Origin of the sequence: Nannocystis bainbridge, from assembly GCF_028368995.1 — a bacterium.
In the GTDB taxonomy this organism is placed as follows: Bacteria; Myxococcota_A; Polyangia; order Nannocystales; family Nannocystaceae; genus Nannocystis; species Nannocystis bainbridge.
Window position 1 is genome coordinate 921,884 of record NZ_JAQNDL010000003.1, and the last position, 115,343, is coordinate 1,037,226.

The 115,343-nt window shown below is 71.1% G+C and carries 92 protein-coding genes (2 of these 92 running past the window's edge); 46 read left to right on the forward strand and 46 right to left on the reverse strand.

Going from position 1 to position 115,343, the window contains the following annotated elements; translation table 11 throughout:
- The 3 genes from POL25_RS28985 to POL25_RS28995 form a co-directional block, all read left to right on the forward strand.
- Positions 1 to 786, forward strand: the 3' portion of a protein-coding gene (locus POL25_RS28985) for a peptidoglycan DD-metalloendopeptidase family protein (protein WP_272089479.1). Its footprint begins 273 nt before the window's first position; the window shows 786 of its 1,059 coding nt (coding positions 274-1,059); its start codon lies off the left edge, out of view; the stop codon is at positions 784 to 786.
- Positions 787 to 1,247: 461 nt separating this feature from the next.
- Positions 1,248 to 2,054 (forward strand): hypothetical protein, encoded by an 807-nt coding sequence (locus tag POL25_RS28990; protein ID WP_272089480.1) that lies wholly within the window; start codon positions 1,248 to 1,250, stop codon positions 2,052 to 2,054.
- Complete coding sequence (locus POL25_RS28995; protein WP_272089481.1) at positions 2,051 to 2,629, forward strand: hypothetical protein; 579 nt, start codon at positions 2,051 to 2,053, stop codon at positions 2,627 to 2,629. Before POL25_RS28990 ends, POL25_RS28995 begins: the two co-directional genes overlap by 4 nt.
- A 55-nt stretch (positions 2,630 to 2,684) precedes the next feature.
- Here POL25_RS28995 and POL25_RS29000 read toward each other — a convergent pair whose 3' ends face one another.
- Genes POL25_RS29000 through POL25_RS29010 form a run of 3 tightly spaced genes read right to left on the reverse strand, consistent with a single transcriptional unit; the run spans position 2,685 to position 5,493 of the window.
- Positions 2,685 to 4,049, reverse strand: a complete 1,365-nt coding sequence (locus POL25_RS29000) for a tetratricopeptide repeat protein (protein WP_272089482.1) — start codon at positions 4,047 to 4,049, stop codon at positions 2,685 to 2,687.
- Between the two features lie 28 nt (positions 4,050 to 4,077).
- A complete protein-coding gene (locus POL25_RS29005; protein WP_272089483.1) occupies positions 4,078 to 4,884 on the reverse strand; it encodes a DUF4331 family protein in 807 nt (268 codons plus the stop codon).
- A 9-nt stretch (positions 4,885 to 4,893) separates the two neighbouring features.
- Positions 4,894 to 5,493, reverse strand: coding sequence for a DUF4331 family protein (locus tag POL25_RS29010; RefSeq protein ID WP_272089484.1), 600 nt, complete (start codon positions 5,491 to 5,493; stop codon positions 4,894 to 4,896).
- A gap of 466 nt (positions 5,494 to 5,959) precedes the next feature.
- Here POL25_RS29010 and POL25_RS29015 point away from each other — a divergent pair, with 466 nt between their 5' ends.
- Positions 5,960 to 6,727, forward strand: a complete 768-nt coding sequence (locus tag POL25_RS29015; protein WP_272089485.1) for a hypothetical protein — start codon at positions 5,960 to 5,962, stop codon at positions 6,725 to 6,727.
- Positions 6,728 to 6,872: 145 nt separating this feature from the next.
- Here POL25_RS29015 and POL25_RS29020 read toward each other — a convergent pair whose 3' ends face one another.
- The 4 genes from POL25_RS29020 to POL25_RS29035 all read right to left on the reverse strand — a co-directional run bounded on the left by POL25_RS29020 (position 6,873) and on the right by POL25_RS29035 (position 11,678).
- On the reverse strand, positions 6,873 to 7,154 hold the full coding sequence (locus tag POL25_RS29020) for an oxidative damage protection protein (protein ID WP_272089486.1): 282 nt from the start codon (positions 7,152 to 7,154) through the stop codon (positions 6,873 to 6,875).
- On the reverse strand, positions 7,151 to 8,734 hold the full coding sequence (locus tag POL25_RS29025; RefSeq protein ID WP_272089487.1) for a glycine--tRNA ligase: 1,584 nt from the start codon (positions 8,732 to 8,734) through the stop codon (positions 7,151 to 7,153). The genes POL25_RS29020 and POL25_RS29025 overlap by 4 nt, the downstream gene beginning before the upstream one ends.
- Positions 8,735 to 8,772: 38 nt before the next feature.
- Positions 8,773 to 10,638 carry an ABC transporter ATP-binding protein gene (locus POL25_RS29030; RefSeq protein ID WP_272089488.1) on the reverse strand — a complete coding sequence of 622 codons (1,866 nt, stop codon included), beginning with the start codon at positions 10,636 to 10,638 and terminating at the stop codon, positions 8,773 to 8,775.
- A gap of 68 nt (positions 10,639 to 10,706) precedes the next feature.
- Positions 10,707 to 11,678, reverse strand: a complete 972-nt coding sequence (locus tag POL25_RS29035; protein ID WP_272089489.1) for a hypothetical protein — start codon at positions 11,676 to 11,678, stop codon at positions 10,707 to 10,709.
- Between the two features lie 676 nt (positions 11,679 to 12,354).
- Here POL25_RS29035 and POL25_RS29040 point away from each other — a divergent pair.
- Positions 12,355 to 12,498: a hypothetical protein gene (locus tag POL25_RS29040; protein ID WP_272089490.1), complete on the forward strand. Its 144-nt coding sequence runs from the start codon at positions 12,355 to 12,357 to the stop codon at positions 12,496 to 12,498.
- 252 nt (positions 12,499 to 12,750) lie between these two features.
- Here POL25_RS29040 and POL25_RS29045 read toward each other — a convergent pair whose 3' ends face one another.
- Positions 12,751 to 13,719, reverse strand: a complete 969-nt coding sequence (locus POL25_RS29045) for a serine/threonine-protein kinase (protein WP_272089491.1) — start codon at positions 13,717 to 13,719, stop codon at positions 12,751 to 12,753.
- 75 nt (positions 13,720 to 13,794) lie between these two features.
- On the opposite strand from POL25_RS29045, the gene POL25_RS29050 reads away from it, so the two are divergent.
- Entirely contained in the window at positions 13,795 to 15,153 is a 1,359-nt protein-coding gene (locus POL25_RS29050; protein WP_272089492.1) for an FHA and sigma-54 interaction domain-containing protein, read from the forward strand.
- Between the two features lie 105 nt (positions 15,154 to 15,258).
- Here POL25_RS29050 and POL25_RS29055 read toward each other — a convergent pair whose 3' ends face one another.
- Positions 15,259 to 16,026 carry a PP2C family protein-serine/threonine phosphatase gene (locus tag POL25_RS29055; RefSeq protein WP_272089493.1) on the reverse strand — a complete coding sequence of 256 codons (768 nt, stop codon included), beginning with the start codon at positions 16,024 to 16,026 and terminating at the stop codon, positions 15,259 to 15,261.
- A gap of 265 nt (positions 16,027 to 16,291) precedes the next feature.
- Between POL25_RS29055 and POL25_RS29060 the strand changes: the two genes are divergently transcribed.
- Positions 16,292 to 17,371: an SdiA-regulated/phytase-like domain-containing protein gene (locus POL25_RS29060; protein ID WP_272089494.1), complete on the forward strand. Its 1,080-nt coding sequence runs from the start codon at positions 16,292 to 16,294 to the stop codon at positions 17,369 to 17,371.
- A 37-nt stretch (positions 17,372 to 17,408) separates the two neighbouring features.
- On the opposite strand, the gene POL25_RS29065 is transcribed toward POL25_RS29060, so the two are convergent.
- Genes POL25_RS29065 through POL25_RS29075 form a run of 3 tightly spaced genes read right to left on the reverse strand, consistent with a single transcriptional unit; the run spans position 17,409 to position 22,296 of the window.
- Positions 17,409 to 17,945, reverse strand: a complete 537-nt coding sequence (locus POL25_RS29065) for a GNAT family N-acetyltransferase (RefSeq protein WP_272091141.1) — start codon at positions 17,943 to 17,945, stop codon at positions 17,409 to 17,411.
- Positions 17,938 to 20,457 (reverse strand): hypothetical protein, encoded by a 2,520-nt coding sequence (locus tag POL25_RS29070; protein WP_272089495.1) that lies wholly within the window; start codon positions 20,455 to 20,457, stop codon positions 17,938 to 17,940. Before POL25_RS29070 ends, POL25_RS29065 begins: the two co-directional genes overlap by 8 nt.
- Positions 20,458 to 20,484: 27 nt before the next feature.
- A complete protein-coding gene (locus POL25_RS29075; RefSeq protein WP_272089496.1) occupies positions 20,485 to 22,296 on the reverse strand; it encodes a peptidylprolyl isomerase in 1,812 nt (603 codons plus the stop codon).
- Between the two features lie 233 nt (positions 22,297 to 22,529).
- Between POL25_RS29075 and POL25_RS29080 the strand changes: the two genes are divergently transcribed.
- The 5 genes from POL25_RS29080 (at position 22,530) to rodA (ending at position 28,638) form a co-directional block, all read left to right on the forward strand.
- The gene (locus POL25_RS29080; protein ID WP_272089497.1) at positions 22,530 to 23,561 is read left to right on the forward strand and encodes a rod shape-determining protein; all 1,032 of its coding nucleotides are present in this window, start codon (positions 22,530 to 22,532) and stop codon (positions 23,559 to 23,561) included.
- A 13-nt stretch (positions 23,562 to 23,574) separates the two neighbouring features.
- Entirely contained in the window at positions 23,575 to 24,453 is an 879-nt protein-coding gene (gene mreC / locus POL25_RS29085) for a rod shape-determining protein MreC (protein ID WP_272089498.1), read from the forward strand.
- Between the two features lie 160 nt (positions 24,454 to 24,613).
- Positions 24,614 to 25,213 (forward strand): hypothetical protein, encoded by a 600-nt coding sequence (locus tag POL25_RS29090; protein ID WP_272089499.1) that lies wholly within the window; start codon positions 24,614 to 24,616, stop codon positions 25,211 to 25,213.
- A gap of 4 nt (positions 25,214 to 25,217) precedes the next feature.
- A complete protein-coding gene (gene mrdA, locus POL25_RS29095; protein ID WP_272089500.1) occupies positions 25,218 to 27,464 on the forward strand; it encodes a penicillin-binding protein 2 in 2,247 nt (748 codons plus the stop codon).
- A gap of 55 nt (positions 27,465 to 27,519) precedes the next feature.
- Positions 27,520 to 28,638: a rod shape-determining protein RodA gene (rodA, locus tag POL25_RS29100; protein ID WP_272089501.1), complete on the forward strand. Its 1,119-nt coding sequence runs from the start codon at positions 27,520 to 27,522 to the stop codon at positions 28,636 to 28,638.
- A gap of 66 nt (positions 28,639 to 28,704) precedes the next feature.
- On the opposite strand, the gene POL25_RS29105 is transcribed toward rodA, so the two are convergent.
- A complete protein-coding gene (locus tag POL25_RS29105) occupies positions 28,705 to 28,866 on the reverse strand; it encodes a hypothetical protein (RefSeq protein ID WP_272089502.1) in 162 nt (53 codons plus the stop codon).
- Positions 28,867 to 29,437: 571 nt separating this feature from the next.
- Between POL25_RS29105 and POL25_RS29110 the strand changes: the two genes are divergently transcribed.
- Both POL25_RS29110 and POL25_RS29115 read left to right on the forward strand, forming a co-directional pair.
- Entirely contained in the window at positions 29,438 to 30,250 is an 813-nt protein-coding gene (locus POL25_RS29110; RefSeq protein ID WP_272089503.1) for a DUF2259 domain-containing protein, read from the forward strand.
- Between the two features lie 161 nt (positions 30,251 to 30,411).
- A complete protein-coding gene (locus POL25_RS29115) occupies positions 30,412 to 32,307 on the forward strand; it encodes an amidohydrolase (RefSeq protein ID WP_272089504.1) in 1,896 nt (631 codons plus the stop codon).
- A gap of 146 nt (positions 32,308 to 32,453) precedes the next feature.
- Here the strand turns inward: POL25_RS29115 and POL25_RS29120 are convergent, their stop codons facing one another.
- The 3 genes from POL25_RS29120 to POL25_RS29130 all read right to left on the reverse strand — a co-directional run bounded on the left by POL25_RS29120 (position 32,454) and on the right by POL25_RS29130 (position 34,509).
- Positions 32,454 to 32,831 (reverse strand): fluoride efflux transporter FluC, encoded by a 378-nt coding sequence (locus POL25_RS29120; protein WP_272089505.1) that lies wholly within the window; start codon positions 32,829 to 32,831, stop codon positions 32,454 to 32,456.
- A 2-nt stretch (positions 32,832 to 32,833) separates the two neighbouring features.
- On the reverse strand, positions 32,834 to 33,952 hold the full coding sequence (locus tag POL25_RS29125; RefSeq protein ID WP_272089506.1) for a hypothetical protein: 1,119 nt from the start codon (positions 33,950 to 33,952) through the stop codon (positions 32,834 to 32,836).
- 68 nt (positions 33,953 to 34,020) lie between these two features.
- Positions 34,021 to 34,509: a hypothetical protein gene (locus tag POL25_RS29130; protein ID WP_272089507.1), complete on the reverse strand. Its 489-nt coding sequence runs from the start codon at positions 34,507 to 34,509 to the stop codon at positions 34,021 to 34,023.
- A 363-nt stretch (positions 34,510 to 34,872) separates the two neighbouring features.
- On the opposite strand from POL25_RS29130, the gene POL25_RS29135 reads away from it, so the two are divergent.
- Positions 34,873 to 36,084 carry an FG-GAP repeat domain-containing protein gene (locus tag POL25_RS29135; protein ID WP_272089508.1) on the forward strand — a complete coding sequence of 404 codons (1,212 nt, stop codon included), beginning with the start codon at positions 34,873 to 34,875 and terminating at the stop codon, positions 36,082 to 36,084.
- 7 nt (positions 36,085 to 36,091) lie between these two features.
- On the opposite strand, the gene POL25_RS29140 is transcribed toward POL25_RS29135, so the two are convergent.
- On the reverse strand, positions 36,092 to 37,972 hold the full coding sequence (locus tag POL25_RS29140) for a hypothetical protein (RefSeq protein ID WP_272089509.1): 1,881 nt from the start codon (positions 37,970 to 37,972) through the stop codon (positions 36,092 to 36,094).
- Between the two features lie 67 nt (positions 37,973 to 38,039).
- Here POL25_RS29140 and POL25_RS29145 point away from each other — a divergent pair, with 67 nt between their 5' ends.
- Positions 38,040 to 38,804, forward strand: a complete 765-nt coding sequence (locus tag POL25_RS29145) for a PP2C family protein-serine/threonine phosphatase (RefSeq protein ID WP_272089510.1) — start codon at positions 38,040 to 38,042, stop codon at positions 38,802 to 38,804.
- Positions 38,805 to 38,971: 167 nt separating this feature from the next.
- Here the strand turns inward: POL25_RS29145 and POL25_RS29150 are convergent, their stop codons facing one another.
- The 3 genes from POL25_RS29150 to POL25_RS29160 are packed head-to-tail and all read right to left on the reverse strand — an operon-like array spanning position 38,972 to position 42,115.
- Positions 38,972 to 40,414 carry a formylglycine-generating enzyme family protein gene (locus POL25_RS29150; RefSeq protein WP_272089511.1) on the reverse strand — a complete coding sequence of 481 codons (1,443 nt, stop codon included), beginning with the start codon at positions 40,412 to 40,414 and terminating at the stop codon, positions 38,972 to 38,974.
- Complete coding sequence (locus POL25_RS29155) at positions 40,411 to 41,889, reverse strand: sodium:solute symporter family protein (RefSeq protein ID WP_272089512.1); 1,479 nt, start codon at positions 41,887 to 41,889, stop codon at positions 40,411 to 40,413. Before POL25_RS29155 ends, POL25_RS29150 begins: the two co-directional genes overlap by 4 nt.
- A 1-nt stretch (position 41,890) precedes the next feature.
- The gene (locus POL25_RS29160; protein WP_272089513.1) at positions 41,891 to 42,115 is read right to left on the reverse strand and encodes a hypothetical protein; all 225 of its coding nucleotides are present in this window, start codon (positions 42,113 to 42,115) and stop codon (positions 41,891 to 41,893) included.
- Positions 42,116 to 42,196: 81 nt separating this feature from the next.
- Here POL25_RS29160 and POL25_RS29165 point away from each other — a divergent pair, with 81 nt between their 5' ends.
- The 4 genes from POL25_RS29165 to POL25_RS29180 all read left to right on the forward strand — a co-directional run bounded on the left by POL25_RS29165 (position 42,197) and on the right by POL25_RS29180 (position 45,138).
- Positions 42,197 to 42,670: a peroxiredoxin gene (locus tag POL25_RS29165; protein WP_272089514.1), complete on the forward strand. Its 474-nt coding sequence runs from the start codon at positions 42,197 to 42,199 to the stop codon at positions 42,668 to 42,670.
- A gap of 254 nt (positions 42,671 to 42,924) precedes the next feature.
- Positions 42,925 to 43,323: a hypothetical protein gene (locus tag POL25_RS29170; RefSeq protein WP_272089515.1), complete on the forward strand. Its 399-nt coding sequence runs from the start codon at positions 42,925 to 42,927 to the stop codon at positions 43,321 to 43,323.
- A 270-nt stretch (positions 43,324 to 43,593) separates the two neighbouring features.
- On the forward strand, positions 43,594 to 44,793 hold the full coding sequence (locus tag POL25_RS29175) for a ComEC/Rec2 family competence protein (protein ID WP_272089516.1): 1,200 nt from the start codon (positions 43,594 to 43,596) through the stop codon (positions 44,791 to 44,793).
- A gap of 138 nt (positions 44,794 to 44,931) precedes the next feature.
- The gene (locus tag POL25_RS29180; RefSeq protein WP_272089517.1) at positions 44,932 to 45,138 is read left to right on the forward strand and encodes an SEC-C metal-binding domain-containing protein; all 207 of its coding nucleotides are present in this window, start codon (positions 44,932 to 44,934) and stop codon (positions 45,136 to 45,138) included.
- A 256-nt stretch (positions 45,139 to 45,394) separates the two neighbouring features.
- Here POL25_RS29180 and POL25_RS29185 read toward each other — a convergent pair whose 3' ends face one another.
- The 7 genes from POL25_RS29185 to POL25_RS29215 form a co-directional block, all read right to left on the reverse strand.
- Entirely contained in the window at positions 45,395 to 46,891 is a 1,497-nt protein-coding gene (locus POL25_RS29185; RefSeq protein WP_272089518.1) for a GGDEF domain-containing protein, read from the reverse strand.
- 120 nt (positions 46,892 to 47,011) lie between these two features.
- The gene (solA, locus tag POL25_RS29190) at positions 47,012 to 48,166 is read right to left on the reverse strand and encodes an N-methyl-L-tryptophan oxidase (protein ID WP_272089519.1); all 1,155 of its coding nucleotides are present in this window, start codon (positions 48,164 to 48,166) and stop codon (positions 47,012 to 47,014) included.
- A 4-nt stretch (positions 48,167 to 48,170) separates the two neighbouring features.
- Positions 48,171 to 49,292, reverse strand: a complete 1,122-nt coding sequence (locus tag POL25_RS29195) for a tryptophan 2,3-dioxygenase family protein (protein ID WP_272089520.1) — start codon at positions 49,290 to 49,292, stop codon at positions 48,171 to 48,173.
- A 12-nt stretch (positions 49,293 to 49,304) separates the two neighbouring features.
- Entirely contained in the window at positions 49,305 to 51,341 is a 2,037-nt protein-coding gene (locus POL25_RS29200) for an FHIPEP family type III secretion protein (protein ID WP_272089521.1), read from the reverse strand.
- A 174-nt stretch (positions 51,342 to 51,515) separates the two neighbouring features.
- On the reverse strand, positions 51,516 to 52,466 hold the full coding sequence (locus POL25_RS29205; RefSeq protein ID WP_272089522.1) for a DUF4215 domain-containing protein: 951 nt from the start codon (positions 52,464 to 52,466) through the stop codon (positions 51,516 to 51,518).
- A gap of 40 nt (positions 52,467 to 52,506) precedes the next feature.
- Entirely contained in the window at positions 52,507 to 53,247 is a 741-nt protein-coding gene (locus POL25_RS29210) for a hypothetical protein (RefSeq protein WP_272089523.1), read from the reverse strand.
- A complete protein-coding gene (locus POL25_RS29215) occupies positions 53,244 to 54,251 on the reverse strand; it encodes a fatty acid desaturase family protein (RefSeq protein WP_272089524.1) in 1,008 nt (335 codons plus the stop codon). Before POL25_RS29215 ends, POL25_RS29210 begins: the two co-directional genes overlap by 4 nt.
- A 121-nt stretch (positions 54,252 to 54,372) precedes the next feature.
- Here POL25_RS29215 and POL25_RS29220 point away from each other — a divergent pair, with 121 nt between their 5' ends.
- On the forward strand, positions 54,373 to 55,218 hold the full coding sequence (locus tag POL25_RS29220) for a fatty acid desaturase family protein (protein ID WP_272089525.1): 846 nt from the start codon (positions 54,373 to 54,375) through the stop codon (positions 55,216 to 55,218).
- Between the two features lie 81 nt (positions 55,219 to 55,299).
- On the opposite strand, the gene POL25_RS29225 is transcribed toward POL25_RS29220, so the two are convergent.
- Positions 55,300 to 56,307: a hypothetical protein gene (locus POL25_RS29225; RefSeq protein WP_272089526.1), complete on the reverse strand. Its 1,008-nt coding sequence runs from the start codon at positions 56,305 to 56,307 to the stop codon at positions 55,300 to 55,302.
- 271 nt (positions 56,308 to 56,578) lie between these two features.
- Between POL25_RS29225 and POL25_RS29230 the strand changes: the two genes are divergently transcribed.
- From POL25_RS29230 to POL25_RS29240, 3 genes are all read left to right on the forward strand, one after another.
- Positions 56,579 to 57,415, forward strand: coding sequence for a hypothetical protein (locus tag POL25_RS29230; RefSeq protein WP_272089527.1), 837 nt, complete (start codon positions 56,579 to 56,581; stop codon positions 57,413 to 57,415).
- A 71-nt stretch (positions 57,416 to 57,486) separates the two neighbouring features.
- Positions 57,487 to 58,059: an RNA polymerase sigma factor gene (locus POL25_RS29235; RefSeq protein WP_272089528.1), complete on the forward strand. Its 573-nt coding sequence runs from the start codon at positions 57,487 to 57,489 to the stop codon at positions 58,057 to 58,059.
- Entirely contained in the window at positions 58,056 to 58,976 is a 921-nt protein-coding gene (locus POL25_RS29240) for a tetratricopeptide repeat protein (RefSeq protein WP_272089529.1), read from the forward strand. Before POL25_RS29235 ends, POL25_RS29240 begins: the two co-directional genes overlap by 4 nt.
- A gap of 135 nt (positions 58,977 to 59,111) precedes the next feature.
- Here POL25_RS29240 and POL25_RS29245 read toward each other — a convergent pair whose 3' ends face one another.
- Genes POL25_RS29245 through POL25_RS29260 form a run of 4 tightly spaced genes read right to left on the reverse strand, consistent with a single transcriptional unit; the run spans position 59,112 to position 62,429 of the window.
- Complete coding sequence (locus POL25_RS29245; protein WP_272089530.1) at positions 59,112 to 60,146, reverse strand: MlaD family protein; 1,035 nt, start codon at positions 60,144 to 60,146, stop codon at positions 59,112 to 59,114.
- 8 nt (positions 60,147 to 60,154) lie between these two features.
- A complete protein-coding gene (locus POL25_RS29250; protein ID WP_272089531.1) occupies positions 60,155 to 60,937 on the reverse strand; it encodes an ABC transporter ATP-binding protein in 783 nt (260 codons plus the stop codon).
- A gap of 2 nt (positions 60,938 to 60,939) precedes the next feature.
- Entirely contained in the window at positions 60,940 to 61,665 is a 726-nt protein-coding gene (locus POL25_RS29255; RefSeq protein ID WP_272089532.1) for an MlaE family ABC transporter permease, read from the reverse strand.
- A gap of 2 nt (positions 61,666 to 61,667) precedes the next feature.
- Positions 61,668 to 62,429: an MlaE family ABC transporter permease gene (locus POL25_RS29260; RefSeq protein WP_272089533.1), complete on the reverse strand. Its 762-nt coding sequence runs from the start codon at positions 62,427 to 62,429 to the stop codon at positions 61,668 to 61,670.
- Positions 62,430 to 62,907: 478 nt separating this feature from the next.
- Here POL25_RS29260 and POL25_RS44565 point away from each other — a divergent pair, with 478 nt between their 5' ends.
- A complete protein-coding gene (locus tag POL25_RS44565; RefSeq protein WP_272089534.1) occupies positions 62,908 to 64,494 on the forward strand; it encodes a GDSL-type esterase/lipase family protein in 1,587 nt (528 codons plus the stop codon).
- 84 nt (positions 64,495 to 64,578) lie between these two features.
- Here POL25_RS44565 and POL25_RS29270 read toward each other — a convergent pair whose 3' ends face one another.
- Positions 64,579 to 65,067: a hypothetical protein gene (locus POL25_RS29270; protein WP_272089535.1), complete on the reverse strand. Its 489-nt coding sequence runs from the start codon at positions 65,065 to 65,067 to the stop codon at positions 64,579 to 64,581.
- Positions 65,068 to 65,147: 80 nt separating this feature from the next.
- Here POL25_RS29270 and POL25_RS29275 point away from each other — a divergent pair, with 80 nt between their 5' ends.
- The 6 genes from POL25_RS29275 (at position 65,148) to POL25_RS29300 (ending at position 73,741) form a co-directional block, all read left to right on the forward strand.
- The gene (locus POL25_RS29275; RefSeq protein ID WP_272089536.1) at positions 65,148 to 66,665 is read left to right on the forward strand and encodes a carboxypeptidase regulatory-like domain-containing protein; all 1,518 of its coding nucleotides are present in this window, start codon (positions 65,148 to 65,150) and stop codon (positions 66,663 to 66,665) included.
- A 969-nt stretch (positions 66,666 to 67,634) separates the two neighbouring features.
- Positions 67,635 to 69,800 (forward strand): serine/threonine-protein kinase, encoded by a 2,166-nt coding sequence (locus POL25_RS29280; RefSeq protein ID WP_272089537.1) that lies wholly within the window; start codon positions 67,635 to 67,637, stop codon positions 69,798 to 69,800.
- 13 nt (positions 69,801 to 69,813) lie between these two features.
- Positions 69,814 to 71,112: a vitamin K epoxide reductase family protein gene (locus POL25_RS29285; protein ID WP_272089538.1), complete on the forward strand. Its 1,299-nt coding sequence runs from the start codon at positions 69,814 to 69,816 to the stop codon at positions 71,110 to 71,112.
- 15 nt (positions 71,113 to 71,127) lie between these two features.
- Complete coding sequence (locus POL25_RS29290) at positions 71,128 to 72,243, forward strand: hypothetical protein (RefSeq protein WP_272089539.1); 1,116 nt, start codon at positions 71,128 to 71,130, stop codon at positions 72,241 to 72,243.
- A gap of 6 nt (positions 72,244 to 72,249) precedes the next feature.
- Positions 72,250 to 72,513 (forward strand): hypothetical protein, encoded by a 264-nt coding sequence (locus POL25_RS29295; protein WP_272089540.1) that lies wholly within the window; start codon positions 72,250 to 72,252, stop codon positions 72,511 to 72,513.
- Between the two features lie 10 nt (positions 72,514 to 72,523).
- Positions 72,524 to 73,741: a TlpA family protein disulfide reductase gene (locus tag POL25_RS29300; protein ID WP_272089541.1), complete on the forward strand. Its 1,218-nt coding sequence runs from the start codon at positions 72,524 to 72,526 to the stop codon at positions 73,739 to 73,741.
- 426 nt (positions 73,742 to 74,167) lie between these two features.
- On the opposite strand, the gene POL25_RS29305 is transcribed toward POL25_RS29300, so the two are convergent.
- The gene (locus tag POL25_RS29305) at positions 74,168 to 75,418 is read right to left on the reverse strand and encodes a hypothetical protein (RefSeq protein WP_272089542.1); all 1,251 of its coding nucleotides are present in this window, start codon (positions 75,416 to 75,418) and stop codon (positions 74,168 to 74,170) included.
- Between the two features lie 725 nt (positions 75,419 to 76,143).
- On the opposite strand from POL25_RS29305, the gene POL25_RS29310 reads away from it, so the two are divergent.
- The 3 genes from POL25_RS29310 (at position 76,144) to POL25_RS29320 (ending at position 79,065) form a co-directional block, all read left to right on the forward strand.
- Complete coding sequence (locus tag POL25_RS29310; protein WP_272089543.1) at positions 76,144 to 77,409, forward strand: DUF4215 domain-containing protein; 1,266 nt, start codon at positions 76,144 to 76,146, stop codon at positions 77,407 to 77,409.
- 115 nt (positions 77,410 to 77,524) lie between these two features.
- Positions 77,525 to 78,778 carry a DUF4215 domain-containing protein gene (locus POL25_RS29315; protein WP_272089544.1) on the forward strand — a complete coding sequence of 418 codons (1,254 nt, stop codon included), beginning with the start codon at positions 77,525 to 77,527 and terminating at the stop codon, positions 78,776 to 78,778.
- A gap of 158 nt (positions 78,779 to 78,936) precedes the next feature.
- Positions 78,937 to 79,065, forward strand: a complete 129-nt coding sequence (locus POL25_RS29320; protein WP_272089545.1) for a hypothetical protein — start codon at positions 78,937 to 78,939, stop codon at positions 79,063 to 79,065.
- Between the two features lie 9 nt (positions 79,066 to 79,074).
- Here the strand turns inward: POL25_RS29320 and POL25_RS44570 are convergent, their stop codons facing one another.
- Positions 79,075 to 80,481: a GGDEF domain-containing protein gene (locus tag POL25_RS44570; protein ID WP_272089546.1), complete on the reverse strand. Its 1,407-nt coding sequence runs from the start codon at positions 80,479 to 80,481 to the stop codon at positions 79,075 to 79,077.
- Positions 80,482 to 80,950: 469 nt separating this feature from the next.
- Between POL25_RS44570 and POL25_RS29330 the strand changes: the two genes are divergently transcribed.
- Positions 80,951 to 81,331 (forward strand): hypothetical protein, encoded by a 381-nt coding sequence (locus POL25_RS29330; RefSeq protein ID WP_272089547.1) that lies wholly within the window; start codon positions 80,951 to 80,953, stop codon positions 81,329 to 81,331.
- Between the two features lies 1 nt (position 81,332).
- Here POL25_RS29330 and POL25_RS29335 read toward each other — a convergent pair whose 3' ends face one another.
- Positions 81,333 to 83,933, reverse strand: coding sequence for a type ISP restriction/modification enzyme (locus POL25_RS29335; RefSeq protein ID WP_272089548.1), 2,601 nt, complete (start codon positions 83,931 to 83,933; stop codon positions 81,333 to 81,335).
- A 123-nt stretch (positions 83,934 to 84,056) separates the two neighbouring features.
- On the opposite strand from POL25_RS29335, the gene POL25_RS29340 reads away from it, so the two are divergent.
- Positions 84,057 to 87,395, forward strand: coding sequence for an FHA domain-containing protein (locus tag POL25_RS29340; RefSeq protein ID WP_272089549.1), 3,339 nt, complete (start codon positions 84,057 to 84,059; stop codon positions 87,393 to 87,395).
- Between the two features lie 169 nt (positions 87,396 to 87,564).
- Here POL25_RS29340 and POL25_RS44575 read toward each other — a convergent pair whose 3' ends face one another.
- The 4 genes from POL25_RS44575 to tssB are packed head-to-tail and all read right to left on the reverse strand — an operon-like array spanning position 87,565 to position 93,019.
- Positions 87,565 to 89,286 (reverse strand): penicillin-insensitive murein endopeptidase, encoded by a 1,722-nt coding sequence (locus POL25_RS44575; protein ID WP_272089550.1) that lies wholly within the window; start codon positions 89,284 to 89,286, stop codon positions 87,565 to 87,567.
- 10 nt (positions 89,287 to 89,296) lie between these two features.
- Positions 89,297 to 90,973 (reverse strand): serine/threonine protein kinase, encoded by a 1,677-nt coding sequence (locus POL25_RS29350; protein ID WP_272089551.1) that lies wholly within the window; start codon positions 90,971 to 90,973, stop codon positions 89,297 to 89,299.
- 4 nt (positions 90,974 to 90,977) lie between these two features.
- The gene (tssC, locus tag POL25_RS29355) at positions 90,978 to 92,471 is read right to left on the reverse strand and encodes a type VI secretion system contractile sheath large subunit (protein ID WP_272089552.1); all 1,494 of its coding nucleotides are present in this window, start codon (positions 92,469 to 92,471) and stop codon (positions 90,978 to 90,980) included.
- 38 nt (positions 92,472 to 92,509) lie between these two features.
- Entirely contained in the window at positions 92,510 to 93,019 is a 510-nt protein-coding gene (gene tssB / locus POL25_RS29360; RefSeq protein WP_272089553.1) for a type VI secretion system contractile sheath small subunit, read from the reverse strand.
- 349 nt (positions 93,020 to 93,368) lie between these two features.
- Between tssB and tssD the strand changes: the two genes are divergently transcribed.
- From tssD to POL25_RS29405, 9 genes are all read left to right on the forward strand, one after another.
- Positions 93,369 to 93,863: a type VI secretion system tube protein TssD gene (tssD, locus tag POL25_RS29365; RefSeq protein ID WP_272089554.1), complete on the forward strand. Its 495-nt coding sequence runs from the start codon at positions 93,369 to 93,371 to the stop codon at positions 93,861 to 93,863.
- Positions 93,864 to 93,982: 119 nt separating this feature from the next.
- A complete protein-coding gene (gene tssH / locus POL25_RS29370) occupies positions 93,983 to 96,616 on the forward strand; it encodes a type VI secretion system ATPase TssH (RefSeq protein ID WP_272089555.1) in 2,634 nt (877 codons plus the stop codon).
- Between the two features lie 307 nt (positions 96,617 to 96,923).
- Positions 96,924 to 97,697, forward strand: coding sequence for an SIMPL domain-containing protein (locus POL25_RS29375; RefSeq protein WP_272089556.1), 774 nt, complete (start codon positions 96,924 to 96,926; stop codon positions 97,695 to 97,697).
- 470 nt (positions 97,698 to 98,167) lie between these two features.
- Complete coding sequence (locus POL25_RS29380; protein ID WP_272089557.1) at positions 98,168 to 98,896, forward strand: DDE-type integrase/transposase/recombinase; 729 nt, start codon at positions 98,168 to 98,170, stop codon at positions 98,894 to 98,896.
- Positions 98,897 to 99,628: 732 nt separating this feature from the next.
- Positions 99,629 to 100,987 carry a hypothetical protein gene (locus tag POL25_RS29385; protein ID WP_272089558.1) on the forward strand — a complete coding sequence of 453 codons (1,359 nt, stop codon included), beginning with the start codon at positions 99,629 to 99,631 and terminating at the stop codon, positions 100,985 to 100,987.
- Positions 100,984 to 103,173 carry a phospholipase D family protein gene (locus POL25_RS29390; RefSeq protein WP_272089559.1) on the forward strand — a complete coding sequence of 730 codons (2,190 nt, stop codon included), beginning with the start codon at positions 100,984 to 100,986 and terminating at the stop codon, positions 103,171 to 103,173. Before POL25_RS29385 ends, POL25_RS29390 begins: the two co-directional genes overlap by 4 nt.
- The gene (locus POL25_RS29395; RefSeq protein ID WP_272089560.1) at positions 103,160 to 106,093 is read left to right on the forward strand and encodes an SNF2-related protein; all 2,934 of its coding nucleotides are present in this window, start codon (positions 103,160 to 103,162) and stop codon (positions 106,091 to 106,093) included. The genes POL25_RS29390 and POL25_RS29395 overlap by 14 nt, the downstream gene beginning before the upstream one ends.
- Positions 106,094 to 106,493: 400 nt before the next feature.
- Complete coding sequence (locus POL25_RS29400; RefSeq protein WP_272089561.1) at positions 106,494 to 107,423, forward strand: PP2C family protein-serine/threonine phosphatase; 930 nt, start codon at positions 106,494 to 106,496, stop codon at positions 107,421 to 107,423.
- A gap of 245 nt (positions 107,424 to 107,668) precedes the next feature.
- Positions 107,669 to 108,814 (forward strand): hypothetical protein, encoded by a 1,146-nt coding sequence (locus POL25_RS29405; RefSeq protein ID WP_272089562.1) that lies wholly within the window; start codon positions 107,669 to 107,671, stop codon positions 108,812 to 108,814.
- A gap of 129 nt (positions 108,815 to 108,943) precedes the next feature.
- On the opposite strand, the gene POL25_RS29410 is transcribed toward POL25_RS29405, so the two are convergent.
- From POL25_RS29410 to POL25_RS29420, 3 genes are all read right to left on the reverse strand, one after another.
- Complete coding sequence (locus POL25_RS29410) at positions 108,944 to 109,519, reverse strand: ExbD/TolR family protein (RefSeq protein ID WP_272089563.1); 576 nt, start codon at positions 109,517 to 109,519, stop codon at positions 108,944 to 108,946.
- A 408-nt stretch (positions 109,520 to 109,927) separates the two neighbouring features.
- Positions 109,928 to 110,872: a hypothetical protein gene (locus tag POL25_RS29415; RefSeq protein ID WP_272089564.1), complete on the reverse strand. Its 945-nt coding sequence runs from the start codon at positions 110,870 to 110,872 to the stop codon at positions 109,928 to 109,930.
- A gap of 253 nt (positions 110,873 to 111,125) precedes the next feature.
- Positions 111,126 to 111,536 carry a hypothetical protein gene (locus tag POL25_RS29420; protein WP_272089565.1) on the reverse strand — a complete coding sequence of 137 codons (411 nt, stop codon included), beginning with the start codon at positions 111,534 to 111,536 and terminating at the stop codon, positions 111,126 to 111,128.
- Between the two features lie 109 nt (positions 111,537 to 111,645).
- Between POL25_RS29420 and POL25_RS29425 the strand changes: the two genes are divergently transcribed.
- The gene (locus POL25_RS29425) at positions 111,646 to 112,443 is read left to right on the forward strand and encodes an N-acyl homoserine lactonase family protein (RefSeq protein ID WP_272089566.1); all 798 of its coding nucleotides are present in this window, start codon (positions 111,646 to 111,648) and stop codon (positions 112,441 to 112,443) included.
- Positions 112,444 to 112,489: 46 nt separating this feature from the next.
- Here POL25_RS29425 and POL25_RS29430 read toward each other — a convergent pair whose 3' ends face one another.
- From POL25_RS29430 to POL25_RS29440, 3 genes are all read right to left on the reverse strand, one after another.
- Positions 112,490 to 113,845 carry a tetratricopeptide repeat protein gene (locus POL25_RS29430; protein WP_272089567.1) on the reverse strand — a complete coding sequence of 452 codons (1,356 nt, stop codon included), beginning with the start codon at positions 113,843 to 113,845 and terminating at the stop codon, positions 112,490 to 112,492.
- Positions 113,846 to 113,856: 11 nt separating this feature from the next.
- Positions 113,857 to 114,483: an RNA polymerase sigma factor gene (locus POL25_RS29435; protein WP_272089568.1), complete on the reverse strand. Its 627-nt coding sequence runs from the start codon at positions 114,481 to 114,483 to the stop codon at positions 113,857 to 113,859.
- Positions 114,484 to 114,658: 175 nt separating this feature from the next.
- Positions 114,659 to 115,343, reverse strand: partial view of a hypothetical protein gene (locus POL25_RS29440; protein WP_272089569.1) — the 3' portion only. It continues 410 nt past the right edge of the window; 685 of the gene's 1,095 nt are visible here — the last part of the coding sequence; its start codon lies off the right edge, out of view; the stop codon is at positions 114,659 to 114,661.

Genomic DNA, 115,343 nt, shown 5'->3' on the forward strand with positions numbered 1-115,343 from the left:
GGCCCCGACACCACCGACGGCACCACCGGCGAGCCGCTCGACCCGTGCCCGCAGATCCGCATCGAAACGCCGGGCGACGTGCTCAACGTCCGCCCGACCCCTTCGACAGCGATGGCCGCGATCGCCACCGTGGCCGACGGCTCGGTCCACGACGTGGTGGCGATCGTGGCCGGCGAGAGCATCGACGGCGTCGACACCTGGTACCAGATCGCCGGCGATTGGCCGGCCGGCTACGTGTTCGCCAACTTCGTCCAGTGCATCCCCGAGCAGGAGCCGCCCGACGAAAACGGGTTCTTCCTGCCGCTGCAGTGCGGCACCACCACCACCGTCACGCAGGGAAACAACGGCGACTTCAGCCACAGCGGCAATTCGGCCTACGCGTTCGACTTCTCGCTGTCGACCGGAACCCCGCTGGTGGCGATCGCCAAGGGCACGGTGTCCAAGCTGTTCGGCGACACCAAGCCCGGCGACCCCTGTTACAACGGCGGCGGCGAGGAGTGCAAGTCGGCCGCCAATTACGTGATCCTCCAGCACGAAGACGGCACCGGCTCGGTGTACGCACATTTGAGCGCCGTGCAGGTCAGCGTCGGTCAGGTCGTCGAGCGCGGCGGCGTGGTCGGACTGACCGGCTCGACCGGCTGGTCGACCGGCCCGCACGCGCACGTCGCCCGCCAGGAGGCCTGCGACTTCGGCTTCTGCCAGTCGATCCCGGTCTCGTTCGAGGACGTGCCCGACGACGGCGTGCCGGTGACCGGCGAGATGGTCACCTCGCAGAACTGCCCGTGACCGCCTCCTGGACCCGCTCGCGCCGTTTCAATCGCCGGACCGCGCCAAGCTGCGCGCGGTGACGCGGGCCTGGCCGCTGGCCACGCCGCGCGGCACGGTTCGGTGTCGCATGAATGTGATGCCTACACAGGGCGGGTCGCCACGGCTCGCGCTGTGGGACGCGGCACAGGCCGGCGGTGCACCGATATCAATACCTACACCGGGTATGTCGTTCGGGCCGGGCCGCGCATATCGTGGGACGCGGCACAGGTCGGTGGCGCAGGGACGCCAGCGCCGGCGGCTCGATCGCCTGGCGCAGGTCGGCGCTGGGCCCACGCATTCGCGCCGATCCATCGGCCTCGGCGCTCGCCCGTGACGCCTCCCGGCGTTCTACCGGGGCTCTCGCCGGCTCTCGGCGCGGATCGCCTGGCCCGCCGCTCGTGCGGTGTGGCGAGCCGCGGTGACCGGATTAACTTCGGGACATGACCGATCGCGGCTCGAGACCTCGGCGTCGGCTCGTCGCCGGGCGCGTCCTGCGATTCGTCGTGTTCGCCCTCGTCGGCGCGGGCGCCCGGTCGGCCGCCGCTTCCGATGGGTTCTGTGACGCCTGGCTCGCGCACGTGAGCGACCACGCCGCCGCGCGCGGCTACCTGCTCACCCCCACCGAGGGCGGCCTCACCGGCCTCGACGGCCAGCAGAACGCGCTCCAGGCCGGTTGTGCGGCCGAGCGTGCGGTCATGACATTCACCGGGCCCGACGCCACGGTCGACGTCACGTGGACCGCCACCGGCCTCGTCGTGCGCGGCGAATTCCTCGGCCTCGGTCGCGTCGAGCAGCGCTGGAGCGGCGTCGAGTCCGAGCAGCGCCTGCGTCACACCGCCGAGCACGACGCTGCCGCTGCCTGCGTCGAGTTCGATCCGTCCACCGGCGGCTGGAGCGTCGAAGGCGACCCCGACCTCCTCAACGCCGACTTCGCGCCGGTCCTGGCGGGCTCGGCTCCGTGGCGCGACGCCTACTTCGTGATCCACGCCGTCACTGGCGTGTGGGACAGCGGCCTGCAGCGCGACGAGGAGGCTCTGGAGGTCGCGTCGAGCCTGGCCCTGCCGCCGAACGTCTGCCACGACGTCGACAAGGGCGGCGTGAAGAAGGACTGCGGCGCGACTCTCGGCATCTGCGCGGTCGCCTATTTCTGGAAACCGCTCACCGGCGCCTGCGTCGCCGCCGGGGCCAAGTGCCTGGCGGCCTTCAAGTGCTGGAAGAGCGACTGCTCGGGAGACGGGAAGTCATGACCGACCTGCCTGCTCCGCGATCCTTGCTCGACCGCCCGCAGCGGCTCGGCGTCGTGCCCACCTGGTGGTTCTGGAACGACGCCGGCCGGCAATGGCTGCTGCTCCCGCTCGTGCTCACCACGGCCGTGCCGCTGGCGCTCACCGTGCAACTGGTGGGACTGCGGCACCCGGCGCTGGCGTGGCCGCTGCTGCTGCTGGTCGCGCTCTATCCGCTGCTGTTGATGGGCCTCGTCGAGCGCCACGTCCGCCGGCGAATGCTCGCACCCGGGCCCTCGCCCGCGGTGACCCGGGCCCCACCGCCGGCGCTGGCGCGCACCGTCCCGCTGGGGGTCGCTGCGCTGTGCGCCCTGCTGCTCGCGCTGGCCAGCTCGGAGAGCCACACCGCGCTGCTGGTCGCCGCCGTGGTCGCCGGCTCGCTCGCGGTCGCCCTGGTCCCGCACACCTGGCGGGCGCTCGCCAGCACCGGCCACGGACGCCCGTCGCTGCCGGCGAATCGCCAGCCCTGTTCGCCGACGATCGCAGCGCATCAATGCCGCGATCCGCTCGCAAGCAAACCATCACGACCTCACGCATGACGCCACGAACGAACACGAGCCCACGGACTCACCCACCGGCGCGTGAATCATCGCCTCAATGGGCGTGATCGGTGCTCGAGTAGCGCGGATTGATCGCCAGCATCAATTCCGTCTGCTGCTCGGCCGCCGCGGCCTGGCCGAGCGCGGTGTGGGCCTTCGCCGCGACGTCGTGCAGCCGCGCCGTGCGGTACGGCGATCCGAGGGCCTGCTCGACGAGCGCCAGCGCCTCCGCGGCCTGCCCCGCGCCCAGATAGGCCTGTGCCAGCGCCACCTTCGCGTCGCCGCCCGGGCGGACCGCGTGGTTGGCGATGGCCAGCTCCAGCGCCCGCTCCTGCGGCCCGAACTGTTGATAGTGCTGCAGCGCGTGGCCCATCGCCGCCTCGGGGAAGCGCGCCAGCTGCTGCTCCCATCGCGCGGCCGAGCGCGCGATCCACTCGTCGGCCCGCTCGGCCGCGCCCGTGTGCCGGTAGAGGCCCGCGAGCGCGTCCATGTGTTGCGGCAGATCGGCCGTGCGGACCAGGTCCTCGAAGATCGCGATCGCCTCGGCGTGCTGATCGCGGCGGTGGTGGATCTCCGCGATGTGTTCGCGCACCAGCCACCAGCCCGCGAGCTCCGCGTCGGCCGCGTGCAGGTGCTTCAGCGCCGACTGCAGCTCGCCGCGCTCCATCGCCACGATCCCGTGCTGCAGCTCGATCCACGCCCGCCGCCGCGCGTCTTTGGGGCCGGTCGCCTGCAGCGCCTGCTCGAGCAAGATCTCCGCCTCGCCCGGCTTGCCCGTCTTCGCGTGCAGGAGCGCGAGCTCGGCGGTCGCGACCATCGGCTCGGCCGCGGCGATCGCCGTCAGCTCGGCCATCGCGGTCTCGTACTGACCGCGCTGCGCGGCGATCTCCGCCCGCAACACGCGCGCGAGCGTCTGATCGTCGCGGCGCGGCACGGCGCGGCGATCGACGATGTCGAGGTACTTCTCGGCCTCGCCCAGGCGGTGGATCGCAAAGTTGAAGCGGGCTGCCACCAGGACTGGGCCGCTGCCTGGCGGCGCGATCGCAAACGCCTCGTCGAGCACCGCCTGCACGCGCGCGAAGTCGTCGAGCTGATTCGTCAGACCCGCGCGCTCGAGCAGCGCCGAGCCGAGGTGCATGCGCGTCAGCCAGTCGCCCGGGCGCTTGTCGGCGCGCGCACGCAGCCCCTGGATGGTCTGGTCGAGCTCGGCGAGCAGCGACGCATAGTCGGCGCCTGCTGCCGCCGGCGCGACCGGTTTTGCCGCGACGACCGGAGGCGGCGTCGGCTGGCCGCGGAACACGACCTGCGAGACGAACGCCGACAGGCCGAACGCGACGACGGCCGCGACGAGAGTGGTCTTTCGGTCCATGACGGTCGGCGCGAGGGCCTTGAAAAGATACAGCTCCCCGGAGCTCGTCACTCCGGGGAGCTGCGCGCGAATTCGTCGATCAGGGCGCGTGCGGCGGCGCCAGGAACGGGAACTCGGTCAGGAACGGCACGTCGTTCGCGGGCGGGTTCAGCGGAAGGTCCGCGAAGAACGTCAGCGGCTGACCCGGGCCGAGCTTGAGCAGCACGGCGGCGAGGGTGATGTCGACCACCGGGTCGGTCAGCTTGCGGCCGTTCGGGTACGAGGTCGGCATGCTCGGATCGTACTTGATCGTGTCGGGCACGATGACGGGCCCGGCCTGATCCACGGTCTCGTCGAGGGTCGCGGGGACGAGCCCCAGGCCGATGATGTCGTCGTCGAACGCGTCGTGGAAGAACGTGATGCTCTCGACGATCTCCGGCAGCCACATGCCCGCGGCGTCGTCGGCCGGGTTGCTGGCGTTGTAGTCGTCGCGGATCGAGATGTCCGAGCCCATGTTGAAGCCCAGGCCCTGCGCCGCGGCGATGCCCGCCGTCCCGGCCTCGACTGCGCCGTGGCGATCGATCTGCACGTACGCGTCGAACGGGTCGGTCGGGAACACGAAGCCGTCGTCACCGCCGGTGTCGGTGGTGCTGCTGGTCGTGGGCGTGACCGTCGTCGCGTCCGTCGTGGTCGGCGTGACCGTCGTCGCCGTCGTCCCGTCGGTCGTCGTCGTCCCGTCGGTCGTCGCCGTCCCGTCGGTCGTCGCCGTCCCGTCGGTCGTCCCGGGCTCCGTGGTCGCCGCGGTCGAGTCCGTGTCGGTGGTGCGGCCGCCGTTGTCGCCGCACGCGACGAACGAGGCGAGCAGCGCCGCGCCGAGGATGCTGTGAATGGATGCGTACTTCGTCATGGCGACCTCCTACCCCTTCCTCGCGGAGGTGGCCCACACCTGGATGGGGTTGCCGCCGGTCAGCACGTCCGTGTCGATCTCGATCGCCGCGGCGGTGACGTTGAGGCCGGCCAGGAAATCGCGGTTGCTCATGAACGACACCGTCTGGGTGTCGAGCCCTTCCAGGTAACCCTGGGCGTCGAAGAAGAACGGATCGTCGGCGTGGCCCGCCCACACGCGGGCGAACGTGCCGGCGTCGAAGACCGTCTCCACCGGGCCCGCCACCGCCGGATCGGCGCCGGGGATGCCCGACCACTGGATGCCGATCTCGTCCTTGGCGTTGGTCCCGAAGCGCCAGTAGAGCTTCAGGTCGGACTCGTTGTCGCCATCGTTGTCGACGTGGATGGTGTAGAGGGCGTTGCCGTCATACACCCCCGACTTCGTCGGCTTGTCCAGGCTGTCGTTGAAGCCCGCCCAACAGACGATGATCGTGGTCTTGTTCGGTCCGCTCTCGAACACGTAGACATCGGTGATGTCCTGCGCGCCGTCGGCCTTGACGAGCGGTGCCTCGTCATGGTCCGACGCGCGGACGTCCGAGGTCCACCAGCTCCCCCCGCAGATCGCAGCCACGGCGACCACCGCCAACCCAGTTTTCGCTCTCAAGTTCTTGTACATCGCGCCTCCTCGTCCGGCCGGGCAACGAGCGCCGCGACCAGTCGTCGTGTCAATCCCATCCTACTCCACCGTGAGGCCGATGGATCTACGGCCGAGCGAGCACAGGCGGAATTCTTGGGGCGGCGATGAAGTCGCGCCTATTGTCGCCAATCGTCCCCACAATCGTCTGCGTTCGCGTGCCCGCGACTTCCGCACGGCCGATAAGGGGCGATTGGTCGGTACGAACCAGGCGAGCCGACGGATCGGGCAGACGCAGCGATTTTTTCTCGCGCCGCGCACCGGCCGAATACGAGCACTCACTCGCACACCTGTGAATCCTCGGTCGCGCCACCGCGCGGCCCGGCGGCCGGCGTGAAGCCTGTAACATCGGCCGCGCAGTTACGATATCCTCCCCGACCGAACCCTGCGAAGGATGCTTCTGATGCGTAAAGCAGCTTGGATTTTCACCGCTCCGCTGTTGATTCTCGGCCTCGCCGCCTGCGGCGACAGCGGGAACTCGACCACCGAGTCGACCACCGACAACGCGACGCAAGCCACCACCACCGGCACCGACACCGACGAGACGACGACGACGGGCACGGCGACCGAGACGACGGCCGCCACTGACACGACGACGACCTCGCCGACGACCACGACCTCGCCGACGACCACGTCGACGACCGACGACTCGACCACCACGTCCGACACGACGACCACCGGCGACGAGGTCACCTGCGAGGCCTATTGCGGGATCTACCTCGATGCCTGCACCGACTTCGCCGAGTACGACAACATGCAGGCGTGCCTCGACCAGTGCGGCCAGTGGCCGGTCGGCAGCTCCGCCGACACCGCCGGTGACACGCTCGGCTGCCGCCTCTACCACGTGACCGTCGCCAGCACGGTCGACGCCAACGAGCACTGCCCGCACGCCAGCCCCAACGGCTCCGGCGTGTGTGTCGACGCCGCGGCCCCGGCCTGCGCCGATTACTGCACCACGTACTTCGCCAACTGCGAGAACGACCTCAACCTCTACAACGACGAGGCCGACTGCCTCGACCAGTGCGGCCACTGGTACCCCGGCACCGAGGCCGACGTCGACGGCGACTCCGTCGGCTGCCGCCTCTACCACGCCGGCGTCGCGCAGACCGACGACGTGACCCACTGCCCGCACGCGGGCCCGGGCGGCGCCGGTGTGTGCGTGATCCAGTGATCGGCGGCCGCGCGGGCCACCCGCGCGGCGCTGACGAATGACCACAGAGCGCGACGGCCTGGCCGTCGCGCTCTTTCGTCATTGTGAAGACTTCAGACCCCGATGCTTCGCCGGCCAATCACGGCACGGCGCGCCGCGCCCTGGCTCAGCCCTCGCGCGGGATGAAGGCCGTGTCGGCCATGTCGCCCTCTTCGAAGCCGAAGAAGATCCGCATCTGCTTCTCGAGGAAGTCGCGGCCCTCCTTCGACTGCAGGTCGAGGCGGTACGTGTTGATGAACTTGGGCGACTCGCGGATCCACATCTGCCACGCCTGGAGGCTGATGCTGTCGTAGAGCAGCTGGCCGAACTCGTTGGGGAACGGCTTGAAAGGCAGGGCCGGCAGGTCCTGCTTGAGCTTCTTGCAGTGGACGGTGCGGGGCGTGTTCATGGCGTCTCCGTCAGTGCCTTGCGGACGGTGTCGACCGCATCGGCGATCTTGATGCGCTCCTGGCGGCGGTCGTCGCGGTAGCGGATCGTGACCGTGTCGTCTTGCAGCGTCTGGGTGTCGACGGTCAGGCAGTAGGGCGTGCCGACCTCGTCGTGGCGGGCGTAGCGGCGGCCGATCGCGTGCTGCTCGTCGTACTTGGCGTTGACGCCGGCGGTGAAGAACGCGTCGACGACCTTGCGCGCGACCTCGGGCATGCCGTCCTTCTTGACCAGCGGCAGCACCCCGACCTTGATCGGCGACAGGCGCGGGTGCAGGCGCAGCACCGTGCGCGCGCCCTTGCCCTCGGCGTCGGCGGGCTCCTCGTCGTAGGCGTCGCACAGCGCGGCCAGGACCCCGCGCGTGGCCCCTGCGGCCGGCTCGACCACGTGCGGCACGTAGTGGCGGCCGGGCTTGCCGGTCGCGGGGTCGACGGCCTCGGGGTCGAAGTAGGTCAGCTTCTTGCCCGAGCCGGCGGAGTGGGCCTTGAGGTCGAAGTCGGTGCGGCTGGCGATGCCCTCGAGCTCGTCCCAGCCCCACGGGAACTTGTACTCGACGTCGTAGCAACCATCCGAGTAGTGGGCGAGCTCGTCGTCGTCGTGCTTGCGGAAGCGGAGGCTGTCCTCCTTGATGCCGATCGACTTCCACCACTTCATGCGCTCGCCCATCCAGTACTCGAGGTACTTCGGGCCCTCGCCCGGCGGCACGAAGAACTCGCACTCCATCTGCTCGAACTCGCAGGAGCGGAAGATGAAGTGCTCGGCGGTGACCTCGTTGCGGAAGCTCTTGCCCATCTGGGCGATGCCGAACGGGACCTTGAGCGACAGGCTCTGCTGCACGTTCATGAACTGCACGAACATCGCCTGGGCCGTCTCGGGCCGCAGGTACACCGACGACGCCGCCAGCGCGCCCTCGACTCTGGCCCGCAGCGCCTTGTCGTCGGCGCCCTCGGCCATGGCCTTGCGGACGATGTCGACCACGTCGCCGATCGGGTCGACCGGGCCGAGGCTGGTGCGGAACATCAGGTTGAAGCGGCGCTCGTCGCTCATGAACGGCGAGCCGCAGTTGGGGCACACGTAGCCGGCCGCGCCCGCCTTGGCGCCCGTCAGCGTGGCGCCCTCGCGGTGCAGCTTGACGCCGGCCTCGGTCAGCTTGTCCTGGGCCGCCTTGGCCCGGCTCTTGTCGAGGGTGATCGGCGCGTCCTCGCCCTCGGCCTTGCGCGGGGCCTTGTCGGCCCGGAAGCGCTCGCCGCAGACCTTGCAGTCGACCAGCGGGTCCGAGAAGTTGGCGAGGTGGCCGCTCGACTGCCACACCTCCGGCCGCATGATGATCGACGCGTCGATGCCGACCACGTCCTCGCGGCTGTGGACCATGAAGCGCCACCACTCGCTCATCAGGTTGCGCTTCAGCTCCGCGCCCATCGGACCGTAGTCGTAGGCGGAGCGCAGGCCGCCGTAGATCTCGGAGCTCTGGAACACGAAGCCCCGTCGCTTGCAGAGCGACACGATCTTGTCCATCAGGTCCGGCTTTTGGCTGTCTTCCATGGCGGCCGCGAGGTGTAGCACAGGGCTCCGGCCAGGCGCTACGGCCCGCCCGGGACCTCGCCGGGGCTGTCCGCGGCGGCGGCGGCCTGGCGGGCGACCAGCCTTGCGTAGACGCCGCCCCGCGCCAGCAGCTCGGCGTGGCGCCCGGTCTCGGCGATCCGGCCGTGGTCGAGGACGACGATCCGGTCGGCGTCGCGGATCGTGCTGAGGCGGTGGGCGATGACGAGGGTGGTGCGCCCGCGCTGCAGCACCTCGAGCGCGCCCTGGACCAGGTGCTCGCTCTCGGCGTCGAGCGCCGAGGTGGCCTCGTCGAGGATCAGCACCTTGGGGTCGCGCAGCAGCGCGCGCGCGATCGAGACCCGCTGCCGCTGCCCGCCCGACAACTTGACCCCGCGCTCGCCGACCAGCGTGTCGTAGCCGAGAGGGAACTCGCGGATGAACCGGTCGGCGTTGGCCGCCCGCGCCGCGGCCTCGATCTCCGCGTCGCTGGCCTCGAGCCGGCCGTAGCGGATGTTGTCGCGGATCGTGCCGCTGAACAGCACCGGGTCCTGCGAGACCATCGCCATCGCCCCGCGCAGGTCGGCCAGCCGCAGCGCCCGCAGGTCGTGGCCGTCGAGCAGGATCGCCCCGGTCGACGGGTCCCAGAAGCGCAGCACCAGCCGCCCCAGCGTCGTCTTGCCCGAGCCCGACGAGCCGACCAGGGCGCAGACTTCACCTGGCCGAATGTGCAGGTCGATGTCGCGGACGACGGCGACGTCGCGGTCGCCGTAGGTGAAGGAGACGCCGACGAAGCGGATCTCGCCGGCCAGCGCGGGCTCGGCGACCGGGGCCGGCGGATCGGCGATCTCGGGCGTGGTGTCGAGGATCTCGAAGATCCGGGCGGTCGCGCCGAAGGTCGACTGCAACCCGCCGAGCAGCTCGGCGAGCGCCCCGACCGAGCCGGCCACCATCAGCGTGTAGAAGATGAAGCTGGTCAGCTCGGCGGCCGTGATCTCGCCCTCGATGACCATCGAGCCGCCGAGCCAGAACAGCCCGGCGATCGCGGCGAAGGCGAAGAAGCTGATCACCGCCGAGAACCAGCTGCGAGCGATCGCCCGCTTGATGAAAAGGCCGAAGGTCGTCTCGATCGCGCCGCCGTAGCGCCGGACCTCGAAGTCCTCGCGCGTGAACGCCTGGACCGTCTCGATCGCCGCGAGCCCCTCCTGCAGCGCCCCGCTGGCGGTCGCCAGCTCGTCCTGGGCCTTGCGGCTGAGCTCGCGGATGATGCGGCTCCAATAGTTGGCCGCGATCATCAACGCCGGCACCACCGCCAGCATCGCCGCGGTCAGCTTCCAGTTCATCCAGAACAGCACCGCGATCCCGCCGACCAGGGTCAGCACGTTGCGCAGGAAGATGCTGAGGTCCTGGCCGACGGTGCTCTGCAGGCGCGTGACGTCGTCGGAGAGGCGCGACAACAGCTCGCCGCTGCGCGTGCGGTGGAAGTAGCTCTGCGGCATGATCGCCAGGTGGCGATACAGCCCGACCCGCAGGTCCGCGACGACCCGCTCGCCGAGCCAGGTCATCCAGTAATGGCGGAAGAACACGAACACCGCCTGCGCCAGGAACACCGCCAGCAGCAGCACGGTGTTGTCGCCGAGCTCGGCGTACGCGGCCTCGCTGTCGGCCGCGGCCGCGTTGGTGAACGCCGCCTCGGCCAGCGCCCCGAAGTAGTACGGGTACACGAGCCCGAGGCCCGACGCGATCACGAGGCACACCAGCGCGGCGATCAGCCGGCCGGTGTACGGGCGCGTGTACGAGAACACCCGTCGCAGGCGCTCGACGGGCTTGATCTGTCGTTCGGGTGCGAGCTCGCCCGCGGCCGCGGACGGCTGGAGCTCGGGCGCGGGGCGCGTCGGCTGGGCCATGGGCGGCCGGAGCCTAACACGTCACGGCCACGCGCCTGACGGGACTCGTGCCCGCGCGGGGCCGCCCGTCACTGGCGCAGGCGCAGCTTGCCGGTGAGGCCGCTCAGCGTGATCTGCAGGCCGCCCATGGTCTCCTGCTGGAAGACGGTGTGGCCGTCGTCGTCGAAGTCGACGGTGACCTGCCCCGTCGCGTTGTCGACGGTCACCGTGCCCGCCGGGAACGAGCCCGGCACGTCCATGAGCGGCGACTCGCCCGGCATCGCGATCCCCTCGTTCGACGACTCCTGCACGTCCAGGATCGCGTTGACGACGATGTTGTGGATCGCGGACATCAGGCCCGTGATCGTGCCGCTGTCGTGGTCGGGGACGGTGAACGGGAAGGTGACCGCGAACGGCTCCGGACCGGTGATCACCAGGCTCTTGATGACCAGCTTGACGTTGACGATGAGCGGGATGTCGCACTCGAGCTGCGGCGTGTCGGCCATGTTGACCGACGCGGCGAAGACCCGGCCGGTGCCCACGTCGTCGAGCGTGACCTCGATCTGCCCACCGGTGGCCACCAGCGTGACCGGGAACTGGCACATGGCGATGAACTGCGACGCGGTCGCCTGGCTCTGCAGCGCGTTGAACTCGGGCGGCGCGCCGTCGGCGATGGTGAACTTCAGCGGCTCGTCACACACGTTGCCGACGCTGTTGCCGTCGAAATCGAGCTGGTTCGGGTTGGCGTCGCAGCGGCAGTTGTCGTCCTTGTTGGCGATCGCATCGCCGTCCTCGTCGGCGTCGTCGGCCGGGGCCGCGCAGTCGCCCGGCATCACCCCCGTGGTCGTGCTCGTCGTCGGGTCGGTCGTCGTCGGATCGGTCGACGTCGTCGTCGTCGTCTCGTCGATGGTGGTCGTCGTGGTCGGGTCGTCCGTCGTCGTCGTCGTCGTCGTCGGATCGGTCGACGTCGGCGTCTCCGTCGTGCTCGTCGAAGTTTCGGTCGCCGAGGTGTTGCCGTCGTCGCCGCAGGCGGCCCCGACGAGGATCAACGAGGAAAGCAAGGAGGTATGCAGACGGGAGAGCATTCCTGCCTTTTATCACAAGCCCGCCGCGCGCGAAATTTCTCCAGGCCCGCCCCGGCCCCGCCAAAAGCTGCACCAGCCGGCCCTGGCGAGGTCTCCCGCGGGCTCTCGGCGGGGGGCCGGCGGGCTCCACGAGCAAACTGCCGCGCCGCGTCGGGCATCGGCGCACGATCGGCGGGGGTTCCTCGGGTGCGTCCGCCGGTCGACCTTCGCGGGCTCGGGCCGACCACTTGCCCCTCCACCGTCGCCGCGGCCGTCAAGGGTTGCGCCGATCTCCCTGAGCGCGGCCCGCCGACATCGGCGTGGCGACCACGCCGCCGCGCCGATCGATGGCCCCTCGTAGCGCGGTTCGACGAGCCCGGCGCGCGCACCTGCGTGGCGGGTGACGCGGTGGAGGTTTCATTCGCCGCGTGCGGCCGCATACTTTCATGGCATCGCGCGCAGGCCGGGCCGAAGCGCTCGCGGCGCGGGTAACGGTCCTGGTGAAGATCGAAGCTTTGTGGTTCTCGGGCCCACTGGCCATGGCCGATGCGGTCGCCAGCAACTCGAGTAGCCACTTCTCCTGCCGCTCTTCACAACACATGTAATTTCGAAACGTTGACGGTCGCGAAACCTGGCACATGCTTCGCTAGTCGAAGAGACAAGGAGCCCTAACATGGACGCACTCGCTTTTATCGCCCTCTTCGGCCTCATCCTCCCCGCGGTCGCGGCCGCGACCAGCGAGGTCCGCGACCGGATCGAGAGCAACCGGCTCCACCGCGAGGTGCTGCGCACCTTCGCGGTCGCGAAGACCGATTGAGACCGAAGCTTTTTTTCACCCCGCACGCGTGACGTTCGTCCCCCCCTGAGCGTCCCGTGCACAACCCGACGCCCGCGCGCCTCACGGCTCGCGGGCGTCGCCCTTTAATCCGTCCCGATGTGTCATCGTGCCACCCGCCGCGCATCGTGACACGCCTCGCGCTCGGCCCGGGCGATGATTGTCAGGTCGCCGCAATCCTGTGCACCGATTCGGAATCCCCTCGCACGACGCGCGAGGGTTCGCCGCGGTGGCTCAACCTTGCGTATCGAGGCCCAGCGTCGGGGGACCGCCGGGCGGCGACTCTGCAGCATCGGCAGCACCCAGCGCCTCGCGCACCCAGCGTCCCACGTCACCGGGGCTCACGGGAGGGAGCGCGCGACGGGCCTCGTGCAGATGCAGGGACAGCGCCGTGAGATCGGCGAACCGCTCTCCGGGTGACTTCGCCATGCTGCGTCGGAGCAGCGCGGGCAGCGGGCTCGGCAGCGCCGCGAGCTCGGGGTCGTCGGGCAGCGGCATGGAGCGGATGTTCTCCGTCGTCGCCAGCGGCCCCGTGCCGTCGAACGGTCGCCGACCCAGCAGCAGCTCGTGGAGCGTCACCCCGAGCGCGAACTGATCCGACGCGGCGGTGACGGCCTCGCCCGCGACCTGCTCGGGCGACATGTACGCGAACTTGCCCTTGACCATCCGGCCCCAGGTCACGTTGCGCAGCGCCGTCGCCTTGGCGATGCCGAAGTCTGCCAGCTTGATGTCACCTGTCCGAGAGACCAGGATGTTGCCGGGGCTCACGTCGCGGTGCACGAGCCCCAGCGGTCGGCCGAGCTCGTCCGTCAGCGCGTGCACGTGCACCAGCGCGTGCGCCACCTGCTCCGCCAGCCACAGCGCCAGCGCCAGCGGCAGCGCCCGGCGGGCCAGCAGCGCCGCCAGATCGGCCCCGTCGACGTAGTCCATGACCACGAAGTAGGCCCCGAAGTGCAGCCCGAGATCGTGCACGTGCACCAGCCCCGGGTGACTGAAGCGCGCGCCGATCTTCGCCTCCGCGATCAGCAGCCGCTCGATCTCCGGGCGGCCGCGGTGCTCCGGCCGCAGCAGCTTGAGCGCCACCGGCTTCTCGAACCCGCTCGCCCCGTAGCGCAGCCCCAGCAGCACCTCCGCCATCCCGCCGCGGCCGAGCCGGCGCACGACGCGATACGGCCCGAGGGTCGCGGGGAGCGGCTCGCTCACGAGGAACCAGCCTACGCGATGTCGCCCGGCCTGTCTCGTCCGCGTTTTTGCGCCGGAGGCCGCTATGCTGCCCGCGTGAGCTCGACCGTCGCCACCGTCGCCCTCGGCCACCCCGACTTCCCGGCCGCCGACGCTCGCCGCGCGCGCTGTCAGGTCGTCGTCGTCGAGGGCCCCGACATGGGCCGCGGCGCCGCGATCGCCGGCGCCCCGATCGTCGTCGGCACCGACCCGGCCTGCGACCTCGTGCTCCGCGACCCGCGGGTGTCGCGGAGGCACCTGCGCCTCGAGACAGGTCCCGAAGGACAGTTCACGATCGCCGACCTCGGCAGCAAGAACGGCACGCTCTATCAGGGCGCGGTGGTCGGCCAGCTCGCGGTGCCGGCGGGCGCGGTGCTGCGGGTCGGCCACACCACCTTGCGGATCCAGCCCGAGCCCGCGGCTCTGGCGATCGAGCCCAGCCGCAGCCGTCGCTTCGGCGATCTGGTCGGCGAGAGCCTCGTGATGCGCGAGGTGTTCGCGGTGCTCGAGCTGGCCGCCGCCAGCGACGTCGCCATCTTGCTCGAGGGCGAGACCGGCACCGGCAAGGAGGTCGCCGCGCGGGCGATCCACGGCGCCAGCGGCCGCGCCCGCGACCCCTTCGTCGCCCTCGACTGCGGCGCCCTGCCCGAGTCGCTGATCGAGAGCGAGCTGTTCGGCCACGTCAAGGGCGCCTTCACCGGGGCGATGCAGGCCCGCCGCGGCGCCTTCGCTCGCGCCCACGGCGGCACGCTGTTCCTCGACGAGCTCGACAGCTTGCCGCTGGCCCTGCAGTCGCGCCTGTTGCGGGCGCTCGAGGCTCGCACTGTCCGCCCCGTCGGCGGCGACGACGAGGTCGCGGTCGATGTCCGGGTCGTCGCCGCCAGTCAGCGCGAGCTGGCCGCCGCGGTGGCCGCGGGCGCGTTTCGCCCCGACCTCTATTATCGCCTGAGCGTGCTCCGCGTGGCCCTCCCGCCGCTGCGCGCCCGTCGCGAGGACCTCACCGTCACCGCCCGCGCCTTGCTGGCCGCGCGCGGCTTCGAGGCCGGCGACATCGAAGGCCCCGGCCTCGCGCGCCTGGCCGCCCACGACTGGCCCGGCAACGTCCGCGAGCTGCGCAACACTCTCGATCGCGCCCTCGCCCTCTCGCCCGCCGCCCGCCGCTTCGGCGAGCTGCGCCTGGATGTCCCCGGGGACAGCTCGGCCCAGGACGAGCTCAGCGTGCGCGCCGACCTCCCCTACGCCGAGGCCAAGCAGCGCCTGCTCCACACGTTCGAGCGCAGCTACCTGCGCGACCTGCTGGCCCGCAGCGACGGCAACATCTCCGCCGCCGCCCGCGCCGCCGGGGTCGACCGCAAGCACCTGCGCACCCTCCTGCGCAAGCACGGCCTGGTCCCCGACGCCGGCGCCGACGAGTGACGGTCCATTCGCACGGACAAGTGAATCCATCGAGTGACCCCGGCGACTCGCACCATTGCGCGCCGTCGCGCCCGCAACAATCACGACCCTCGCCCCTGCCATCATTCACGCTCGCGCCGTCACCGCGACGACGATCGCCGTGATGTTGTCGCGCGACCCGGCGAGGAATGCCTCGTGCACCAGCCGCTCGCACACCTCCTCGACCGGCCCGGCCGCCAGCAGCGCCGCGATCGTCTCCTCGGAGAGCGGCCCCGTCAGCCCGTCGGTGCACAGCAGCAGGCGATCGCCCGCGCGCAGCTCGACCCGGTGCAGCTCCGGTCGCTCCTCCTCGTGGGGCCCCAGCGCCCGCGTGATCACGTTCGCGTAGCCGAACTCCGCCAGCGGCCCGACCGCGACCCCGCCGTCGCGCAGCTGCTCGTACAGCGAGTGATCGCGCGTCAGCTGCACGAGCGACGGGCCACCTGTCTCTTCGCGCAGGCGGTACACCCGGCTGTCGCCCAGGTGGGCCACGATCGCCGAGCTCCCCAGCAGCGACACCAGCGCGATCGTCGAGCCCATGTCGCGCAGCGAGCCCTGGCGGCTCCCGCAGATCCGCCGGTTCGCCAGGCGGATCGCCGCGTCGACCCGGTTCTCCGCCATCGTGAGCGATGGGTCGAGCCCGTACGGCCAGGTCGCCTCGGCGTCGGTCGTCACGTGCTGGAAGAACTCCGCCAGCGACTCGACCGCCAGCCGGCTCGCCACCTCCCCGCCCGCGTAGCCGCCCATGCCGTCGGCGACGGCGAACACGCCCTCCACCGGCGCGAGCAGATACGCGTCCTCGTTGTGGTGGCGACGACCGACGAACGTGTGCGCGCTGGCGACGAAGGCATGCATGCCCACCTCCTTCCAAGCCGCGCGCCGCGGCCAAGCCCGCGACAATTCACGCACCCCTGGCGACCGCACACCCCACCCGTCGGGCCCCTCCCCAGGAGGGGTGGAGACTCGCCACCTCAGCGCGGAGGACGCAGCGCCAGCTCGCGCGCCTTCCCGTCACTCCCACCATTGGCCCGCGCATTCGCGGACGATCGGGGAGCCCGCCGCCTCGCGTGTGACGCTCACGTCGCGAGGACCTGGCCCGTCGATGTTATCCTCGCTGCCCGTGGCTTCACCGCGCATCCTCCTCGCCGCCGCGTCCCTCGTGCTCGCCTGCAACGACGCTGGACCCGCCGGCGCGTCCGCGAGCGCCACCACCGGCGAACTCACCACCTCCACGACCTCGACCGACACCAGCACTGGGGGTCCGCTCACCACCGGCGGATCGCTCACCACCGGCGACAGCGAAGACGGCACCACCACCACGACCACCACGGGTGACCCGCTCCCGACCTCGACCTCGACGACCACCGGCGACGACACCACCACCGGCGGCCTCACGCGCTGCCCCGTCGTCGCACCGGCGGCGCAGGTCTCGATCGTCGCCGACGACGACATCCACGAGACCTCCGGCCTGATCGCCAGCCGCACCCAGACGGACGTGTTCTGGCTGCACAACGACTCTGGCGACGGCCCGCGCTTCTTCGCCATCGACCCGACCGGCGCGCGCCTCGGCGCCTTCGAGGTCGACGGCGCCCAGGCCGTCGATTGGGAGGATATGTCCTCCGGGCCAGGTCCTACCGCCGGCGAATGGCTGTACTTCGGCGACATCGGCGACAACCCCGAGTCGCGGCAGTCGATCACCGTCTACCGCGTGCCCGAGCCCGACGCCGCCGCTGCCGGCGGGGAGACCGTCACCATCGAGGGCGTCGAGGCCATCGAGCTCACCTACCCGGACGAGCCGCACAACGCCGAGACCTTGCTGGTCGACCCGCAGACCGGGGACCTGGTGATCGTGGCCAAGGGCGACCCGACCCGGATCTTCCGCCTCCCCGGCCCGGTCGCGGCGGGCGGCCCCTACGTGCTCGAGGAGGTCGCGCCGATCCAGTTCCCGGCCGTCGTCGCCACTGGCGGCGACATCTCGCCCGCCGGCGACTTCATCGCCGTCCGCACCTACGGCCAGGCGTTCCTGTGGCTGCGCCTGCCCGGTGACTCCATCGCCGACGCCTTTGCCGGCGAGCCTTGCACGATCCCCCTCGCCATCGAGACCCAGGGCGAGACCCTCGCCATCGCCCCCGACGCCTCCGGCTATTACACCATGAGCGAAGGCGACGCCGTCCCGCTGTGGTGGTACGGCTTCAATTGAGTCGACCCCGCCGCGCTGCCAGCGGGCGCGGCGTCGTTCATTCGCGCGTGAGCACGAAGATCCGGTCGACGCACGCCTCGCCGCGCCAGATCGTCTCCACCGCCGCCTCCTCGATCATCCCCAGGCGGCGCGCCAGCGCCAGCGAGCGCAGGTTGCGGTCGTCGATCGTCACCTGGATCCGCGTCACCCCCAGCTGCGCGAACGCGTAAGTAAACACCGCGCGGACCGCCTCGCTGGCCAGCCCCCGGCCCTGCTGCGCCGTCATCAGCGTATAGCCGATCTCCACCGTCGTCGGCTCGCCTGCCATCACGCGCAGGCCGATGTCTCCGATCAGCGCGCCGTCGGCGTGCAGCGCCAGGGCGAACTGGTACCACACGCCCGGCACCCCGGGCCGGGCGCCCTGCAGCCCGGCGATGAAATCACGCGCCTGCGCCTCGTCGAATTGTGACCACCCCTGATAGCGGGCCACCTCCGGGTCGGCGCGATAGGCCACCAGGATCGGCGCATCCGCCTCGCGGAACGCCCGGATCTGCAGCCGCGGCGTGGTGATGAAGCAACCTGTCTCTTCAAACATACTCACCAGCCCCGGAGAAGAACAGCCCCGCCCCGCGCAGCAGCCGCGGCGCCTCGGCGGTCGTGGCGATCGCGTGCGCGCTCGCTTCGTCGGTCGGCGCCGGCAGCCGCGCGTCGCGGCCGATCGCCAGCAGCGCCCCGTCGAAGCTCTGCGCGAGGCGGGCCGCCGCCACGCAGGCGTCCCCCCGCAGGTGCGTCGCCAGCCGCGCCACGCTCGCCGCGTCCGCGCGCCAGCTCTGCAGCTGCTCCGCGAGCTGGCCCCGCCGCGCCGCCGTGAAGCGCTCCGGCGTCACCCCGCGCTTGTGCCAGAGGCGCACGATCGTCTGCGCCCCCGGCAATGTCGGCACCTGCGCCGGCTCACCCAGCCACGCCATCGCTGCCAGCAATTCGTGGAGCGACGCCCCGGCCGGATCGAGCACGATCGCCAGGCCGCCGCGGATCAGCTCCGCCGCCAGCGCCAGGCGGAATCGCCGCTCGCGTGGGTCCTGGCGCACGATCGGCGGATACACCACGATCGTCGGCTCGCGCTCGTTGCGAATGCCCACACCGCCCTCGGGTCCGCCGCGGCCGACGCGGACCTGCAGCCGCGATCCCGTGCGCGCGCGCAGCCACGCCAGCGTCGGCTCGACCTGCGCCAGCACCTGCGCCGTCACCTCCGCGTCCGCCGGCACCAGCTCGCGCGCGGCACGGATCCCCGCCGTCGCCGCCGTCAACGCCTGCAAGCTCCCGCGGATCGCCTCACGCGGCTCGCCGACGTCCTCGCTCGCCGCCGTCGGCGTCTCCTCGCCCGCCTCACCGACCTCGATCTCGACCCCTGCGATCGCGCACCCTGGCAGCAGGAAACTCGCCACCTGTCGCAGCGCTCGCGCGCGCCCCGGCTCACCTGTCTCTTCGACCATCTCTGCCAGCGCCAGCACCGCGCCCGGCTCGAGCGAGCGGGCCGCCCGCGCTTGCAGCTCCGTGCGCACCCGCCTGCGATCCGCGCGCCCCGGGCCACCCGCGATCGCCTCGCCTGGCAGCCCCTCGCGCGCCCGGTGCAGCGCCGCAGCCGCGATCTCGCTCGCCGCTCGCTCCGCCTCGGCTACGTCGCGCCCGCAGCGGCGGCCCGCCGCGGCCACCCGCGCCTGCAGCTCGGCCGGCTCGCACCACGCTCGCTCGCACCGCTCATCTGCCGCCAGCGCCGCGTCGACGGCCGCCTCGACCTGCTCGCTCGCCACCTGCGGATCGCCGGCCCGCGCGATCGCCAGCGCTCGCCACGCCGCCGCCTGCGCCGCCGGCCCCCCGCTCCACGCCATGTCCTCGACGCCCGATCGCGCTCGCCCGCCCCACGACATGTCCTCGAGGACAGCCCGCGCACGACCTCCGGCCCCCAGCAGCTCCGCCTCGGCCAGCGCTCGCGCCACCCGCCGCCGCGACCGCGCCGCCGGCGGGCCCGGCATTCGCTCGAGCGTCGTCAGCCCGCGCACCACCGCCTCCGCCTCGCCGGCGCGCGCCTGGGCCACGATCACCCGCCACCACGCCTCCGGGTCGTCGGGCGCCGCCGCCAGCCACGCCCGCACCGCCGCTCCTGCCCCCGCGCGGTCGCGGAAGCGCAGCAGCTCCGCCTGCACCTGCGCCAGCGCCCGCGTCAGCCGCCGCGCCCCCGGGTGCGTCGGCGCCGGCGCGTAGCTCAGGGCCGCCAGCGCCGCCGCGCGATCACCTGCCCGCAGCGCCGCCCGCAGCTCGGCCAGCGGATCGTCCAGTCCTTCGGACATGTCTTCTCGCGCATGTCCCTCGGGAAATGTCCGAAAGGGCATGTCCTCACGAACATGTCCTTGTGGACCTGACCCATGGGCCACGTCCGCCAGCACCACCCGCAGCCCGCGGCCTTCCCCGCGCACCCGCGTCACCGCCAGCCCGAGCGTGCGCGGCGGGCTCGTCCCGGCCGCGCGGAACGCCCGGCGCAGCAGCCACTCCGGCCGGACCCGCAGCGTGTCCGCCGCGACCGTCACCACCCCCTCGCGCCCGAGCGCCAGCCCGCGGGCCACCGCCGACCACAGGGCCGTCCCCGAGGGCGCCAGCGGTCCGGTCGCCCACACGCGACGGGCGCGCACGCAGATCTCTCCTGCCTCCGCCGTCGCCGTGAGCTCGATCTGGGCCAGCGCCGGCCAGCCGTCGTCGCGCGGCCCGCTCAGCGTCAGCACCGCCGCCTCGCCGGCGAGATCTACGCCGACCTGCTCGATCGGCCAGCCGCCGATCGGCAGCCCGCGCAGCGACTGCGCCGCCGCCGCGAGCGCCTCCGCGGTCACCTCCAGGCGGGCCTCGAGCGCGCGCCAGCGGCCGTCCCGCAGCCCCGCCGTCGCGCCCTGCGGCTCGCCGATCGGCTCGGCGATCAGGCCCGTCAGGCGCAGCCCGGGCGCCAGGTCGGCCGGGCCGGCGTGGAGCCGGACCCGCGGGCCACCTGGCCCCTGGGCCAGCTCGAGGCGGAGGCCGAGGCCGCTCGCCTGTCCGTCACGACCGGTCGCGGACGCCATGGGTCTGCGACCTGTCCCTTCAGTCAGCTAGCGGCCACCGCCGCCGGTCAGCGCTGCCAGGTTGAGCATGCCGCCGCGGTTACCGACGCGGTCGCACATCACGTACGGCCGCAGCACCCGGTTGCCCTTGTCGTCGAAGGCTTCCTTGCTGTCGTAGGTCATCTTCTCCTGCACGCGCTGCTCATACGGGACGATGTCGCCGCGGGCCTTGTCGCCGAGGCAGGTGTGGTAGGCGAAGCGGGCCGTGACCTTGGCCGCCTTGGCCTCGGACAGCTCGCGGTAGAGGCCCGCGCGGGCGGCCGCGAAGCCCTCGTCGGTGGCCGTCTCCTTGCGCTCGACCGCCGCCAGGATGAAGCCGTCGGGCGTCTCGAACACCTGGTCGATGAACTCGGCCTTCGGATCGGCCGACCACGCGGCCTTCGTGATCTCGGGGTTCACGCCGAGGCCGGGGATCGGCTTCTCCTTGCTGAACAGACCGGTGACTCGCAGTTCGGGCTTGTCGTCGCCCGGCTTCGGCGCCGGCGGCGGCTCGGTCGGCACCTCGAGCTGATCGATCCCCCCGGCCGTCGGCCCGCCGAGCGCGTCGGGCGAGCGGAACAGCTGCTTCATCGTCGACCCGTCCTTGAGCGCCTGCAGCGCCTCGGCCGCGGCCTGCTTCGCCAGCGCCTTGCCGCGCTCGCGCATCAGCGCCTCCTCCGCCAGGTCGACGATCGCCTCGTCCTGGGCCACGTCGCCCTCGCGCTGGCCCTCGACCTTGACGACGTAGAACGCCTCGTCGCTCTCGACCACGTCGGAGCGCTCGCCGACTTGCAGCTTGCGCGCCGCCTCGTCGACCGCCGGGTCGAGCCCGGTGCCGGTGCCCTCGAGCGTCACCCACCCGTAGTCACCGCCGCGCCGGGCCGTGTCGCCGTCCTCCGAGGTCGCCCGCGCCACCGCGCGGAAGTCCTCGCCGGCCTGCAGCTTGGCCAGCGCCCCGTCGATCTTGGCGCGCGTCGCCGCCAGGTCGCTGGCGTACTTCTGCTGCGTCGCCTTGTCCGCGTCGACCGCCGGCGGCTGCGGCTTGCCGACCTCGATGAAGCGCAGGCGGATCTGCTTGGGCAGCTTGAGGAAGCGCGTGCCCTGCGACTCGAACTGCTTGACCAGCTCGTCCTTGTGGGCCGCCACGTACGCGTCGAGGTCGGCGCGCGACGAGTCGACCAGGTCGGCGAACCGCCCGGCCTCGAAGCGGGCGTAACGCAGCGACAGCTGGTTCTGGCGCCCGTCGTAGGCCGCCCGGACCTCGGCCTCGGACACCGTGATCACGCTCGCCAGCACGTCGCGCACGGTGCGGGCCAGCACCTCTTCGCGCTGGTAGTCGAGGTAGCGGCGCTCGCCGACGGCGAAGCGAGGCAGCCAGTTGCGCTCGAACGCCGCGTAGTTGAAGGTCTGCCCGGCCAGCCAGTCCCAGGTCTTGCCGAGCACGATGAAGTGGCCGTCGGCCGTGAGATCTTCGGCGTCGCCGAGGTCGGCCACCAGGCCCATGCGCCGGCCGATCTCGCCGAGCACGCGGCGCTCGATGATCGCGTCGAGCACCTCCTCGTAGAGGCCCAGCATCTCCTGCATCTTCGCGTCCTCGGGGATCCGCGTGGTCAAGGAGATGGCCCGGGCTTCGTACTGGAAGTCCTCGTCGACCACGTTCGCGCCGTAGGTCTTGGCGATCGGCTGGAGCCCGCACGTGATCGCTTCGGTCGGCAGGCCGAAGCTCAGCCCGAAGGCGAGCGCCAGCATCCCGAGCAGGATCCACGCGCCGATGGTCTTCATCGCGGTGCCACGTGGGGCCGCGTCCGTCTCGTCCGTCATGTCCCGGCGAAGCTAGCGGTAAGACGGCCCCTGGGAAACTCCGGACCGCCTGCGGGCCCGCGGAATACGCCGGCCGGGTGCCGCGTTGGCCGCCGCGGAGCCGGCGCTCCGCGCTCCTGGGCCCGAAGCCGGCGGACGCTCGTCGGTTGTGAGAAAAGCCGCAAGCCTCACGCACAACGCCGCTGACTTGCCGCCGACGACTTCGGCGGGTACACCCGAACGCCGCGCGCAGCATGCTCTTTGACTGGGTATACGGCCTGTTCTCCAACGACATGGCCATCGACCTCGGGACCGCCACCACCCTGACGTACGTCAAGGGTAGGGGGATCGTCGCCCACGAGCCCAGCGTGGTGGCCGTGCAAAAGAAGGGCAGCACCAAGCGGGTCGTCGCCGTCGGCAAGGAGGCCAAGGAGATGCTGGGGCGCACGCCCGGCAGCATCACCGCCATCCGGCCGATGAAGGACGGCGTCATCGCCGACTTCGAGGTCACCGAGGCGATGATGCGGCACTTCATCAACCGGGCCCACAACCGCCAGACCCTGGTCAAGCCGCGGATCGTCATCTGCGTGCCCTCGGGCATCACCGAGGTCGAGAAGCGGGCGGTCAAGGACTCGGCGCTGGCGGCCGGGGCGCGCGAGGTGTTCCTCATCGAGGAGCCGATGGCCGCGGCGATCGGCGCCGGCCTGCCGATCACCGAGCCGGGCGGCAACATGGTCGTCGACATCGGCGGCGGCACGGCCGAGGTCGCGGTGATCTCCCTCGCCGGGATCGTCGCCTGCAAGAGCATCCGCGTCGGCGGCGACAAGATCGACGAGGCGATCGTCCAGCACGTCAAGCGCAAGTACAACCTCCTGATCGGCGAGCGGACCGCCGAGCGCATCAAGATCCAGATCGGCACCGCCGCGCCGATGCGCAACTTCATGACGATGGAGGTCAAGGGCCGCGACCTGGTCGGCGGGATCCCCAAGACCATCGTCGTCGACAGCGAGGAGATCCGCGAGGCCGTCAGCGAGCCGGTCGCGGCGATCGTCGAGGCCGTGCGCATGGTGCTCGAGGCCGCCCCGCCCGAGCTGTGCGCCGACATCGTCGACAAGGGCATCGTCCTCACCGGCGGCGGCTCGCAGCTGCGCAACCTCGACGTCCTCCTGTCCGAAGAGACAGGCCTGCCGTGCTTCGTGTGCGACGAGCCCGAGTTCGCGGTCGTGCTCGGCACCGGCGCGGTCCTCGACGAGCTCGACCTCCTCCGCGAGGTCGCGCTCCAGTAGGGAGCCCCGGAGGATGGCCGGCCTCCGCAGCGCCAAGAACGCGGTCCTGGTCGCGATCCTGCTCGGGATCCCGGCGCTCCTGCTGCGCTCGAGCTTGCAGGACCCACGCGCGCTCGGCGGCTTCGACCGCATGGCCGTCAAGATCGGCGCCCCGCTCGAGGCCGGCATCAGCTACGCCGCCGGCAACGCCGGCCGGTTCTTCGAGCGCTGGCTGCTGCAGGCCCGCCTGCAGGACGACAACGAGACGCTCGCGGCCGAGAACCGCAAGCTCCGGCTCGACCTGCGCGGCCTGCTGCAAGTGGAGGAAGAGAACCGCGAGCTGCGGCGTTCGCTGCAGATGCGCGACAAGGTCGCCGAGGACATGCTCGCCGCCGAGGTCGCGGGCGTCGAGCAGTCGCCGTTCTTCCGCGTCGTCAAGCTGCGGCTCGACCGCGGCGACCGGGTCGTGCGCCCCGGCATGGCCGTGATCGCCGACGCCGGCGTGGTCGGCCGCATCGACCGCGCCGCCGGCGACCACAGCGAGGTCATGCTGATCACCGACCCACGCAGCAAGGTCGCGGTCGAGATCGCCAGCACCCGCGCGCCCGGAATCCTCGAGGGCATCGGCGAGGACCGCTGCGTCGTCCACGTCGCCGCCGACCTCGGCGTCAGCGTCGGCGACCTGGTCCAGACCTCCGGCGTCGACGAGCTGTTCCCCCGCGGCCAGCCGGTCGGCCAGGTCGTGCGCGTCGACGACGTCGTCGGCGCCCAGCAGCGCGTCCACGTCATCCCCGCCGTCCGCTTCGACCGCCTCGACATGGTGTGGGTGGTCCTCGCCAGCGCCCCCGCCCCCGACCCCGAGGGCGCCAACCGCCCGCCCGCCGCCGCCTACGGCCTCGGCCCGCTGCAGTGATGCCCATGCCCATGCCCATGCCCACGCCGACCGCCGCCGCCCGCATCACCGCGACATGTCCGCAAGGACATGTCCATGAGGACAGCGCTGATCGTACATGTCTCTTCGGACATGGCCCTTCGAGCATCCTCGGACATCAAGGTCCCATGCCCCACGGCTCATGCGCCCCCTGATCTACATCGCCCTCGGCTGGCTGCTCCTGGCCGCCGTCGGCGGCCTCGGGCAGACGCTCGGGCTCACGATCATGCTGCCGGCCACCTCGGCCGCGCTGGTCGCCCACGTCGTGTTCGGGCGCGAGCTCTCGCTGCCGAGCGGCCTGCTGGTCGCCGTCAGCCTCGGCTACCTCGAGGACCTGGCCCAGGGGACGCCCATCGGCCTGCTGTCGCTGGCCTATGGCCTGTCGTGCTGCGCCCTCGTGTGGTCGAGCCGGCGCCTCGCCGTCGAGGGCCCGATCGCGCGCGCCCTCGCGGCCGGGGTCGCCGCCGCCCTCGTCGACCTCGTCACCTTCGCCCTCCTCTTCTCCGTCCGCTTCCGCCTCGGCGTCGACACCGAGGCCCTCGTCACCGGCCTCCTGCAGGCCCGCTGGCACGCCCTCGCCACCGTGCTCGCCGCCCCTGGCGTGTTCGTGCTCGCCGAGCTGGCCCTCGGCGCCTGGGACCGCGCCTTCGGCCGCCGGCCCCGCCCCGCTCGCCGCTCGCCGCTGCAGGCGCGCAGCGCCGGCTCCACCCTCGAGGGCGACGGCCCGTCCGATTGGACATGACCCGATGACCAGCCTACGCGAGCCCGACGACCTCCGCGCCCTGCGGCCCCGGCTGCAGGCGATGGTGCTCGTGGTCCTGCTCGCGCTGATGGTCCTGCTCGGGCGCCTGTGCCAGCTGCAGGTGCTCGAGGGCGAGCACTACGTGCGTCGGGCCGAGCGCAACTTCATCGACACCATCGAGGCCCCGGCCCTGCGCGGGCGGATCTTCGACGCCCAGGGCCGGCCGCTCGCCGCCAACCGCCCGGCCTACACCCTCTACGTCACCCCGCGGCCGCGCATCGTCGTCGAGACCGACGACCCGCGCGCGCGCACCCAGACCGGCTCGCGCGTGCCGCTGTCCGACGCCCAGATCGACGCCCTCGCCGACCTCGTCGATTTCGTCGACGCCGCCGACCGCGAGCAGTTCACCGCCGCGATCGTGCGCCGGCGCGACCGCGACGAGGGCATCTATCCGTTCGCCGTGCGCGGCAACCTGACCTGGCAGGAGTTCGCGCGGATCCAGACCCGCAAGGACGCCCTCGGCGACTGGCTCGAGATCCGCGAGAGCGCCCGCCGCTTCTATCCTGCCGGCGAGCTCACCGCTTTCGTCACCGGCTACGTCGGCGAGATCACCCCCGAGGGCCTCGCCAACTCCGCCGGCTCCTACCGCCCTGGCGACCGCGTCGGCAAGACCGGCATGGAGCGGCAGTGGGAGAACTACCTGCGCGGCCGCCCTGGCAAGCGCTCGCGCGTCGTCGACGTCCACCATCACCCGGTCAAGGACCCGCCGCGCGACGCCCTCGCCGCCTTGCCGCCTGACGAGGACCCGATCCCCGGCCAGGACGTCTACCTCACCCTCGACCTCGACCTGCAGCGCGTCGCCGCCGAGGCGTTCGCCGACAAGCCCGCCGGGGCGCTCGTCGCCATCGAGCCTGACACCGGCCGGATCGTCGCCATGATCAGCGTGCCGGCGATCGATCCCAACCGCTGGCAGCAGCCGATCGGCCGCGACCAGTACAAGGCCTGGTCCGAGAGCCTGCTCAAGCCCTTCATCGACCGCACCGTCCAGGAGCACTACTTCCCCGGCTCGACCTACAAGGTCGTCTCGGCCCTGTCCGCGCTCGACGACCCGACCTTCGACCCCGAGAAGACGATCACCTGCGACGGCTACGTCAACTACGGCGGCCGCCGCTTCAAGTGCACGCACAAGCACGGCCCCGTCAACCTCGAGCAGGCGATCGTGCAGTCGTGCAACGTGTACTTCTACACGCTGGCGATCGACACCGTGCTCAGCCTCGAGCGCATGGAGCTGTTCGCTCGCCGGCTCGGCCTCGGCGAGCGCACCGGCATCGGCATCAACAGCGAGGCCAAGGGTCGCATCCCGACCGAGGCCTTCGAGGCCCGCGAGGGCACCTACCAGCGCGGCGTCCGCCTCAACAGCGCCATCGGCCAGGGCAACGTCACCGCCACCGTCTTGCAGGTCGCCGTGCTCTACGCCGCGATCGCCAACGGCGGCCGCGTCATGACCCCTTACATCGTCGACCGCATCGAGACCCCCGACCGTCGGCTCGTGCTGCAGAACAAGCCGCAGGTGCGCCGCGACCTCGAGCCGGTCCTGCCCGCCGACCGCGACCGGATCCACGCTGGCCTCACCGGCGTCGTCAACAACGAGCTCGGCACCGCCTACAGCGAGCGGCTCGGCAGCGTCGTCGTCGCCGGCAAGACCGGCACCGCCCAGGTCGGCGCCCTCGACAAGAAGAACAAGAACCCCAAGCCCGGCCCGATCCCCGGCTTCGACTTCAACCAGGACCACGCCTGGTTCGCCGGCTACGCCCCCGCCGACGCGCCCAAGATCGTCGTCGTCGCCTTCGTCGAGCACGGCGGCGTCGGTGCCGACGCGGCCGCGCCGATCGTCATGAAGGTCGTCGAGAGCTACCTCGGCAGCCGCTCCGAGACCCCCCAGCCGCGGCGCCCCGGCGGCGTCCCGCCGCCGCTGCCCGGCAAGCGCGGCCAGCAGGAGCTGCTCGGCGACAGCAACGCCACGCCCGACCGCGCCGTCGCCCTCACCGGCGCCCGCCTGCCCGGCGACCGCCCGCTCGGCCCGCCGCCGCCCAAGACCGAAGAGACAGGTCTTTCCGGACATGTCGCAAAGGCCAGCTCGTTCGCGGGCTCGAGCCAGCCCGCCAAGAAGAAGAAGCAGCCCGGCCACAAGCCCGCCGCGCCCAAGCAATCGAAGAAGAAGAAGTCCGCCGCCAAGGAGCTCCTGCCGTGACGCTCACCCGCCGCCTCGACCTCGCCATCGCCTCGCCCGCGCAGGAGCTCCGGCGATGAGCTCGATCGGCCGTCCGCGCTCGCTGCTGCGCCGGGTCGTGCAGAACATCGACTGGGTGCTCGTCACCCTCGTCGGCGGCATCATCGCGCTCGCGCTGATCAACCTCAACAGCGCCGGCAGCGGCGACTGGAGCGGCAAGATCCAGGTCCAGATGCGCTGGCTCGGCCTCGGCACGATCGCCGCCGTCATCGTCGCCACCCTCGACTACCGCGTCCTGCACCGCATGGCCTACGCCGCCTACCTCGGCGGCCTCGGCCTGCTCGGCCTCGTCCCGCTGATCGGCGTCATGCGCAACGACGCCCGCCGCTGGCTCGAGCTCGGCGACTACCAGTTCCAGCCCTCGGAGCTGATGAAGATCCTCCTGATCTCCGCGCTCGCGCGCTACCTCAGCGATCGGCCGAGCAAGGCCCCGCGCAAGGTCCGGCACCTCATCGTCCCGTTCATCATGTTCCTCGTGCCGGTGGCGCTGATCGTCAATCAGCCCGACCTCAGCACCGGCATCATCTGCAGCCTGGTCGCGCTGACGATCCTCGCCCTGACCGAGCTCAGCCTCAAGAGCATCCTCGCCCTCATGACCACGGGCGTCACCCTGTTCATGCTCGGCTGGGCCTTCTTCATGCACAAGTACCAGCGCTCGCGCATCGACGTGTGGCTCAACCCCGAGGCCTACGCCGACGACGAGGGTTATCAGACCATCCAGGCCATGATCGGCGTCGGCAACGGCGGCTTCTTCGGCCGCGGCGTCCGCCAGGGCACCCAGAACACCCTCGATTTCCTGCCCTACGGCGACACCGACTTCCCGTTCGCCGTCTACGCCGAGGAGTGGGGCTTCCTCGGCGCCGCCACCGTCCTGATCATGTTCGTCGCCCTGGTGCTGTGGGGCCTCGGCCTCGCCTCCCAGGCCCGCGACCGCTTCGGCGCCCTGCTGTGCGTCGGCGTCTCGTCGCTGTTCTTCTTCCACCTCATCATCAACGTCGGCATGGTCCTGCAGCTCCTGCCCGTCACCGGCATCACGATCCCCTTCTTCAGCGTCGGCGGCTCCAACGCCCTGGCGATGATGCTCGGCATCGGCATCCTCATGAGCGTCAGCCGCTCGCGACACCAGCGCGGCTGACCGCTGCTTGTCCCTTCCGGGGTCGCGGCGCCGCGACTCGACCCGAGGGACATGTCCTTCGGGCCATCATGTCTCGCACCCAGTGTCGCTGATCTCGCTGCAGTAGATGACGATGGTGCCGTCTTCTGCCAGTTCGGCGCCCTCGAGGTCGGCCAGGTAGCAGATAGACTCGTACTCGATGCATCGGTCGAGGGCCTTCGCGTCGCACCTGGACGGGTAAGCGAGCACGCCGCGCAGCTCTCGGGGATCGGCTCGCAACCGCGGCAGTTGCAATTCGGGTCGTCGCCGGTCGACAGGGTACAGAACTCCCCCCCGGCGCACGAATCGCAGGGATTCGCCCCTCCGGCTGCGATCGCCGAGGGGCCTCTTCGACCCGGACAACCTGGGATCAGCACGGCGAGCAGCGCGACGATCGAGATCCGGCAAATCAACATAACCCCCCCAGACTACACAGACGCGCGCAGCGAAGACAGTCAAGGACGGCGACCCGGGCCACGCCTTGTCACCAGCGGTCGTTACGCCAGTAAGTCGTGTCCTTCGTGGACGACGTAGCGTCCGCCGCTCGCTACACCAGCGCGGCCGACCGCTCCTGACGCCCTGGCTCGCCCGCCGCCCCGCGGCACACCGTGCTCGCGGCCTCGGTCCACCCGACGCCGACCTCCCGCACAGCCCTCCGACCGCGCAGAACGACGCCCCACGCGGCAGCGCCCGGTCGCTTTTTAAAAGCGAAATCAACCTGTCCCCGGGGACATCCCCGCGAAATTGGCGCTCCCTCCTCGCAGCGAGTACACCCCTGCCCATGCTCCCCCGCCTCGCCTTCGCCGCCTTGCTCGTCAGCGCCTGCACCGCCCCCGACGCTCCGCAGGCCGCACCGCCGGCGACCCCGCGCGCCGAGGCGCCTGCGCCCGCGCCCGAGTCGCCGAAGACGCTCGGCGCCGCGTTCGAGCAGCCGGGAGATCCGCGCCAGCAGATCGATCGACTCACCGTCTGGGGTTGGTCCCGCGACGGCCGCTATTTCGCGTTCGAGACCTTCGACGCCGGCCCGGGCGCTGCCACCTGCGAGGGCGCGGCGCGGCTGTTCGTGGTCGACGCCGACAGCGACACCTTCGTGCCCGACGGCGTCGTCGAGGTCCGCCCCAACAGCCCTGACGCCCAGCCGTGCGACCCGCCCGACCTGCGGGCCGCCCTGGCACCCAAGCGCACCGCCCTGCTGCAGAAGCACGGCATCGAGGTCGGCCACCTGCTGGCCCCCACCGAGCCGAAGCCGGCCGCCGCCGCGCGTCCCGGCGCCAAGACGTACTCGATCGCCCTGCCGCCCGCTCGGGAGGCGCTCGCCACGATCGAGGTCCTCGGCGGCGACCGCGAGCACGCCCACGAGGGCAAGGGCGCCGCCTTCAAGCTCGCGCTCGAGCTCGCCGATCACACCGCGCTTCAGCTCGAGCCCGGCGTGCGGCGGCGGCCTTACATCTGGAACTACGACCTCGACCGCGGCCTCGTGTTCACCAGCCCCGACGGCACGCACATGGCGGTCCTCACCGCCACCACCGAGCTGAGCTTCGAGGGCGACCGCACCTCGTGGATGACGAACGCGTTCCGCCTGCCGCCCGCTTGAGCGAATCATACGACCGCGGGAATGATCCTACCCGCCGGTTGCTCGCCTGATTCGGCCCCGTTCGCCCGCCCGGGCCAATCATGCCAGTCGGCCGGAGCACGGCGGCTCGCTCGTCTCGACGAGCGAAGCGCGGGTGCTATCGCTGCGGCGGAGGCCCGGCCATGCATCGCCTCGTCCCGCTCGCCGCCATCACCGTCGCCCTGCTCTCCTGCAGCTTCAGCTATCGTTCGGGCAGCACCCCGCAGTCGGAGCCCGGGCGGCCGACGGCGGGCAAGCCCGCCAGACCGTCCCGGGGCAAGCCTGCGCGGCCGGTGAGCAGCACCACCAAGCCCGCCGAACCGGTCGCCCGCCGGCCCACCACCACCTCGCCGAAGCCACCGACCCGCCCGGTCGAGTCGATCACCGCCGCCGACCGCGTGTTCTTCGGCGGCCCCGTGATCACCATGCGCGTCGACGATGCCGGCAACCCGATCGTCGCCGAGGCCCTCGCCGTGCGCGACGGCGAGATCGTCGCTGTCGGCGACCGCACCGAAGTCTTTAAAAAGTTCGCCGACGCCGACACGGAGCGCATCGACCTCGCCGGCAAGGCCCTGTTGCCCGGCTTCATCGACGGCCACGGCCACCTCGCCGCCGTCGCCGAGCGCAGCGACCAGGTCCAGCTGGGCGCGCCGCCGATCGGCGGCGTGCGATCGATCGCCGATGTCCAGCGGCTCCTGCGCGCCGACATCAAGCAGCGCAAGCTCGCCGGCGGGCAATGGGTCCTCGGCTGGAACTACGACGATTCACGGCTCCGCGAGGCGCGGGCGCCCACGCGCGCCGACCTCGACGCCGTCTCGACCATGCACCCGATCGCCGTCTTTCACGCCTCGGGGTTAGTCGCCGTCGTCAACACCGCGGCGCTGCGCCAGCTCGGGATCGACGCTGCCACCGCCGACCCGGCCGGCGGGCAGATCGTGCGTCAGCCGCGGTCGCGCGAGCCGAGCGGCGTGCTCGCGGACAGCGCCGTCTTCCTCGTCACGCGCGCCCTGCCGCGGCAGGACGACGACGAACGGGCCGCGCAGCTCGTCCAGGCCGAGCGGCAGTATGCGCGCCGCGGCTTCACCACCGTGCAGACCGGCGTCGCCTCGCCCGACGAGCTCGACGCCTTGCGCCGGCTGGCCCGCGCCGACAAGCACGAGGTCGACCTCGTCGCCTATCCGGTCGTCGCCAGCATGGCCGACGCCGAGCGCCTCGTCGGTCAGCGCTTCGGCGCCTGGGAGCGCGGCCTCAAGCTCGGCGGCATCGAGCTCGTGCTCGACGGCCCGCTGTTCGCGCGCGCCGCCTGGCTCAGCGCCGCCTACACGTCGCTGCCCCCCGGCAAGCCTCGCGGCTGGCGCGGCGCGGCCCGCATGCCCGCGACCGACGTCGAGCAGATCCTCGAGCTCGCGGTCGACCAGGGCTGGCAGGTCCTCGCCCACGCCGACGGCGACGCCGCGGCCGAGCAGTACCTCGACGCCTGGGAGCGCGCGCTCGAGGGCCGCCGCGTGATCGAGCGCCGGCCCGTCCTGCTGCGCGCCCAGACCGTGCGCGAGGACCAGCTCGATCGCCTGCGCGAGCTCGGCATGGTGCCCTCGTTCGCCAGCGCCGAGCTGTTCTACTGGGGCGACTGGTACCGCGACACCGCGCTCGGCCCGGCCCGCGCCGCGCGGCTCGACCCGGCCCAGTCGGCGCTCGCGCGCGGCCTGCTGTTCACCCTGCAGACCGACGCCCCGACGGTCCCCGCCGACCCGATGCTGCTGCTCGCCAGCGCCGTCGGCCGCACCACCCGCAGCGGCAAGGTCCTCGGCCCGACCCAGCGGATCCCCGTGTTCGACGGCCTGCGCGGCCTCACCAGCAGCGGCGCCCACCAGAGCTTCGACAGCGAGCGCAAGGGCGAGCTCGTCGTCGGCCGCGCCGCCGACCTCGTGATCTTGGGCCGCAACCCGCTGACCGTGCGCACGGACGAGCTCCGGTCCCTGCGCGCCCTCGCCACCTACCGCCGGGGCGCCCCGGTCTTCCAGGCCCGGCCGCCGCGCTGACAGCCCGAAGATTTTTCAAATGTCCCTTGAGACATGCTCCCACGAACATGTCCTCTACGACATTTCCTGTTCAACATGTCCTCACAGACATGTCTTGTCCAGCGCTCTGTCTCGGACATGTCCCGCAAGACATGCCCGACCAGCCTCTACCCTGCCAGCAGCCGCCCGATCCGCGACCCCAGCGCCACCATCAGCGCCCCGCCGCCGACGTGCAGCCCCAGCTGCCACGCCAGCGGCGCCCAGCGGGCCTCGCCGGCCAGCTCGACCGTCAGCAGCGCGAACGAGCTGTAGGTCGTGAACCCGCCGAGCAGCCCCGCCACCGCGATCGCCCGCGCCGGGCCTTGCGGCAGGATTGGCGCCAGCACCCCGATCGCCAGGCAGCCGATCAGGTTGACCGCCAGCGTGCCCGCGTACGGCAGCGTCGCCTCGGCCCAGCGGTCGACCCGCAGGGCCAGCACGAACCGCAGGCACACCCCGCAGCCGCCGGCCGCGAACAGCCCCGCCCACTGCCACGCGCTCGTCATCCTCAGCCGGCCTTGCCGCTCGCGCCCACGGCCCCCGTCACCGACGCGCTGGCCTTGAACGACACGTTGATGCTGACCGACGCCGTCGCCACCGCCGACGCCGCCGCCGTCACGCACGCGATCGCTTGCTCGCCCGCGCCCTGCAGCTTGCCGCGCAGCTCGCCGCCGAGGCGGACCAGCGTCTGCACCTCGCCGCCGATCTCCCGCCCCAGCTTGACCTGCGCCGCGATCAACACCGGCAGGTTGGCCGACAGCGACGCCACCAGCTTGCCCAGCGCCTGCGCCTCGCTCGAGGTCTTCACCGAGAGCTTCGGCTGCGAGCAGCGGGCCGAGAACTTCACGCTCGCCTCGCAGCTCGCCTTGCAGTCGGCGTCGACCTTCGGCGGCGTCACCCGGCCCTCGCACTTCGGCGCCTGCCAGGTGCCCTGGCACGACGCGTGGCACGTCGCGTCGCACTGGCCGGTGCACGTCCCCTCGCACTTGCCGGCGCAGCGGCCCTGCGCGTCCTTGACCGCGCACTCGCCCTGGCACTGGCCCGAGCAGCGGCCGTCGCACTGGCCCTTGCACGTGCCCTGGCAGCGGCCCGACAGCTTGGCCGGCGTGCACTGGGCCACGATCTCGCCGGGGTCGACGTCGACCTTGCAGCGGCCGTCGCAGCGGGCCCGCGCCGACGCGTCGACGTCGCACTTCGGCGGCGTGTAGTCGGCCTCGATCTTGACCCCGCCCTTCAGCATCCCCTGCACCCGGGCCGACACCGCCCCGCACGCCGCCTGCGACGCCGTCGAGTTCTGGTTCGGCTGCATCGCCGCCGGGTTGACGCCGATGTCGCCGCCGATCCTGCGGCAGGCGGAGGTGACCTCGCTGTCCCACTGCATCGCCAGCCGCTGCAGATCCTTGGCCGCCTGCACGAACGCCCCGACCTTGGCGTTGAGCTCGGCCTTGGCGGTGTACTTGACCCCGAGCGCGTCACCGCCGCTCGCCAGCGCCGGGCAGGCCACCGCGCCGGCGACGTTGGCGATGTTGGAGGTCGTCTGACCTGTCCCCGAGGACAGGAAGTTGCACGCGCCGGCGACGGCGGCCGCGGCGAAGATCACGAGGGCGGCCCGCGAGGTCTGCGACATGGCCGCGAGTGTCCCAGGTCGGCCCGAGCGGCGCAATCGCGCCGCCCTCGTTCACGGCGTTCCGCGGGTCAGCACGAGCCGACCGGGCAGCTGAAGCGCCCGCCGCCGCAGTCCGACGCCGCCACCGAGCTGCCGTCGGCCGCGGCGCAGCGGACATCGCAGTTGCCGACCGACTCGCAGGTGACCTCGCCGCTGACCATCACGACCTCGCAGTTCGAGAGGTTGCTGCAGTCGACCGCGCAGTCGGTCCCGCAGGCCACGTCGCAGTTGCTCACCGCATCGCAGTCGACCGAGCAGCCGTCGCCACACTCGAGGTCGCAGTTGGAGTTGTTGTGACACGACAGCTCGCAGAGGTCGCCGCAGCCGGCGTCGCAGTTGCTGACGTCGTGGCACTCGGCCGCGCAGCCCTCGGCGGGGCAATCGAGCAGGCAGTTGTCGCCGCCGCTGCAGCCGCAGGTCGTCCCGGCGCAGTAGCCCGGGGCCGGCGGCGGACCGCAAGAGCCGAGGGCCATCGACGAGACGAACAGGAACAGCCCGAGGAGCGACGTGCCGCGCATGCGGCGGACCCTACCACGACCGTTCCGGCGCGCACGCCCGGGTTCGCTCGCGTCGCGCCGGCCCCGCGTCGCCGCCAGCGTGCGCGCCGTGAGAGGCTCGCCGACCCGCTGCCGCCCGTGACCCCCGACCTGCTCGCCGGCCCGCTGCGGAGCGCCCTGAGCCACGCCGCGCGCGTGCGAGCCGGGCCGCCCGGACCCCGCGCCCCACGGCGGCGACGAGGCCTGGAATCCGCCGCCGCGGCTCGCGATGCCCGCCGCTTGCACGACCCCGGCCCGGCCGCCACAGAGCCGGCGTCTCGCCGGTGATTCGCCGACATGTCCCTTCGGACATCTCGCCGATCGCCGACCTCAGGAGGTTCCACCATGGCCCATCGGTTCGGGGTCGGCGCGCTCGCCGGCCTGATGTTCCCGCTCTCCGCCGCGCCCGCGGCCCACGCCGCCAGCTTCGCCGCGCCCGAGCCGTGGCTCGACGACTTCGGGGTCGCCGCGGGCTGGCGCGTCGAGAGGCACCCGCGGCTGCTGGGCGACGTCGACGGCGACGGGCGCGACGACATCGTCGGCTTCGGCGAGCAGGGCGTCCTGGTCGCGCTGTCGAACGGCGACCGCTTCGGCGAGCCGGAGCCGTGGGTCGACAACTACTCCTACAGCAACGGCTGGCGGGTCGACAAACACCCGCGCTTCCTCGTCGACATGAACGCCGACGACAGGGCCGACATCGTCGGCTTCGGCGCCGGCGGGGTGTTCGTGTCGCTGTCGACCGGCAGCGCGTTCCTCCCGCCCAAGCTGTGGATCGATCAATTCACGATCACCCGCGGCTGGCGGATCGATCGTCACCCGCGCTTCCTCGCCGATGTCGACGCCGACGACCGCCCCGACATCGTCGGCTTCGGCAACGGCGGCGTGCACGTCGCCCGCTCGACCGGCGCCGCGTTCGAGCCGTCCGCGCTGTGGCTCGACGATCTCGGCTACGAGCAGGGCTGGCGGGTCGATCGCAACCCGCGGCAGGTCGCCGATGTCGATGCCGACGGTCGCGCCGACGTCATCGGCTTCGGCGACGACGGGGTGTTCGTCGCCCGCGCGGCCGACGATCGCTTCACCGCGGCAGCGCTGTGGCTGACCGACTTCGGCAACGACCAGGGCTGGCGCCCCGACCAGCACCTCCGCCTGCTCGGCGACGTCGACGGCGACGACCGGCCCGACATCGTCGGCTTCGGCGCGAGCAGCACCCTGCTGTCCTTCGCGCGCAGCGGCCGGTTCACCGGGGCGACGCGGGCCCTCGACGAATTCGCCCCGGCTCAGGGCTGGCAGCTCGATCGCCACCCGCGGCTGCTCGGCGACATCGACGGCGACGGGCGGATCGACATCGTCGGCTTCGGCCAGTCGGCGGTGATCGTCGCCCCTTCGAAGCAGAACGACTTTCACGCGCCGACGCCGGTCCTCGCCGAGTTCACTTACGACCAGGGCTGGCGCGTCGGCGTGCACGTGCGCACCCTCGCCGACGTCGACGGCGACGGCCGGCGCGACATCGTCGGCTTCGGCGACGCCGGCGTGCTCGTCGCGCTCGCCGCGGACTGAACCGCGCTCAGCCCTGCGACCACGCGATCAGCAGGTCGGCGAACTGGTCGACGAGGCTCGCCATGTCGGGCCCGAGCGAGTTGGTCTCCTCGTAGTGATTGCCCTCGGCCTCGTTGATCCACGGCATCGTCTCGGCCAGCTGGAAGTCGTACTCGGGGATGATGTAGCCGAGCTCGTCGTTGCCCAGGCCGATGATCCAGCGGTAGGTCAGGCCCATGCGATCCTCGAGGTACGGCCCCTTCGGCGCCGCCTCGAGGTCCGGCGGGTTGACGTTCTCCGGCTTGATGAGCGGGACCCCGTCGGCCTTGATCTGCGAGCCGTCGTAGCCGCCGAGCGCCAGCTCGGGCAGCAGCTCGCCGGGCACCGTCAACATCTGGATCGGCCCCAGCTCGACCAGCGCCATCTCGGTCTCGATCTCCTCCTTGCCCGGCATGTCGGCGTTGAACACCTCGCGCTCGAGCACCTCGATGTCGAAGAACAGCTTGAAGTTGGTGTTGCGGACCCCGGCGCGGAACCGCTTGGCCGCGAAGCGCAGCGCCGGCCCCGTGATCTCCTCGCCCATCGCCACCGCGTCGAGCGCCATCTCGCCGAGCATCTGCCCGACCGAGTCGGCCTTCTCGAAGCTGGCCGCCTGGTAGGTCTCGCCGTCGGGGTTCTCGACGTTGACGCCGAGCGTCGTCATCATCCCGCCGACGGCCCCGTTGATGTAGATCGCCGGCCCGCCGAGCCCGGGCTTGCCCGGCGCCGTCTGCCACTCCGAGCCGGTCTCGACCGTGCGCCGCAGCGCGTGCACGAAGTCCGAGGTCACCAGGAAGTTGTCGTTCGCCAGCGTCTCCGGGTGGCACGAGTAGTTGACGATCGTGGCGATCGGCACGCCCTCGGTGTCGACCAGGTGGGCCGCCGAGATGGTCTCGTCGACGACCCACGGGTCCCGTGAGTCGCGGATCAGGTTGGCCATGCCGCGCGGGTGATACGTCGAGACGTCGACCTCGCCGACCTTCATCGACGCGACCTCGCGCAAGTCTTCAAAGCTGTCGGTGATCGCCGCGGCGATGGTATCGCGGACCTGCTGGCGGTACGCCGGCGTGTAGCCCGAGGTGAACAGGTCGACGCCCCACAGCCCCATCGTGTCGGGCCCCTCGTGGTTGTGCGTCGCGTGCACGATCAGGTAGTCGAGGTCGACGCCCTGCTCCGCCAGCATCGCGCGGATCGCCTCGACGTCGTTGTTGAAGAGGCCGACGGTGTCGATCGCCACGATCGCCAGCGTCGACTCGCCCTGGCGAAACACCACCGCGCGGGCCCACAGACCGTCGCCCGCGCCGACCAGCCCGTGGCTCGCGTCGCGCACCCCGTAGGCCGGGCGGTCATGGCCGAACCCGGCCATGTAGAGCGGCTGCAGCTTGCCGTCGCCCTCGCCCTCGTCGGCCGCGACATAACCAGGGTCGCCGGGGCACTTCTGGTCGCAGCCGCAGTCGAGCAGCATGTCGTCGGCCGGCTTCCACGTGTTGTCCATGTCGACGTCGACCCACTTCTCCCAGCAGTTCGGCACCAGCGACAGCACCGCCGCGCCGGCCTCGAGCGGCGCGCCCGGCTGAGCCGCGCAGCCGCCTTGCGGGCCGTCGGGACAGAATAGATCGGGCGGGTCGGCTGGCGGATCGCCGGTCGTGCCGGCGGTCGGGTCGGGCTCACCCGTCGAAGTCGACGCCGTCGTATCGCTGGTCGTGGTCGGCGCGACGGTCGAGGGCGCCGCGGTATCAGACGAATCGGTGGTGACCGGGGCCGTCGCGGCGGTCGCCGAGGCGTCGTCGCCGCCGGCGGCGGGGTCGAGGCAGCCGCCGAGAGCGAGGCTTGCGAGGGCGAGAATTCGGCTGCTTCCACGCGGTGTCATGGGCGCTCCAGAGCGATCGTCGCCAGGGTACAACAAGCGCGGGCGGCCGTGCTAAGGTCCGCGCCGCATGGCGACGCGGCACTACGGCTACACCGACGTCGGCCGGGTGCGCAGCCGCAACGAGGACGCCTTCCTCGCCGACGCGCAGCTCGGCCTCTTCATCGTCTGCGACGGCGTCGGCGGCCGGGCCCGCGGCGAGATCGCCAGCCAGGAGACGGTCGAGTTCATCGTCGATTTCGTCAAGGGCGACGCGACCGACATCGAGATCGCCCGCCACGGCGGCGAGCTCGATCAAGCGGCCCGCCAGCGCCTCTCCGCGCTGCTCCGCGGGGCCATCCAGAGCGCCTGCTACATGGTCCACACCATGGGCGAGATGGACCCTGACCGCCGGGGCATGTCGACCACCGCCTCGGTGGTGCTGGTGGCCGGCCAGGTCGCCACGGTGGCGTGGGTCGGCGACTCGCGGGTCTACCTGTGGCACGCCGGCGAGCAGGTCCAGCTGACCGACGACCACACCCTGGTGAACGCGCACATCCGTCAAGGCACGATGACGCCGGAGGCGGCCAAGGTGTCGCACCTGAAGCACGTGATCACCCGCGCCGTCGGCCACCGCGAGTTCGTCGAGGTCGACGTCCGCCAGCTCGACCTGGCCCCCGGCGACAAGCTGCTGCTGTGCAGCGACGGCCTCCACGAGTACCTCGACGAGCCCGACCTGCTGGCCCGCCTGTTCCAGACCGACCTGGCCACCGCCGCCCGCGACGCCGTCCGCCACGCCAACATCAACGGCGGCCGCGACAACATCACCGCGCTGTTCGTCGAGTACACCGGCTGACTCTTCGGACATGTTCTCCAAAGCATGTCCCGATGGGCATGCCCTCCAGGACATGCCTCATCGAGCATGTCCTATCAGCCACGCGCGATCTGCCGTATCACCTGCCTCATGGGGCAGCTCGTGAGCTGGACCGGTCCTGGCGAGCTGTCTCCGGCTCCTCTGCCAGCTCACTGCGTCGAGCGCACGCAGCGGGCCGCCAGCGACGTCTCCCCGCCGACCATCAGCTCGCGCCACGGCGCGTCCGGGGCTGGCGGCGTCGTGTCGTCGATCTGGACCGCCGCGCCGTCCTCCGCCCAGAACGGACCCGGACCGCGGAACACCGTCGTCAGTTGCTGGATCTCCGCCAGCAGCGGCAGGCGGAAGCCTGTCAGCGCCTCGTTGCCGTACGGCACCCGCAGGGCAGCGCAGAAGCGGCGCGCCTCTTCTTGATTGACCGCCTCGACCACCCCGCCGAACAGCTCGAGCGCGCCCTCCGAGCGGACGATAGGGATCGGCGCCACCGCGGCTGGCACTTGCAGCGGCTTGTCTTCGGCGCGCAGGTCGGCGGCGCAGCGGAAGCCGAGGCGTGGGTCGACGGCGACGATGTCCCAGCCCTCGAGCTCGGCGCCCGGGAACCGCGGCGGGCGGGTCTCGCGGGCCGCACGGCGCTGGCCGACGTTGCCGTACTTGTACACGTGGCGGACCGGCTCGCCCGCGGGCGGCTTGCAGGCAGGGTCTTCGCCGCAGAACGCCGCCTGCTCGAACACCTGCCGCGCCACCGCCAGCGGTCCGTCGCCCGCCCGAAACTGTCCCTCGACGAACGGGCGCAGCGCCGCGTCGGCGTCGTACGTGTCGGCCACCCACTCGAGCGCGTCGCTGCCCATCCCGCGCACCCCGAAGTACGAGCTGTCCGCCCGGACATGTCCCGCTGCGTACAGCCCTTGCGGGATCTCGTCCTTGATCTGGTTGCCCCACGGGTACACCCGCGCGTCGGGCCCGCGGGCCGCGTACTCCCACTCGGCCTCGCTGGGCAGGCGCCCGCCCGCGTGGCCGCAGTAGGCCGCAGCCTGCTGGTGGCTCACGCACGTCTGCGGCAGCGGCTCGGCGACCTCCGGCTGCAGCTCCGCCGTCGGATCTACCTGGCCTTGGGGACAGATCGCCGGCGTGCACGCCCCGGCCGCCACGCAGCCCGCGTAGGCCCCGCGGGTGACCTCGTGCAGATCGATCCAGAAGCTGCGCAGCGCCTGGTGGCGCGGCGGGTTGCCTGACCAGCGCACCGCCGGCAGCTCGCGCGACGGCGACGAGTTGAAGTGGTCGGGCACGTTGCCGGTCACGAACACCCCGCCGGGGATCTGGACCCGCTGGACCGTGCCCGTGTCCCACAGCCCGATCGCCACGCACTCGCCGTGGACATCGCGCCCGCTGCCGCGCCCGCACTCCGGCAGCTCCTTGGCCTGCTTCTTCTTCTCGGCCTCGGACAGCTCGGTCACCTTCGTCAGCTCCGACAGCGGCCGCGCGTCGCCGACGGCCACCGGCGCCGGCGGCGGGGCGTCGAGCGCGGCGAAGCGGCGGCTCGTGGCCTCGCAGGCGAGCAGACACAGGGGGACGACCAGGAGCGCGCGGGACATCATGGGCTGCGGAACTCGAAGCGTTGCAGGTGGGACTGTGCCATGGGCGGGGTCGTCAGCGACAGCACGAACATCGTGATCGCGTTGAGCACCAGCCCGACCGCGCCGATCTGCAGGTCGAGCGGGTTACACCACGCGTAGAGCCCCGGCGCCAGCAGCTTGGCCAGGAACAGCGCGAACGCCACCCCGAGGCCGACCAGCAGGCCGGCCTCGGCGGCCACGCGGTTGGCCCGCCGCCAGTACAGCCCGAGGACCACCGGCGGCAGGAACTGCACCGGCACCGCGTACGCCAGCAGCAGCAGGTCGACGATCGACAGCTTGCTGGCGACGACCAGCATCCCCAGCCCGAGCGCGAACAGCACGAGCACGCCCATCCGCATCAGCCGCGTCTGCGTCTGCTCCTTCAGCGGCAGCCCGAGCCCCGAGACCAGCACGTCGCGGACGAAGATCGACGCTCCGCCGTGCAGCAGCGAGTCGCCGGTCGACATCGAAGCCGCCAGCACCGCCGTGCAGAACGCCGCGAACACCCACGGCCCGCCGACCTCCGGCCGGCTGACGAGCCACAGCAGCACCCCCTCGTCGCGCGGCGCCCCTGGCAGCAGCAGCGCCGCGTAGCCGAGGAACAGCAGCGGGATCAGGAACACCAGGAAGCTCGGGTACGTCACCGCCGAGTACTGCACCGCTCGCGCGCTGCGGGCCGTGAAGCACTTCATGAACACCTGCGGCCACATCGCGAACCCCAGCGTCGACATCACGATCTCCGCCGTGTACTGGAACGACGAGGTCCCTGGCGCCGGCCCGGGCAGCGTCAGGTACTCCGGGTGCTCCGCGATCACGCGGTCGAACATCGGCGCCACCCCGCCGAACAGCTGGCCCGGGATCGCCAGCCCGAGCCACCACACCACCGCCAGCATCGCCACGCCTTGCAGCACATTGGTCCAGCCGACCCCGCGCATGCCGCCGAACATCACGTAGACCGCGACCACCGCGTAGACCACCGCCGCGCCGAGCAGCGGCGACCAGCCGAGCGCGTGGTGCATCACGATCCCCGCGCCCTTGAACTGGATCGCCAGGTACGGGATGAACGCCAGCAGCGACGCCGCGCCCATCACCGTCGTCACCCGACGGCTGTCGTAGCGGGCCCCGATCAGCTCCGCCTGCGTCACCAGCCCGAGGCGCGCGCCCATGCGGCGCACGCGGGCCCCGAAGTAGAACACCGGCACGAACGCCGCGGCCCCGTAGGCCAGCATGTAGAACGCGTCCGAGCCCTTGCTGATGACCCGCTGCGGCGTGCCGAGCAGCGCGTAGGCGCTGAAGATCATCGCCCCCATCACGAAGTACATCAGCACCGGCCCGAACGAGCGCTCGCCGGTGACGAAGTCGTCGGCGCCGCCCGAGCCGCGGCGGCCGGCGATCAGGCCGACCGCCAGCGAGACCGCCAGGTAGACGAACACCGCGTACGGCGCGACCGCGCCCATGTCACCCATGCTCGTCCTCGGCTTCGACGGCGTCGACCGCCCGGCTCAGGTAGAGCCCCACCAGCACCGCCGTGTTGGCGAGGATGATCAGGACCACATACGCCAGCGACCACGGCACCCCGAGCACGCGCGGCTCGATGTGGTCGCCCAGGAGCGGATAGAGCGGCCACACCAGCATCGCCGTCGAGGCGACGAAGTACAGCGGCGACAGGCGAACCCAGCGCATCGACCATCACTGATACGAGAAATTTCGCGCCGTTCCCAGGCCCTTCCGGCCCTGCGCGGCCGGCGGTACACTCGCGGGCGCATGAGTCGCAGCACCCAGCTCGCCGTCGGCGAAGTCGCCCCTGACTTCAGCTTGCAGGACCAGGAGGGCCGCACCGTCGCCCTCGCCGATTTGATCAAGGAGCGCTGCGTCGTCCTTTACTTCTATCCCAAGGACGACACCCCTGGCTGCACCGTCGAGGCTTGCAGCTTCCGCGACAGCTACACCGTGTTCGCCGACGCCGGCGCCGAGGTGATCGGCATCAGCAGCGACGGCGTGGCCGCCCACAAGGCGTTCGCGGCCAAGCACAACCTGCCGTTCCGGCTCCTGAGCGATCGCGGCGGCGAGGTGCGGGCCAACTTCGGCGTGAAGAAGACGCTCGGCCTCATCGACGGTCGGGTCACCTTCATCATCGACCGCGGCGGCGTGGTGCGGCACGTGTTCTCGTCGCAGATCCGGCCCAAGAAACACGTGGCCGAGGCGCTCGAGATCGTGCGAAGTCTCGCATCTTCCTGAGCTCGGTGAGCATGCTCCACTCGGTTGACGCCTTTAGACCCCACCCCCTGGGGACCTGGAGGCGAACCGCGAAGGTAGGCTCCGAGGGGTGCAGCGGGGGTCTGGAACGATGTCCGGCCAGCCCTCGACAAACTTTCAGTGTGACGCATCCCCGTGGGGCGCCGGTGGCACCGTCCCCCAAGACGGACCATGGTTGACCGAACGTCGAGCGCGGCGCCCGCAGCCCAGCGCGGCTCGACGCAGGAGACACAGCCATGAGCCTCTTTGCCAACATCGAACATTTGGCGGCCGCCCCGGGCGTCGTCGCCGTCACGATCGACTCACCCAACCACCCGCGAGGATTCCGGGGCGTCGACACCTGGTCGCCCGTCCTCGACGCCTCGTTGCAGCTGTTCGGCCAGACCGGCGAGGACACCATCCGCCTCGTCATCGGCCAGCACACGGTCATCATCCAGAAGGAGCACGGCGACACGGTCGCCGTCGTGTTGCCCACCGGGCACGCGATCGCCAAGTCGCTCCGGCGGATGATCCGCCGCCTCGCCAAGAAGGAGCGAGGCCCGGTCACGACCGCGCGAGCGCCGCAGGCGCCCGCCGAGACCCCCTCGGGGAGCGGTTCCGAGCCCTCGCCGCTCGATCGACCGGAGGCGGCCTGACCGGGGCCCCCTGGGCCTCCTGGACCCCAATGCGCGGGCCTCTGGCGCGCGCCTCCGCTCGGAGTGCGTGATGGGCGCACCTGGAACGAGTCGCCTTCCGAGCGGCGATCACGTCTGACGTGTCTCTCTCGACAGGTCGCGTGACCTGTCCTCAAGCACCACCGGACGCTCCCCTGGCCGTCTGGACCCCGAGCCCATCGGGCCAACTCACCCTCCGACGCGGCGCAGCCCACGACCTCGTGGCCTGCGCCGCGCTGCTATCATCCGCGCGTGCGACTCTGCGTGCTCGCCCTCGCCGTGCTCGTGTGCGCCTGCGGTGCGCACGACGACGCCCCGCCGATCGAGGTCAAGCCGGACCCGAGCTTGACGCTGCCGCCGCTGGCCCGCGACCGCGACCCGACCACGCGTCCGCCCGGCACCGACCCGGCCGACGCGATGACGCTGCACTTTATCGACATCGGCCAGGGCGACGCGACCCTGCTCGAGTTCCCGTGCGGCGCGGCGCTGATCGACACCGGCGGCGAGAAGAACGAGCTGTTCGACGGCGAGGCCGCGCTCTACGCCTACCTCGACGCGTTCTTCGCCCGCCGCGCCGACCTCAATCGCACCCTCGACCTGCTGCTCGTCACCCACCCCCACATCGACCACAACCGCGGCGCCCTCGGCGTGCTCGAGCGCTACACCGTCAAGAACGTGGTCGACAACGGCGCCGACGCCCCGCACAGCCACAACGACGGCACCGAGGACCCCGGCGCGACCCAGCAGATGGCCGTGCACGCCTGGCTGCGCGACCACGCCGACAAGGGCGTGCAGTACGCCGCCGTCGGCGCCGGCGAAGTGCCCGCGGCCGGCCTCACCAGCGCCGTGCTCGACCCGATCGGCAGCTGCGCCCGCGCGCCCACCGACCCCAAGCTGACCGCGCTGTGGGGCACCGTCACCCACGACGTCGAGACCTACGGCGACAACCCCAACAACCACAGCGTCGTCGTGCGCGTCGACTACGGCGAGGCCTCGGCGCTGTTCACCGGCGACCTCGAGCTCATCGGTTTATCGCGCCTGGCCGACCGCTACGAGAAGCACCCGGAGCTGCTCGATGTCGACATCTACCAGGTCGGCCACCACGGCAGCAAAAACGCCACCATCCACTACCAGATGGCGCTGATGAGCCCGCGCGTGGCCGTGATCTCGATGGGCCCGTACGAGCGCAACATCCCGTGGACCGCCCGCAAGTACGGCCACCCGCACATCGTCGCGCTCGAGCACCTCGTGCACCCCGAATACGGCGTCCGCGGCCGCCGCGCCCCCGTGCAGGCGATGGTCGGCTTCCGCGGCGCGTATCAAGACAAGGTCACCGAGATCTTCCAGCGCCGCACGATCGACCGCGCGATCTACGGGACCGGCTGGGACGGGACGGTGGTGGTCGCGGCCAACGCCAACGGCTGGCTCGAGGTCAAAACCTCGGGCCGCTGACCGCGCCGGGGTCACGGCCTGGCGTCCGGATCGCCGCGGCCGACCCGGTCCATGCCCTGGGCCACACGCGGACGGACCGACGCCGGCCCCGCCGAGGCGCCTTGCCGCCCGCCGGCCCGCTCGCGCATAGTCCCCCGCATGCCCGGCCACGAGCACGTCCACGGTCCCGACTGCGATCACGACCACGACCACGACCACGACCACGACCACGAGCACGTCCACGGGCCCGACTGCGACCACGACCACGGGCCCGCGCCGTTCGTCCGCACCGCCCCGAAGATCGGCCGCAACGACCCTTGCCCGTGCGGCAGCGGCAAGAAGTTCAAGAAGTGCCACGACGCGTAGTCGCCTGACCTTCGGGACATGTCCGTTCGCGCATGTCCCGAAGGCCACGTCCGCCGAAGCCCACCCGCGGGCGCCGTCCTCTCCGCCATGAGGGCGCCGCGCTCGCTGCACCTGCGTCGACCATCGCCGGAGCGCCGCGCTCGCGTCGCGCCCGCTCGCACGCAAGGGTTTAGTCGAGTTCGCCGCGACATGTCCCTGGCGACATGTCCCATCCGCCAGCAAGCCGCCGCGCCCGCCTCGCGGCTCGGCGCGAGCCTCAGCCCGCCGACGCGTCGGCGTCGTCCGGCGGCTCGAACACCATCGGCGCCTCGTCGCCGTCGATGATGGCCCGCCCGCGGCCGCGGCGCTTGGCGTCGATCAGCGCCGCCTCGGCCTCGGAGAACAGCACCGACATCTCGTGGTTGTCGCGCGGCCACAACGAGCCGCCGGCGCTGAGCGACACGCCCATCCCCAGGGCCAGCGAGCCGACCCGGCGGGCGACCGCCAGCACCTGCTCATGGGTCGTATCGGTCACCAGCACCGCGAACGCGTCGCCGGTGAGGCGAGCGACGATGTCGTGCGAGCGCAGCGTCGAGCGCAGCAGCACCCCGACCTGCTGCAGCAGCTCGTCGCCGGCCTTGTGCCCGCGGGCCAGGTTGACCCGCTGCAGGTAGTCGACGTCGAACAGCAGCAGCGCGCACTGCGAGCCGAGCCGAACCGCCCGCGACTGCTCGTCGGCCATGCGCGTCTCGAACTCGCGACGGTTGAACAGCCCCGTCAGCTCGTCGTGGCGGGCCAGCGTCTCCACGCTCTCGTGCAGCCGCAGGTTCTCCGAAGCAAGCGCCGCGGTGTCGAGCAGGAAGCCGATGAACTCGCGCGCCTGCGGGTCGATCGGCGCCCGCCCGTACGGGTCGTCGGCGACCACGATCCCGAGCACCTTGTCGCGCAGGCGGAACGCCGCCACCAGGAATTCGCTCGCCGGCTCGAGGGCCGCCAGCGCCGGGTTGGTCGACCGCTCGCGCGAGAACAGCAGCGGACCGCTCGCCGCCAATGCTTGCTGGATCTCGTCGCCCGCCGCCGCCGTCACGTCGACCGCGATCGTGCGCACGAGATTCTCGTAGCGCGGCTCCGTCGTCTCGACCTCGGCGATCCGCTGCTCGAGCCCGAGCTCGCCCGCCGCCCTCGCGCGCGCCGCCTCGGCCGCGTTGGCCGGCCCGATCGCCGACTCGCCCACCAGCGCTCGCCCGTCCTCGTCGTACACGAACAGCGCCGCCCGGCTGAACCCGAGGGCCAGCCCCGAGGTCATCCCGATCAGCAGGATCGTGCGCAGCCGGTCGATGCTGCCGGTCTCGAGCATCGCCCGTGTCAGCCGCCGCAGCGCCTCCTGTCGCGGCGACTCGCGCGCGAAGCGCTCGAGCGCACCCGCTGCCTCGTCGGCGCCGAGCAGGCTCTGCGCGATCCGCCGCGCCAGCGCCGGAATGCCGTCGGCGAGTTCAGCTGTCCCGAGGACCAGGTCCTTCATGCCATGGATGAACCTGACCTTCGGCTCCGCCGCGCCGATCCGGGCGGCCACGAGCCGCAGCGACGCCCCGCGGTCGGCGAGCCGCAGCAGCTGCAAGGCCAGCGGCGGCGCGTCCTCGGCCGGGACCTCGACCTCGAGCGCGAGGGGCACGGCCAGCCGATCGAAGAGCGTCCGGAGATCGTGCGGCACGTCGACCGCACGCACGGCCGTCGCCAGAGCCTCGGGGATCCCGCTGTACGCTGGGTCGGACATTGGCCCCGCGATGCTGGCAAAAGCCCCGCAGGCCAGCAACGGGCGCAGACGCGCATCTGCGCGCCCAGGCGGTCCGGGCGAGGTGCGGCGCGAATTTGTCCGCCGACCGTCGCGGGCCGATCACCCCGCGTGGCGTGCGCGCGCGAACGCCCGCAGGGCCTCGGGCGCCGTCCCCGTGACCACCGCCTCCGCCACCAGCTCGCCGATCGCCGGCGCGAACTTGAAACCGTGGCCCGAGAACCCGCCCGCGATCCACACCCGCCTGTCCCCGGGGACATGATCGATCACGAAGTCGGTCGACGGCGTGCAGGTGTACAGGCAGACCGTCGCGTGCACGAACTCGCCCCGCCCCGCCGGCAGGTACGCGGCCAGGAACGCGTCGAGCGGCGCGAGATCGCCGGCATGGATCGCGCGGTCGACCCGCTCCGGATCGACCCCCGCCTCGGCCGCGCCGACCTCGGCCGGCGGCACGTGACACGCCAGCTTGAACCCCGTCACGCCCTCGTGCCCGTACGGGAACCCGTACACGAAGCCCGCCGGCCCGAACGAGGCCCACACCGGCATCGCCGCCAGCCGCTCCAGCTCCGCCGCGGCCGGCCGCGTCCACGCCAGCACCCGCCGCAGCACCTTCAGCTGGCCCGGCATGAACCCCGGCACCAGCCCCGGCAGGTAAGCACCCGCCGTCACCACCACGTGGTCGGCCGGCAGCAGCGTCCCGTCCTCGAGCAGCACCCGCGGCCGATCGCCGAGCGCGAGCTCGCGGACCCGCACGCCCGTCCGCCAAGCTGTCCCGAGGGACATAGCCTCTCGTTTTAGCGCTTCGAGACATGGCCCGACGCGCAGGTACCCGCCCGACGGGGTGAAGCAGGCCGTCCACCCGTCGGGCACCGCGATCGGGAAGCGCTCGCGGGCCGCGGCCGCGTCCATCAGCTCGTGCTCGACCGCCGCCGCGCGACAGGCTGCGATCGCATCCTGATAGTCGGGATCGTGCTCGGGCCCGAACTCGACCATCCCGGTGCGCACCAGCAGCGCCTCGCCGGCCCGCTCGCCGAGCGCCTGCCACAACGCGTCGGCGCGGCGGACCAGCGGCACGTAGCCGGCGCCCTCGTGGTACGACTCGCGGATGATCCGCGTGTAGCCCGAGTGGCTGCCGTGCTCGTGCACGTGCGAGAAGCGCTCGAGCACCGTGACCTCGGCCCCGCGGGCGGCCAGCGCCCACGCGGTCGCCGAGCCCATCGTCCCGCCGCCGACGACGATGACTTTCGGGCCGCGCATCGCCTCACTCCTTGGCGACGAACCCGTACACGTCGGGCCCGCGCAGCGGCGGCAGGGCCGTCTTGCGGATCATCAGCGTGCGCACCGCCCACAGCTCGCGGAACACCCGGTAACGCAGCGCCGTCTGCTCGAGATAGTCGACGCCCGCCGAGCCGCCCGTGCCGGTGCGGCGGCCGATCACTCGCTCGACCATGCGCGCGTGTCGCTGGCGGAAGATCACGAACGCCTGCTCGAGCTCCACCAACCCGTCGAGCACCTCGCGCGGCCAGGCCAGCAGCGGCAGCTCGCGGTAGCTCTCGATGAACAGCAGCGCCGCCCGCACCCGCGCCACCCGCGGCCGCTCCTCCTCCGGCACCTCGACCGCCAGCAGGAAATCGCGCGCCTTGACCCGGTCCGCCTTGTAACGCTCCTCGATGCGCCGCCGGTCGGCCTCGCCGGGCGCCGAGTCGCGGACCAGGATCATCGCCTCCTCGGCCTCGATCGCCTGCGCCTTGAGGTAGTTCTCGACGAACCGGCGCACGTTCTCGGTGTCGCCCTCCTGCTCCGGCGTCGAGCCCTGGATCGGCGTGCGGTGCAGCCACTCGTTGATCGACTCGAGCAGCGTCGGCAGGTCCTTGAGCCGCGCCTCGACCCGCTTCGACGCCGGCGACGGCCGCCCGTCGGTGTAGCGGAGCGCCCGCAGATAATCGTTCTCGTGGCCGAGCGGGATCCGGTCGTCGATCTTCAGGCCCAGCAGGATCTCGATCTCCCGCAGCTGCGCCGACTGGAACCCGCTCGCCGGGCTGAGCTTGTCGCGAAAGCCGAGGTAATCGCGGGTCGTCATCGTCTCCATCAGGCGGAAGTGATGCGCGACCTGTTCGAACAGCAGGGCGGTGCGGCGGATCCCGCGGACCGCGTCGGACAGCGACTGCTCGCGCACCTTCTCCTGGGCGAACAAATTGCGGACCCGCACCAGCTCGCGGATCGCCAGCTTGAACCACAGCTCGTCGATCTGGTGGATGACGATGAACATCACCTCGTCGTTCTCGAGCTCCGACTCGTCGGGCTCGACGCCGGTCTGCAGCCCGAGCAGCTCCTCGAGCTTGATGTAATCCCAGTAGAGGGTCGCCTTCGCCTTCTCGGCCATAGGCCGCGAAAGCTACGCCGTGTCGCGCTCGCCCGGCAACGTCCGCCCGCGTGAGGCCCCGCCCGCGTGCAGGGGCGCCTCGAACCACCGCACCGGCGGCCCGTCCGGATCGCCGGGCAGCGGCAACTCGGCCTCTTGCACCTCCACCGTGCTCAGCACCGTCACGTGCGGCGTACCGCGGCCCAGCAGCAGCGCGAACACCGGCCGCGCGCGCGGCGAACAGACCACGAGCGGCGGCGGCCCTTCCTCGAGCGCTTCGCCGCCGACAACATCGTTCTGCGCGAGAACCCGTCGGCGCCAGGCCTGGCGCGCGCGGGCGTCGAGCCCGAGCCGCAGCCCGCGGTCGCCGCTGACCGCCCGTGACAGCAGCGCCGCCTCCGCGTCGGCCACCGGCCGCACCCACGTCACAGCGCCCACGCGGGCGTGGGCCGCCACCACCTCGCCGACCCACTGCGGCGCCAGCCGTTCGCGCAGCGCTCCGAGCCAGCGGCCCCGCTCGCTCGCCTGCCGCAGCAGCGGCTCGGACGCGATCGCCTCGAGCAGCCCCGCGAACGGCGGCAGCGGCACCCGCTCGCGCAGCAGCCCGCGCGTCAGCTCGAGCAGCTCGGCCGGCCCGACCCGCGCCAGCGCCTCGCGCACCACCGCCGGCTCGCGCCCGCCCTGCTCCTCCAGCGCCCGCGCGATCGTCTCCAGGTCGACCAGCGCCTCCGCCCCCCGCATCACCGCGCGAAACACCGCCGTCACGATCCTGTCCTGTCGAGCATGCCCTGAAGGACCTGCCCGATCGAGCATGTCCTTTCGACCATCCTCCTCGCGACCTCCGCTCGACATGTCCTCGAGGACATCCAGCCCGCCGCCCCACTCTCCCTCTCGCCTGTCCCTGAGGACATCCACCTCCGGCGCGCTCAGCACTCGCTCGCCGAGGCGCACCGCGAAGCTCGGCCCTGCCACCGCCACGATCGGCGGCACCTCGACGCCCAGCGCCCCCGCGCAGCGGCGCCGCAGCTCGGCCAGCGGCCCGCGCAGCGCCTGGATGTCCTTTTCATCATGTCCCGGGAGACAGACCACGATCTGCCGCCCTGGCGGCCCTCGCCGCTGCCGCGTCCACCACGCCAGCGCCCCCAGCCCGAAAGCCGTGGTCGAGAACGCCGCCGCCGGCATGCCCGGCGCCAGCGCCAGCCCGGCCAACAGCCCCGCCGGGGCCGCCAACAGCCCCGGAGTCCACCACGCCGCCCCGCGGGTCGCCGGCTCCTCGCGGTCGACCCTCGCCACCAGCAGCGCCCCCGCCAGCCCGACCAGCAGCGCCGGCACCTGCGCCAGCAACCCGTCGCCGATCGCCAGCCGCCCGTACAGCTCGAGCGACGCCGACAGCCCCAGCCCCTCGCGCAGCCCCATCACCACCCCACCGACCACGTTCACGCTCGTCAGCACCAGCCCGAGGATCGCGTCGCCGCGGATGAACTTGGCCGCCCCGTCCATCGCCCCGTAGAAGTTCGAGCGCTCGCGCAGGCGCGCCCGCAGCCGCGTCGCCTCCGTCGCCGAGATCGTGCCTGCCCGCAGATCGGCCTCGATCGCCGCCTGGTGCCCCGGCAGCCCGTCGAGCGCGAACCGGGCCGCGACCTCGGCGATGCGCTCGCCGCCGCGGGCCACCACCACGAACTGCACCACCGTCACGATCGCAAACACCACCGCCCCGACCACCAGGTCGCCCTGGATCACCAGCGTCGAGAACGCCGCGATCACCTCGCCCGCGTCCGCGTCGCGCAGGATCAGCCGCGTCGTCGTCACGTTGAGCGCCATCCGCGTCAGCGTCATCAGCAGCAGCAGCCGCGGGAACCCCAGCAGCTCCGCGCTGCGCCGCGCCGTCACGCTGGCCACCAGCGCCGTCACCGAGCCCGCCAGGCTCAGCGTCAGCAGCAGGTCGACCAGCCAGCGCGGCAGCGGCAACAGCGCGCAGGTCACCGCCGCCAGCACCCACAGCACCAGCCCGTAGCCCGGCAGGACCGCCCAGATATCCGCTCCGGAGCCCGCGGCTCGGCCGATGCGCATTGCCGCACAGGCTAGCGAGGCGCGAACGCGCGCCAAGATCCGCAAGTGTTCAGTGCGATTTCGCCCCTCACGCGCCGCGGATCCGCGCGCTCCGGCGGCGGGGTCCGATCGCGGTCCTGCTCGCGTCGGTCTTGCCCGCGTCGCCCCGTCACGCGAGCGAGGGCTCGGCGAAGATCACTCGATCTCGAAGCAGTACAGCCGGAACGCCTCGGTGCAGTGGCGCGGCGCGCAGGCTGTCCACGTCGCGTTGACCGCGTCGAACATCCCGATCAGGCCCTGCCCCTGGTCCGACTGCCAGCCCCCACACGACACGCCCCCGTCGCCCAGCCCGTCGACCAGCGTCCCCGTCCACACCCCGTCGCTGCTGACCGCGCACGGCTCCATCGACGACGGGATCGACTGCCCCTTCTCCGTCACGTTGATCGGGTTCTTCAAGCTCCCCATCGTCAACGCATCTGCGTCGGGCGCCACCGGCATCCCGTCGGGCCGCACGTACGGCGTCTTGCCCGCGCCGAGGCGGTCGCTCGCGTTCGCGGCCCCGTCCGACAGCCACGCCACGAACTTGCGCATCTTCAGCTCTGGCACCGCCCCGGCGCCGCCTGCCAGCTTCGTGCACGTCTCGTCGGCCGCCGTCAGCTTGCCCACTTGCAGGGCCGTGAACACCTCGCTCGTGAGGAACACGTAGCGCACGACCTTCGGGCCCTGCTCGATCTGGCACAGCGCGTCGCAGCCGTCGCCGCTGATCAGGTTGCCGTCGTCGCACTGCTCGAGCGGCGCATCGACCATCCCGTCGCCGCACATCGACGGCACCACCGTCGTCACGTCGCTCGTCGTCGCATCGGTGCCCGGCTCCGTCGAAGTCACCGGCTCCGTCGAAGTCCCCGGCTCCGTCGAAGTCACCGACTCCGTCGTGCTCGTCGTGCTCGTCGTGCTCGTCGTGCTCGTCGTGCTCGTCGTCCCCGTCGTGCCCGTCGTCCCCGTCGTCGTCGGCGCCGTGCTCGAGCTCGTGCTCTCCGTCGTCGTCGTCGTCTCGCTGCTCGTCGCGCTCCCCGCGACTCCGGCCGGTGAAAAACAACCCGAACAGCCCAGCACTGCCACCGCGATCGACGCGCGCCCGAACGACATCGGCCTCACTCTACTCGACGCCTCGCGCCGCGCCCACCTGTCACGCCGGCGCCCGCCAGGCCCCGCGCAGCGCCAGCGTCGCTGGCGGCTGGATCGCCTCGTGGTGCAGCTTGCCCATCAGCTGGAACAAGTTGAACACCACCACCGTCGCCAGCGCGCCCAGCTTGCTCACCGTCCCGAACACCGGCGGCCACAGACACAGCGCCGTGCACCAGCCCGCCACGGCAGGCAGCCCCACCACCAGCGCCGCCGTCAGCCCCATCAGCTTGCGCCGCCACCGGCGCGGATCGGCGTCGGCGACCAGCATGCCGTCTGGCCCTTGGGACAGCCACACCCGATCGCCGGTCCCGATCGACACCTCGACCGCGCGCGTCCACCCGGCCGCGCGGGTCGCTGGCGCGCGTGCGGCCGCGAACGCCTCCGGGCCCGGGCAGGCCGCTGCTGCCCGCTGGCGCGCTCGCTCGACCCACACCGTCCCGCCGGCCAGCCCGACCTGCTCGCCCTCGATCGCCACCACCCCGCCGAGCACCTCGCCCTCGTACGCGCGGTCGTGGAACCAGATCGCGGCGTCGCCCTTCGAGCGGCCGACCTGGCGCACCCGGTGGATCGCCACCTGTCCTGCGGGACCTGTCCCTTCGACCACCACGCCGACCCGCGCCTGCGCGCCCCAGCGCCCCAGCAGCCGCCGGCACTCGCCCCACCCGGCCGCCGCGATCAGCAGCGTGTTGAGCCAGAAGATCGCCAGCGCCGCGTACGCCAGCCAGGCCGGGAACCCGCTCACGCCGCCGCTCCTTCGGGGCCCGACTGCTCGCGGGCCGCCTGCTGCTCCGCCGCCGCGCGCCGCTCTCCGCGGGCCGCCTGCTCGTCCTCACCGCCGGCGCGCGCGCGCACCGACGGCCGCCGGCGCGGCAGCAAGAACGTGCGCAGCAGGTACAGCACCATGCTCGGCTCGTCGAGGCGCGGCTCGATGCGCGGCGCCACTTCTCGGCGGTGGGCCTCGGCCAGCTCGGTCCAGTGCAGCCCGGCGCGGTTGTGGTGGATCGTGTGGTAGCCGTTGTTGCACATGATCCAGTTGAACCACCGGCCGACGAAGTTGCGCGAGTGGTTCCACTCGCTCGACGGGTCGGTCGCGTCGTGCTGGATCAGGTTGATGCGGAGGATGCAGCGCGCCCCGTACAGCTGCGGCAGGACGATGAACAGCAGCGCGCCCCAAAAATCGTAGAGCAGCGCTGCCCCGGTCAGCCCGAACGCCACGATCGTCTCGGTCATGTACTGGCGCACGAAGCCCTGCTGCTTCGTCACCTTGGCCCAGCGCCCGACCCCCGCGAACGTGTTGGGCCCGGCGATGTTGGGGAAGTGGATCAGGTTGAGCAGGTGCCAGCGGAACGCCACGTGCGACGGGTCGGCCCAGTCGGGCTGGCCGTCGTCGGCGAAGTGGTGGTGCACCAGGTTGTGCGCCGGCACGTTGGCCGAGGCCGGGTACAGCACGCCGAAGCTCAGCACGCTGCGCCAGACCAGGTTGAGCCGGTGCGAGTGGAAGATCCCGCGGTGCATGTGATTGTGGATCACGACCGCGTTGAGGAAGCTCAGCAGGCACGCCAGCACGAACGGCAGCGGGTGGCGGCACGCCGGCACGAAGTACATCAGCGCCAGCAGCCCGAGGTACGCGCCGACGATCCCGACCTGGCGCCACTCCTCTGGCTGGCGCACGAGCCAGGTCTCGCGCTCGCGCTCGCGCTCGTGCGCAGCCGGCTTCGCACCGGCGAGTTCGCCCTGGGACGCCATCGCCGCGGCACCATACTGCGACGACCGGAAGGCCTCAATCTCCGCGCGCGTGGGGACAATCTCGACGCGCCCCTGCGCGCGTGATATCCCTGCCCCGCGCCTGTCGGCGCCCGTCTGCACCGTGACCGCCCACACCGGCATCGCCACCAACCTCTCCACGTGGCTCACCGCGCAGCCCTCGGTCCAGTACCGCAGGAACCCGTGGTTTTACTTCCTTTACGACGGCGGCTACCTGCTGGCCTTCCTCGCGCTCGACGCCTGGATCCTCGCCACCGGCCAGGCCCCGCTGGTCCAGTGGCAGTGGTGGTACCTGGGGCTGCTCCCGGGCGTCATCTACTGCCACATCCTGCTCAACGTCTTCATCCACAACTGCTGCCACGGCAACTTCCCGCGCCCGATCAACCGCCTGATCGGCGAGGTCGCCGGCGTCCTCGTCATCACCCGCTACGCCTCGTGGGAGATCATCCACCAGCGGCACCACCGCTTCTCCGACGACCCCGAGCGTGACCCGCACCACGTGATGCCGAGCTTCTGGCGCTTCCTCGCCCGGACGATGCTCGTCAACGTCGAGAAGCAGCTGCAGAACCAGGCCTACGACCAGTTCGGCGACACCCCCGAGATGCGCCGGCGCGAGCAGCTGCGCAGCGTGCTCAGCTTCTCGGTCATGATCCCGCTCAACCTCGCGTTCTGGCTGCTGCTCGGCCCCGAGGCGTTCTTCTTCCTGTGGCTGCCGGCCCAGGCCGTCGGCTGGGTCCACGTCGCCCACTTCAACTGGGCCACCCACAACGCCCACTCGCCGACCGGCGACTACAAGCCCGTCAACCTCGACCACGGCCTCTACTGGCTCGGCAACCGCGTCTTGTTCGGCCTCTACATGCACGCCAACCACCACAAGCGGGCCAACATCTTCAACCCGGCCAAGATGGACGAGGTCATGGCGCGCCGGGCCGCCGCCCGCGCCCAGTAGCTCGCTGTCCGTTCGGGCATGCTCCTCGGAGCATGCCCGTTCGCGCATGTGCGATCGGACATGCCCGTTCGCACATGTCCCTCAGGCCACCACCGGCACCCCGTGCCCGGCCTCGTCGGTCAGGATCTCGAACGCCGCGCGATCGCTGCTGAGCGCGACCGTCGGCTTGCCCGGCCGCCGCACCTGCAGCTCGCAGCGGGCGATCTTGCTGTTGAGGCAGGTCTTGACCCCGCCGGGGGGGTTGCCGTACGCGAGCCCGACGAAGGCCGCGCGCGGGGCGGAGATCCGCGCCTCGACCGCGACCTCGCGGGTCTGCGACGCCAGCGTCCAGGTGAACTCGGACCCACCGAGCGCCACCTCGCCGCGGGCTCGCGCCGCCTGCCACAGCGAGTTGAGCGCGAACTGCTCGCCCTCGAGCCGCAGCACCAGCAGCGTCATCGGCGGGGTCCACAGCGGCCCGAACTTCAGCCGCGCCGTCGCGCACTCGAGGAAGCTGTCCGGCGCGCCGTCGAAACCGGCCACCTGGCCCCACGCGTAGCGGTCGGTGTGACGCGCGCCCCAGTTGTGCGACTGACTGCCGGTCCACCCGTCGATCGCGTGCGCCTCGCCGTCGACCGTGATCGTGCCGGTGAAGGCCGCGTTCGGCGAGCCGACCAGCGACTTGGCCTTGGGGAACCCGCCGGCGTAGAGGTTGGCCGGCAGCAGCAGCAACGGCGGCTCGGGGCTGGTGTACGCCAGCTCCCAGGCGAACGTATGCGCCGCCCCGACGACCGCGCCCCGCAGGCCGCGATCGTCCAACACGGCCTCGCCGACGCGCACGTCGAGCCGGTCGCGGGCGAACGCGCAGCGCTGCCACGGCACCACCTGCTTGGCCGCGGCGATGCTGCCGCGCTCGCCGTCGAACCAGATCGACCACAGCTCGCCGACGGCCCGATCCGGCTGTCCTTTGGGACAGAAGATGGTGTAGCGGATCCACCACGCCAGCGGCCGCGTCGGGTGGTTGGCCCGCTGGAAGTAGCTCTCGTAGTGTCCCGCCGTCGCGGCAGGATCGAAGCGGCAGGCGTTCCAGCGGTCGCGGTCGACGGGCACGCGGCGAGCGTGCCGCGAGCCCCCACCGCTGTCCACGGCCGCCATCTCACGATCGGCGAAACCCTCTACGTCACCGCATCGACCGGTGATGTCCCGAAGCACCCGAGTCGCCACTGCGACGACCGGCGGTGCCCCCGACGCGCGCCCGGGTCGTCGCCCCACCGCCGGGCCGCGCGAAGCAATCGCCTCGCACCGGCGCGCCCTGTCGCGCAGGGCCGGCGACCGCCGCGTCGCTGGTCAAACGCCGCGAATTTTGGCACTCCTGCGGACCGTGGCCCTCGCGCCTCAGCTCGCGGTCGTCGCCTGGCTCGCCCTCGCCGCGGCCCCGCTCGAGCTGCAGACCGACGCCGTCGATCCGCGCCTCACCGAAGCCGGCCTGCGCGCGCGCGTCGGCGACGACCTCGACGCGTGGACGCTCCGCGTCCGCCCCGGCCCGACCGAGCGCGAGCTCGAAGTCCGCCTGCGCGGCCCCGACGGCGCCACGCGCACGCGCCGGCTGATCCTCTCCGGCACCACCCGCGAAGACCGCAGCCGCGAGCTCGCCGCCAGCCTCACCCTGCTCATGGATGAGGCTTCGGCCCCCCCACGCGGAGGCAAGCCCGCGACACCGCCCCCACCCGCGCCTCGCGCCCCGACGTCGGGCTGGCTCGGCCTCGGTCCGCGCGTCGAAGCCGGCCCCAAGCTCGCCGAGGGCGGCGTCGACGTGATGGGCGGCGCCTGGCTGCTGCGCGATCACCTGCAACCGATCGCCAGCCTCGGCCTCGGCGGCGCCGCGCCCGAGGACGTGTCCCTGTTTCACCTCCGCTTCGGCGGCGGGCTGGCCGCCGGCGCCTCGCTGCTCGACCGGCGGATCTGGCTCGGAGGACATGTCCTCGCCCACGCGCTGCGCTCGCGACTCCGCGAGCGCGATCATCTCCGCGTCGACTGGATGGCGTCGACGGAGATCGGCGCGACCCTGCAATACCGCGGTCGGCGCCTGTTCCTCGGCGCCCGCACCGGGGTCGATCTCGTGCTGCCGCCGCGTCCGGTGCCAGGCCACGGGGCGCGGATCCGGCGCGGTCCGGCGCAGTGGGTGCTCGGCCTCGTCGTCGGCGTCGTCTTCGGCTGAGCGGCCTTGGATTTGTCGCGGCCGACCCGGTCTATAGCTACGTGTTCAGCTCCGCTACACTCTGGCCGGCCATGACCTCGCGGGCCGCAGTCAGGGACGTGGAGAGCGCCGCCGTCCTGGCGGCCGCGCAGGACGGCGACAGGGCCGCCCAGGCCGCGATCTTCGAGGCCTACAAGGAACGGGTCGCCCGCCAGGTGTTCCGCATGACCGGCGACGCGTCGTCGGTCGACGACCTGGTCCAGGAGGTCTTCATCTCCGCCTTCTCGGCCCTCGGTCGGTTCCGCGGCGACGCCCAGCTCGGCACCTGGCTCTACACCATCGCCGCCAACCGCGTGCGCAACTGGTGGGACTCCCAGCGCCGCCGCCGTCGCCGCGAGGACATCGCCTCGGCCCACGCCGACGACCCCGTGGCCACCCCCGAGGCCGACCTCGAGGCCCGCCAGCAGCGCGACCACCTCTATCGCGCGCTCGGCGAGCTGCCCGACAAGCTGCGCGAGTCGTTCGTCGCCCGCGCGATCGAGGGCATGAATTTGCACGAGGCCTCGGCCGCGCTCGGCGTGCCGATCAGCACCGTCTCTTACCGCACCCGTCGCGCCGAACAGATGCTGTGCGCCGCCCTGGGGATCCCCTGGAGGGATGAATGAGCCCCGATTTTCGCCCCGCCCCCGGCGAGCCCGCCGTCCGTTCGCCCGAGCTGCTGCGCCTGGTCCAGGCCGCCCGAGTCGCGCCACCACCTGTCCTCAAGGCCAGCTCAGACGCCGTGTTCGCCGGCTTCCAGGCCCGCCGCCGCGACCGTCGCCGCCTGGTCGTCGGCGCCGCCGTGGCCGTCGCCGCCGCCGTGGCGCTGCTCTGGGCCCGCCCTTCGTTCATGTCCTCCAGGACAGGTACTTTGGAACCTGTCGCAACGAACAGCATGCAGGCACCCCACGTCGCGCCGCTGCCGGTCCTGGCCGAAGCCGTGCGCGTGGTCGCCGAGGAGGGCCCGCCCGCGGGCGTTCGCGGCGAGTGGCAGGTCGAGCTCGGCGACGGCCGCTACGACGTCACCGTCGCCGCCCACGCTGGCCCCGAGCTGCTGCGCGTCGACACGGCCGGCGGCACCGTCGAGATCGCCCAGGGCCGGGTCGTCATCGTCGTCGCCGGCGCCCGCACCGAGGCCGTCCTGCGCACCGGCGTGGCCACGTGGATCGCCCCCGGCGGCGCCCGCACCCCGCTCGCCGTCGCCCCGGCCGAGGCCAGCCTCGACGACGCACCTGACCCGAAGGCCAGCCCGTCCGACCTCGCCCGCCACGCCGACGCCCTGCTGGCCGCCGGCCGCCGCGACGCCGCCATCCGCGTGCTCGACCTGCTCGTCACCACCCACCCGGACAGCCCCCCGGCCCGCGCCGCCCTGCTCGACCTGGCCCGCCTCCTCAAGGCCGCCTCGCGCGCCGACGAGGCCCGCTGCGCCTACGCGCTCTACCTGGCCCGCTACCCAGGCAAGGAGCAGCTCGCCGATGAGGTCGAAGCCGCCCTGAGCCGCCTCGGCCCCGGCCCCGCCTGCACCGACCTGCGCCCGCGCTGACGCGCCGAGCCTGTCCGTAGGTCATGTCCCTACGGACATGTTCGTGCGGACCTGTCCATTCGAACATGTCCCGAAAGCACGAGAGCGGTCGACGCGTCCTCGGACCCGTCGACCGCCCACAGCGAGCCGCCCCGCTTACTCCTCGAGCTGCTCCAGCTTCTTGCGCACCCCGAACGGCACCGCCAGGCGCACGCGGAAGCCGTCGACCTGGAAGAATTGGCGGATGACCGTCTCGTTGATGGCCGCCGCGCGGTGGGCGATCGTCTGCAGATCCTTGAGCATCGGCATCACCGCCTTGCCGACGCCCTGGAACTCCTCGCTGAGCTTGCGCAGGTTCTTCACCGCCGCGCTGCCGTCGGCCATCATCGACTCGACCTTGCTCGTATCGACCGCGTCGATGAGCTTCTCGACCTTGGCCAGCGCGCGGTCGCCGTCGACGAACAGTTGCTTGCCCTTGGTGATCAGCCCTGGCACTTCACGCCGGAGCTCGGCGAGCACCGCGTCGCCGTTGTCGATCATGCGACCGATCTTGGGGTTCTCGAGGTGCGCCCGCGTCGCCTTGACGATCGCGCGCAGGTCCTCGCGGTTCTCGGCCAGCATCTCCTTCGTGGTGGTGAGCATCGTCTCGACGTCGCCGAGCATGCGATCGAGGCGCTCTTTGGGCAGCCCGCCCTCGTCGAGCGCCTTTGTCAGCGCATCGAAGCGCTTGACGATGCGGACCACGGGGCCGTAGAGCGCCTCGTCGCCCTCGACCACCCCGTTCATCGCGTTGAGCGCCTCGCCGATGTCGACGCTCGGGTCGACGCAGGGGATCTCCGCCCCGGGCGGCAGCGTCGTCCCGCTGTCGGGCTGGCGCAGGTGCAAGAATTTCTCGCCGAGCAGGCCCTTCATCTGCGGCGACGCGCAAGTCTCGGCGAAGATCGGCACATCCGGGTTGATGCGCAGCTCGAGCAGCGCCTTGTTGCCGTCGATCCCGATCTTCTTGATCTGCCCGATCTGCACCCCGGCGATGCGGACCGCGTTGCCTTCGACCAGGCCGCCCGCGTCGTCGAGGTGGAGGCGGTAGTAGGTCCCCGCCTTGGGCAACGCGCCGAGCGTCCACGCCAGCCCGGCCAGCGCGGCCAGGGTCACCGTGACGAAGATTGCGAGGGTTAGGTAGCGCGTGTTCATGCTTCACCTCACAGGACCTGGATCGGCCCCTTCGTGGATCGATCGAAAAATTGATTGATGGCCTCGCCGTTCGACCGGAGCACCTGCTCCTTGGTCCCGAACGTCTGCAGCACACCCTTGTAGAGCAGCCCGATGTGGCTGGCGATGGTGCGCGCCTCGGCGGTGTCGTGGCTGATGACCACGAACGTCATGTTGTACCGGCGGTGCAGATCGAGGATCAGGTCGTCGAGCGTCGCCGACATCACCGGGTCGAGGCCCGACGACGGCTCGTCGCACAGCACGATCCTCGGCTGCAGCGCGATCGCCCGGGCGAACGCCACCCGCTTGCGCATCCCGCCGCTCAGCTCCGCCGGCATCTTGCGCTGCACGTCCTTCAGCCCGACCGCGTCCAGGTACTCCTTGACCCGCTGCGCGATCTCCGTCTCCGACATCTTCTCGTGCTGCCGCAGCGGGAACGCCACGTTGTCGCCGACGCACATGTCGTCGAACAGCGCCCCGTCCTGGAACAGCATCCCGAACTTGCGGCGCAGCGCGAACAGCTTGTCGCGGTCGGCCGAGCGGCGCTCGTCGAGCGCCGTGATGTCCTCGCCCTCGATGAAGATCCGGCCCGAGTCCGGCTTCATCAGCCCGACCAGGCAGCGCAGCAGCACCGACTTGCCCGTGCCCGACGGCCCGAGCATCACCAGGATCTTGCCTGCGGGCAGCACCAGCGACACCTCGTGCAGCACGCGGTTGGGCCCGAACGACTTGCAGACCCTCTCGAGCGTGATCGCTGGCGCTTGCTCGGCCATCCTCACCTCACGTACAGCAGCGCCGAAAGGAACATGTTGAGGACGATGCACAGCACCGCCGAGTGGACGATCGCGCGATTGGTCGCGACCCCGACGCCCTCCGCTCCGTCGCGCTTGAGCGCGCGGTAGCCGTGGTAGCAGGACACGAGCGCCACCAGCCAGCCGAACACCACGCCCTTGAACACACCGGCGGCCAGATCCTCGAGGTGGACGATGTCGCGGACCTGCTCCATGAAGGTCCCGCCGTTGACCCCCATCTGATCGACCGCCGCCCAGTAGCTGGCCGCCAGGCCGACCACGTCGGCGTAGCCGCACAGCAGCGGCAGCATCAACGTCACCGCCCACAGCCGCGGCGCCACCAGGTGGCGCATCGGGTCGACCGCCATCACCTCGAGCGCCTCGACCTGCTCGCTGATCTGCATGTTGGCCAGGCTCGCCGCCAGCGTCGCGCCGATGCGCGCCCCGCAGATCACCGCCGCCATCACCGGGTACAGCTCGCGGATCCCTCCGACCCCGCAGAACAGCCCCAGCAGGTCCTGCCCGCCGAAGCGGACGAACGTGCCGTAGGCCTGCACCGACAGGTTCATCCCCGCGAAGATCGTCAGCAGCGTCAGCAGCGGCAGGCTGCCGACCCCGGCGTCGAGCGCGTGGCGCACGAACTCGTCGCGCGGCGGCAGCCCGCTGAACTGGGCGACGAGCGCGCGGCGGACGAAGTGCAGGAACTCCACGCCTACACCCCCAACCTTAGAAGCGCCATGCTGACGAAGTAGTCCGCCACGAGGATCAGCACGATCGTCATGGTCACCGTGTCGTTGGCCGCCTTGCCGACCCCGGCCGCGCCGCCCGACGTGCGCAGCCCGAGGAAGCCCGCGATCAGGCCCACGGCTGTCCCGAAGGCCATGCACTTGCCGAGCCCGACCCACAGGTCGACCAGCGACACCTGCGCATAAAGATTGGCGAGGAACGACCCGTGGTCGACCCCCATCACCGGCACCGCGAAGAACCACCCGCTCAGCAGCCCGAGCAGCGTCGTCAGCACGCTGAGCAGCGGCGTCACGATCACGCAGGCGATCAGCCCTGGCACCACCACGTAGCGGATCGGGTCGACCGACATCACCGCCAGCGCGTCGATCTGCCCGCGCACCTTCATCGTGCCGATGCGCGCCGCGATCGACGAGCCCGCCTGCGCCGCCACCATCACCGACGCCAGCGCCGGGCTGTACTCGCGGAAGATCGCCGTCGCCAGCAGCGACGACAGCAGGCTCTCGGCCCCGAACATGCGGAACAGCCCCGCGCCCTGCAGCGAGATCACGGCGCCCACCGGCGCGACCGCGAGCCCGACCGGGATCAGACAGCGCCGGATCAGCAGGTCCATCACCCGCAACGTTTCATGCAGGTAACGCGGACCCGTCAGCAGACCACGACAAACAGCACAGAGGAACTCGACGAACGCGGCGCACGCTTCAAACCAGCGCAACGACCGGTTCAACACGGCCGCCTCCCCGGTTTGTGAAATGTCGCCGACATGGTCCCTCGTGCCTTTTAACCGTGGACCAGGTCCGGAGCGCAACAAAATTCTCGGCTTCGCCCATCATCCCGGGACCGCTGTGCAGCCGCATGCACGACCGCTGCCAGCCGACTCGCCGGGCGGCCCTGCCTGCGGCGCGGCGTTTTCAGGAGCCTTGTTCTTTCCGCCCGGAACGCGGCTCGGCCGCCTGCTCGAATGCGCGCAGAGCCTTACCAGACGCCTCGGAACGCCGGTCCTCGGCAAATTTGACTCCCTGCGCGCGAGCGGCCAATGTTCCCGGGTGAAGCCGGTGAACATACGGCTCGTAACGGCGGCGGTCGGGGCCTCTTTTGGCCTCGCGTGCGGCCCCGGATGCGTCACGCCCGGGCCTGCGCAACAAGCACAAGCTGTCGCCCCTCCCGATCCCGCGCCTGGTTCCGGCGGCGCGCCCGAGCCGGTGCAGGTGCACGTACCGCCGCCGCCAGGGCCCACCCCCGCGCTCACCGACGCCGCGCGAGACGCCCGACTGTGGGCTCAGCGGGCGATCCTCGGCGAGCGGGCGGCCTTGCTGGAAGACAGCGCCGGCCAGCCGTTCCCCGTGATCCCCGTCGCAGCCGGGACCGAGCTGCAGGCCGCGATCATGCCCGGCGCCGGCGCCGGCAACCTCGACGCCTTGCCCGGCAGCGAGGGCACCGGAGCGGGCGGCATCGGCCTCGCGCCGGCGATCAACGGCAACGCCCTCGGCCAGTTCATCCTGCTCCAGCGCGGCGCCGACGACCCGCTGCGGCACTTCCACGAGGCCCTGCGGCGCCTCGAGCAGGGCCTCGACGAGGACGGCAAGGTCCGCGTGCTCCTCTACGGCGCCTCGCACACCGCCGCCGACATCTACCCGACCTACCTGCGCGCCTACTTGCAAAAGCGCTTCGGCGACGGCGGCCTCGGCTTCTATCCGCTCGCCAAGCCGAGCAAATACTCGCGGCCCTACGGCTGCACGATCGACAGCTCGCGCGGCTGGAAGGTCGAGCACGCCCAGCGCTCGGAGGCGCGTGACGACGGCTACTTCGGCCTCCTGGGCGCCAGCGCCTCGGCCAGCAAGAAGCGCGACACGACCCGCGTCACCTTTAACCCGCCGATCGATCGCAAGGCCGAGCCGCCCGCGGTCAGCCGCTACGACCTCTTCTTCCTGCGCCAGCCTGGCGGCGGCAAGTTCCAGGTGCTGTTCGCCGGCAAAAAGGCCTTCATCGTCGACACCAAGGCCAAGCAGGCCGGCCCCGGCTACCACAGCTTCGAGCGCCCCGGTCCGCCCGAGGCCATCGAGGTCCGGCCCATGGGCGACGGCGAGGTGCGCCTGTTCGGCGTCACCGTCGAGAACGAGGCCAAGGGCGTCGTCGTCGACACGCTCGGCATCGGCGGCACGCGGGCCTCGAACCACCTCAAGTGGGACGAGTTCGTTTGGGCCGACAACTACAAGCGCCGCGACCCTGACCTCGTCATCCTCGCCTACGGCAGCAACGAGTCGGTCGACGACGACCAGCCGATCGGCGTCTACAAGAACAACCTGCGCGAGGTCCTGGCTCGCCTGCGCCGCGCCTCGCCCGACACCAGCTGCGTGCTCGTCGGCCCCGGCGACTTCCCGCTCAAGCGCCCCGACAACTCGCTCGGCCCGCGCCCGCGCGTCGCCGACATCGTCGCCGCCCAGCGCGAGCTCGCCAGCGAGGCCGGCTGCGCCTTCTGGGACACCGTCCAGTTCATGGGCGGCGAGGGCTCGATGGCCTACTGGGCCTCGGCCCAGCCGGCCATGGCGATGTCCGACCACCTCCACCTCAACCGCCGCGGCTACACCCGCATGGGCATGGCCCTCGCCGACGCCCTGATGTTCGACTTCGACGGCGGGCCCACGCTCGACCCCGGCGGCGACCCCTTGCTCGCCCGCGAGGCCCCGCAGCCCGACCCCACCGTGCCCCCCGGCGCCGTCCCGGCCGAGCCCGCCAAGCCCGCGCCCGACCCCGAGGCCCCGCCGCTCGCGGTCGTCCCCGCCTCCGCGCCCTGACTTCCTCACGCGGGCCGCGGCCCGTGCGAGCGCCTGTCCCTTCGACCAGGTCGAGCCGCGCGCGAGCCTCGACTTCGTCCTCTTTTAAAATCTCAGACCGAACGTCAGCCCGACGTGCGTCTGTCCGTTCGACCATGGCCGAAGAGACATCTTGTTCCCCGGCTGCCCGGACTTCCACGCCTTGCGCGCGACGATCCCGCGGCGCAGCAGGAAGCCGCCGCCGACCGCGATCGGCACCGCGAACGCGAACGACAGCGAGCTCGACACCACCGCCGCGACGAACGGGTCGCCGCCGAGCGGACCGGAGCAGACCACAGTCTCGTCGATCTCCGACATCGCCCCCGACCTGCACGCCTCGCGCACCCGCGCCGCCCGCACCGCCTCGAACGTGCCGACCCCGACCAGCGCCGCCGCCACCGCGGTCGTCACCGCGCCGAGCCCGATCTCGACATCGCCGCGCTCGCTGAGCGGCGCGCGCGAGGGTGGGGGCTGACGCGGAGGTACGACGACCGCAGCCCCCGATCCGCGGGCGCACCCGCACAGCATCGCCACGATCGTCGCCAGCGCTCGCATCCTTCGCCTCCCGTTCTACCCGAAAGCCCGAGCCCCAGGCCACCGCCGATCGCGTAGGCTCGCCGGCATAGGAGAGTTCCATGGCAAAACGCGCCGAGCGCATCGCCTCCGCCTGCATCGCTTCCACCTTGCTGGCCGTCGCCTGCGGCGACTCGTCCCAGGTCAGCGGCACTGACACTGCCCCGACCTCGACCGCCCCGACCGGCCTCACCCTCGACCCGACCGCCGGCACCACCGCGACCGCCACCACCGACCCCGGCACCACCGGCGATCCCACCGACACCACCACCACGTCGAGCACCACCGTCACCCCGCCGACCTCGACGACCAGCATCACCGACCCGACGGCCACCGATCCGAGCACGTCGACCACCGAGCCGTGCATCGGCCTCGAGTGCCAGATCGATCCGTGCGGCGGTGACCCGAACAAGACCACCGTCTCGGGCATCGTGTTCGCGCCCGAGGGCACCCTCCCGCTCTACAACATCACCGTCTACGTCCCCGCCGCCCCGCTCGATCCGGTCGTCGAGGGCGTCACCTGTGACACCTGCGGCGACGGCCTGCCCGGCGACCCGATCGTCGCCACCCTCACCAACACCAGGGGCGAGTTCACCCTCGCCGGCGTGCCCGCCGGGCAGAACATCCCGCTCGTCGTCAGCGTGGGCAAGTGGCGCCGCGAGGTCGTCCTGCCCGAGGTCGTCGCCTGCAGCGACAACCTCGCCCCTTACGACCTCACGCGCCTGCCCAAAAACCAGAGCGAGGGCCACATCCCCAAGATCGCCATGGTCACTGGCGGCGCCGACCCGCTCGAGTGTCTGCTGCGCAAGATCGGCATCGAGGACGGCGAGTTCACCCCCGAAGCCGGCAGCGGCCGCGTCAACCTGTTCGAGGGCCAGGGCGGCGCCGACCGCTTCAGCGACGACCTCAACCGCGGCGCCGACTTCTCCGGCGCCAGCACCCTGTGGGGCAGCCTCGACACCTACAAGCAGTACGACATGGTCCTGATGGCCTGCGAGGGCGGGCAGAACGGCGGCGCCAAGTCGAACGCGATGCGCCAGAACCTGGTCGACTACGCCGGCCTCGGCGGGCGGATCTTCCTGTCCCACTGGCACAACATCTGGATCGAGGACGGCCCCGACCCGTGGCCGAGCACCGCCGATTTCGTCAGCGAGCCCGACCTGCCGAACCCCGTCACCGGCAAGATCGACACCACCTTCCCCAAGGGCCTGGCGCTGGCCGATTGGATGCTGCACGTCGGCGGCTCCGACGTCCACGGCGAGATGCAGATCAAGGAGGCGCAGTACACCGTCGACTCGGTCAACGCCATGACCTCGACGCGGTGGGTCTACACCGACTCGCCCGAGAACACGGTCCAGTACTTCACCTTCAACGCCCCCGTCGGCGTGCCCTCCGAGCAGCAGTGCGGCCGCGTGGTCGACAGCGACATCCACGTCTCCTCCGGCGACCAGATCGGCGAGCCGTTCCCCTCCGGCTGCGAGACCCAGGGCCTGACACCGCAGGAGAAGGCCCTCGTGTTCATGTTCTTCGAGCTCTCGGCCTGCCTGATCCCCGACGACGAGGATCCCATCCCCGGATGAACCTTCGGGCATGTCCATGAGGACATGTCCCAAAGGCCCGCCACGGCCGCCCCGCGGGTGACGACGCACCTCCGTCGCCGTCACGCGCGATGCACGGCCCCCGCGAGCAGGTCGCTCCCCGTCGCCGCTCGCGGCGCCGGCCGGGCCGATCTCCTCGTGGCCGTCTGCGCGCGCACCCCGGCAAGCAGATCCGCGATGTCGCGTTCCGAGGTCGCCGCCCGCCTCGCGGCGGAGGCCCGCGCTCGCCGAAGTACGCCGCGCCCCTGCCCCTGAACGCGGACCTCGGTCCTGCGCTCGCCAGTCGCACGCGTCGCGCCCCGCCGCGTGACCCTCTCATCGGCCTCGCATCGAGCGCCGCGCGAGCGCGGCGCACGGCTTTCATCCGCGTCACTGAACCGCGTGCGACGCTCGCCACCATCGAAGCGCGAGCGCTCCACGAAGCGCGCGGCGCCTGTCCTCTGCCAGCGCTCGACCCCTCGCGACTCATCGCCGCGAGCGTCTGCGCCTGCTCTCCGGGACATCCACCAGACGCCGGCTGCGCACCCGTGATGACGCGAGGACGCGGCGACGCCGGGATCTCGCCGCAAACGGTTCGCGGCGCGCGGGTCCGCGGGCGCGCACCTCCACGCGCGGGCGGACCGGCCCTCGGGCCGGCCCCCACCAGTTCCCGCGCGTCCCCGTCCGTGGTGCGGCAGATCGCCGGGACCGGCGTTGACATGTCCCGAGAGACATGTCGTCTCGCGCGATCGCGCCCGCCCCTGCGACGCGGCACGCGGGCGTGTTCGCGCCGCGCGGCATGGCCCTTCGGACATCTTGCCGGCGCGGCGCACACAACTCTTCGTCGCGTTGTCGCCGTCGCGCCTCAGTGTCCTGTAAGATGAGACCCCTGATATGCCGCCCAACGATCCCAGGCCGCCTGCGAAACCGGTGCCGCGGCCCCGTCCCGCCGCCCCTGCCAGCGCTGGCGAGATGAGGGCGCCCGGCAAGCCGCCCGCCTCGCAGGCCGGCAACGCCGCGGCCCCGGGCAAGCCGCCCGCCGCCCGCACGCCCACGCGGCCTGGCACCGGGTCGCTGCCTGGCGTCACGCCCACGCGGCCCGGCACCGCCGCGCCGGCCGGCGGCACGCCCACGCGGCCCGGCGTCGCCTCGACTCCCACGCGGCCCGGCACCGCCTCGCCGACCGGCGCCGCGACCTCGCGGCCCTCCACGCCCACGCGGCCCGGCACCGCCGCGGCTGGCGCGGCTCCTGCCCGCCCTGCCCCGGCCAAGCCGCCCGCGCCGATCGGCCCCGGCTCGGTGCTCGACGGTCGCTACAAGCTCGAGCAGCCGCTCGGCTCCGGCGGCATGTCGACGGTCTATCGCGGCACCCACACCCGCACCGGCGGCAAGCTGGCGATCAAGCTGCTCGACCCGCGGCTGTCGGGCAAGGCCGACATGCAGCAGCGCTGCCTCGCCGAGGCGCGGGCCATGATGGACATTACGAGCAACCACGTCGTGCGCGCCTACGACGTCGGCCAGACCCCCTCGGGGCAGGTGTACATCGTCATGGAGTACCTCGAGGGCGAGGACCTCGATCACATGCTCCAGCGCGAGGGCCCGCTGCCGTGGCACCGCCTGGCGAGCATGGCCATGCAGATCTGCAGCGGCCTCAGCTCGGCCCACGCCAAGGGCACCTACCACCGCGACATCAAGCCGCAGAACTGCTTCCGCGTCACCCTCGATCGCAACCCCGATCACGTCAAGCTCATCGACTTCGGCATCGCCAAGGACACCAACAGCGGCCAGGAGCTGACGCAAGACGGCGTCCTGCTCGGCACGCCGGAGTACATGGCGCCGGAGCTGATCGCCACCAACGCGACCCCCGACGCCCGCTCCGACATCTACGCCGTCGGCGCGACGCTCTACAAGCTCATCACCGGCACCCCGCCGTTCTCGAGCAAGAACGTCCTCGACCTCCTCTACCACCAGAAGCACACCGCGCCCGAGCTGCCGAGCCAGCGCGCGCCCGACCGCAACATCCCCAAGATCGCCGATCAGATCCTGCTCAAGACGCTGGAGAAGGACCCGGCCAAGCGCTACCAGAGCGCCGACGAGTTCGGCCAGGCGCTGCTCGAGTCGTTCGAGGCCGTGGTCGGCGCGCCGATGGTGCGGCACATGAGCCAGCCGTTCTTGATGGCGATCCCCGAGCGCTCGCGGCCCGGGACCACGCCGATCGGCACCGTCGCGCCGGCGAACTCCACGCCGCAGGGCACCCCGCGGCCGGGCGCCACCCCGCTCGGCACGCCGACCCTCGACGACGCCGAGTCGGCCACCCACTCGAGCGACCCCGTCGTGCGCGACGAGCTGTCGCGCTCGCACCAATACGACACCGACGCCCCGCGCCCGGTCACCGGCAAGGACCTCGTGTCTCGCGGCGGCACCCTGCTGTCGCTCGCGCTGGCGTTCGGCCTCGCCTCCTGGCTGGCCGCGCCGACGCCGGGACCGGGCGACGCCGTCGCCGCCGCCGCGGCCGCCGACCTGCCCGAGCCCGAGCCCGCCAAGGTCGAGGAGCCGCCGGTCGTCAACCCGCCGCCGAACGACCCGCCGCCTGTCCTCGAGGACACAAAGCCGCCCGAGCCGATCAACGTCCCGCCTGTCCCCGAGGACACCAAGGTCGAGACCCCGACGGTCCCCGACACCAAGGTCGAAGTCGCCCCGCTGATCGCCGACACCAAGATCGAGGCCCCGCCGCCGGAACCGACCAAGGTCGAGCCGACGCCTGTCCCCGAGGACACAAAGCCGCCCGAGCTGGCCAAGACCGCCGAGCCCGCCGCGGCCGGCGTGCCCGACCCCGACTTCGGCTACCGCAGCGCCGAGAAGGAGCTGCGCGACCAGCACAAGTTCCTCCAGAACTGCCTCGACGGCGCCGGCCAGAGCACCGGCAAGCTCAAGTTCACCATCGAGGTCCGCAAGTCGGGCATGCCGCCGCACAAGATCAAGGTCATCTCGAGCAACGCCGCGGTGCGGACCTGCGTGCGCGGCCTGTTCGAGCAGTTCCCGTTCGACTCCAGCCCGCGCGGCGGCGCCTTCTCGTACTCCTACAACAACGGCAAGACCTCCTTCGAGAAGCTGCCGCTGTCGACCCCCACTCCCTAGAGGTCTTCGGGACATGTCCTCCACGACATCTCAGGACAAGCCGCCGGGCATCGCCCGCTTCGGCGCCGGCGCGGCCCTGCTGCTCAGCCTGCTCGGCATCGGCGTCGGCGCCTACCTCACCGTCCTCAAGTTTCGCATGACCTTCACCCCGTGCGCGTCGACCAAGGGCGCCTGCGCGATCGGTGGCATGTCCTGCGAGGACGCGCTGCAGAGCAGTTGGTCGACCCTGTTCGGCCTGCCGATCTCGCTGTGGGGCTCGGCCTTCTACATGGTCGTCGCGGTGATCGCCGGCGGCCTGTTCCTCCGCTCCGATTTCCTGCGCGGCGCGGCCCGCCCGCTGCTGCTCGGCCTGGCCCTGTTCGACATCGCCATCAGCGCCGTTTACGGCAGCTACGCCTTCTTGATCCTCAAGGCGCCCTGCCCCTACTGCCTGTCGCTCTACGTCATCAGCGCCTTACTGCTGATGAGCGCCCTGTTCACCGTCCACGGCGCCCCGCGCGGCCTGTGGAAGCGGCTGACCACGCGGCGCCAGGCCGACCTGCTCGACGCCGTGTTCATCGCCGGCGTCGTGTTCGTCGTCGGCCTCGGCGTGCAGTCGCTCGGCTTCCAGGCCACCCGTCGGTTCGTCGACGCCAACACCGGCTGTGTCGCCCCGACCACCGCCCTCCCGGCCACCGTGATCGTCACCGGCGCCGCCGAGCCCAAGGTCGGCATCGCCCTGTTCCTCGACCTCAGCTGCCCGCACTGCTCGAACGAGTTCCGCAACGTCGGCCGGGCCGTGCGCAGCAAGGAGCTCGACGTACCGACGCGGGTCTACGTGTTCCACACCCCGCGCGCCGCCTGCGACACCGACGCCTTCCCGGCCGGCTACCCCAAGCACCACCCTGACGCCTTCAACGGCGGCGCCTGCCTCGCGGCCAAGGCCGCCGAGTGCGTCGAGAAGCTGCGGCCCGGCGCCGGCTTCGACATGATCGCCGGCCTGTTCGCCCTCCAGGCCGATCCGGACCCGAGCGGCGGCCCCTTGTTCAGCCCCGAGCGGGTCGCCAACAAGGCCGTCGACATCGGCCTCGAGATCGACCCTGACGACCGGGACAACGAGCTGTTCCAGTGCATCAACAACGACAAGGACGGGCCGACGCGGATCACCGCGCACCAGAAGTACGCCGTCGAGCAGGACTACAAGGTCCCGACCGGCTACGTGTTCCCGATCGAGAACGGCGCCCCGCGCCTCGACACCGTCAACCACCTGCAGTCCGACTACACCGCCCGCGCGATCATCAACATCGTGCGCGGCATGGTGAAGACGCCCTGACCCGAGCTGGCACGCATGGCCTCCGAGTTCGACACGACGACCAAGCTCCTGCTGGTGCTGACCGGCTTCATGGCCCTCATGGTGCTGCTCATCGCCTACGTGGCGCTGTTCCGCACCGAGGACCCGCTGCTGGCCCAGGCCGCCGGTGAACAGGGCGCACCGACCGTCAACGCGCCCGCGACCGACTGCGACGCCAGCACGCCCGAGGGCAGCGCCAAGTGCCCGCCCGGGCAGTACTGCATGGGTGACAAGTGCGCCGCGATCGACGACCTCGCCATCTGCGGCGAGGGCGACAGCTGCCGCGACTGCGACTGCGAGATGCCGCTCGTGTGCCACCAGATGCGCTGCCAGGACCCGAGCAAGCTCGAGCGGGCCCCGCTCGAGTGCGCCCGCAACGAGGAGCTGGCCAAGGCCGTCCGCAACCTGCAGAACAAGTGTGCCAGCCGCGACAAGAGCCTCGGCGACCTGGTCTCGACCCGCTCGTGCACCCCGTCGGACTGGGAGCAGCTGGCGATCGACGACCCGCAGTTCGACCTGATCCTCGCCGCCTTCCCTGGCCGCTTCTCGGTCCACTACCCGACCGGCCTGCCGAAGAAGGGCACCAACTGGCCGACCAAGACGGTGCGCGACCACTACAAGACCCAGATCCGCCGCTTCAAGGACGAGCTGACCCGGGCCAAGCAGGTGTTCGTGATCGGCCGCGCCTCGCCCGACGGCGACCGCCAGCAGAACCACGACCTCGCCGTGCGGCGCATGGACATGGTCACCCAGATCCTCGGCGAGGTCGTCAACGAGGGCCTGGCCGAGACCGATCGCAAGCAGATCCCGATCCAGCCGTTCGCCATGCGCGACGCCAAGCCGCTCAACCCCGAGCGGTTCAAGAAGAGCTACCTCGACGTCGAGGACAAGCCCGCCAACAAGACCCCGTCGCCGGTGGTCGCCTGGGACGACACCAACCAGAAGCGCATGCAGAGCCTCCTCGACGGCGCCATCGACCTCAAGGACCAGAGCTCGCGCGACTGGACCGAGCTGTTCAACGCCATCAACCGCGTCGTCCTCGTCGTCCCGATCCCCTGCGACGGCACCGAGTACAAGCCGCCCAAGACCATCCTCGACGAGTCCGCCGGCTGAACCACCATGTCCAGCGCACCGACGCCGCCCCTGCTCGCCTACAAGCTGGTCGCCATCCTGACGACCTTCATCGCCGGCGTCAGCCTGCTGGTCGCCGTCATGCTCATGATCCGCGTCGACAAGGCCCGCGACCTGCTGCAGAGCAAGCTGCAGGCCTGCCCGTGCTGCAGCGAGGCGCTCGCCAATCCGCCCGCGAGCCCGCCGCAGCAGCCGGTCAACATGCCGGTCAACACCCCGGTCAACCACCCGGTCAACGCCCCCAAGACCTGACCGAGAGACCATGTCCGAGCCGACCCGCCTCGACCTCAAGGACGCCGACCCCGCGCGGGCCAAGGCGCGGGTGTACGTCCGCTGGGCGGTCATCAACGTCCTGCTGACCACCCTCGCCTGCGGCCTCGCCCTGCTGATCTGGCTCAAGGAGGGCGACGTGCGGCGCCAGCTCGCGCGCGTCATGCAGCGCGAGAAGCAGGGCTGCGTCGACACCACGCGCGTGCTCGAGACCAAGACCGCGCTGATCGTCGACCCCGAGGAGGTCGCGCCGCCGCAGGACCAGCCGCGCAGCGGCTACGTCGGCAAGTTCGGGACCCAGATCTCGCCGGCCATGCTGGTCAAGCTCGAGGCCATCCGCGACCCCAGGAAGCCGGCCGTCGAGGTCCGCTTCGGCGCGCAGGAGGTCCTGCCGTCGCAGGCGGTCCACGTCGTCAACCTGTGGGCGACCTGGTGCGGCCCGTGCAAGGCCGAGATGCCTGACTTCAAGGCCATGTTCGCCCACAAGGCCGAGACGTGGGCCGACGCCGTCAAGTTCGTCCCCGTCCAGCTCAAGGACAACACCGACCCGCGCAAGTCCTACCAGGACTTCGCCGACATCATGCCGCCCTCCGCCGTCAAGCTGGCCGACCGCAGCTACGACGAGAAGTTCGTCAAGGTGCTCGAGAGCGAAGACCAGCGCCAGCTGTTCCGCGGCAACCTGCCTGTCACCTTCGTCCTCGACTGCAACCGCCGCGTCCGCTGGGCCAAGTTCGAGCAGCTCACGGAGGCCGACTTCGAGGACCTCGAGAAGCACCTCGACCAGCTGCACGCCGAGCTCGCCGACGACTCGCCCGACGCCTGGTGTAAGAAGCCGTGGCCCGGCAACGGCCGCTGCGAGGGCAAGGAGAACACCGCCGCCCACCACAGCCCCGAGGACTGCGGCGAGCTCAAGAAGCGCGGCCCGGCCGTCGAGACCCCGGTGCTCCCGCCGATCGAGCCGACCCCCGAGGCCTGCCCCGCGGGCCAGTTCCGCGCCGCCGACGGCCGCTGCTCCCGCCTCAAAGGCGCCCCCGTGATCCCCAAGGTCGAAAAGCCCCAGGGCCCCAAGACCTGCGGCAACGGCGTGTGCGAGCCCGCCCGCGGCGAGAGCAGCCAGACCTGCTGCCAGGACTGCCCCTGCGACGCCCCCCTGGTCTGCAAGCTCGACGCCAGCGACCGCCACACCTGCCAGGCCAAGGGACTTAAATAGGGCTGTCCTCCCGGGCATGTCCCTCGGAACATGCCCTCATGAACCTGTGCGATCGGGCATGCTCCGAACGCCGGGCCATCGAACACCCGCCGAGCCGCTCGCCAGCCCCGCGCTCACCCGCAAGCGCCTGTCCCAAAGGACACCTCGCTCGTCTAACGACGACCGAGCGCCTCCGCACCCGGGCCGCCGCGTCCTCGTCAGCGACATGTCCCCAAGGACACTTCACTCGCTGAACGACGACCGAGCGACTCTGCACCCTGGCGGCCGCGTCCTCGTCCGCGACATGTCCCCAAGGACACTTCGCTCGTTGAACGACGACCCGAGCATCCCGTCGCGAAAACGACGACCGAGCGCCTCCGCACCCTGGCCGCCGCTGCCCTCGCCAGCGACATGTCCCGAAGGACACATCGCTCGTCACTCTGCTTTTTAGAAGCGTCCGGTGAGCGTCAGACCGAGCGCCCCGCGCCCTGGCCCGCCGCCGATCCGCAGCGCCTTCGCGTACTGCGACGAGCGCCCGCGCGACAGCCCGAGCCCCAGCCCTGCGCCGGCGACCAGCCCCGCGCCGAGCCCTGCGACCGCCGAGGTCGCGGTGAAGATCGTCGCCGGACCCTTCACCCCGGTCTGCAGCTCGGCCCAAGTCGCCGGCGTCGTCGCGTTGACCTCGTTGAAGCTGTTCGCGCTGATCACCAGCCCGACGATCCCGCCGATCACCGCCGCCGCGCCGACGCCCGTCTCGACGTACCAGGCGATCTTCCGCGTCCGCTCCGAGCGCGCGTACCAGACCGCCCCGCTACCGATCAGGCCCACGCCCGCGCCCAGCACCCCTGCTCCGGCCCCGCGCAGCGTCGCACCCGCGCGCAGCTCCGCCGAGCAGGTCTGCAGGTCGGGCCACGTCGCGCACTGGCTCGCGTCCGTCTTCAGCGCCGGCCCGAACTCCTTGCCTTGCGCCACCCCGGTGATGACCGCGCCCACGATCGCCAGCCCGCCGCCGACCGCGATCGTCGCCAGACCGACCTTGCGGCCGTCGAACGGCTTGTCGGGCTGCGGCGTCGGCTGTCCTTCGGGACCTGTCTCCGGGGGCAGGGGCTTCAGCGCCAGCTCGGCCGTCAGCGGCGCCCCGGCCGTCACCTTGATCTGCGTCTCCGCGGGCTCGGCCCCGGGCGCCTCTGCCCGCAGCACCCACGTCCCCGGGTCGAGCTGGATCACCCCGCTCTGCGCCGCCCCGCTGGGCGACACCGGCACCGGCAGGTTCGGCCGCAGATCCGACGCCAGCTCGCTGACCCACCGCGCCGTCACCTTCGGCGCCTCGGCCGCTCCATCGGCTTGCACGCGGACCTGCACGCTCGACACCTCGCGTCGCGCGACCTCGAGCTGCGCCTTGGCCTCGTCGCGGTCCGCCCCCTTCACCTCGGCCAGCGCCAGGTACTCGTTGAGGTACGCCACCGCGTGCGCGTAGTGGCGGGCCGTGTAGCGGGTCACCGCCGCGTTGAAGAGGAACCGCGGCTCCTTGAAGTCGCGCCACAGCGCCTCGAACTCGAGCGCCGCCTCCACGTGCCGCTGCTTCTCGAACTGCTGGTACGCCGCGGCGACCCGCTGTTCCTTCGACGAAGCCGACGCCGTGGGCGCGTCTGCCGTCACCATCGCCATCGCCAGCGCGACACCTTGCACGATCAGCATTCGCCCTCGTTCCCCGGCCGGGCCGCGAGTATAAGCCCCACCGGCCCGCGGGCCAAGTGACGCGCACCCCCTCCCGCGCGCCCGAACGCCCACCTGCCCTAACGGCCAGGCTCGCCCGCGCGCATCCGCGTCGCTGGCTCGCGGCCCCACGCGAGCCTCACGCCCCCACCGCCGCGGCTCGCAGGGTTACGAGCGCGACACACGAAGCCCACGCGCCCACCGCGTGATCTCGCTACCACCTCGTGCACGGATGGCCCCGCGCCCCGACCTCGGCCCGCTGCGACGCGTGCACGAACGGCTCCGCGCCCCGACCTCGGCCCGCTGCGACGCGTGCACGAACGGCTCCGCCCGACCTAGGCCCGCTGCACGCGTGCACGAACAGCTCCGCGCCCGACCTCGAGGCGAACGCGAACCTGCGCGATAGGCCTCGACCTGCCCATCGAGCGCTGCGCCCGTGCACCGCCTTGCTCCTGCCCCTGCCTCGGCTCCACGTCCTGCACACCTTCAAGCCTCGCTCTCGCCCCGACCTCCGGCTCGGGCGGCTGCGACCTCGCGCCCTGCGTGCCTCGCCGCGAACGCAGCGGGCCCGACCGGCCTGGAGCGCCCCGCGGACCGCGAAATTCCTGTCCTCGAGATCGTCGTTCGGCGTGAGATCTGCCGGCGCCTCGCGGCCCGCCCTTGCGCTCCGCGGCCTCACCGTCGACCATGTCCACAAGCGCACCGCCATGCACGCCCGCTCCTCGCTCGTCGTCCTCGCCGTTCTCTCTGCCGGCTGCCTGAAAGATCTCACCCAGGTCGAGACCGACACCGGCGGCATCGCCACCGAGACCACCACCGAGACGGCGACCGAGACCACGGTCACCACCACCGTCTCGACCACCGACGACAAGCCCGCCTGCGGCAACAACGTCCTCGAGCCCGGCGAGCAGTGCGACGACGGCAACGCCGCCGACGGCGACGGCTGCGAGGCCGACTGCACCACCACCCCCGGCGAGAACTGCGGCAACGGCGAGCTCGACGACGGCGAGGACTGCGACGACGGCAACACCGTGGGCGGGGATGGCTGCGAGAACAACTGCACCGAGACCGTCATCCCCGCCTCCTGCGGCGACGGCAAGATGGACCCCGGCGAGCAGTGCGACGACGGCAACGACGACAACTCCGACGCCTGCACCAACACCTGCAAGACCGCCGTCTGCGGCGACGGACTCATCCTCGCCGGCACCGAAGCCTGCGACGACGGCGGACCCAGCGCTACTTGCGACGCTGACTGCACCGTCGCCGAGTGTGGCGACGGCACCGTCAACGGCGACGCAGGGGAAGAGTGCGACGATCAAAACGAAGTCGATACGGACGCCTGCATCGCTTGCAAGACCGCGACCTGCGGCGATGGCTTCGTCCAGGCCGGCGCCGAGGAGTGCGACGACGGCACCCCGGACGGAGATGATCTCTGCAATGAATGCAAGAACGTCCCCTATCGCTACATCTTCACGACGGCGGCGACATACACCGGAAAATTTGGCAACGTCATTGTCGCCGACACCTCGTGCACGACCGCGGCCATCGGGGCGGATCTGCCGATCTCCGACAACACACAATGGGTCGCCTGGCTGAGCGCCGGCGCGAGCCAGGCTATCCAGCGCCTCGATACCGGCTTCACGGGCTGGTATGTCCTGCCGACCACCCCCCCCACGCTCGTCGCGAGGGGATGGGCGGGGTTGACCTCCGGCACCCTTCAGCACGCGATCGATGCCACGGAGACCGGAGCGGCGGTCCCCGCTCCCGCAACGGTCTGGACCAATACGGACATCCTTGGCGAGCTGCCCATGTTGAATATCCATTGTAAGAACTGGAACTCTTCGATGGCCGTGGACAAGGGTCGCGTGGGTCTCTCGACAGCCACTAACAGCGATTGGACCGATCCGGAGATGCTTGCATCGGCCACATGCGACACTTCCCATCACCTGTATTGCATCGAGGACATTATCTGATCGCAGCAGCGCATCCGAGCGCGTCGCCATAAGGGCCAGGTACGGCCCACAGATCTGCCTGCTGTGGCTCGGTTCTCGGTGAAGAGGACCGCGCAGAAGCGGCCCAAGGAACCTCATGCTGTACCGTACCGCCCTCCTTTTCGCCTTCTTCAGCGCATATGGGTGCTTCTACAATCCGACGGGCACCCCCGACAATTCGAGCTCCGAAACGGACGTGAGCACGGCGAGCTCCCCAGTCACCACGACCGCGACGACCACCGACGACAAGCCCGCCTGCGGCAACAACGTCCTCGAGCCCGGCGAGCAGTGCGACGACGGCAACGCCGCCGACGGCGACGGCTGCGAGGCCGACTGCACCACCACCCCCGGCGAGAACTGCGGCAACGGCACCCTCGACGACGGCGAGGACTGCGACGACGGCAACAATGTCGACGGGGATGGCTGCGAGAGCAATTGTCGACTGGCTGTCACAGTGAAGTGCGGCGACGGTAAGCTCGACCCTGGCGAGCAATGCGACGACGGCAACACGATGAGCGGCGACGGCTGCGAGGCCAACTGCACCAAAACACCCAAGTGCGGGGACGGCATTCCGGGTCCGGGCGAGCAATGTGACGACGGCAACGAGGACGATGGCGATGCCTGCATCCAATGTATGTCGGCCGTTTGTGGCGACGGCATCCTGTGGACAGGCAAGGAGATGTGCGATGACGGAGCATCGAACGGCATGTACGGACAGTGCAACGGCGAGTGCAACGGCCTCGGCGAGCGCTGCGGCGACGGCATGCGCGACGGACCAGAGGAATGCGACGATGCCGACATGGTCGACAACGATGCCTGCACGAACGACTGCATTGCTCCTCGATTGGTCTTTGTAACCGCTGCTACTTTCAAAGGTGCTATTGGGGGTCTCGCCGGCGCCGATGCGAAGTGCACCCAAGCCGCCGCCGAATCACCGTTGCCGAAGAATCTGACCTGGAAGGCATGGATCAGCGACGGCACCAGTTCGCCCACATCTGCGGGACGGCTGGAGACCGACTACACGGGGTACTACAAGTTCACGAATGAGACCATCCTCGCCCATGGGTGGAGCGCCCTGGTCGCCCCACCGCTCGCACTCCCGATCACATTCGACGAGAACAGCAATCCAGTGGAGGAACCGCTCCTGGCGTGGACAAACACGCTATCGGCAGGCACCAGCGTCGGCGCCGATCATTGCAGCAATTGGACATCTTCAATGTTCAGCACAAAGGGTCGGTTCGGTGACGTATCGGCGAGCGATGCCACATGGACGGACGCCGCTGTCGACAATCCCACGGGCTGCTCCAACTCCTTCCACCTTTATTGTTTTCAGAGCGCTCCTGCTCCGTGAAGGTCTCCTCTGCGCGCGGCCGCCAGCAGTCACATCTCGACCACCGATAGCTCCACGCTCGACTGCAATACGCCGCGCCACCTCTATTGCGTGCAAACCCGAATCCTTCCGCGCGCGCGCGCGAAACGCAAAGCGCAAAGCAAGATAGGAGCCCACCCATGCGACACACCGTGCTCCTCGCCGCCCTCCTCGGCCTCGCCTGCAGCCCCGGCAAGGGCGGCACCAGCGACACCGCCGCCACCGATCCCGGCGAGACCGCGATCGACCTCGTCATCGGCACGCCCTGACGGTCCCTCTCAAACGGACGGGCGCGGGCGACGACTTTCGAGCTTGGCGGCGAACAGGTGCTCGGCCGCGGCCGCGATCAGGCGATCGACCGTGCAGTTGGCCTCGTTCGCCTGCGCGATCCCGACGAGGAGAGTCAGCGACAGCGTATGCCCGTCGTCGGTGGTGATGTCGCCGGCGACCTCCTCGCAGATCTGCTCCGCCAGCGCGGTAGCCCCTGCGGGGTCCGTGCCTGGCAGGAGCAGTGCGAACTGGTCGCCGGCGTGGCGCGCCAGGACAGCGCCCGGGCGCCCGTACGGCCGCAAGCGCAGGGCGATCTCTCGTAGCAGTCGATCACCCGCGAGATGTCCATACGTGTCGTTGATGCTCTTGAAGCGAGCGACGTCCAACAGCACCAGCGAGAGCGGCTGGCCGGAGATCTTGGCGGTCTGCAGCTCGTGTTCGAGATGGTCGATGAGGTAACGGCGGTTGTGCAGCCTGGTCAAGCCATCGAGCTGCGTCAGGGGGTCGGCCGGCTCGACGTTCGGCGGTGCGTCGACCACTGTCAGCGCGGTGTCGCCGATCCGGATGCGATCACCGTCGTGGAGCGGCGCCTCCTGTCTCTGCTGGGCGTTGACGTATGTACCGTTGGTGCTGCCGTTGTCGACCACCCACCAGCCATCGGTACGTCTCTCGAATCGCGCATGGTTGCGAGAGGCGGAGCCTCCTCCGAGCACGATGGCGCTTTGCTCGCTGCGTCCGACCGTGATCGGCGCCGAGGCTGCTTCCAGCCGATGCAGTCGGCCGGCTGTCGCGGCATCCCCCGAGCCGACGATGACGAGGTAGCAATCGCTCGCCTGCGCGCGGCGGCGGCCCGAGAAGAGGCGACCGGCCCAATCGGCGACGGGGTCGGGCCTGCCCATCGCGTGGCTCTCGACGCCGCCGTCCGACAGCTGCTTCGGGATCGCTATGCACTGCCCCGCGAGCGCGCGAGACTCCGCGGCGGCCACGGTGTCGCAGTAATAGACCTGCTCCTTGCATTGCTGGCAGAAGCGGACCGACTCGGCGTCGGTCGGCGCGAGCGTCTCCCAGCGCTTGGTGCAGGCGAACGTGAAGCGGACCCGCGGGCGCTCCCGCTTGGCGCTGTCGCTGCCACAATTCATGATCACGTCGCGCAGCAGCAGGTTGGCGTAATCGAACCCGATCTCGCGCCCCAGCTCGATGAATCGCGCGATCACGGCGGGGTCGGCCGCCGGCTGCGAATGGAGGGCGACCTCGAGGCGCAGCCATTCGGCGCGCGCGGGGTCGCGATCCTCGACGAGCTTCGCATAGGCGAGCCGATCGGCGTCGCCCAGAGACTTGTCGTAGGCCTTGCGAATGAAGGAGCGCTCGTCTTCGGAGCTCTGGTATTCCGAGATGCGGGACCGCGCCTGTGTCACGGATAAAGGCATAGCACACCTGCTTCCGCGGGCGCGTTCGCGCGGAGGCTATGCAGCCTCGCGCACGCATGTGCGGCGCGAGGCGGAGCGGCGTTCGCCGCGAAAACGCTATCTTGGACGATGGTCAGTTGCACGAGCGAGCGGGCCCGTCGAGGCCCAGATCACACTCTGGCCCGAGCCTCTCGACCTCGCGGCGGCGTGCCGTGGCGAGCGCGCGTCGGCGGGGGAGCCGGCCCGTGTCGAGGGCCATGTCCACGAGAACACGAGCGGCTGTTCGCCGAGCATGGCCGGTGTTAGCTTCGGCGCTCCCCCCGAGCCATGAAGCGGCGATCTCATGAAAGTCGTAGCGAACAAATACTACGTCCCTGCCCTCGAGACCCTGCCCGCAGAGCGGCGGCGCCATTTCCAGAAGCGAATCCTCGCGCTCACGGCGCGCGCCAAGGCGATCGAGAACGGCGAGGACGAGCCGATGGATCGGGAGGCGCTCGGAGACCTCGCGGACGATGCCGGCGAGTCGCTTTCCATGAGCCTGGGCGAGTTGCCGGGCCTGCTGGAGGAGTTGTTCGACGAGTCCGTCGATCCGCTCAGCGCCCTGCTCGACGAGGTTCGCGCCGATGCGTGGCCCCCCAGGGCGCAGGAGGCCCTCTACGCCTGCCCCTATTGGATCACGCTGTGGATCGTCGAGAACAGTCTGTGGGATGACGAGGCGGCGAACACCATGCGTCGGCTGACCAAGCGCTTCCTCGACAGGCTCGCCAGGGCGCTGCAGCTCGACGCCGCGACGCGCAAAGACATCGAGAGCACCACGCGTGCGCTCCGCAGCGGCGACGACGACGCAGACGACGACTGACCTACCCCCGCGGTTCGCTTCGCTCGCTCGCCGTCGGCGTCGGCAGCTCGCTCGCCGGCACCTTCTCGCCCGCGACGATCTGCGCGAAGATCTCCGCCTGCACCCGATGCAGCTCCCACGAGCGCTCGAGCACCCACAGCAGCTCGAGCAGCTCCTGCGTCATCGCCTCCGACCAAACGATGGGCCGCACGGCGTCGAGCGGTGACGACGTGCGGCCGCGCGGCTCCAGCATGCGCCCCGCCAGCCACGACGACACCACCTTCAATCCCGACACCTCGTAGCCCCAGATCTCCGCGGCCACCGGCGCGAATCGACCGCTGCCGACGCTCAGCACCCCGGCCGTCCACGAGCTCTTCGCCGGCACCTCGCGCACCGGCGCCACGCACCGCGCTGCCCCTGCCGTGGGCACTGCGCGAAACGTGTGGAGCCCCAGCAGCTCCGCCCCGACCGCCGCGCAGCGGGAGAACAGCCGCTCGTCCCGCGTGAGCGGCACCCGCGGCCCCGGCTCCGCCACCTCCTCCGCCAGCGCATCCACATACCCGGGGTGCCCCAGGCAGCCGTAGACGTACGCGAACAGCTCCTCCGCCGCCACTGTCCGCGAGAACATGTCCCCAAGAACATCCAGCAAACCACGCGTCACGTTGGCCTGCCGCGCCATCGCATCGCGCCACAGCGGGATCACCCCCTTGTCGCCGAACGACCCGCGGAAGTGATGAAGGTCCGGCACCTCCGCGCAGCCCATCACCGCCGGCCCGCGCGACAACCCGCTCGACAGCAGCGTCGTCAGGTACAGCTGAGACGGCCCGTGCGCGCGCCACAGCGCCGGCCGCAGGCGATCGCCGAGGCGCGCGTCGGCGAGGCACCAGCGGCGATCGAGCGAGCGCCAGGAGATCCGCGCGACCCGTGGCATCGGCGCGTCGACCGGCAGCGACGCCAGCGGCGGCAACGGCGAGCCATCCAGGAGGTCGGCCCCCGGCCGCGCGATCGTCCACGCCTCCGACTCGCGGAACGCCGCCGCGCGATCCTCCGCCCGCAGCAACCCCCGCCAGCGCCGCTCCAGCACCTCCGGCGTCACCGCGATCGGCCACGTCCGCTTCCACTGCGCCCCCGCGTGCTGCCACGGGAACAGATCGATCAATCGCGGCCAATCACCATGGTCCCCGGAGGCCCCCGGCACCAGCGGCGCCTCCCATGCATCGGCGGCGCGCGCCCATTCGAGTGAGTGCCACGATTGCAGCGCCCCGAGCGCGAGCAACTTCTCTTCACGCTGCTGCGAATCGGCGAGCCGCGCATACCACAGCACCGCCGCCCGTGATCGCTGAATCTCCGCCCTCCGCAACCCCACCGCGATACAGACCGGCGTGCGCACCCCTTTAAAAACATTCGCGGAGCGACGCGGGCCGAGAGCGTCGCCGCCGAGGTCGAGGATCCACAGCGCGTCGAGCACCTCGCGCAGATGGCGGCGCATCGCCGCGAAGCCTGGCCCGCGCAGGTAGCTCGACGGTGTGATCAGACAGACGATCCCCGGCCCATCCTGCTCGCAGCTCCACCAAAGCGCCCAGCGCCAGAAATAGACATACGCATTATACAGATTCTTCGCGTGTCTGCCGAGAGCCCCCTCCGGCAAGAAATCACCGAGCAGCGCCCGCTCGCCGCGCCCGGGATCGCCGTGGCGGATCCACCCGCCGCGATCGTCCTCCGTCAATTCGCGCCGGTCGTACGGCGGATTGCCGATGCACACCCGGATCTGCCCCGCGTCCGTCGCCTCGAGCTGCGGGCGCGCCAGCGTGTCGCGCAACATCACCCGCGAAGCCTGCACGCGCCCGCCCGCGTCACGCAGCGCCCGCGTCACGCGAGCATGCGCCGCCGCGTGCGGCCCCGCGAGCACCTCGTGGGCCACGAGGCTCTCGCCGAGGCGGGTCATGCACGCTTCGACATCGCCGCCGCCAGCTCGCGCTGTTCGCAGCGCGTCGTCGACGATCGCCAGCGGATACACCCCGGTGCCGCACGCCGGATCGATCACTGTCACGTTCGGCGCCGCGAACCCGAGCGGCGCCGCCAGCTCGCGCTGCAGCAGCTCGCGCACTGCCACGATCTGTGCGTGCACCACCTCCGCCGGCGTGTAGTAGGCCCCCGCCTCGCGCCGCAGCCGCGCGTCGTACGCCGCCAGGAACTCCTCGTAAAAGTAAGTCCCCTCGCCCTCGCGCAGCCCCGCCAGCGACGCATCCTCGATCGCCGCCACCGTCGCCTCGAGCTCGTCCAGCGCTGCGCCGATCTCCCCGCGATGCTCCGCCGCCGCTCGCATCGCCCGCAGCAGCGGACCCGGCGTCTCCCCCAGGCGCGTGCACGCCCCCGCCACCTCCGCCCGCGCCTCCGGGTGCGCGAGCCGATCGCTCCACAGCCCGTACGTGATCGTCTGCGCCAGCGCCTCGGCGAACTCCGCTTCGCCCCCGCGGGTCGCTGGCGACCACGCGTCCGCGAGCGTGCGCAGGCGCGAGCCGGGCGCTGTCACGGCCGCGAGCAGCGCGTCGCGCAGGGTTCGGCAGCTCGCGGCCAGTCGCGCCGCTACCTCGCGCGAGCTCTTCGGGGCCTGCCTCCGCACGCGCGGAAACATAGCAGAGCAACATCGCGCGCGGTCGTCGGCCCGCGCGGACGGCGGCGCGGCGAGTGCGTGCATTTGTCCCCGCGGGAGCGCCGGCCCGCGGTGATATCCTCCTGGCGGCTCATGCTTCATATCGCCGTCGAACGCGAGGGACAGCCGCGCAAAGAGCTCCGCTTCGCCAAGGACGTGGTCGTCGTCGGCCGCGAGGCCGAGCACGATCTCCAGCTCAACTTCGAGGACGGCGCCTCGCGCCAGCACGCCCGCTTGAGCCACGAGCGCGGCCAGCACTTCGTCGAGGACCTCGGCTCGCGCAACGGCACCAAGGTCAACGGCAAGCGGATCGCCGCCAAGACCCCGCTCAAGCCCGGCGACGAGGTCGAGGTCGGCAAGGTCAAGATCTACCTGGTCGGAGAGACAGGTGCAGCCGGTGGCCGCGGCACCGCGCGGGTCCAGCCGCGCGGCGCCGACGACGACCAGACCGTCCAGCGCCCGGCCAAGGCCAAGGCGGCCGCGCCCGAACCTGCCCCGAAGGCCAGGCCCGCTCCCGAGCCCGCCAAGCCCGTCGCCAAGCCCGTCGCCAAGGCCTCGCGGCCGGCGCCCGATCCCGAGGCTGTCGCGCAGGACACCAGCATCCGCGTCAACCTGCGCCAGCCCGAGCCCGAGCCCGCGGCCGCGCCCGAGCCCGAGGGCAAGCCCACCGGCCCGGTCAACGACGAGAACGAGGCGTGCCGCAGCCAGATCGATCCGCTGGCCCGGCGCTGGCGCGACCTCGGCAAGCCCGAGGGGCTGCTCCTCCACGGCCCGCTGCTCAAGCGCGGCCTCACCTGGGCGGCCAGCGACCGCAAGCTGCGGCCGCGCCCGTCCGAGCTGCACCGCGAGTTCATCTACGCCAGCCGCGGCGATCGTCGCCACCGGATCCGCGACGTCGGCCTGCGCGCCGGGGCGCTGACGATCGCGCTGGTCGGCGGCAACGTGGCGGCCCACGTGCTCCACGACGACCTCGAGCTCAAGGACGCCGCCGCCGGTCGCGAGGCTGGTGCGGGCCAGTGCACGCCCGACAACCCGGCCGTGCAGCGGGCCAACCTCCTGGCCCAAAAGGCAGCCGAGCAGACCGACCTCGAGCTGGCGATCCTCGCCGGCACGCGGGCCGTCAGCGCCGCCGACGGCCCGTGCGCGCGTCAGTCCGACGCCGAGCGGGCGCTGCGGATCGCCCTCTCGCGCCAGCGCAGCCGCGTCATCGGTCGCGGCAACGCGCCGATCCGCGACGCAAACGTCGGCCGCGACGAGCGTGACGTCGTCACCGTCGACGACACCGGCGCCGTCGTCCTTTACGACCGCACCGGCGCCTCGCAGCCGAAGACCTTGCCCTCGAGCAGCGGCGCCGGCAAGGTCGCCGCGCTCGGCCCCGAGGGTCGCTGGCTGGCCGTCGGGACAGCCAAGGGCGTCGTCGACCTGTGGGACCTCGCGCAGCGCACCGCGCCCAAGCTGACCCGGCAGCTCGAGAGTCACCGCGACCCTGTCACTGCGATCGCCTTCAGCGAGGACGGCCGGTTCTTCGCCACCGGTGACCGCCGCGGCAACGTCACCGTGTGGGACATGCGAGGCACCGACGCCGGCGCCAAGCTCGGCGAGCTGCGGCAGCACAGCGGCGCCATCGAGCAGCTGGTGTTCCGCGACGGCGGCAGCCGCCTCTACTCGTTCGGCGGCAAGCAGGCGGTCGCCACCGACCTGCAGGACGGGCGCAAGAAGGGCAAGCAGCTCAACCTCGCCATCGGCGGCGACGCCACCGCGTTCGCGGTCAACGGCGAGGGCGACGAGGTCGTGGTCGGCGACAGCATCGGCCAGGTCGTGCGCTGGCGGGTCCGCACCCTCGCGCGCGCCCAGCAGGACGCGCTCGCCAGCCACACCGGCGCCGTCGTCGACCTCTCGTTCCTCCCCGGCGCGCGGGCCGTCCTGTCCCTCGGGACAGACAAGCAGCTCATCGTCACCGAGCTCGATCAGATGATGCGCGAGGGCAGCGAGCCGCTGCGCGTCGGCCTGCGCGGGCTGCAGTCCGAGCCCAAGGCCCTGGCCGCCGACCCGACCGGGCGCCGGATCGCCGTCGCCGCTCAGGACCACAAGATCTACGTGTGGGATGCCGCCCAGCGTCACACCTCGGCCCAGCCGGTGGTCGTGTTCGACGAGCACGTCGACACCATCGAGTCGGTGCTGCCGAGCTACGACGGCAACTCGCTGCTGTCCGCCTCGGCCGACGGCACCTTGCGTCTGTGGCCGCTGCAGAACGCCGAGGCTGGCGGCGCGCTCGCGGTCCTCAGCGATCACCGCGGCCCGATCACCGGTTTGGGCCTCAGCAGCGACGGCGGCCGCATGGCCTCGCTCGGCCAGGACAAGGCCTTCCGCGCCTGGCGGCTCGACGCTCGTGGCGCCCCGCGGCGGATCCTCGAACGCACCTTCGAGCAGGCCCCGCAGGCTCTGGCCGTCAGCCCTGATGGTTTGTGGGCGGCCGTCGGCGTCGAGCGTCAGCTGCTCATCTACAACCTCGGCGCCAACGAGCGCGAGCCCAAGCCGATCGAGCGCGCCCAGCACGACGACCTCATCAGCCACGTCGCCTTCAGCCCGGACAACCGCTGGCTGGTCAGCGCCGACTTCTCCGGCGCCATCAACACCTGGCCGATGAAGAGCGACGGCCCCGAGGACAGCCCGGCCCGCAAGGTCGCGCTCGGCCGCTCCGTCACCGCGCTGGCGCTGGCGCCCAGCAGCCCCTACTTCGCGGTCGCCGCGGCCGACAACCGGGTCACGCTGTGGCCGATGACCGGCAACGGCGGCGAGCAGCAGGTCGTGCAGCACGAGAAGTCGGTGCTGTCGCTGACCTTCAGCGGCGGCGGCGACCTGCTGGTCTCGACCAGCGACGACGCGCGCGCGATCCTCCGCACCGTCGACAAGGGCAAGACCGCCGAGCTGTCCGAGCGCTCGGCCGTCGCCCACGACTCGCGCGTGCGCGCGGCGGCGTTCAGCCCCGACAAGCGGTGGCTCGCCACCGGCAGCGACGACGGCGTCATCAACATGACCGACCTCAAGAACATGACCGAGCGGAGCAAGCCGCTGAAGGGTCACGAGACGGCCATCACCGGCCTGTTCTTCGAGCCAGGCAGCGAGCTCCTGGTGTCCGCCAGCGCCGACAAGACCTTGCGGCTGTGGCTCGTCGACGACCTCAGCCGCGGCGGCGAGGTGCGATCGATCCCCCTCAGCGGCCACACCGGTCCCGTCAGCGCCATGCGCGTCGACGGCAGCGGTCGCCTCCTCGTCAGCGGCGGCGCCGACGGGGCCCTGCGCGTCTGGCCGCTCAAGCAGGACCTGCTGATCGCGCTGGCCTGCCGCACCGTCGGCCGCGACTTCAGCGACGACGAGTGGAGCACGCTCTACCCGGGCGAGCCGGTCGAGCCGCTGTGCGAGGGCAAGTAGGCCCGGGCGGCGCTCCACGCGACACGCTATGTCCTCGATGACATGTCCCTATCGACATGTCGTCGAAGACATTTGCTAACAGACATGTCTTCGAGGGCATGTCCGAAAGACACTGCCTGCACGCTCCGCCCGCTCGCGCGGCGTCACCGCTGCTGCGGGCGACGCGGCGTCACTTCGCGTTGCTGCACGCCGTGTCGTTCGGGTCGCACTTGAAGCGGACGTGGATGTGGTGAATATGCCCGTCCGAGTGCATCACCAGCGCCGGCGCGCCCTTCGGCCGCGGCCACTGGATCAGCTTCTTCAGCTCGGCCGCGCTCTCGCCCTCGGCGATCGCCGCCTTGTGCAGCTCTTCTTGCAGCCAGTGCGACAGGAAGATCTCCTGGATCGCCCCGGTCGAGTTCAGCGCGCGGATGAACCGCCACGTCGTCCGCCAGTCGACCTCTTCGGGCTCCGGGCGGCAGCTCGTCGTGCTGCAGTTCTTGCAACCGTCGAGGTAGCGCTTGCGTTTGACCTGCAGCCAGATGTCGGCGTCGCGGCCGGACTGGTGCGACTTGTGACGGCCGTAGCCGCCGCCGTCCTTGAGCGACAGGTCGGCGATCATCACCTGGTTGCTGAAGCCCTGGGCGCGGAACTCGGAGACCCCGCGCAGCAGCTGCGACAGCGTGTGGTTGGTCGCGTAGGCGTGCGAGGCGCAGCGGACATCGGCCAGCGGCGAAGGCAGCAGCTGCACCGGATTGACGAGCGTCCCGCTGGTCACGCCGCCGACCGAGCTCGCGCCCGTGGGGACGATGAAGATCGGCAGGTCGTCGGGGTTCGGCGACTTCGCCCCGAACGCACCGGCGTCGATCCACAGCGTCAGCTCCTCGCCGCCCTTGAGCCGGTCGGGCACCTTCGGGTTGAACTGGCGCAGCTTGTCGACGCTCGTGCTGTACAGGTTGGCGACCGCCAGCCAGTCCTCGCCCTCGCCGACCGTGTAGTACTCCTGGACCAGCGGCGGCCGCGGCGGACGCGTCGTCCGCACCTTGAGCTTCATGTCCGTCAGCAGCGTCGTCACCCCGCCGTTCCACTGCTGCAGCAGCACCGGCGACACCTCGTAGTAGCGGGCGATGTCCTCGAGCGTCTCGCTCGGGCTGACCTGGTGCTCGATCCACTCCTCGCGCGCCGTCGGCCCCGAAGGACCTGTCCTTTCGGCCACCTGATCGTCGATGCTCGTCGGCGTCGGCGTCGGCTCCGGCTCGGGCTCGGTCGCCGCGGGTCGGTTGAACAGGAAGATCGCCAGCGCCCCGAGCAGCACGCCGCCGGTCGTGAACTGCAGCGCCCGGCGGATCATGTGCGCCCGCATGCTCGCGCCGACGAACTCGCGCAGCAGCGGCTCGGCCTCGACCTCGGCCCGCTGCGCCGGCACGGCCATCCAGCCCTCGGCCAGCCCCAGGTCGCGGCCGTGCAACAGCAACCGGCGCGCCCGCCCGTGGTCGACCCACTCGCGGGCGTAGCGAGCCAGCCGCCGCTGCTCGACGGCCCGCTGCTCGTCCTCGCCGCGGGCCAGCGCGACCGGCTCGAACTTCAGCTTCTGCTCGAGCTTGCGGTCGCGGTCGTCGTCGGCGATCTCGAGCACGTAGGCGCCGATGCTGAGGCGATCGCCGGCGCGGAACTCGGTCGGCTCGCTGCAGCGGCGCGAGTTGACGTAGGTGCCGTTGCGCGAGCCACGGTCGGTGACGATGAGCTTGTCACCCTTGAAGGAGATCCGGCAGTGCTTGCTGGACACGCCGTGGCCGCCGAGGACCAGGGTGGAGTCGACGCTGCTGCCGACCTGCATCTCCGGGCCCTTGAACGCGACCCGGCGCTCGTCGCCGTCCGGGGATATGACCTTGAAGACAGGTCCGTCAGCCACGGTGTCCTCCTCAACCGGCCAGCAGCATCACGAGCAAGCCGACCAGGATCAGCAGGCCGCAGCCGACGTTGACGATGATCAGCGTCTTCTGCAGCGACCACTCCGCCGGCTTGCGGACCAGCGCAGCGGCGGCGTGGCCGTCGAGGGCCATCGTCGCCTCGTTCGGGCGCGCCCGCGACTGCACCGCGGCGGCCGCGTCGGGCATCGCCATCGTCGTCTCGCCCTGCGGGATGTTCGGGTCGGCCAGGATCATCGTCGTGTCCTGCCGCGCCGGCATGCCGCCCTGGTCGGACAGGATCATCGTCGACTCGGCCCGCTGCGCCGACGGGTCCGGCAGGATCATCGTCGACTCGCTCGGCGGCGGCTTGCTCTGCCCGAGCACCACCGTGCCGCCGCTGCCGACGGCCGGGTGGCTGTCGGTGCGGAACACGACCGTGCGATCGACGGGCGCCTCTTCGCCGGCGCCGGTGGTCGGCGCCACGACGGTGCGCCCGGCCCCGGTGGTCGTGGCCACGATCGTGCGGCCCGGCGCTTGCGGGTCGACGACCGTCGCGCTGACCGGCCGCAGCGTCGCGAGGTTGTTGGTGGGCCCGATCGAACCTGACCGTTGGGACAGGCTCGGTCCGACCACCGTGCGATCGGCCTGCAGCTTCGGCGACTGCTGCATCAGCAGGTTGGCGCCGCTGCGGCCGGGACGCTTGGTCGACATCAACGTCGTCGTCGTGTCGTCCTCGTCGTCCTCCTCGTCGGTGATGGTGCCGGACGGGCGCGGGGTCTGGCCGCGCACCTCGATCATCGTGCCCGCGGCGGTCACCGGCGCGCCGGGAGTGATCCCGGGGAACCGACGCACGTGGGCGATCGCGTCGGCCATCGCCTTGAGATCGGCGAAGCGCTCTTCGGGCTGTTTGCCGAGCGCGCGGCGGATGAGGCCCTCGACGCCGACCGGCACGCCCACGTCGGGCGCGACGTCGGCCAGCCGCGGCGGCGGCTCACCCATGATCTTGCGGGCGATCTCGTAATACGACTGGCCCTGGAACGGCAGCTGGCCGCTGACCAGCTCGAACAGCACGACCCCGAGCGCGAACACGTCCGTGCGCTCGTCGGTCGCCCGACCCTCGAGCTGCTCGGGCGCGCGGTAGTCGACGGTGCCGAGCGCCGAGTCGACGCGCGTGCTGTCGCTCGACACGATCTCGAGCTCGGCCGTCGCGTAGTCGAGGATCCGGACCTCGCCGCGGTCCGTGACGAAGATGTTGCTCGGTTTGAGGTCGCGGTGTGCGGTCCGCGTGCTCGCATAGACGGCGTGCAGGATCTCCGCCGTCTGGCCGCACAGCTCGAGCGCGCGCATCCACGGCATTCGGCCGACGCGCGCGCGCAGCTTGCCGACGTCGTCGCCGGTCAGCGAGTCCATCACCACGATCGGCGGGTTGCGCGAGGCCAGCCCGAGCCCGCGCGGCAGCACGAGCCCCGAGTGGCCGGCGCGACCGACCGTGGCGATCAACTTGGCGTAGCGGTCGAGCGCGTCGTCGCCGGCGCGCCCGGGCTCGAGGACCTTGAGCGCGACGGCTCGCTGGCCCTGCGTATCCCAGGCACGAAACACCTGCCCGACTCCCCCGCCTCCGAGGGACTCGCGCAGCTGGTAGCGACCGCCGACGACGGTGCCGATCCGATGTGACGAAGTGACTGTCACCTGGCTAGGACTTGTCCAGCTTGCCGACGAGCGACAGGGTGAACTCGGCGCCCTCGAACTTGAGGTGCGGCTCGATGGCCAGGTTGCAGCGGAACCAGCCGACCTGCCCCTCGACCTCCTCGACGATCACCTTGGCCTTGCGCAGCGGCTTGCGCGAGCGGGTCGCGGCCGGCGGATCCGGCATGTCCGACACGTACTGACGGATCCAGTTGTTGAGCTCGCGGTCGAGGTCGGCGCGCGACTTCCAGGTGCCGATCTGCTCGCGCTGGAGGACCTTCATGTAGTGGGCGAGGCGCGTGATCACGAACATGTACGGGAGGCGCGTCCCGAGCATGTAGTTGGTCTGCGCCGCCAGACCCTCGGCGGTCTTGGCGAACACCTTCGGCCGCTGGATCGAGTTGGCGGAGAAGAACGACGCGTTGTCGCTGTCCTTGCGGAACACCAGGCCGATGAAGCCCTGCTCGGCGAGCTCGTACTCGCGGCGGTCGTCGAGCGAGGTCTCGGTCGGGATCTTGCTCTTCAGTTCGCCGCCCTGCTCATACTGGTGGAGCGGCAGGTTGTAGACCGCGCCGCCGCCCTGGGGGCCGATGATGTTCGGGCACCAGCGGTACTTGGCGAAGCTCTCGGCGATCTTGGCGGCCATCGCCAGCGACGCCGGGCCCCACAGGTACGCGTCGTGGTCGTCGATCACCTCCTCGGTGAAGTCGAAGGCCTTGACCCCGAGCTCGCTCTCGCGCTTGCCGTACGGCGCGCGCAGCATGAAGCGCGGCATGCACATGCCGAGGTAACGGGCGTCCTCGGTCTCGCGCAGGCTGTTCCACTTGGCGTACTGCGGGCCCTCGAACAGCGCCTGCAGGTCCTTGAGCTTGGGCAGGTCGGTGAACGACTGCACGCCGAACATCTTCGGTGCGGCGTTGCCGAGGAACGGCGCGTGCGACATGGCGCCCACGGCCGCGAACTGCTTGAGCAGCTGGATGTCCTCGGTCCCGGTGCCGAAGTCGTACGTCGAGCAGATCACCCCGTACGGCTTGCCGCCGAACACGCCGAAGTTGTTGCGGTAGATCGTGTTGTAGAGGCCCGACTTGGTGATGTCGGGCGCGTCCTCGAAGTCGACCCGGAGGTCTTCCTTGGTCGCGTTGACGATCTCGAGGCGGACGTTCTCACGGAAGTCGATCTGGTCGACCAGGTACTTGAGGCCGCGCCAGGACGACTCGAGCTGGCGGACCTGCGGGTGATGCAAGATCTGGTTGACCTGAGAGGTGAGGCGGCGGTCGATGTCCGCGATCATCTCGTCGATGAGGCCCTTGTCGATCTTCGGCGCGACCGTGGGCGACCGCAGGAGATCGTCCATCAGCTTGCGGGTGCCGCGGCGGACCAGCTCGTAGGCCTCGCCGTCGTTCGGGCCGAGCTTGGTCTCGGAGAGCAGCGAGTCGAGTAGCGAGTCTTGCAACTCGCCCGCTTGCCGCTGCGACGCTGTCTGGGAATTCGTGTCCGACATGTCCTAAAACTCCTTCTGCGAATCCGTGGCGGAGAGCCTCACGACCCCGGCTTGTCCTCGATCCCCAGCTCTTTCATCAGGCGATTGCGCTTGTCGGGGTCGCGCAGCGCCTCGACCAGCTTCTTCTTGAAGTCCGGCACGTTGCCGCCGACCAGCGGGCCCTTGAGGGCCGTGAGCGCGTTGCGCAGCTCCATCAGCTCCTTGAGCTGCGGCACCTGCTCGACGATCCCCTCGGGGCGGAAGTCCTTCAGCGTGTCGAACTTGAGGCTGAGCGAGAGGTCGCCCTGATCGCCGTCCGTCAGCTTGTTGGTGACGCTGATGTCGGTCTCGAGCTTCTGCGCCGCCATCACCTTGTCGAAGTTGTCCTTGTCGACGTTGATGGGGACGCGCTCCTCGACCGGCCGGTCGTCCTGGCGCCCCGTGAAGTCGCCGAGCATGAGGATCTTGAGCGGGAGCTCGACGTCCTCCTGCGCCCCGTCCGTGGCCGGCTTGTACGTGATGTTCACGCGCTCCTTCGGCGCAACCGATCCGTCTTTACCCTTGCTCATGAAGGCACCCATCCTCGCGGACACTACTGTTTTCGTCGCCCCGTCTGTCCCCGCGGTGCACCAGACAGCGCCACCTCTGCGGCATGGACCATAGAACGGCGAGCCGTCCGACGTCCAGAGCGTGCGAGAGGCGCCGCGATCGCGCGCGCGAAATCACCGCACGCTGACACCGACGTAACGCGGATGAGGGCGTGCCGGACGTCGCCGCGCGCTCGCGCGAAAGTGACACCAGCGCGAATTTGCACATGCGCGATTCTGCGAGCCAAAGTCGCGTTGGAGGCCGCGCAGGCGCGAAAATACCGGTGTCGAGCCCGTAGCCGGCCCGGGGGCCTTTGATAAGGTGTCCCGCATGGCTGAGACCGTCCATCTGTACCTGAAAGCGAATGGCCAAGACATCCAGGGCGAGAGCTCGCAGACCTCGCTGGGTCGCGAGAACTCCATCGAGTGCGTCGAATTCCAAGACAGCGTCCGCACCGCGCGTGAGCACGGCAGCCGTGCCGCCGTCGGTCGCCGCGTCCACGCGCCGATCCGGATCGTGAAGCGCATCGACAAGAGCTCGCCGCTGATCGCCAAGGCCCTGTGCCGCAACGAGAGAATCGACGCCGAGTTCAAGTTCTTCCGCCCGATGCCGACCGGCGACGGCACGACCGAGCAGTTCTTCACCGTCAAGCTGGAGAACGGCCGCGTCGACTCGATCGAGCGCCTCTCGCCCAACGCCCTCGACCCGGCCGAGGCCAAGGCCCCGCCGCTCGAGACCGTGAGCATCGTCTACCACACCATCACGTGGATCTTCGTCCCCACGGGCGCCGAGTTCGTCGACTCGTGGTCGAACAGCGACGGCTGATCGCCGTTCGTTGCACATAAAACGGCCTGGCGCGTGAGTTCGTCTCCGCGCCTGGCCGGCCTGGCTTTCTACTATAGCGTTCCCCCTCCCTCCCCACCTTTCCCCGCGAGAGACCCCGCATGCGCGTCGACCCGAAAGCGATCGTTCGAAGGCTCAACCCGACCTGCACCTCGATGCTCGAGGCCGCGGTGTCCCACGCCGCCAGCTCCCGCTACTACGAGATCGTCCCCGAGCACCTGCTCGTCGCGATCTTGAGCGCCGAGGACACCGACGCGGCGAAGATCCTCTCGCACTTCAATCAGGACGCGACGCGCCTGCGGCAGCGCGTGCAGCGGGCCCTCGAGACCATGCGGACCGGCAACGCCGGCCGCCCCGTGTTCGCCGAGACGCTCTTCCAGTGGCTCGAGGACGCGTGGGTCGTCGCCTCGCTGCAGTACGGCTCGACCGAGATCCGCACCGGCCACCTCATCCAGCAGTGGTGCGCCCGCGGCCACCGCTACAGCGCCGAGACGCTGCCCGAGCTGGCCGCGATCGACCTCGAGACGCTGCGCAAGGACCTCGAAGGCATCGCCGCCGGCTCGAAAGAGGCCGTGCGCGCGGCCTCGGCCCCTGCGGGCGGCACAGGCGGCGGCACCGCTGCTGCGACGCCGGTCGCCGCCGGCGAGCAGGCGCTGCGCCGCTTCACCTCGTCGTACACGGAGAAGGCCCGCGAGGGCAAGATCGACCCGGTGTTCGGTCGCCACCAGGAGATCCGCCAGCTGGTGGAGATCTTGATCCGCCGGCGCAAGAACAACCCGATCATCGTCGGCGAGCCTGGCGTCGGCAAGACCGCGCTCGTCGAAGGCCTCGCCCGCGCGATCGTCGAGGGCGACGTCCCGACCGCGCTGCAGGACGTCGAGCTGCTCGAGCTCGACATGGGCCTCATGCAGGCCGGCGCCGGCGTGCGCGGCGAGTTCGAGAAGCGCCTCAAGGCCGTCATCGAGGAGGTCAAGTCCTCGCCCAAGCCGATCGTCCTGTTCATCGACGAGGCCCACACCATCGTCGGCAACAAGGACAACGACGCCACCAACATCCTCAAGCCCGCGCTGGCCCGCGGCGAGCTGCGCACGATCGCCGCCACGACCTGGTCCGAGTACAAGAAGTACTTCGAGAAGGACGCCGCGTTCGCCCGCCGCTTCCAGTTGGTCAAGGTCGACGAGCCGTCGGAGGACCAGGCGCTGGTCATGCTCCGCGGCCTGCGCGACACCTACGAGCGCACCCACACCGTGACGATCCGCGACGAGGCGCTGATCGCCGCCGTCAAGCTCAGCCACCGCTACATCTCCGGCCGTCAGCTGCCCGACAAGGCGGTCGACCTGCTCGACACCGCTTCGACGCGGGTGAAGATCGAGCAAGCGTCGCGGCCCGAGGCGATGCTGCGCCAGGAGCAGGAGCTCGCGGCGCTCAGCCGTGAGATCGGCGCGCTCGAGCGCGAGGATCGCGAGGGCAACCTCGTCGACCTCGCCCGCCTCGCCGAGCTGCGCGACAAGCTGCGGAGCGGCGAGAACGAGCGGACCGCCCTCGACCGCCGCTGGCAAGAGGAGAAGGAGGCCCTGGGCGCCGTCGACAAGGCCCGCGAGGCCCTGCGCACCGCCGGCGACGCGGCCACCGACGAGCTCCGCGAGGCCAAGCGCACCGCCGACGCCACGCTGATCGCCGCCGGGGGCGAGGAGCGCCTGATCCACGCCGAGGTCGACAGCGACGCCGTCGCCCGCGTCGTCTCCAACTGGACCGGCATCCCCGTCGGCAACATGAAGCGCGACGCGATGGAGAGCCTGCTGCGCCTCGAGGACACCCTCACCGAGCGCGTCAAGGGTCAGCCCAACGCGGTCAAGGTCGTGTCGGAGACGCTGCGCATCGCCCACGCCGGCATCCGCAACCCGAGCACCCCGATCGGCGTGCTGCTGTTCGTCGGCACCAGCGGCGTCGGCAAGACCGAGACCGCGACGGCCCTCGCCGACCTGCTCTACGGCGGCGAGCGCTTCATGACGACGATCAACATGTCGGAGTTCCAGGAGAAGCACACGGTGTCGCGCCTGATCGGCTCGCCGCCGGGCTACGTCGGCTACGGCGAGGGCGGCGTGCTGACCGAGGCCGTGCGTCAGCGGCCCTACTCGGTGGTCCTGCTCGACGAGTGCGAGAAGGCCGACCTCGACGTCATGAACCTGTTCTACCAGGTGTTCGACAAGGGCATGCTGTCGGACGGCGAGGGTCGCCTCATCGACTTCAAGAACACGATCGTGATCCTCACCAGCAACCTGGCCTCGGACGCGATCATGAAGCAGACCGACAACGGCCTGACCCAGCGCTCGCCCGAGGAGTTGGTCGAGGCGATCCGGCCGACGCTGTCGAAGCACTTCAAGCCGGCGCTGCTGGCCCGCATGTCGATCGTGCCGTTCCAGCCGCTGCCGCCGGCGGTGCTGCGCGAGATCACCGAGCTCAAGCTCAGGGGCCTGCGCAAGCGCCTGATGGACAGCCACAAGATCGAGACCGAAGTGCTCGACGAGGTCTACGACGCCATGGCCGCTCGCTGCAACGAGGCCGAGACCGGCGCCCGCAACGTCGATCACATCCTCCGCGGCTCGCTCATGCCGGTGCTCAGCCGCAAGCTGCTCGAGGCGTTCGCCGCTGGTCAGCAGCCGAGCAAGCTCCGCATCGGCCTCGGCAAAGAGGGCGAGGCCTGGGACATCACCTTCGACCCGCTGCCCGAGTGACGCCGCCGGCCCGGAGTTCTCCCGGGCCGACGACGTAGCCACACCCTCGCGGACGGACCCGTCCCCGAGGGTTTTCTGCTACCCGCGCCAGCAAGCGTCGCGTCACTCCGCGGCGCCTTCTTCGGCCACGAGGGCCCGCGGAACCTCGCTCCGCGAGCCCGCCCTGCCTCGCCTAGCGACGCTGCGGCCCCGCAGTGAGGCCTGGAGAGGGCGTGTCGGACCTCACGGTGATGGATCTTTGGGACATGTCCTGAAAGATCGGCCGCGTGGAATGTTTGGCGCGCCTGCGACGTAAGGCGCCTTCAGCATGGAACCGAGCAAGCCCTCCGCCTCCCTCGATCTGCGACCGTTCGGCCTCCTCGGCGTCGGCGTCGCGCTGGTCCTCGCCACATACATCGCCAGCAGCACCTGGGAGCGCGTCCGTGTGCGCCCCGTGGTCCGCACGATCCAGGTCACCGGCTCGGCCAAGAAGCGCATCGTCTCGGACTTCATCGAGTGGACCGCGACCGTCGAAGCCAGCGCCGACGGCCGCACCGAGGCCTATCGGGTGCTCCACGACAACGCCAAGCGCACCGAAGAGTTCCTGATCAAGCACGGCGTGCCCAAGGACCACATCTGGCTGTCCTCGGCCAGCGTCGACCCGTCCTACGAGACCGAGTATCACGGCACCGGCGAGAACCGCATCGAGAAGCAAGTGCTCAAGGGCTACGACGCGCTGCAGGAGATCAAGGTCCGCTCCAGCGACGTCGCCCTGGTGGAGAAGATGTCGCGCGAGGTCACCGAGCTGCTCGAGCAAGGCGTGACCGTCAGCTCCGACGCTCCGGAGTACTTCTACACGAAGCTCGGCGACGTGAAGATCGAGATGCTCGCCGAAGCCTCGCGCGACGCCCGAACCCGCGCCGACAACATCGTCGCCTCGGCCGGCGGCGCCGAGATCGGCGCGCTGCGCACGGCCGACATGGGCGTCATCAACGTGAACCCGGCAAACTCCACGACGGGCTCGTGGGACGGCAACAACGATACTTCGTCGCTCGAGAAGGACATCATCACGATCGTCCACGCTACGTTCGAGCTGAAGTAGGGCTCCGCGGGGTTGAGGGTTCTTGCTTGGCAAGCGACCCGCGAGAGGCGAGACCACTTGCCCAATGTTCGCACCAACTCGGGCACGGGCGCTGAACGGCGAGCCAGCCCTCGTCTCCCGCAGCCCGGCGGGTAGAGAGGCCGCGAGACCGCCTCGCGCGGCGCCAGACACGATTGGTACGTCGCCCGGGCAATCGTGGCTCGCCCGTTTACACGGGCTGGCCGAGTGCTTCCACCAGGCACTCCTCCGCGACACGAAGCTTGCCGCGTGTCGCAAAATCCCGGTCCACGGCATACATGCCCAGAACCTCCACGGCATAGGAATGGAACCCGACGGCCGCTTGCCGGTTCCAAAACTTGAACAGCCGAATCCCGCGCCGAAGGTCGCGAAACGGCGCATCCAATTCGTCGATCAGCCGTATCTGTCGCTCGACAGACGTAGCGACGAATCTGTCGGTCTGGCGCCGCAGGATGAGCGCATGTTCGATATCATCACCCTCGACGAGCTATTACCTCTACGTCCTGCTCGACATCTACAGCCGCTGCGTCGTCGGCTGGACCCTGGCGCACCGCGAGAGCGCCGACCTCGCCGCACGCCTGATCCGCGCCGCCTGCGACAAGCAGAACATCCAACCTGACCAATTGACCATTCACGCCGATCGCGGCGCCGTTCCCACGTCGCGCGAGCTCGCCGACCTCTACGATGCCCTGGGTGCCCGCCGCTCGCACAGCAGGCCCCACGTCAGCGACGACAACCCGTACTCGGAGGCCCACTTCAAGACCCTCAAGTACACCCACGACTACCCCGACCGCTTCGCCTCCTACGACGACGCCCACGCCTTCTGCGCCCGCTTCGTCGACGGCTACAACCATCACCACCGCCACTCCGGCATCGCCTTCCTGGCCCCCGCCGACGTGCATTACGGCCGCACCGAGGCCATCCTGTCCATCAGGGCTGCCGCCCTCCACGCCGCCTTCGAAGCCCATCCCGAGCGCTTCGTCCGTGGAAGGCCCACGCCGCGCCGGCCACCCGCCGCGGTCTACATCAACCCACCGCGCCGCCTCGAACGCGGCCTTCGCGAGTACGACGTCCATGTCCTTTCGGACAGGTGCAGCACGACCGATAGCCCACCGGACTGCTACTGCGGCGAAATCTCACATTCACTAAACAGGACCCGCGCCGTGTCTCAAAGTCATTGACAGGCTCCGATCCCGACCGAGCCCCCTCTTCTTGAACTTGATCCGACCGAGTGTCGCTGCGACCGGACGATGGCGTGCCCGGCGTCAAGTTCGAAGCGTAAGCGCTGCTCTACACGCGCGTGGGCGGCCGATGACCGTACTCGGCAGCAGTTCCTCCCCGCGGGTCGTTTGCCAGATTCAATGGTCGAGATAAACGTAGAGGTCCTCGAGCTCTGCCCCGCGATGGCGTTCCCTTTGCCGATTGAACCGCCCACGCGGGTATCGGACGACACCGAACTCGCGGTTGTTTCAAGGGACAGAGCGTCTCCGACGCTCAGGATCTCCGCAGCGAACTCGTCGACATGTTCGGACGACGCGCCGCGTGAACGACCACGTGTCCGGATTCCAGCAGCCGGCGCAGGCCAGCAGGCACCCTGAACCCAGGCGACGAGTCGCTCGCCGGGGCCGTTCGCCGCGCTGCGGCGGAGGTGCGGGCGACGTTGAGCTTCATCCATAAGTCCGCTTGAGCAGCACGAGGCGGATCGCTACGGCCCGACCACTGGGTCCGCACCCATCGAGATCCGGATCGGCTGCGATGGCGCGTTCACGCTGACGGGCTTCCCGAGCGACGAATGGGTCGACGACGGCTGATGATCATTGCCAGCGCGCCGCGTCCTGATGGCTCTGGCTAACACCGTTCAGAGCGCAAGCCGCCTTGTGAAGCCCATCTCCCTGTGTTGATGTTTCCGAGTCATGATCGCCCTCGTCCCCCTCGCGCGCCCTGCCGAGGTCCTGCTCTGGGCCGCCCCGCTCCCGGGCGAGTCCGAGTTTGTCCTCGAAGACCCGCTCGCGCTCGACTATCTCGGCCAGCAGCTCGGCTATTTCCTCCTCCCGGCGCTCACGACCCGCAGCGGCCAGGCGCAGTACTTTGCCCTGGTCCTCTACGGCCTCGACCTCGCCGAGCGTGCCCTCAAGGAATACGGCCTGCCCGATGACGATGACGAGCGCCGTCGGCTGTTCGAACGGTGGGAACGGCTATGGGCGCTCGCCACCCTCGAGTCCCGCAACGGCTCGCTCGGCCGCGGTCACCCCGACGCCATGCGCGGCGCTCGTGGCGTCAGCAAGACCTGGTTCTCCGGCGACAAGCCGCTCCCGCGCGACTACCCGCTCATCTCCCGCCAGAGCGAGCTGGGCGGCCTCGGCGCGTACCTCGTCCCGCTCCGCGACCTCGGCCTCGTCTACCCCGGCAGCTTGCGGATCACCCCGGCCGCCACCCCGATCGTCGACGCCTTCTGGGGCGAGCCCGGCACCACGCACATGCAGCGCTTCGACAACTGGGCGCTGCACGTGCTCGCGCCGGCCACCAGTCGCATCGAGCGCAAGTTCCAGAATTTCCGCCTCGCCACCCTCGGCGAGCGCTCGCGCCTGACCAGCATCCTCGGCCGCAGGCCCCAGCAGGATCGAATCTTCGAGGCCGTCGTCGAGCGCGCCCCGCCGCCGAGCCTCGCCGTCGCCCGCCTCGTCGAGCGGGCGACCCGGCTCGATATCCACGATCCGCGCGACGTGCTCCTCGCCATGCTCGCTGGTCGCTGCGGCCCCGTCGACGCTCCACTGCGGGACTTGCTCGGCCTCGCCCTCGCCTTTGGCGACACCGCCGTCGCCGTACGCGACTGCTTCGACACCATCTACACCGACATCACCGACGCCGGCTTCATCGCCGCGCGCGCCCGCATCGTCGGCCAGTCGCTCACGACCGAACGCCTGGACAACCTCCGCCGCGCCACTGCGGCCCTGCTCGCCGCCCCCGAGCTCGCGCGTCTGCAGCGACTGCCGATGCACGGCCGCGTCTTCCTCCGCCTCGCCGAGGATCTCTCCGGCGCCACGCCCGACGCCGTCCTCGACCACATCCTCGCCTTCCACCGCCGCGTCCAGCGCGAGCGCACCACCGGCGACAGCTGGATCGCCCATGACGGCGGCGACCTCAGAATCGCCCAGACCCGCTACACCGGCCACCGCTTCGAGGCCCGCTTCCCCGCCTTCAAGCTCAACATCGTCCGCAACCTGCTCGAAACGACAGGCCGTCTCCCCGCCACGAACGGAGCGCCGCAATGACGAAACGATCCGCCCCCCCGCGGCGCACCGCCCTCGAATGTCTCGAGAGCCAGGAGCCCTGCCTCGGCGCCGTCTTCTGCTCCTATACCTTCGACCCGATCTTCTTCGAGTCGCACGTCCTGCGCACGATCCTCAAGCTGCAGAGCGATCCCGACGAACAGCTCCCCGACTTCCTGCGCGAGGGTCTAAAGGCGCTCCAGGGCGTTCCGGTCGCCTGTTTCGTGGACGCCGATGCCCGCACACCCGGCCAGCGCCTCCCCTACGACCTTCGTCTCATCTCCGCTCGCGTCTTCCACCCCAAGCTCGCCCTGCTCGTCCACAACGATCACGCGAACCTGCTCCTTGGGTCTGGCAACCTCACGCGTGGTGGCTACGGCGACAACACCGAACTGTGGTTCCCCCGCAAGCTCCGCTACAGCGACGCGAACGACGTCGCTGCCTTGCGCGCGCTACTCGGCTTCCTGGGCGGCGTCGAGGCCCTCGCTGGCGCACCGAGCCCGCAGCTCGCCCTCGTCCGCACCAGCCTCACCGCTCGCCTCGCTACCGCCCCCGCCCAGGCCGACGCCCGCACCTTCCACGTCCTGCACTCCCTGCAGGCCCCGCTGCTCCCGGCCTTCCTCGAGCTCGTCCCGCGCGACGCGGAGATCCTCCAGCTCGGCGTGCTCGCGCCATTCTTCGAGCGCGACGATCAGCAGGCTGCCGAACTCGAACAGGTCCAATCACTCGTCAGCTACATCCTCGCCGCTCGCAACAGCCACAAGGCCGAGCTCCACCTTGGCTTCGGCTGGCAGGGCGGCCCGCTTGGTCCCCCGGCTATTGTCCCCGCGCTCGAGCAGAGAGTCGGCCAGCTCTGGGTCCATCGCACGCCCGGCGATCCGCCGACCATCGAGTACTTCATCCCGCTCAAGTGCACCGCCAAGACGGTCCGCTACCTCGACCACCGGCTGAAAGAGCGCTCGTGGTCCCGCGAGGACGCCGACGAGGCCCACGCCGCGCGTCAGCTCTATCCGGCCGCCCCGCCGGTCGCCAACGGTCCCGCGCGGATCGTCGAGGCGCTCGCCAGTCAACGCGAGCTGCGGACCTGGCTCCTGCCGACCCTCCGCTTCGACGATGACCGCCCGGTGCGCCGCCCACTGCACGCCAAACTGCTGACGATCACCACCGAGCGTCGCGGCGTCATCACCACCTACGTCCTCGTCGGCTCTCCCAACGCCTCTGGCCGTGCCCTGCTGCACCCGCCACCGCACGGCAACGTCGAGCTCGCCATGGTCTTCTCGGCCGAGGGCGCATGGGCCCTCCCCGATCTGGCACCCGAACTGATCGCCTGTCCACGCGACCAGCTTCAACTCGCCGAGCCTGTCTTCCCGGCGACCGGCGTCAACCTCGGTCGCTGGATCGCCGACGCCACCTACGACCCTCGCGCCCGCGAGCTCCGCGTCGTCTGGGCCGATGGCATCGCGGCGGCACCGACCTCCTGGCGCCTCCTGTACGTCGAGCGCCAGCTGGCCCACGGTGACACCCCGCCGTTCGGCGAGCTCCGCCTCGGCGGATTCGATCTCCTCGCGATCTGCTGCGAGCTGACGCTCGAGATCGCCGGCGTCTTTTACAGCGTCCCGATCCGCGTCACCGACCTCGGTGCCCTGCCCGCCGACCCGGTCGAGGCGCAGTACGGCCTCGCCGAGTTGATCGCCCTGCTCAGCCGCCGGATCGGTCGTGAGCGCCTGCGCCACGTCGCCACCCAGGCCGGCCCACAGGGCACTTCCGCCGTCCTCGAGACCATCTTCGGCGAAGGCTTCACCCCGACCGACATCTTCCGCACGTGGAAGAACCTCGCCCGCGACCTCCGCGAGGAGAACATCACCCTCGCCGCGTTCCGCCACATCCTCGCCGGCCCGATCGGTGTCCGCGCCGTCTGGCAGCGCATGCGCGACGCGATCGGCGGCGCCCTCACCCGCGAGGTCGTGTGGTTCTACGGCGCCGAACTTCTCAAGACCTTCAGCGAGCTCGAGCTGCCCGCGGACCCCGACCAGCCGAGCAAGCTCGCCGAACTCGCCGGGTTCCTGAACGACCTGCGCGCCGACCTCGGCGCGCTCGCGCCCGACATTCAAGGTCGCCCGTGGATCGGTCCGATCCTGCGCTTCTATCAACCACTGACTGCCCCGAGCGAACGCCATGACCCTGCGTGACCAAGCCTGGCTCCGCACCTTCCTCGACCTCGGCGCGCACGCCCAGCAGGGCAACATCTCCTCGCGTGACATCGAGCGGCAGGAGGACACCGTCCTCCGCGCCCTCGACATCTTGCAGGACCACCCCGGCGTCGTGCTCGCCGACGAGGTCGGCATGGGCAAGACCTTCGAGGCGCTCGGCGTGCTCGCAGCCCGCGCTCACGTCGCGCCCGACAGCCGCTTCCTCGTCATCACGCCCGGCCCCGACCTCAACAAGAAGTGGACCCGAGAGATCCGGCGCTTCATCGCCGACGCCGGCGGCGGTCGCAAGATCTACGGCGGCCTCGAGCCCGACGCGATCCTGGACGTCGGTCGTCTCGGCGACCTCCTGGTCGAGGCCCCGCGCCGTCGCGTGCTGATCGCCCCGATCAGCCTGTTCTTGCGCGGCGTCCGCGAGGACCACGCCGACCTGCTCGACCTCTTCTGTCGCTACAAGCGCCTCTCCGGCCCGACGCGCGCCGCCATCTTCCGCCGCTTCCGCGACGGCGCCTGCCAGCGCGAACCCGCCGAGACCTTCTTCGGAAAGTTCGACTACGCCGCCCTCGAGCCGCACCTCGCGGCCGCCTTCGCGCGCGCCGACGGCAACGAGCCCACGCTCGACGCCGCCTACGCCGAGCACGGCAACGAGCTCTTCGCCGCCGACAACAAGGTCGGCAAGATCCTCGACCTCCTCGACCTCGCCCGCTACCGGCTCGCCCGCGCCCTGCTCCCGACCTTCGACCTGCTCGTCGTCGACGAGGCCCACAAGCTCAAGAACCGCGAGACCAAGCGCGCCCTGTCGCTGAGCCAGGCCCTGCGCCAGCGCTTCCGCAACGCCCTCTTCTTGACCGCGACGCCGTTCCAGCTCGGCATCGACGAGCTGCGTCAGGTCTTCGCCCTCTTCTCTCTCGCCCAGACCGCGCCTCCCGACCTGCAAGAGCGCGCCGAGCAGCTGCTGACCGACATCCGCGATTATCAGGGCACCTACGCCGCCTTCGAGCGCGACTGGGGCCGCGTCGATCCGGTGCTCGCCGCCGAGCTCGGCCAGCACCTCGAGCGTTCGCCCGATCTCTCACAGCTCCCCGACAACCCCGCTCTCCGCCCGGTCGCGCTGCACGTGCGGCGGCTGATCGAGCTCAAGGACGCGCGCATCGAACCGGCCTTCCGCCGCTGGATGGTCCGCAGCCGCCGTGACGACCGCTTCCTCTACCGGGACCACTGCCCCAGGCACTTGCCCGTCGCGGGTCCGGCGATGATCCCCTTCCTCGCCTACGAGCGGCTGATCGCCGAACTGTTCGACCAGAAGCATCCGACCCACAAGGCCGCAGTCGAGATCAACATGGTCTCGTCCTACAGCGCCGCCCAGAAGAGCGAGATGCTCTCGAACGAGAAGACCGCCGCGATCCCGTCGATCGAGCGCTACCGCGGCCTCTTGCGCGACATCTTGAAGAACCTCTCCGACGAGCGCGACAGTCATCCCAAGCTCTCGCACGTCCTGGGCGACGTCCTGCGCGCCGCCGAGGAGCGTGGTGAAAAGACGCTGATCTTCTGCGCCCGGATCCAGACGCTGCACGAGCTCCAGCGCAAGCTGCACGACGCCTGGGAGGACCGCCTCCTCGACCGCTGGCGCCACGCCTACCCCGATGCCGACCACGAGGGCATCTTCGGCGAGCGCGGCGAGGACCGCCACGCCCGCGGCCGCCATGCCCTGCTACAGCAGCGATTCCACCGCACCCAGGACCTCCTCTACTTCGCGCTGCGCGAGCGCTACCTGCAGACGTTGCTCGACTTCGGGGACTGGGGCGAGCGCCACCTCGACGCGATCGTCGAACGCGCCGAGCCGCTGCTCCGCCAGGTCCGCACCGGCCCGACCTCCGCCGAACGCATCAACTTCTGCATCCTCAAGCGGGTCGTCGAGCGCGCCGCCGTCGAACTCCGCCGTGAACACGACCCGGCCTGGGCCAGGGAATTCTCCGAGGTCATCCAGCGGGTCTGCGACCCGCGCTTCATCCCCCACGGCTACGACCTCGTGAAGGACGAGCTCGAGGAGTCCGAGGACGGGCACCACACCCCGACCTGGAACATCTCGCGCGAGCACGCGCAGCTCGTCGTCAGCGCGCAGCCCCATCTGTGGACGTACTTCCGTGGCAACATGTACGGCCTCCCCGACGAGCGCCGGATCCAGCTCGTCGAACGGCTGGCCCGCTACCTCACCGCGCGCTACGTCCCGTTCATCGCCGACGTCATCGCCGCAGCAAGTTCGTCCGGTCTCGCCGTCGATCCCGTCCCCTCGCGCGAGCTCCTCGACCTCGTCGACGGCTTCTGGCAGACCCCTGTCGGACGCGGCTATGTCATTCAGCTGCGGCAGTTCCTGCAGTATTTCCATTACGAGCTCTCCGAGGAGTCGCAGGACAAGCTCCTCGACGGCGAGCTGCTCGAGGGCCGGTTCGTCCGCCAGACCAGCGACGGCGAGGCGCGCGAGCGCCTGCGCGAGGCCTTCAACACCCCGCTGTACCCGATGGTACTGATCGCCAACGAGGTCATGCAGGAGGGCCTCGACCTGCAGCGCTCGTGTTGCCGCATCATCCACCACGACCTGCCCTGGAACCCCGCCCAGCTCGAGCAACGCGTCGGCCGCATCGACCGCCTCGGCGGCCGGATCCACAAGCTGCGCGACAAGAACGCCGACGCCAAGCTCGAGATCCTCTACCCGCTGATCCAGCAGACGATCGACATGCGGATCCACCAGGTCGTCCGCCAGCGCGAGAAATGGCTCGAGTTCCTGCTCGGCGCGCCGCCCGATCCCCAGGAGTACGCCGAGGTCGACACGCCGCCGCCGCCGCTCCCCACGGCCCTCGCCGACCGCCTCCGCATCGACCTGCGCCCGCGCTCTCCTTCCTGACGCGCGGTGCGCAGGTTCAGCTCGTCGCGCCGTCCTACAATCAATGGTTCGCCGAGGCTGTCATTGCAGCCTCGCGCTTTTTTAGGTGCGAATGATGTGCCCGATCGGTGCGTCGATACAGTGAAGGATGGCCGGGCCAACGCGCGAACGGATCGAGCCATCCCAGCGCTATCATGATAGCGATCGAGCAACAGACCGCAGAATGGCGCGCTCCACTCGTATCGTCCCCTGAGCCCCTCGCGCTCGACGCGAACGCCCCGGTTCCGGCCGGTTCATGGGGTCTCCCGCCGACACCTGTGAGCGATATCGCCCCGTGCGAAGATGCGCCTGCCGGGCCACTCCGATCCTTGTGAGCGCCACCGCGCTGTGCGAGGATGCGCGCTCGCAGGTCGGAGGTCTCATGAGCCATCGCCGCCGAAAACTCGCTCTTTCTGCCGTGGGCGTGGGGCTGCCTGGGGTCGACGACCCGGCGCTGCCGCTGCCGGTGTCTGGTTTTGCGCACTCGGCGCTGCGGTGGCCGGACGCTTCCGCGCTCATCGGCTCCACCTGGTCGGCTGCGCGCACAGCGCATTCCGGCATGAGCGACCCGGGGACCCGGCGCGTGCTCAACGAGGATGCCTTCCTCGCCGACGGTCGGCTCGGGCTGTTCATCGTCGCGGATGGTGTGGGTGGCAGGCCATTCGGCGGTCTCGCTGCTGGCGAGGCGGTGTCGGTGCTGTGGGAGTGGATCTTGCGCGAGACGAAGGCGCTCGGCGCACCGATGCGTGGGCCTGGCCAGCCATCCGGGAATGGCAGCAGTGTCGTGCAGCTCGGGTCCGTCGTTCGCACCGCCCTGCAGAACGCGTCGCGGACGCTCCGCACGATGGCCACGGCCGATCCGCGCTATGCGGGCATGTGCACGACCGCCTCGGTCGTGCTCGTCGCCGGCGACGTCGCGGTGGTCGGGCAGGTCGGAGATTCGCGGGTGTACCACGCACGCGGCGCGGCGGTGCGGCAGGTGACCGAGGATCACACGCTGCTGGGCTTGCAGGTGAAGCGAGGGCTCGTGGCGCCCGAGCAGGCGCGCGGACGACGATCGCCGATCATCCGCGCGCTCGGCCTCGCCGACGAACTCGAGGTCGACATTCACGCGGTGCCGGTCGCCCGCGGCGATCGGCTGCTGCTGTGCTCCGACGGCCTGCACGAGCACTTCCAGCGCGAGGGTGTCCTGCAGCACCTGTTCCAGCTCGACATCCGCACCGCCGCTCCTGCCGCGGTTCACCACGCCCGACGTCGCGGCGGCCGGGACAACATCACCGCGCTGTTCGTGGAGATCCTCGGGCCGGGCTAGGGGGCCGAGCGATGCGCCATCGTGACCTGACCGCGGCGCGGGGACGACGGTGTCTTCATCGCCTCGCCGGGTGGACCTCGGGCGAGCTCACGCGAGCGACGGCGGGCTCGTCAGCACCTCCGCGAGCTCGCACCTCGATGCGCCCGTTGCGATCAGGGTCCGCTCCACGGTGCTTTTGGACCTCGATCCCGCGGCTCCGTGCAGGCGCTTGCCCCGGGGCCTGCGCCGGATGTTATGGTCGCCGCATGCTCCGCACCACCGTCACTCTGTCTGCGATTGCGATGACCGTGTTTACCGCCTGCGGGGGGGCCGACTCCGGGCGCGGGGACACGAGCGTGGCGACGGCGCCGACGGGCGCGACCACGGTGCCCGTGACCACCGACGCCACCAGCACCAGCGACGTCGCGCCCACCTCTTCGGGCACCACGAGCAGCACCGGCGAGCCGACCTCCACGTCCACCACCTCCTCCACCAACCCCTCGGGCGTCGACACTGCCAAGTTCGACCTCGGCGCCAGCGACCTCGGCGCGGGCACCACCGGCGGCGACAACGGGTGCAAGAAGGTCGATTTCCTGTTCGTGATCGACAACTCGACCAGCATGGAGGACAACCAGGACGCGCTGATCGACAGCTTCCCTGGCTTCATCGACGCCATCAAGACCGCCCTCGGCGACGTCGACGACTACCACATCATGGTCGTCGACACCGACGCGAACGGCCGGTGCGCGAAGCCTTGCGACGAGAGCGACCCCGATTACGTCAAGTTCTGCGCCGCGGCCAACTACCACGCCTGCACCACGGAGCTCGAGCCGTGCGACACGCAGCGCGGCGCCGGGGTCATCCACCCGGTCGGCTCCTTCTCCAGCAACACCAAGTGTCCGGTGGCCGGTGGCCACCGCTACATGTTGCCCGATCAGCCCGACCTCGCCTCGACGTTCGCCTGCGTCGCCAAGGTCGGCACCGCCGGCAACGCCTCGGAGCGGCCGATGAACGCCATCGAGGAGGCCGTGAGCGAGGAGCTCAACTTCCCCAACGGTTGCAACGGCGGGTTCCTCCGCGACGACGCGATCCTCGTCATCACCTTCATCAGCGACGATCCCAACAAGCCCGACCAGGGCGATCCCGCCTCCTGGAAGGCGTCGGTCGTCGCGGCCAAGAACGGCGACGAGAACGCCGTCGTGGTGCTCGGCCTCATCCCCCACCCCGAGCTCGACTGCATCACCGGCAACGACCCGAACCTGACCCAGGGCGCCCACTGGCAGGAGTTCATCGAGTCGTGGGGCTCGCACGGGATCTCCGGCTCGGTCTGCGAGGCCGACTACGCGCCCTTCTTCCTCCAGGCGATCCAGGCCATCGACCAGACCTGCGACGAGTTCAACCCGCCGGGTTGACCGCGCGGCCACGAACCTGCTCTGCGTCTGGCGGCAGGAGCATGTCCCTGAGGACATGTCTCAAGTATCAGGCCGATGCGCAGGCGCTGTCTCGACGCCGTGGGCTTGCTCGCCCGTCGGGCGGCCGGGTCAGCCGGCGCCGGCCTCCAGCACCGGTTGCCAGAAATAGCAGTTCGCGGGCACCTCTTCGCCCTTGAGCGCCCTGCTCAGCTTGCAATCGCGGCCGGCGAGCGTGTCCATCGTATCGATGATGGTCTGCATCGGGATGTTGGACTCCGCGGAGATGGTCACGGTCGTCTCGTGCGGGAAAGCCTGCTTGTAGCGCTGCACCCGCTCCTCGAGGGCCGCGTAATCGTAGCGGCTGTAATCGCCGAGCGGCGTGCCGGGCCTGGCCAGCGGGATCGTCGGCGCTTTCGAATCGGTCGCCTTGCCGGCCTCGGCGCCGTCCTGCTGGGCGTCGGCGGAGATCCGGAAGCCGTCCTCGAGGACCATGACCTTGAGGTTGAGCGGCTTGTCCTGGGGCGCGTCGTCGGGCTTGGTCTCGGCGCTGGCGGCCGAGAAGCGCGGCGGCGAGACGTTGATCGACGACATCGACGCGTACTCCATCACCGACAGCAGGAGGGGAATTAATAAAAACATGACGTTCATGACCGGGAGGAGGTCGGCTTCGATCTCCACTCCTTCGAATTTTTTACGCCTGCGCATCGCTTCACCTCCTTGCCCCGGAGCGGGGGTGACCGCAATGAGAGCGGATGATTGGGTACACACGCTGTATGAACTCCATGGACGTGGATCCTCCTTCGCGCCGGATCGAGAGACCGGCGCGGCGCACCATATGAATGTCGAAATTGCCGGACCGCGCTCCGCGGAGCAGGCGGGCGTCAGCGACGACTTCGCAAGAGCCGTGTCACGTCGCCGCTCGCGGGCCGTGACACGGGCCACGGCGCCGGGCGGCGCCTGCCCGCCTGGCCGCGAGCGAGAGGAGTACGGGCGCGTTGCGTGCTCCGGTGAGTACAGTGCCGGGGCCGCGGCCGACCCTACACGCGCCGGGAAGAAATCTCGCGGCGCCGGTCGGAGCGCCACCAAGAGCGCCAGCGGCTCGGCCGGGACCGCTCACGCGCCGGCGCAGACCTTCGTCGTGCCGTCGAACACCTGCGGTCCCTTGCACGCGGCCGCGCTGGAGCAGTGGCAGATCCCCTCCACGCACGTATCGGCGCGCAGCGTGTCGACGCAGTCGGCGTCCTGGCCGCAGCCGCACACGCCGGCGATGCAGACCGCGTAGCCGCCGATGCCGGACGTCGCGCAATCGGAGTCTTCGCCGCACTCGCAGCGCTGCGTGCGAGGATTGCACACCGGGTGGCCGGTCTGCGTCGCGCAATCCGAGCCGTTCGCGCACGGGTCGAAGCAGACCCCGTCGTCGCAGCGGGTCTCGGTCAGGCCGCAGACCGTGACCGGCGCCCCGCCCTCGATTGGTTCGACCTGGAGCTCCTCGCCGACCAGCACGTCGCACGGGGCGCCGTCGCTGGGCCGCGGCGCGCACTTGCCAGCGCCGTCACCGATGGCGACGCAGGCGTAGCTGTTGCCGCAATCGGCCTGGGCCGCGCAGGTGATCGTCCAGCCGCTGAGGATGACGTCACATTGCTCGTCGGTCGAGCAGACCGTGACGACATCGTTGACGCAGCGCTGGTCCTGACAGGTGTAGCCGGCATCTTCGCCGAAGACGAAGCAGTCGGTATCGCTGGCGCAGGCCTCCTGGCAGAACTGGCCGGCGCCGCCGGTGGTCGTGGCCTCCGTGGTGGGCGCGGTCGTCGTGGTGGTCGCGGGCGGTTCGCTCGTGACGGTGCCGGTCGTGGTGAAGGTGCCGGTCGTGCTCACCGAATCGTCGCTCGAGGTGCCCATCGTCTGCGTGGCCTGCGTGGCCTGCGTGGCCTGCGTCGAGTCCGTCGTGACGCCGGAGGTCTCCGTGCCGCTGCCCTTGTCGGCGCCGCAGGCGAGCGGCGCGAGCACGGCCGCGAACAGGAGGATCACCGGCGTCTTCACGAGAAATGAGCGTTGCATGGCCGCGAGGGTACCCCACGCGGCGAGATGGCGATGGGCGCCGCATTCTTCGTCGGCGGTGAAACAGGTTTCGCAAGACCCCGGCTTCGCGTGCGTATGGCGGCTCGCTGGCAATGGGCAGTCACGGCCGGCGAATGCACGGCGGGCTCGGCCGTGACGCTCTGGTGAATGCACGCTCGCGGTCTGTTGTCCCCACTCGAGGTCGCGCGGCAGCGGTTCGGCGCCTCGTGGTGGACGCTCGCTACGCGGCGGCTCACGCGGCGACGCCGGGCTCGCGCGCGAAGGGCCGGACCTCGCGAAATTCGACCACCGCGAGCGAGCCGACGAACAGCGCCTCGAAGCCGACGTGCACGACGCCGAAGATGCTCGCGGTGCCCGCGGTCGTCGCCAGGATCGCGGCGCAGGCGACGACCCACGCGGCGTTGGCGGCCACGAGGAGGTCGATCGCGCGGCGCGACGGGGTGCGCCCGCGCGACGCCCGGACCGCGAGCGAGCCGGAGTAGCAGGCGTAGGCGAGGTTGACCGCGCCGATGAAGCCCACGAGCGCCGGCGAAAAGGCGTGCAGCTGCGCCAGCGGGCCGCGCAGCGCGAGCACCACGAGACCGGCGATGCAGGCGGCGGAGCCGTCGAGCCAGAGGATCGCGCGGGCGCGCCGGGGCATCATCGCGGGCGAGGGTAACGCGGATCCGCGGGGGTCGTCACGGCTCGCCGCCGCGCCGGACGCGGAGACGCCGGGCGCTGGCCGCGGACGGGGCGTGTGCCATACAGGGGCCATGCTCGCCGTCACCGGTCCGCCGCGCCGCCTCTACGCGCTCCGCTTCGGCTGGGAGCCGGTGCCCGAGGCCGTGTCGCTGCGCGGTGGCTCGAAGGATGTGTATTTATTCGAGCCGGTGACCGGCGCCGCGGTCGAGTACGACGACGGCTGGGTCCTGATCGACACCGGCCTCAACCCGGACATCCTGCGCGACCCGGCGCTGCGCGCCGCGCATTACGTCAAGGCGGCCGTCGGCTGCGTGCCCGAGGGCGATCCGCTGCTGCGCCAGATCGACGCGGCCGGGCTGGCGCTCGCCGACCTCAAGGGCTGCGTGCTCTCGCATCTCCACTGCGATCACGGCGGCGGCTTGCGGCACCTCGAGGGCGGCCCGCCGATCGTGATTCAGGCCCGCGAGCACGCGTTCGCCATGGACGAGGCGACCCTCGAGCACTGCTATTTTAAGAGCGACTACGACCGCCCCGGGCTGCGCTGGCGGCTCATCGAAGGCGAGGTCGAGCTCGCCGCTGGTTTGCGCACGATCCCGACCTTCGGCCACACGCCCGGGCATCAATCGATCGCCGTCGAGCTGCCGGTCGGCGGCACCGTCGTGCTCGCCTGCGACGCCGCCGATCTGCGGCGCAACATCGACGCGCTGATCCCGTGCGGCGAGCTCACGCACCCGCACCTCGCCGCGGCCGCGGCGCGGTCGATCGAGCGCCTGCACGCGCTCGATCGCCAGCCTCGCACCGAGGTCTGGCCCGGCCACGATCCCGACTTCTGGGCCACACGCCTGGCGCCGCCGGCGGCCTACGGCTGACGCGCGCCTTCGCTGGGGCCTGTCTCTGGGGACAGGCGGTCGCGGCTCAGCCGTCGCCGAGGCGCTGGCGGACGTCCTGGGCGTAACGGCTGCGGGGGAAGCGGCGCAAGAACTCGGCGCCGGCCTGGGCGGCCTGGGTGGCGCGACCGAGGCGGTGCAGCGCCTCGACGCGGCCGTGCAGGGCCTCCTCCGCGAGGGCGCCCTGCGGGGCGTCGCGCAGGTAGGCGTCGAACGCCGACAGCGCGCCGCGTGGATCGCCGAGCGGGCCGAGCGACAGCTGGCCGAGCGTGACCTGGGCGGTGCGGGCCAGCGAGGTGTCGCCGTGCTCACGCAGCAGACGGCGGTAGATGCGGGCGGCCGCGCGGTAGTTGCCGGCGCCGCGCAGCGCGTGGGCCTCGTCGATGAGCTGCCCGGGGTCGCTGGCCGGGCGCGCTTTGGCCGGAGCGCTGCGCTCGGCGGCGGCGGGGACCGCCCGGGCCAGCGAGTCGGCCGTCTCGCCCTCGGCGAGCAGGCGTTCGCCGTCGGGGCCGTGCAGGCGATGGGTGCCGTGGACCGCGGTGATCCGCCAGCGCTCGGGCTCCGCGATCACTCGCAGGGCGCCCGGCCCGTCGCTGACGATCGCCACGCCGGCGACCTCGATCCACACCACGCCGACGGCCGCCGGCGTGACCTCGACGTGCAGGTCGCCGCGCTCGACCGCGAGGACGGCCCCGCGCACCCGCAGCTCGGCCTCGCCCGCGGCGCAGGCGGTGAACAGGTCAGTTGCGCCGACGCAGGCGGCGTCGTCGAGGCGCAGCGGGCCGTCGGCGAGCGGCTGGTGGAGGGCGAGCGGAGCCTGGCCGTCGCTGCCGCCGCCGCCGCCGCGGAGCAGGCGCAGCTCGGCGGGCATGTCCTTCGAGACAGGCGCTTCGGCTCGACCGGGGCTGTCCTTCGGGGCATGGGCGACGAGGTCGAGCGCGGTTCTGTCCTTTGGGACAGGTGGTTCGAGGTCGAGCTTCGCGCCGGGCGCGACCTGGGCGGCGCGCGATGACATGTCCTCGGGGACATGTCCGAAAGGACGGATGATCAGCAGCCACGCGGCGGCCGCGGCGAAGGCGACGCCGAGGCCGATGCCGAGGGCCGAGCGCCGGCCGGGGCCCGACGCGGCCGGGTGGCCGGCGAGGAAGCGGTCGACCGCGCCGGCGACGATGGCGTCGTCGGCGGCGGTGACTTCGGGCTCGCCGCGGCGGAGCTCGTCGAGCAGCTCGCGCTCGCGTCGGGTCGCCGCCCCGTCGCCGCGGTGGGCCGCGAGGAAGGCGGCGTCGTCGGCCGCGAGCGGGTCGCCGGCGAGGGACGCGTCGACGAGTCGGCGCCAGCGTCGGTCCGCGGAGGTGTCGTCGATTGCTTCGGGTTCGTGGTGCATGGGAGGCTCCGTCACGGGGCCGGACGGCCGAGGTTGAGGTCGCGGCGGATGAGCTTGCGGAGGGTCTCTTCGGCCTTGAGGACCCGCGACTTGACGGTGGGCACCGGGGCTCCGGTCAGCTCGGCGATCTCGGGCAAGGTGTGGTCGAGCGCGTGGCGGAGCACGAGGGCGATCCGCTGGGGCTCGGGGAGGAGGGCGAGGTAGTCGGCGACGGCCCGCGGGATGTGCTCGCGCAGGTCGTCACCGGGTTCGAGGGGCTCGTTGCCGGGGTCGTCCTCGTCGTGGCTGACGAGCGCGAGCCGACGCCCGCGCTTCAGCCAGCGGAGGGTGACGCGCACGGTGATCCGGCGCGCCCACGCCTCGAGCGGGCCCTGGCCGGCGTAGGTGCGGGCCGACTCGAGCAGCTCGACGAGGGCGGTCTGGGAGAGGTCGTCGGCGTCGCTGCCGGCGCCGAGCAGCGCCCGGGTGACGCGCCGCGCGACCGGGAGCAGCCGGCGAGCGAAGGTGGTGGCGGCCTGGCGATCGCCGGCGGAGGTGGCCCGCGCGAGGGCCCGGGCCTCGGCGTGCTCGGCGGTCCCGTCGGACGGAGCATCCGCGGCGACGGCGACGAGCGCAGGTGCGGGGGCCTTGGCGAGCAATCAGCGGTAGGGTGGCGCGACCGCCGGGCGGCGGATGAAAAAAAGCGACGGCACGGGCGCCGGGGAGCCCCGCGCGCCCCGGGGGCCTCGCTTCGTCGTCCTGGCGCCTCCAGGCGAAGCTCAGACTTGCCGAGCGCGGATAGCCCCGCGCCCCCGGGGGCCTCGCTGCGCCGCCCTAGCGCACCCAGGTGAGGCCGAGGCCCGCGGTGGCGCCGAGGGTCGGCGGGCGCACGAGCGGGGTGGTGCCGACCGGGGTGCGGGCGACGAGGTCGAAGTTGCGCAGCCAGATGTCGAGGCCGGCCGCGAGGACGAGGGCGAAGCCGCGCCCGAGCTCGAAGCCGAGGCCGAGGGTAGGCGCGACGCCGAACCGCAGCCCCGCGCCCGCGCGCGCCTGCGAGCCGGCGGTCGGCCGCCACACCAGCGCCTCGCCGCGCCCGGCCAGGGCAGGCTCGACGAACACCCGCCGACGCGCCCCGAGCCCGATCCGATAGCCGAGCCGCACGCCGAAGCCGAGCCGGCCGAGCCGCAGGCGAGCGTCGTCGAAGCGCTGCCCGCCGAGCTCCGGGGTGAGCGCGGCGTGCAGCAGGCCAGCGCCGCCGACGGCGAACACGAGGCCGCGGCGGCCGAGCAAGCCGAGCTCGAGCCCGAGACCGCTGGCCCACGGCAGCTGCGCGGCGTAGCTCGAGCCGACGTACCCGAAGCCGAGCAGGAGCCGCACGGCAGGCGCAGGCGCGGGCTTCGGCGCGGGCGCGACGGGGGCCGGGGCAGGCTCCGGGGCCACGGGCGGCGGCGCCTCGACCGGCACGGCGAGCACCTCCATGTCGAGCGGCGCCTCGCGGGTCGCCAGCGAGGCGACGAGG

Coding starts and splice junctions, on each gene's coding strand:
- POL25_RS28990 (WP_272089480.1), top strand. CDS start 1,248: ATGACCGATCGCGGCTCGAGACCTCGGCGTCGGCTCGTCGCCGGGCGC.
- POL25_RS28995 (WP_272089481.1), top strand. CDS start 2,051: ATGACCGACCTGCCTGCTCCGCGATCCTTGCTCGACCGCCCGCAGCGG.
- POL25_RS29005 (WP_272089483.1), bottom strand. CDS start 4,884: ATGACGAAGTACGCATCCATTCACAGCATCCTCGGCGCGGCGCTGCTC.
- POL25_RS29015 (WP_272089485.1), top strand. CDS start 5,960: ATGCGTAAAGCAGCTTGGATTTTCACCGCTCCGCTGTTGATTCTCGGC.
- POL25_RS29020 (WP_272089486.1), bottom strand. CDS start 7,154: ATGAACACGCCCCGCACCGTCCACTGCAAGAAGCTCAAGCAGGACCTG.
- POL25_RS29025 (WP_272089487.1), bottom strand. CDS start 8,734: ATGGAAGACAGCCAAAAGCCGGACCTGATGGACAAGATCGTGTCGCTC.
- POL25_RS29030 (WP_272089488.1), bottom strand. CDS start 10,638: ATGGCCCAGCCGACGCGCCCCGCGCCCGAGCTCCAGCCGTCCGCGGCC.
- POL25_RS29040 (WP_272089490.1), top strand. CDS start 12,355: ATGGACGCACTCGCTTTTATCGCCCTCTTCGGCCTCATCCTCCCCGCG.
- POL25_RS29055 (WP_272089493.1), bottom strand. CDS start 16,026: ATGCATGCCTTCGTCGCCAGCGCGCACACGTTCGTCGGTCGTCGCCAC.
- POL25_RS29065 (WP_272091141.1), bottom strand. CDS start 17,945: ATGTTTGAAGAGACAGGTTGCTTCATCACCACGCCGCGGCTGCAGATC.
- POL25_RS29070 (WP_272089495.1), bottom strand. CDS start 20,457: ATGGCGTCCGCGACCGGTCGTGACGGACAGGCGAGCGGCCTCGGCCTC.
- POL25_RS29075 (WP_272089496.1), bottom strand. CDS start 22,296: ATGACGGACGAGACGGACGCGGCCCCACGTGGCACCGCGATGAAGACC.
- POL25_RS29080 (WP_272089497.1), top strand. CDS start 22,530: ATGCTCTTTGACTGGGTATACGGCCTGTTCTCCAACGACATGGCCATC.
- mreC (WP_272089498.1), top strand. CDS start 23,575: ATGGCCGGCCTCCGCAGCGCCAAGAACGCGGTCCTGGTCGCGATCCTG.
- POL25_RS29090 (WP_272089499.1), top strand. CDS start 24,614: ATGCGCCCCCTGATCTACATCGCCCTCGGCTGGCTGCTCCTGGCCGCC.
- mrdA (WP_272089500.1), top strand. CDS start 25,218: ATGACCAGCCTACGCGAGCCCGACGACCTCCGCGCCCTGCGGCCCCGG.
- rodA (WP_272089501.1), top strand. CDS start 27,520: ATGAGCTCGATCGGCCGTCCGCGCTCGCTGCTGCGCCGGGTCGTGCAG.
- POL25_RS29110 (WP_272089503.1), top strand. CDS start 29,438: ATGCTCCCCCGCCTCGCCTTCGCCGCCTTGCTCGTCAGCGCCTGCACC.
- POL25_RS29115 (WP_272089504.1), top strand. CDS start 30,412: ATGCATCGCCTCGTCCCGCTCGCCGCCATCACCGTCGCCCTGCTCTCC.
- POL25_RS29120 (WP_272089505.1), bottom strand. CDS start 32,831: ATGACGAGCGCGTGGCAGTGGGCGGGGCTGTTCGCGGCCGGCGGCTGC.
- POL25_RS29125 (WP_272089506.1), bottom strand. CDS start 33,952: ATGTCGCAGACCTCGCGGGCCGCCCTCGTGATCTTCGCCGCGGCCGCC.
- POL25_RS29130 (WP_272089507.1), bottom strand. CDS start 34,509: ATGCGCGGCACGTCGCTCCTCGGGCTGTTCCTGTTCGTCTCGTCGATG.
- POL25_RS29135 (WP_272089508.1), top strand. CDS start 34,873: ATGGCCCATCGGTTCGGGGTCGGCGCGCTCGCCGGCCTGATGTTCCCG.
- POL25_RS29140 (WP_272089509.1), bottom strand. CDS start 37,972: ATGACACCGCGTGGAAGCAGCCGAATTCTCGCCCTCGCAAGCCTCGCT.
- POL25_RS29145 (WP_272089510.1), top strand. CDS start 38,040: ATGGCGACGCGGCACTACGGCTACACCGACGTCGGCCGGGTGCGCAGC.
- POL25_RS29150 (WP_272089511.1), bottom strand. CDS start 40,414: ATGATGTCCCGCGCGCTCCTGGTCGTCCCCCTGTGTCTGCTCGCCTGC.
- POL25_RS29155 (WP_272089512.1), bottom strand. CDS start 41,889: ATGGGCGCGGTCGCGCCGTACGCGGTGTTCGTCTACCTGGCGGTCTCG.
- POL25_RS29160 (WP_272089513.1), bottom strand. CDS start 42,115: ATGCGCTGGGTTCGCCTGTCGCCGCTGTACTTCGTCGCCTCGACGGCG.
- POL25_RS29165 (WP_272089514.1), top strand. CDS start 42,197: ATGAGTCGCAGCACCCAGCTCGCCGTCGGCGAAGTCGCCCCTGACTTC.
- POL25_RS29170 (WP_272089515.1), top strand. CDS start 42,925: ATGAGCCTCTTTGCCAACATCGAACATTTGGCGGCCGCCCCGGGCGTC.
- POL25_RS29180 (WP_272089517.1), top strand. CDS start 44,932: ATGCCCGGCCACGAGCACGTCCACGGTCCCGACTGCGATCACGACCAC.
- POL25_RS29185 (WP_272089518.1), bottom strand. CDS start 46,891: ATGTCCGACCCAGCGTACAGCGGGATCCCCGAGGCTCTGGCGACGGCC.
- solA (WP_272089519.1), bottom strand. CDS start 48,166: ATGCGCGGCCCGAAAGTCATCGTCGTCGGCGGCGGGACGATGGGCTCG.
- POL25_RS29195 (WP_272089520.1), bottom strand. CDS start 49,292: ATGGCCGAGAAGGCGAAGGCGACCCTCTACTGGGATTACATCAAGCTC.
- POL25_RS29200 (WP_272089521.1), bottom strand. CDS start 51,341: ATGCGCATCGGCCGAGCCGCGGGCTCCGGAGCGGATATCTGGGCGGTC.
- POL25_RS29205 (WP_272089522.1), bottom strand. CDS start 52,466: ATGTCGTTCGGGCGCGCGTCGATCGCGGTGGCAGTGCTGGGCTGTTCG.
- POL25_RS29215 (WP_272089524.1), bottom strand. CDS start 54,251: ATGGCGTCCCAGGGCGAACTCGCCGGTGCGAAGCCGGCTGCGCACGAG.
- POL25_RS29235 (WP_272089528.1), top strand. CDS start 57,487: ATGACCTCGCGGGCCGCAGTCAGGGACGTGGAGAGCGCCGCCGTCCTG.
- POL25_RS29240 (WP_272089529.1), top strand. CDS start 58,056: ATGAGCCCCGATTTTCGCCCCGCCCCCGGCGAGCCCGCCGTCCGTTCG.
- POL25_RS29245 (WP_272089530.1), bottom strand. CDS start 60,146: ATGAACACGCGCTACCTAACCCTCGCAATCTTCGTCACGGTGACCCTG.
- POL25_RS29250 (WP_272089531.1), bottom strand. CDS start 60,937: ATGGCCGAGCAAGCGCCAGCGATCACGCTCGAGAGGGTCTGCAAGTCG.
- POL25_RS29270 (WP_272089535.1), bottom strand. CDS start 65,067: ATGCGAGCGCTGGCGACGATCGTGGCGATGCTGTGCGGGTGCGCCCGC.
- POL25_RS29275 (WP_272089536.1), top strand. CDS start 65,148: ATGGCAAAACGCGCCGAGCGCATCGCCTCCGCCTGCATCGCTTCCACC.
- POL25_RS29280 (WP_272089537.1), top strand. CDS start 67,635: ATGAGGGCGCCCGGCAAGCCGCCCGCCTCGCAGGCCGGCAACGCCGCG.
- POL25_RS29285 (WP_272089538.1), top strand. CDS start 69,814: ATGTCCTCCACGACATCTCAGGACAAGCCGCCGGGCATCGCCCGCTTC.
- POL25_RS29290 (WP_272089539.1), top strand. CDS start 71,128: ATGGCCTCCGAGTTCGACACGACGACCAAGCTCCTGCTGGTGCTGACC.
- POL25_RS29295 (WP_272089540.1), top strand. CDS start 72,250: ATGTCCAGCGCACCGACGCCGCCCCTGCTCGCCTACAAGCTGGTCGCC.
- POL25_RS29300 (WP_272089541.1), top strand. CDS start 72,524: ATGTCCGAGCCGACCCGCCTCGACCTCAAGGACGCCGACCCCGCGCGG.
- POL25_RS29305 (WP_272089542.1), bottom strand. CDS start 75,418: ATGCTGATCGTGCAAGGTGTCGCGCTGGCGATGGCGATGGTGACGGCA.
- POL25_RS29310 (WP_272089543.1), top strand. CDS start 76,144: ATGCACGCCCGCTCCTCGCTCGTCGTCCTCGCCGTTCTCTCTGCCGGC.
- POL25_RS29315 (WP_272089544.1), top strand. CDS start 77,525: ATGCTGTACCGTACCGCCCTCCTTTTCGCCTTCTTCAGCGCATATGGG.
- POL25_RS29320 (WP_272089545.1), top strand. CDS start 78,937: ATGCGACACACCGTGCTCCTCGCCGCCCTCCTCGGCCTCGCCTGCAGC.
- POL25_RS29330 (WP_272089547.1), top strand. CDS start 80,951: ATGGATCGGGAGGCGCTCGGAGACCTCGCGGACGATGCCGGCGAGTCG.
- POL25_RS29340 (WP_272089549.1), top strand. CDS start 84,057: ATGCTTCATATCGCCGTCGAACGCGAGGGACAGCCGCGCAAAGAGCTC.
- tssC (WP_272089552.1), bottom strand. CDS start 92,471: ATGTCGGACACGAATTCCCAGACAGCGTCGCAGCGGCAAGCGGGCGAG.
- tssB (WP_272089553.1), bottom strand. CDS start 93,019: ATGAGCAAGGGTAAAGACGGATCGGTTGCGCCGAAGGAGCGCGTGAAC.
- tssD (WP_272089554.1), top strand. CDS start 93,369: ATGGCTGAGACCGTCCATCTGTACCTGAAAGCGAATGGCCAAGACATC.
- tssH (WP_272089555.1), top strand. CDS start 93,983: ATGCGCGTCGACCCGAAAGCGATCGTTCGAAGGCTCAACCCGACCTGC.
- POL25_RS29375 (WP_272089556.1), top strand. CDS start 96,924: ATGGAACCGAGCAAGCCCTCCGCCTCCCTCGATCTGCGACCGTTCGGC.
- POL25_RS29380 (WP_272089557.1), top strand. CDS start 98,168: ATGAGCGCATGTTCGATATCATCACCCTCGACGAGCTATTACCTCTAC.
- POL25_RS29385 (WP_272089558.1), top strand. CDS start 99,629: ATGATCGCCCTCGTCCCCCTCGCGCGCCCTGCCGAGGTCCTGCTCTGG.
- POL25_RS29390 (WP_272089559.1), top strand. CDS start 100,984: ATGACGAAACGATCCGCCCCCCCGCGGCGCACCGCCCTCGAATGTCTC.
- POL25_RS29395 (WP_272089560.1), top strand. CDS start 103,160: ATGACCCTGCGTGACCAAGCCTGGCTCCGCACCTTCCTCGACCTCGGC.
- POL25_RS29400 (WP_272089561.1), top strand. CDS start 106,494: ATGAGCCATCGCCGCCGAAAACTCGCTCTTTCTGCCGTGGGCGTGGGG.
- POL25_RS29405 (WP_272089562.1), top strand. CDS start 107,669: ATGCTCCGCACCACCGTCACTCTGTCTGCGATTGCGATGACCGTGTTT.
- POL25_RS29410 (WP_272089563.1), bottom strand. CDS start 109,519: ATGCGCAGGCGTAAAAAATTCGAAGGAGTGGAGATCGAAGCCGACCTC.
- POL25_RS29415 (WP_272089564.1), bottom strand. CDS start 110,872: ATGCAACGCTCATTTCTCGTGAAGACGCCGGTGATCCTCCTGTTCGCG.
- POL25_RS29420 (WP_272089565.1), bottom strand. CDS start 111,536: ATGATGCCCCGGCGCGCCCGCGCGATCCTCTGGCTCGACGGCTCCGCC.
- POL25_RS29425 (WP_272089566.1), top strand. CDS start 111,646: ATGCTCGCCGTCACCGGTCCGCCGCGCCGCCTCTACGCGCTCCGCTTC.
- POL25_RS29430 (WP_272089567.1), bottom strand. CDS start 113,845: ATGCACCACGAACCCGAAGCAATCGACGACACCTCCGCGGACCGACGC.